Source organism: Haematobacter massiliensis (assembly GCF_000740795.1).
GTDB lineage: Bacteria > Pseudomonadota > Alphaproteobacteria > Rhodobacterales > Rhodobacteraceae > Haematobacter > Haematobacter massiliensis.
Map to the genome: position 1 here is coordinate 165,327 of NZ_JGYG01000002.1, position 115,343 is coordinate 280,669.

Below are 115,343 nucleotides of genomic sequence, written 5' to 3' on the forward strand. Positions count from 1 at the left end.
GGCCTAGACAAAGAAACAGCAGACCAAGAACCGCCGCTGTCACGCCGGAAACCTTGCGCGCTGGCGCGGGGCGTGGTGGCAGCGGGTCGGTCATCAGGGCAGCAGCTTCGCCATCAGCCTCGCGGCCAGCGCATCATAATCGCCGTCGAAATGATGCCCGCCCGTCGTCCGTATCTTGCCGAAGCTGGCAAGCCGCGGATCGTTGCAGGCAGTATCCTCTTCCTCTTCCCCGGAGACGCAGATCGTCCTGTCCGCAGGCAGCGCAGCGATGGCGGTCGGCACATCGTAGCCCGTGCTGTCGATGCCAAGCCACCCGCCCACCGTCACCTGGAAGGAGGTCGAGGGGCTGGGTGCCAGCAGCCCGATGAGACGCGTCCGGTCGCGGAGCGCCTGCGGCAGCAGGGGCCAGGCGAAGGGCAGCGTATCGGCGCCGAAAGAGTAGCCGATCAGACCGACAGGCAGTTGGCCCGTGGGATCGGCTGTCGCGGCGATCGTGGTGATGTCGCGGGCCAGCTCCTCCGGCGTCCGCTGGGACCAGAAGTAGCGCAGCGCGTCCAGCCCTACGGCATGAACGCCATGCTGGGCGAGCCAGTCAGCGATCGACTTGTCCAGATCGCGCCAGCCGCCATCGCCGGAGATGACGATGGCGAGCGCCCGCGGCTTTCCGGTGGCCGGCACATCAACCGCGGGCAGGTCGCCGAAGGGCTTCACCGACCCTGCGATATCGCTCACCGCGGCGGCAAGCTGCGCCTCGGGCGCGTCGGTGTCCAGCTCCTCCACCGTCACTTCCTCCTGCCGGGACGCGGCCTCCTCGACGGCGGGGAGCACCGCCTCCGAAGCGAAGAGATGCGCCGTCCGCTGCACGGCGGGGTCGAAACCCATGGCGCCGGGCGCGGGCAGGTCATCGGGGCGGCATATCAGGCGGGGCAGGGCGGTTTCGCCGTCAAAGCCGCTTCCCACTGCTGCGGCGAAGGAGGCGACCGGCGCCTCCGCCACGGCGGCATAGGCAAAGGCCGCACCCGCCCCCCGCCCTGCGAGGATCGGCGGGAGATAGGTCTGAAGACCCGCCTGCCGCTCCGCCGTCTGGGCCAGATCGCTGATCGCGCCGTCCACCGGCAGGCAGTCGCCCTCCTCTGCCGCGAGTTCCTGGATGTGGCGGCCATAATCCACCGCGAGCACCATGGACCCCTCGCCCGTCAGCGCCGCAACCATCCGGTCATCTGCCGCCTGCCAGCCCGCCGCATCGGAGAAATAGACGACGACCGCCTTTGGCCCGTCCTGCGGCGAGGGGGCGGGCATATACAGCGGAATATCGGTCAGACGTTCCGCGCTCACCCTGGAGGGCATATCCTGCCCCTGAACGGGCGTAACGGCGAGCAGCGCCAGAAGGGCCGTCAGCACGGATTTTGCACAAGTCATCGTTTCAACACCCGTATCGGATTGCCGGAGATCAGTGCCGTCACATCCATGAGCGCCTGCGGCATGGCGAAGCCGCCGGGGCAAGCGAGGTACTGGGACGTCCAGACCGGTCCGAACTTCTGCTTGAAGGCGCGCAGCCCTTCGAAATTGTAGAACTCGTCGCCGCGCCGATAAATGAAGGTGCCGAGCCGGTTCCATGTCGAGGCAAGCGGATGATCGGCGAGGCCGGCAAGCGGCGCCGCGCCGAGGTTGAACCAGCGATATCCCTCAGCCTTTCCGTAGAGCAGCAGCCGGGCGAAGAGCGCGTCCATGATGACCTTGGACACGCCGGGCCGATAGCGCATGAGGTCGATCGACAATTCATTCAGGTTGTCGCCCGACCGCCAGAGATTGGCAAAGGCGACGATGGCGCCGTCCTTGCGCAGAACGGCGATGTCGAACTCCTTGATGTAGTCGTCGTCGAACCGGCCGAGGGAAAAGCCCTTCTCGGACCCATGCTTTGTCTCCAGCCAGGCATCCGAAACGCCGCGAAGCTCCTCCAGCGCCGCGGGAACCTCCGCCGCGGGGAGGACGGAGAACTCCAGCCCCTCGCGGGCGGCGCGCTTGTCGGCATAGCGGAAGTCCTGCCGCGACGGCCCTTCCAGCGAGAAGCTGTGCAGGTCCACCCGCGCGACCTCTCCTGTTTTCAACAGGGCGACGCCGAGCTCCAGATAGACGGCCAGCCATTCCGGGGTGACGGAATAATGGATGGCCCGCATCCCGTTGCGGTCGGCAGCCTCGGCGAAGTGCCAGATCAGACGGCGACCCGCTTCCGCATTGCCCACCGGATCGCCAAGCGCGATCCAGCTGTTGCCCTGTTCGCCATACATCAGGAATGCGGTTTCGTCGGCGGAGACCATGAAGGACTTGTCTCCCAGCAGCGCGACGTTGGGCTGGGTGGCGGTCGTGGTCTTCAGGATGCGCCTGACCGCATCCGGGATCTCCACCGGGCCGGAAACCTTTGCTCCCGCCGGCCGGTTCAGCCAGCTGTCGATGGTGAGCGCGCCTGTGATGATGACGAGCGCCAGCGTCGCCCGCAGGAAGCGCGAGGCATCCCCGTCCCAGTCGAAGCTCCACCACAGGTCGTTCTGGTAATCGACGTGACGGTAGGCCAGCAGACCGATCAGCGTGAAGAAAGCGATGATGACGATGACCAGGGCAAGCCAGGTCGGCGTCAACCGGAAGGAGCGCATCCGCCCGCGCCGGTAGAAGGCTCCCGGAAACATCGCAAGCAGGAGCGCGGCGACAAGCAGGCCGCTCGCCTCCTCCCAGTCCAGACCCTTGGCGAGGGAGAACACCGCGCCGGCGCAGAGCAGGCAGATCGCCAGCAAGCGGGCACGGGCGATCCGCCGGAACAGACCACGGGAGATGACGATGAGGAGCAGCCCGGCAACGCTTGCCATCAGGTGCGAGGCTTCTGCGAAAGGCAGGGGTATCAGCCCGCTCAACAACCCCACGCGATCGGCGAGGGCAGGAACGTTGCCCGACAGCAGGAGGATGCAGCCCCCGACCAGCGTTGCCGTTCCCGCAAGCGGTGGCACGATCCGCTGTACGACAGGGCTGACCCGCCCCGCCACGGCCCGGACGGCATGCCGCGCCCGGTAGCCTTCGAAGCCCAGAAAGGCGATCCCGGCGACTGCCAGGGGCAGAAAGTAGTAGATCACCCGGAACAGCACGAGCGCCGCGACCACATCCGGCCGGTTGCCCGCCCCAAGCCCCAGCAGCACCGTCGCCTCGAACACGCCGAGGCCGCCGGGCGCATGGCTGACCGTGCCGATGACCAGCGCCACGACGAACAGGATCAGGAACATCGCATAGCCCTGCGTCACATCGCCGGGCAGCAGCACATAGAGCGCGGCGGCAGCGGCGGCGATATCGGCGGCGGCAACAAGGATCTGGGCCGTCGCGTTCCGGGCAGATGGAAGCGGCAGACGCCAGTTGAACAGCATGACCTCCCGCGGGTTGCGCGAGAGCCAGAGGAGGGTGGCCAGAATCGCCGCAACGATGAGGCCGCCGATGATCCGGTCTGCCATGGGCGAGACGATCTGAAGAAAGGGAATGCCGTCTGGATCGAGCAGCAGCGCGAGGCCGATCACCGCACCGATCCCCGCGGTGAAGCTCAGAAAGGAGATGCCGACGATGCGCCCCACATCCGAGGCATCCAGTCCCGCCGCCTGATAGATGCGGTAGCGGATCGAACTGCCCACCACGACGTGAAAGCCGATGGCGTTGGAGATCGCATAGGCCACCGCGCCCGCAAACGCCGCGAGCCGCACGGGCACCCTGTCCGGCGCAACGCGGCGCGAGGCCAGAACGTCATACAGCCCGAGTGCGCAGAAGCTCAGCACCGTGAAGCCCAGCGCTTCAGCCAGCGCGATCCGGGGTGTGCCGGAAATGGCGGCCTTGATATCGTCCAGCCGAAGCTCGTCGCTGATCTTGTAGATCACCACGGTTGCGATGACGGCGATGATCGCGCCAATCAGCGGCCCCGCCACGCGCGGCTCCAGAAGTCGGACGGCTAGCTTGGCGACACCCGTCTTTTCCGGCGAGGGACGCGGCAGTTCCATATTCTTCTCGGTCATTGAGACCCGCTCTTGGCAGCCCGGATACGGGGCATCTTGTCGCAGAAAAATAAGAGACCGGCCATAGTTCTGTTCCCCTCTGACAAGCACTCTTGTGCGATCCCGCTGACACAATGTGGCCAGCCGCGTGTCGCCTCTTGCAGGGGTTCGGCCGTTGCTTCCACCACCGTTTCTCCTCCGCCGCTTGCCCTGAGGGTCCGAAGAGCGGGCAGGCGTGGCAGTTCCGCGGCTTCGCCCGTCATCGGCACTGCGTCATGGCTTACGCCCTTTTCCTTTCCGCACGATGAATGCTCAGATCTCCGGCACGACGGACTGGCTCCGCTTGAGGCAACGCAGCGTGAAGCTCGATCGGGCATGGCGGATCCCCGGCACCCGGAACAGCTTCTGGCGGAGGAAATCCTCATATCCCCGTGTGCCATTGGCGGCGACCTTGATGAAATAGTCGTATTCGCCGGTGGTGAGATATACCTCCAGCACCTCCGGCAGCGCGACCATGGCCTTGCCGAAGGCTTCGAGCGCGGTGTCATCATGGCGGTCGAGCATGACCTCGATGATGACGGTCTCGGCCATGCCGAGCCGTTCCTGATCCAGCACGGCGGTATAGCCCTGGATATAGCCTTCCGCCTCCAGCCGCCGGGTGCGCTGCCAGCAGGGGCTGGGCGAGAGGCCGATCTCCTCCGCGAGCTGGGCATTGGTCAGGCGGCCGTTCCCCTGAAGGGCGCGGAGGATGCGTCGGTCGATTCGATCAAGGATGCGGCTGGGTTCGGGCATGGGGTCCAAAGATGCTGCCGGGAGTGGCGCAGATCACGAAAGAAGCTTCTGACACAAAATCGCCATGCGCAAGGATCGGAATTTCCTTTTGGTCGCTCGGCATTATCCTCATATCCGGGAGAGGGGGCGGAGAGGAGCCGCCCGGCACGCCGTGGCCGACCCTTCCCATACCGCGCGACCGCGCCTTGAGGAGACGCCATGGACGACCTGCCGCCGCTCAGCCTTCGTGTTCCCGCCCCAGAGGTCCGGCCGGGAGACAAGCCGGATTTCAGCCATGTGACGATTCCCCGCGCGGGCACGGTCCGCCGCCCCGAGATCGACGAGAATCCCGAGGATATGCGGGACATGGCCTTCACCATCATCCGGGTGCTGAACCGGCAGGCGGAGGCGGTCGGCCCCTGGGCCATCGACCTGTCCGACGACGCGCTTCGCGACGGGCTCAGGCACATGATGATCCTGCGCGCCTTCGACGCCCGGATGCTGACGGCGCAGCGGCAACAGAAGACCTCCTTCTACATGCAGCATCTGGGAGAGGAAGCGGTGTCCTGCGCCTTCCGCAAGGCGCTGAACCCCGGCGACATGAACTTCCCGACCTATCGGCAGGCGGGGTTGCTGATCGCGGGCGATTATCCGCTCCGCACGATGATGAACCAGATCTACTCCAATGCGGAAGATCCGATGCGCGGCCGGCAGATGCCGGTGATGTATTCGGACAAGCCGCAGGGATTCTTCTCGATCTCCGGCAACCTTGCAACGCAGTATATTCAGGCGGTGGGCTGGGCGATGGCGTCGGCGATCATGAACGATCGCAAGATCGCCGCCGCCTGGATCGGCGACGGCTCCACGGCGGAGAGCGACTTCCACGCGGCGCTGGTCTTTGCCTCCACCTACAAGGCGCCGGTGATCCTGAACATCGTCAACAACCAGTGGGCCATCTCCACCTTCCAGGGCATCGCACGTGGCGGCTCGGGAACCTTTGCCGCCCGGGGGCTGGGGTTCGGGATTCCCTCGCTGCGGGTGGATGGGAACGACTATCTCGCCGTGCTTTCCGTCGCGCGCTGGGCGGCGGAGCGGGCGCGCCGGAACCTCGGGCCGACGATGATCGAATATGTCACCTACCGGCAGGGGGCGCATTCCACTTCCGACGATCCGTCCGCCTACCGTCCGGCGGAGGAAAGCTCCGCCTGGCCGCTGGGCGACCCGATCCTGCGGTTGAAGAACCACATGATCCTGAAGGGCCCCTGGTCGGAGGAGCGCCATGCCCAGGCCGAGGCCGAGATAATGGCCGAGGTCATTGCCGCCCAGAAGGAGGCCGAGGCCATCGGCACGCTGCATTCCGGCCACCGCCCCTCCGTCCGCGAGATGTTCGAGGATGTCTATGAGACGATGCCGCCGCACCTGATGCGCCAGCGGCAGGAAGCGGGGTACTGAGCCATGGCGCGCATGACGATGATCGAGGCGCTGCGCGATGCACTCGACGTGGCGATGGGCCGCGACAACCGCGTGATCGTGTTTGGCGAGGATGCGGGATATTTCGGCGGGGTCTTTCGCGTGACCTCCGGCTTGCAGAAGAAATACGGGCCGACCCGCTGCTTCGATACGCCGATCAACGAATCCGGCATCGTGGGCGCGGGGATCGGCATGGCGGCCTATGGTCTCCGACCGGTGGTGGAGATCCAGTTCGCGGATTACGTCTACCCCGCCTATGACCAGATCGTGTCGGAGGCCGCGCGGCTGCGCTATCGCTCCAACGGCGAATTCACCTGCCCGATGGTGATCCGCATGCCCACGGGCGGCGGCATCTTCGGCGGGCAGACGCACTCCCAGTCGCCGGAGGCGCTGTTTACCCATGTGACGGGGCTGAAGGTCGTCGTGCCCTCCAACCCGCAGGACGCCAAGGGGCTGCTGCTCTCCGCCATAGAGGATCCCGATCCGGTGATCTTCATGGAGCCGAAGCGGCTCTACAACGGTCCATTCGATGGGCACCATGAACGTCCGGTCGCCTCGTGGAAGAACCATCCGTTCGGAGAGGTGGAGCCGGGGCACTATACCGTTCCGCTGGGCAAGGCGGCCATCCGGCGTGAAGGCTCCGCCGTGACGGTGCTGACCTATGGAACGATGGTCCATGTGGCGGAGGCCGCGGCGGAGGAGACAGGCGTGGATGCCGAGGTGATCGACCTGCGCACGCTGCTCCCGCTCGATCTGGAGGCGGTGACAGCCTCCGTGCGCAAGACGGGGCGTTGCGTGATCGTGCATGAGGCCACGCTCACCTCCGGCTTCGGGGCAGAACTGGCGGCGCTGGTCCAGCAGGAGTGTTTCTACCATCTGGAGGCTCCCGTGCGACGGGTGGCGGGCTGGGACACGCCCTATCCGCATGTGCACGAATGGAGCTATTTCCCCGGGCCTGCGCGGGTCGGCGCGGCGCTCACCAGCATCATGGAGGCGTGAGCATGGGAACCCTGTCGATCAGAATGCCCGATATCGGCGAAGGCATCGCCGAGGCCGAGCTTGTGGAATGGCACGTGACGCCGGGAGACATCGTGCAGGAGGATCAGCCGCTCGCCGCCGTGATGACGGACAAGGCGACGGTGGAAATCCCCTCTCCCGCCTCCGGCAAGGTGGTCTGGCTGGGCGGAGAGGTGGGTGACAGCATCGCCGTGAAGGCAGAGCTGATCCGGCTGGAGGTGGAGGGAGAGGGGAATGTCTCCGCCGATGCGGAGCCGCCTGTTCGGGCTGCGAGGGCAGCGAAGGGCGAGAGCGGGACGGAAGACGCCTCACCGCCCGCCGGGCCGGCCGCCGGGCCTGCTGACAATTCACCGGCTGGCAAATCGCCTGCTGTCAAAACACCGGCCGCGAAACTTCCCACGGGCGAGACTTCCCCTCCCGCCGCAAGGCCCGCATCCCGGGGGCGCCACACGCCCTCCGCCGCGCTCCGTCCCGAGGGGGAGCGGCCGCTCGCCACGCCCTCCGTCCGCCAGCGGGCGCGGGAGGCGGGCGTGGACCTGCGCTTCGTGCGCGGCTCCGGGCCGGCGGGGCGGATCACGCATGACGATCTGTCGGCGCATGTGGAAGCAGGCGCGCCCGAAGGCCGTCCGGCCCATCGCCGCGACGGATCCGTGACGGAGGTGAAGGTCGTCGGTCTGCGCCGCAGGATCGCGGAGCGGATGCAGCTCTCCAAGCGCAACATCCCCCATATCAGCATCATCGAGGAGGTCGATGTCACCGGGCTGGAGGACTTGCGCGCCAAGCTCAATGCCGAAGGCCGGGGTGCGGCGAAGCTGACCCTTCTGCCATTCCTCATGAAGGCCATCGTGCGGGCCGTGCGGGAGCAGCCCGCGCTGAACGCGCTCTATGATGATGAGGCCGGCGTCGTGCGGCAGTACGGGGGTGTGCATATCGGCATCGCCACCCAGACGCCGAACGGGTTGATGGTTCCGGTGGTGCGCCATGCGGAGGCACTGACACTGCGCGAGGCGGCGGGGGAGCTGCTGCGCCTGGCGGAGGCCGCACGGGATGGCAGCGCGGTGCGGGAGGAGCTTTCCGGTTCCACCATCACCATCACATCGCTCGGCCCGCTCGGCGCCATCGCGACGACACCGATCATCAACCACCCGGAAGTGGCCATCGTCGGGGTCAACCGCATGCAGATCCGCCCGTTCTGGGACGGGACGGAATTCGTGCCCCGCAAGATGATGAACATTTCCTGCTCCTTCGATCACCGGGTCATCGACGGATGGGACGCGGCGGTTTTCGTTCAGCGGCTGAAGACGCTGCTGGAAACGCCTGCGATGATTTTCGTGGAGGAATGACATGGCCGAACTGACCTGCAAACTGCTCGTCATCGGAGCGGGACCGGGGGGCTATGTCTGTGCGATCCGCGCGGGCCAGCTGGGGGTGGACACGATCATTGTCGATCCGCAGAAGCCGGGGGGCACCTGTCTCAACATCGGCTGCATCCCCTCCAAGGCACTGATCCACGCGGCGGAGGAGTTCGCCCGTCTGCGCACCTTCGCGGCGGAGGGCGCGTTGGGCATCACCGCCGCCGACCCTGCCATCGACTTCTCCCGCACGGTTGCGTGGAAGGACGGCATCGTGGAGCGGCTGAACGGCGGCGTCGGGGGCCTGCTGAAGAAAGCCAAGGCGCGGCTGATCGAGGGCACCGCGCGTTTCGTCGACGGCAAGACCGTGGCGGTGACGACGGCGGAGGGGGAGGGCCACACCATCACCGCCGAAGCCGTGGTGATCGCGACCGGCTCCGTGCCGGTGGAACTGCCCTTCCTGCCGTTCGGCGGGGATGTCATCTCCTCCACCGAGGCGCTGTCGCTCTCGGATATCCCGCAGACGCTGGCAGTGGTGGGCGGGGGATATATCGGCCTCGAGCTCGGCACGGCTTTTGCCAAGCTGGGATCAAAGGTGACGGTCGTGGAAATGGCCGACCGTATCCTGCCGCTTTACGATGCCGATCTCACCAAACCCGTGGCGCAGCGGTTGCAGGCGCTCGGCGTCCGGGTGCTTACCGGGGCGAAGGCGCGGGTCTTCGGCAATGGGCAGCTCACCGTCGAGACGGGCCGCGAGATTGAGCAGATCCCGGCGGAGAAGGTGCTCGTGACCGTCGGACGGAAGCCGCAGCTGGAAGGCTGGGGGCTGGAGGAACTGTCGCTCACGCGGGACGGCAGGTTCCTTGCGGTGGATGATGGCTGCCGCACGTCGATGCGGGGGGTCTATGCCATCGGGGATGTCACGGGGGAGCCGATGCTCGCCCATCGTGCGATGGCCCAGGGGGAAATGGTGGCCGAGATCGTCGCGGGAGAGCGCCGCGTCTGGGACAAGCGGGTGATCCCCGCGGTGTGTTTCACCGATCCGGAAGTGGTGACCGTCGGCCTCTCGCCGGCAGAGGCGGAGGCGCAGGGCATCGCCACATTGACCGCGAGCTTTCCCTTCGCGGCCAATGCGCGCGCGATGACGGTGGAGCGCGATGACGGCTTCATCCGGGTGGTCGCCCGCAAGTCCGATCATCTGATCCTCGGCATTCAGGCGGTGGGCCATGGTGTGGCGGAACTGGCGGCGGCCTTCGGGCTGGCCATCGAAATGGGCGCTCTGCTGGAGGATGTGGCCGGCACGATCCACGCGCATCCGACTCAAGGCGAAGGTCTGCAGGAGGCCTGTCTCCGCGCGCTCGGCCATGCGCTTCACATTTGAAGGCGGGATAGAAGAAGCCGCGCCCGTGGGAGGGCGCGGCTCAATATTCACTTCGGTCACTCAGAAAACGTTGATGAGATAGAGGATGATGATGAGGGGGATCGGAATACCGATCAGCCAAGCAAGTACGCCCTTCAACGAAAGCTCCTTAGATCACGGGTGCCCGTTCGTGCGCTTCTTTCGCTGCGTCGGGCGTTCCACTCGGACCGGCACATCGCGCGCTTTGACATTGGGCACCGCTATTGCTGTAACAACCGCGGCGAGGGCGAGCAAAAAGGGAAGCGCTGTGGTCATCTGCTTCTGTCCTGCCTTATCCTACTGACTGCTAACGCAGCGCTTTCGCTGTGGTTCCCCTTTGGGTAAAAAACAGGTGCGGCATCGCCGATCTTGCATCAGGCGGCGGGATCGCTTCTTCTCCAGCGATGCGCCGGTAGCGCATGCAAGCGGAGTAAAGCGTGGATCAGGTGACGGACAACGAGAACGAGAACAGGCGGGGTCGACAGATCCATCTCGTCCACCGCGCAGATCTGCGCCGCCCACCGTTGATTGCCTATTCCTCCCTTGCCCGATGGCTTCTGGTCGGTGTCCTCGCCGCGTCGGTCTGGTTCTTTCACGACTTTCTCGTGCCGGTTCTCGCGGCGACGATCATCGCCTTCGCCACATGGCCGCTGCGTGTGCGGCTGCATGAAAGGGCCGGGCTGGGGCGCACGCTGACAGGGGCATTGCTCGTCCTTCTCATCGTGCTCTTTCTGGTGATCCCCATCATCATCGCACTCGGCTATGCCGCGCGGGAATTTCGCGAATGGCTGTCCTGGGCCATTCAGATCAACGCTGTCGGCGGGCCGCCGCCCGACTGGCTCAACACGTTTCCCGTGATCGGAAGCTGGCTCGTGGAGCAGTGGAGCCAGCATATCGGCCGCCCCGGCGCGATCGGAGAGCTTGTTCAGGTGACGAGCGGGGCGAATATCGGCACAATCTATCGGGGCGTGCTGACGGCGAGTTCCATGGCGCTGCACCTTGCCCTGGCGCTGATCTTCATGCTCATCACCCTGTTCGTGCTCTACCGCGACGGAGACCGGGTTGCCGCGCAGCTCGACATGATGGGGGAGCGGATCGTTCCCGGCAGATGGGAACGGCTTTCGCGGATCATCCCGCGCACCATTTCCTCCACCGTGACGGGGATGACGCTCATCGCCATCGGAGAGGGCTTGATCCTCGGCGTGGCCTACTGGCTGGCCGGGGTGCCATCCCCCGTCACCTTCGGGGTCATCACGGGTTTCATGGCATTGATCCCGGGAGGGGCGCCGCTCTCCTTCACGCTCATCTCCCTTTACCTGGTCGGAAGCGGCTCCCCCGGCGCGGGCGTGGCCCTGTTCGTCTGGGGGTGCGTCGAATTGTTCATCGTAGACAAAACCATTCGGCCCCTTCTGGTCGGGGGGCCGGTGAAGCTGCCGTTCCTGCCTACTTTCTTCGGCCTCATCGGCGGGGTGAAGACGCTTGGTATCGTAGGGTTGTTCGTTGGGCCGGTGCTGATGGCATTGCTCGTCTCCATCTGGCGCGAATGGGCGCGGGAGATTGCGGCTCATCCCTTGCCCCAGCAGCCCGCGTCCCAACCCCGCAATCTGCCCGACTAGATCTCCGTTCGTTTCCTTAAAAGAAATAATGCGGCAGCGCCTCAATGCGGCACTGCCGCATAATTTTTCGCCACTTTGCAGCACTGTCATCATACCTCGGACGGGAAACAAATATTTTCATACTAAATTTTAAAAGATTCCTTTCTTTTAGAGAGACTTGTGTCACCATGATCTCCGGGCGCCACGATGCCCGTGTGGAAAGTTATAAGTTTCCGGGGGAATATCATGACTGTAAAATCTCTTGCTCTTGCGACTGTTGCCGTGGTCGCTCTTTCTGGCGGTGCTGCACTTGCAGCACCCATCTATGCAACCGGTGTCACCTGGACACCTGGCTTCGGTGACCTGAAGCCCGCGCGGAGCAATCCTGACAACGCGCTGGGTGGTCCTGACAATAAATTCCTGTCGCTCGGTTATGGCGGCTTTGCCGACTTCACCTTCGGCAAAAGCTTCACCGGCCCTGGCGCGGTGATCGAAGTGACCTGGCTGCCGCGCGATACCTATTTCGAAAGCGCGGAAGTCTGGGGTGGGGCGGCCGGCAGCTTCACCAAGATCGGTGATATCACCAATGATGTGGCCAACATCGCCCTGTCCTTCAGCGGAATCTTCGATACCCTGCGCATCATCGACACGTCGCCGGTTATCATTGGTGCCGGACGCGATGGCTTCGATATCGACGCCGTTTCCGTTTCTGCTGTGCCACTTCCGGCTGCCGGCGTCCTCCTCGCCGGTGCGCTTGCAGGTGTGGCCGGTCTGCGCCGCATGCGTCGCAAAGACGCCTGATCGGACGCATTTCCGCACAGGGCGGCGCTTCGGCGCCGCCTTTTTCTTTGCTTGCGGGGCGGCGCATTTCCCGACATGTCTGATTCGGCGAATTGTCGGGCCGAAAGGATCGCATGAAGTTTCTGCTGTTCCGCTGCCTTGCCGCGCTACCCACGCTGTTTGCCGTTGTCTGCCTCGGCTTCATGATGACGCGCCTGCTGCCGGGTGATCCGGCGACTCTCTATGCAAGCCAGCCGGGGATGACCGAGGCGGAAATAGGAGCCCTTCGGACTGAACTTGCCCTCGACAAGCCGTTGCCCGCTCAGTTCGGCGCCTATGTTGTCGGGTTGGCAGGGGGCGATCTCGGCTATTCCCGTGCGATGGGCCGGCCTGTCGCGGAAGAGATCGCGCGCCGTCTCCCCGCTTCGCTGGAGCTTGCGCTATGTGCCCTTCTCATTGCGCTTTCGCTTGGCTGCGCCGTTGGAATCTCGGGCGCACTTCGGCCCGCGAGTCGCATCGACAGGATGGGAAGCCTGCTGTCGGCGACCTGCCTCAGCGTTCCCACATTCGTAACTGCGTTGTTTTTGTCACATGTTCTATATGATAAACTCGGCTGGCTGCCGGAGCCGGTAGGCCGCCTGGACCCGTTTCTGCCTTACCCTGAGAAGATTACAGGTTTCCTTATCATAGACAGTCTGGCGGCGGGCGACGGGCGGGCTCTGGCTTCCAGCATCGCTCATCTGGTGCTGCCTGCGATGACGATGGCCATCTTCGCACTCGGCCCAATCGCGCGGATCACCCGGACAGCGATGGCGGAGGCGGTGTCGGCGGATTATTTTCGCGCTGGCCGCGCGCGGGGACTGGGCGCCGGACGCCTGATCGGGAGCTATGCGCTCCGTAATGCCCTGCTGCCGATCACCACCACGGCCGGGCTGACCTTCGCCTATCTTTTCGGGGCGAATGTCGTGGTGGAAAAGATGTTTGCCTGGCCGGGGCTGGGGAGCTTCGCCATGGACGCGCTCATCGCGCTCGACTATGCGGCATTGCAGGGCTTTCTGCTCACCGTGGCTGCGGTGCTGATCGCCGCCAACCTGCTTGTTGATCTGGCCCATGCTCTCATCGACCCGAGGACGGCCCATCGCTGACCGACTGCCTCTCCTGCTGCTGGGGAGTTTCGTTCTGCTGGCGCTCATCGGACCCTGGGTGACACCCTTCGATCCCCTGGCGACGGATGCGGCGCGGGCTTTGTCGCCGCCCTCCGCGCGGAACTGGTTCGGGACGGATCACGTGGGGCGGGACGTGTTTTCGCGGACGATCGCCGCCGCGCGGGTCGATCTCGGCATCGCGGCGGCGGCAGTTTTACTGGCGGCGGTGCCGGGCACGCTTCTGGGTGCGGCGGCAGGCTTCCACGGCGGCTGGGCCGATGGACTTCTGGGCCGGGTGAGCGAGGTGATGCTGGCTATTCCCCTCTTTCTCCTCGCCATGGCGGTTGCGGCGGTGATGGGGCCGTCGGTGAGCAGCCTGATCCTTGCCACGGCATTGGTGAACCTGCCCTTCTACATGCGGCTTTCCCGGACGGAGGCCGCGCGGCGGCGCAGTGCCCCCTATGTGGAGGCGGCCCGCATCGGCGGCTCCGGAGAGGGACGGATCCTGCGCCTGCTCCTTCTGCCGGAGATCCTGCCGGTGGTGGCGGTCCAAAGCTCGGTGAACCTCGGCTGGGCGATGATGAATGCGGCAGGGTTGTCATTTCTCGGCCTCGGCATCCGGCCCCCCACGCCGGAATGGGGGCTCATGGTGGCGGAAGGCGCGCGGTTCGTTGCCTCGGGCGCGTGGTGGGTAGCAGCGTTTCCGGGTCTTGCCCTGATGCTGGCGATTCTGGGTTGCAACCTTTCCGGGGACCGCCTTCGGGAATGGCTTGCCCTCCGGGGGCGGGAATGAACCTGCTGGAGGTGGACGGTCTGGGCGTGGTGCTGGACGGGCGGGACCTGTTGGAGGGGGTGTCGCTCACGCTTGCGCCGGGGGAGCGGCTGGCCGTTGTCGGGCCAAGCGGGTCGGGCAAGTCGATGCTTGCCGCAGCGATAGCCGGGCTGTTGCCTCCGCGCGCGGTGCAGGTGCACGGGACGATCCGGTTCGCCGGGCAGACGCTTGCCGCGCCCTCGGAGTGGCGGGCGCTTCGCGGGCGGCGGATCGGCATGGTGTTTCAGAATCCGCGCCGCTCGCTGAACCCGCTGCTTTCGATCCGGGATCAGGTGGCTGACGTGTTGGCCCGCCATCAGCCGCTCCGTCCGAAGGAAGTGGCGGCGCGCGTGGCGGGTTTGCTGGAGGATGTGCGATTCCCGGCGGTCCTGTCGAACGCCCTGCCGCACGAGCTTTCAGGCGGGCTGTGTCAGCGTGCGGCGATTGCGGCGGCGCTCGCGGGCAATCCCGCGCTGCTTATCGCCGACGAGGCGACGACCGATCTCGACACCCCCACACAAGCGGGGATTCTGGATCTCATCGACGGCGCGGCGCAGGCGCGCGGCATGGCCGTTCTGCTCATCACCCATGACATCGCGGTTGCGGCAGGGCGATCGGACCGGGTCACGGCGCTGGAAAGCGGCCGAATCGTGGAAACCGGGGCAACGCGGGCCCTGCTCAACGCGCCGAGAACCGCGCTGATGCAGGGGCTGGTCGCCGCGGCGCGCCCGCCGGTGCCGCCCGGCTTGCCTGCTCTTGGCAGCGAGGTGCTGCGGGCGGAGGGACTCTCGCGCCGCTTTCGTCTGGCGCGGGGGGGCTGGCGCGGAAAGCACGTCGCCGCGGTGGAGGGCGCGGATCTGGAGCTGCGCGCCGGGGAGGCGGTCGGCCTCATCGGGCCGTCGGGGTCCGGCAAGTCCACCTTGGCCCGAATGATCTGCCGGCTGGAACAGCCCGATGGCGGCAGGCTGCTTGTCATGGGCGAAGATGCGCTGGCCGTCCCCCTTCGCGGTTTTGCGCACCATCCCTTGCGCGGGGACGTGCAACTGGCGCTTCAGGATGCGCAGGGCGCCCTTCCGCCGCGCTGGACGGCCCGGCGCGCGATCGAGGATCCGCTGCGCCTTTTGCGGCCCGCGCTCGGCGATGCGGGGAGGGAGCAGCGGCTGCGGGAGGCCGCGCGGCTCGCCGGTCTGCCGGAAACGCTGCTGGACCGTCCGGCGTATACGCTTTCCGGGGGGGAGAGGGCGCGGGTCGGGTTGGCCCGCGCCCTCGCGCCCGAGCCTGCGGTTCTGGTGCTGGATGAGCCGACTTCCGCGCTGGATGCGACGCTTCGGTCAGAGCTCTTGGACCGGCTGGACGCGCTGCGGCGGCAGCAGGCTCTCGCACTCCTGTTCATCAGCCATGACCTTTCCGCAGTCGCGCGGCTGTGCGACAGGGCCATGGTCATGGAGGCAGGGCGGGTGGTGGAGGCGGGCCCGGTGGTGCGCCTGCTCGCTCATCCGAAGGCGGACTGCACCCGTGCCCTGGTGGCGGCGATGCCGGTACTCGCCTCCTAGCACTTTCTGCAGAAATTCCGAAGCGCCCCTGCTCTGGAAACCGGGAAATCGGTGCCAGGCTTGCCCCGGATGTGCCGATTTCCGGCTGAAACTTGTCAGATGTGAAGAATTTCCGCTCCGGTTCAGCCCCGACGTCTCCTAGCTCCGTGACAGGGTGCGCAATTCCAGCATCCGGTGGAAGATGAAACTGTAGCCCTCCACATCCCGGCGCATCGCGACATCCAGCGTCGGATGCCACAGCAGGATGATCGGCATGTCCTCCTTCACCATCCGGATCATGCGGGCCACATCGGCCTCATACGTGGGCCTGTCGGTTTCGAACCGCGCCTTTTCCACCAGCGCCGCGAATTCCGCGTTCTGATAGTTGCCGAAGTTCCAGCGCGTCGTGCCGGTATAGAAGATGCGGAAGAAGTAGTCCGGATCACGCAGGAATGCGATGGAGGCTTCGAAATAGAAGGGAACCCTCTTCTCCTGCAGCAGGGTGCCCAGCTGGCCGGAGGGCACCTTCTCGATCGCCACGCGGATACCGATCTTGCCAAGCGCATCCTGCAACAGGAGCGCCACCGGCTCCGCCACGCTCGCCTGCGACAGGTCGTAGGAGAAAGTCGTGTCGAACCCGTCCTCCAGCCCCGCTTCCTTCAGCAGCGCCTTTGCCCGTTCGGGGTCCGTCACGGTGCCGAGCGGCTGGGGGAACGACAGGTCGCCCTCCGGCGCCGGGCCGAAGAGCGGGGCGCCCCGGCTGAAGAGGGCTGTGCGGAACATCTCCTCGTAGGGCAGGGCGTGGGCGATGGCCTGCCGGACACGCACATCGTCAAAGGGCGCGATGCCGCCGTTCATGCCGATGAACTGAAAGGCGGCGGTAGGCATCCCGGCGACCTTCAGTTCCGGCTCCTGCTGCAGGCGGGGCACATCGGGGGCGGGGATGTCTTGCACGATATCCGCATCCCCCTTGCGCAGTGCCGCGAGGCGGGTTTCCGGCTGCGGGACCGTCTGCCACAGCACGCGGCGGATACCGGGGAGCGGGCCGCTTTTCCAGTCATCGAACCGCTCGAACAGCACCCGCTCACCCAGAGCCGCATCCGCCACCCGAAAGGCGCCGCCACCCGCCGGGTTCATGCGCAGCCATTCGGAGGCGAAGGGATCGGCCTCGGTCGCGTGCTGTCGGGCGAGAGCGGCGTTGACGATGATCGGATAGGTAAGGGCGAGGTTCGGCAGCGTCAGCCGGTCCGGTTGCGGAAGGTCGATGCGGAAGGTGTGGCTGTCCACCACCACGAATTGCGCGGGATCGGTCAGGGAGCCGGTGGCGAACTGCGACCGCCCGATCGGGCTGGCCAGAACGCGATCGAGCGAGAATTTCACATCCTCGGCGGTGACGGGCGCTCCGTCGTGGAAGGTGGCGTCGGGGCGCAGCCGGAACAGGATCTGCCGCCCGTCGGCGGACACCTCGTAGCTTTCCGCCAGCTCGGGCCGGATATCGTAATAGTCGAAGCTCGCGAAACCGTCTGGCTCCGGCTTGTAGCCGAATGTCAGCAGCCGGTCATAGACGTTCCAGGTGATCTGCAGGGCATTGCGGTTCACTCCGGCGGAGAAGCTGTCGAAGGCATTGGGCGCGCCTTCCGACAGGACGCGAAGATCCTGCCCGCGGCTTTGCGCCATCGCCCATTTGGCGGGCAGAAGGGCGGCACCCGTTCCCATGGCGAGCGTGGCAAGGAAGTGGCGTCGGTCCATGTGTCCCTCGTGAGATTGGCCGCCCTGTGGGCGCTGCTGAACTGCGGCTCGATTTTATGTGCAATGTCGTCAGGGAGTAAGATCGCAAAGACCGCGTGGCTCATTTCAGTTGCCAGCGCGGGCGCACCGGCCTCTCTCCCTGCCGAGGGTCGCGGTGCATGGTGGTGAAGCAGGAGCGGGAACTCATGCTCGGCACGGGCGCAAAGGCCCCGGCCAGCGGTGCTGCCGCCGGATTGCCGGACGGGCGCTATCTGGCCGGGTTCAGGGCAAACCATCTGCATCTGCCCGCGCCTGGGGGGAGAGCGCCAGCATCCGCCGGCCAAGGGTTTCCGCCGTTCTGCCGAAGGCTTCCAATGGGAGCCGACGCTGGGGAGAAGCGAAACCGATCCCAGACATGAAAAAGGCGCGGGCTGACCTCGCGCCTTTCCGTGTTTCGCCGTCAGCGGGTGAACTTCTTGTACTTGACGCGCTTCGGTTCCGCCGCGTCCGGGCCAAGACGGCGGATCTTGTCGGCCTCATAATCCTCGAAGTTGCCCTCGAAGAACTCCACATGCGCATCGCCCTCGAACGCGAGGATATGGGTGCAGAGCCGGTCGAGGAAGAAGCGGTCGTGGCTGATGATGACGGCACAGCCCGCGAATTCCTCGATCGCCGCCTCCAGCGCCTGAAGCGTCTCGACGTCCAGGTCGTTGGTCGGTTCGTCGAGCAGCAGCAGGTTGCCGCCGGATTTCAGCAGTTTCGCCATATGGACGCGGTTGCGTTCACCGCCCGACAGCAACCCCACCTTCTTCTGCTGGTCCGCGCCCTTGAAGTTGAAGGCGCCGACATAGTTGCGGCTGCTGATCGTCGCGTCGCCAAGATGGATCAGCTCGGCCCCGCCGGAGATCTCCTCCCACACGTTCTTCTCGGGGTCGAGCGCGTCGCGGGACTGATCCACATAGGACATCTTCACCGTGTCGCCGATGGTGACGGTGCCTTCGTCCGGGGTCTCGTTGCCAGTCAGCATCTTGAACAGCGTCGATTTCCCCGCGCCGTTCGGGCCGATCACGCCGATGATGCCGCCCGGGGGCAGGGTGAAGGACAGGTTCTCGATGAGGAGCTTGTCGCCCATCGCCTTCTTCAGCCCCTCGACCTCGATCACCTTGCCGCCCAGACGGGGGCCGTTCGGGATGACGATCTGGGCCTTGCCCACCCGATCCTTGACCGATTCCTCCACCAGCTTGTCATAGGCAGAGATACGCGCCTTCGATTTCGCCTGACGTGCCTTGGCGCCGGCACGGATCCACTCCAGTTCCTTCTCCAGAACCTTCTGTTTGGCCTTGTCCTCCCGCGCCTCCTGCTCCATCCGCTTGGCCTTCTGCTCAAGCCAGTTGGAGTAGTTGCCCTCATAGGGAATCCCGCGACCGCGCTCCAGCTCCAGGATCCAGGAGGTGATGTCGTCGAGGAAGTAGCGGTCGTGGGTCACGCAGAGGATCGTGCCCTTGTATTCGATCAGGTGCTTTTGCAGCCAGGCGATGGTTTCCGCATCGAGGTGGTTGGTCGGTTCGTCCAGCAGCAGCATGTCTGGCGCTTCGAGCAGCAGCTTGCAGAGCGCGACGCGCCGCCGCTCCCCGCCCGAGAGGGTGCTGACATCGGCGTCGTCCGGCGGGCAGCGCAGCGCTTCCATCGCCACATCCACCTGGCTGTCCAAATCCCAGAGGTTCTGGCTGTCGATGATGTCCTGAAGTTCCGCCATCTCCTCCGCCGTCTCGTCGGAGTAGTTCATGGCAAGTTCGTTGTAACGGTCGAGGATGGCCTGTTTGGACTTCACCCCCTCCATCACGTTGCCGCGGACGTTCAGTTGCTCGTCGAGTTGGGGCTCCTGCGGGAGATAGCCGACGCGTGCGCCCTTGGCGGCCCATGCCTCACCGGTGAAGTCCTTGTCGATCCCGGCCATGACGCGCAGCAGCGAGGATTTCCCCGCGCCGTTCACGCCGACCACGCCGATCTTGACCCCCGGGAGGAAGTTCAGGCGGATATTCTCGAAGACCTTCTTGCCACCCGGATAGGCCTTGGAGACGCCATCCATGTGATACACATACTGGTATGAAGCCATTTCCGTTCCCTTCGTGGCGCTTTGCCCCCATCTAGGCGAGATGCGGGCAAAGGACAATCGCGGAGCGGGGGCGGGACGCTGGGAAACCGCAGCCGTGCCGCATGGCCGTTCCGCCGCGGCTGTTGGACGACTGTCACCCCGCGACCGCATGTATCAGCCACGTGACGCCGCTTGTGGATTGTGCGGGAGAAGGCTGCTAGGAGGCGATGCGTCCAGCGGAGACCTCCGTTTGTCCATCTACGGCTTTCCCCATGCCCGCCCGGGGCAGAAGATCGGCTTGCTCGGCGGTTCCTTCGATCCGCCGCATGCGGGCCATGTCCATATCACGCTGGAGGCGCTGAAGCGGTTCCGGCTCGACAAGGTCTGGTGGCTTGTCTCGCCGGGCAATCCGCTGAAGCGGGAGGGACCGGCCCCTCTGGACCGGCGGATGGAGGAGGCGGGGCGCGTCATGCACCATCCCCGCGTCGTCATCACCGACCTGGAGGCGCGGCTCGGCACCCGATATACGGCGGAGACGCTGAAGCGGATGCAGGCGATCTATCCCGGTGTGGATTTTGTTTGGCTGATGGGGGCCGACAACCTCGCCACCTTCCATCGCTGGGAGAACTGGCGCTGGATCATGGACCATGTTCCAATCGGGGTCTTTGCCCGGCCCGGCAGCGGTATCGCGGCGCGTACCTCACGGGCAGCAAATCGCTATGCGGGCTTTCGCATTCCGCCCACCGAAGCCGGGCGCCTGGCGCGAACACATCCGCCCGCGTGGTGTTTCCTCGACATTCCGATGCGGCCGATCTCCTCATCACAGATTCGTGCGCGTGGGGACTGGCGGCGATGAGAGGCGCTTGCGGGATGCGTGCCGGTGGATTTAACTCCGGCCGATGACCCGTTCTCCCTCTCTCAGCCGGCGCTCCCTGCTGGCGCTTCTTCTCGCCGCGCCTGCCGGGGCGGCTTGCGCCCGCGCTCCGGAGACGGCGGTGCGTCCGCCTTCGCGGCCGGGGCCTGCCGATCTCGACGCCCTGCTTGCCCGTGCGCGCTTGGGGGCAGAGGTATCCTTCATGCTCGCCGATCCGGCGACGGGGGAAGTGCTGGAGGCCCGCGATCCGACGGCCGCCGTCCCGCCCGCGAGCGTTTCCAAGACGATCACGACCCTCTACGCCTGGGAGACGCTTGGCTCCGCTCATCGCTTCGCCACCCGTCTCCTCGCCACGGGGCCGATTCGCGACGGCGTGGTGCAGGGCGACCTGATCCTTGCCGGGGGCGGGGATCCCATGCTCTCCAGTGACGATCTGGGCGACATGGCGGAGGCGCTGCGGCAACAGGGTGTCCGCGGGGTGACGGGCGCGTTCCGCACCTGGTCGGGCGCGCTGCCCTATGTGGAGCAGATCGACCCGGCCCAGCCCGCGCACGTCGGCTACAACCCCGCGGTCTCGGGGCTCGATCTGAACTTCAACCGGGTGCAGTTCTTCTGGCAGCGGCAGGGCGGCGGGATCACCACCCGGATGGAGGCGACGGGCGACCGCTTCCGCCCGCAGGTCAGGATGGCACGGATGCGTCTGGCTGACCGCGACACTCCGCTGTTCACGTTCAGCGGCGGCAACGGCACGGATGACTGGACGGTCGCGGCGCGCGCGCTGAACGCGAAGGGTAGCCGCTGGCTCCCCGTCCGCTCTTCGGCAGCCTATGCGGGAGAAGCGTTTCGCACGCTGGCCGCGCAAAGGGGGATCACGCTCGGGCCGCCCGTGCCACTTGCGGGCGCGGTGCAAGGTACGGCGCTGGTCACGCATTCGAGCGACGACCTTGCCGCGATCGCCGCCGACATGCTCAAGTTTTCCAATAACTTGACGGCAGAGACGCTGGGTCTGACCGCTACGCTGGCGCGCGGGGGCAAGGCGGGATCGCTCGCCAGCTCCGCGGGCGAGATGTCGGCTTGGGCACGGGCGCGGTTCGGCGCCGCGGGGATAGACCTCGTGGATCACTCCGGCCTTGGCGGGGAGTCGCGCGTGACGGCCGCGGCCATGGTCCGGGTGCTCTCCGGCGGAGGGGTCCTGCCGACGCTGCTGCGCCGCTACGACCTGCCCGCGGGCTTTGGCCGGGAACCACACCCCGTGGAAGTGCGGGCCAAGACGGGGACGCTGAACTTCGCCTCCGGCCTTGCGGGTTACATCCTGACACCCGGCCGGCCGCTGGTCTTTGCGATGTTCATGGCCGATCTGGACCGCCGCCGCGCCCTCTCGCGCCAGGAGCGGGAAAACCCGCCCGGTGCACTGGAATGGACCTCTCGCGCCCGCCGGTTTCAGCAGGAACTGCTTGCCCGCTGGATCGCTGTCAGCACCTGAGCCACGCTGTCAGAGTTGGCGGTAGCGCGCCCGGGCACCGTATTCGATGGCAGCGGCATGGAGCCGGTCGATATCCAGTTCGTGGCGCATCTCCTGCAACAGCCGCAGTTCTGTCTGACGCGTGGCGCCATCGGTCGCGGACACATCGCAGGCGAGCGCATAGGCCGTCTCGCGCAGGCGCTCGGGCAGGTAGCGGCGGATTAGGCCAAAGAACGCGTCCAGCCCATCCTCTTCCTCGAACAGATCCAGCACTACGCTGGAGACGAAGCTGATCCGGTCCCGGTCGTAATTCGCGAAAACCGGCAGATGGCCGACGATGTCCTGAATGGTCAGCAGTTCCGAAATCGGCATGTGCTGATCGGAGGCGGAGACAGCAACCATGACCGCGACGAGGCAGTCCTGCGGTGTCATTCCAGCGTCGTTCTCGGTCTTGGTAGCCACGGGGGGTGCCTCCCTCGATTCGGGTTGCGCATTGCTTAGAGAGGCGGCTTCTGCCCGGCAAGAGGCGGAGGCACCGCACCAAGGGATGCTTGACCGGAGCGCGGTGACGCGACATTAGGGTCTTTCCCCCGCGGGCAGGCCTGCGGGGCAGCATTTTGACCCAAGCGCCTGCGCCGCGATCCGGGCCCGCGCCCACGTGGCCAGGGCACCTTCTGTCCGAAAGGAACGATCCCATGAGCGCTCTCAGAGACGCCGCGATGACTTCAAAGGCCTGGCCCTTCGAAGAGGCCCGCCGCCTGCTGAAGCGTTATGAGAAGGCGCCGCCGGAGAAGGGCTACGTCCTGTTCGAGACGGGCTACGGCCCCTCCGGCCTGCCGCATATCGGCACGTTCGGAGAGGTCGCGCGGACGACGATGATCCGCCGCGCCTTCGAGGTGATCTCCGACATCCCCACCCGGCTCATCTGCTTCTCCGACGATATGGACGGGATGCGGAAGGTACCGGAGAACGTGCCAAACCGGGAGATGTTGCAGCGCAACCTGCAGCGCCCGCTAACGGATGTGCCCGACCCGTTCGAGGAATATCCCTCCTTCGGCGCCCATAACAATGCGATGCTGCGCCGGTTCCTCGACACCTTCGGGTTCGAGTATGAATTCATTTCGGCCACCGAATTCTATAAGTCGGGTCAGTTCGATGCGACGCTCCTGCGCGCGGCGGAGCGGTATGATGCGCTGATGAAGGTCATGCTGGCCAGCCTGCGGGAAGAACGCCAGCAGACCTATTCCATCTTCCTGCCGATCAGTCCCAAGACCGGCCGTGTGCTCTATGTCCCGGTGGAGGTCGATGCGGGCGCCGGAACCGTGACCTTCAAGGACGAGGATGGCGAGGTCACCACGCTGCCCGTCACGGGGGGCAATGTGAAGCTGCAATGGAAGCCCGACTTCGGCGCCCGCTGGGCCGCGCTCGACGTGGACTTCGAGATGTACGGCAAGGATCATTCCACCAACACGCCGATCTACGATTCGATCTGCGAGATTCTGGGCGGGCGGAAGCCTGAGCATTTCACCTATGAGCTGTTCCTGGACCAGAACGGCGAGAAGATCTCCAAGTCAAAGGGCAACGGGCTCACCATTGACGAATGGCTGACCTATGCGTCCACGGAAAGCCTTTCCTACTTCATGTTCCAAAAGCCCAAGACGGCGAAGCGGATGTATTTCGACGTCATCCCCAAGGCGATGGATGAATACCACCAGCAGCTCCGCGCCTATCCGGCGCAGGATCTGGCCAAGCAGGTGGACAACCCCGTCTGGCACATCCACGGCGGCACGCCGCCCGAAAGCCATATGGTCGTGTCCTATTCGATGCTGCTGAACCTTGCCTCTGTCGCCGGGGCCAGCGACAAGTCCGGTCTGTGGGGCTTCATCCGTCGCTATGCGCCGGACGCCACGCCGGAGAAGAACCCCGATCTGGACGCGGCGGCGGAATACGCCGTGCGCTATTTCCGCGACTTCGTGAAACCGACGCTTGTCTTCCGCCGCGCCGAAGGCAAGGAGGTCGCCGCGCTCGAGGATCTGCGCCGCCGTCTTTCCACCTGGGAAGGCGGCCAGGATGCGGAAGCATTGCAGACCATGGTCTTTGCGGTGGGCACCGACCACGGGTTCGAGCCGCTGCGGAGCTGGTTCTCCACCCTCTACGAAGTGCTGCTCGGGCAAAGCCAGGGTCCGCGCTTCGGCGGGTTCATCGCGCTCTATGGCATCCACGAGACGATCACCCTGATCGACAGGGCGCTCGCCGGCGAACTTGCCGCGTGATCAGCCCAGATCTTCGGCCGTCAGCCGGAAGGCACGGCCGAAGCCACCGTTGAGCGAGGCCCCCGTGGGGGTGAACACCACGAAGCGGAAATCCGGCAGATCGACATAGAGCGTCGACTTCGGACGCAAGGCGAGCCAATGCGCCCGGAGCGCCTCATGCTCTGCCGTCCCGCGCGCGATGAACCGAGCGGTGGCTGAGAGCGAGAGGCGCGGATGGGTGAGCGGGTCGCCCTTCGCACCCGGCTCGCCGATGAGCAGGCTCGCACGCGGATCCGCAGCCAGTGCGCGCGTATGGAGAGCAAGGCCTGAGACAAGGCTCACCGGAAAGCCCTCCGGCGTGGTGGCGAGCGCGACCCGGCTCACCTGCGGACCTTCCTCCGCCACCACGGCGAGCGCGGCGAACCGCGCGGCGTCCATCAGGCCGCGCGCCAGCGCGCGTGCCTCATCGTCGGTGGGGCGCAGGATATCCTTCGCTTCGGCCATATCGTCTTCCTCTCGCCGGACCCGTTCTTGCACGGTGTATTCGCCTGTCTGGGCTTGCCGGGGGGCTGGCGCGACTCGTCCCGTTATCCGCGCGCTCCCGGTTTGGCGCAAGTCGCCACGCTACGGTTTTTCTGCGAGACAGCGGCACGAGGGAGGAAATGAACATTCATAATACTGAATTGATGTGGAAAATTCATGCCGCAACGCAGAGGATTTACACATATCCATTTCCGTCGTGAAGAAATTTACAGAATTTTCGCGCTATGAAAAGGGTTTACGCCTTCGTTTACTTGGGATTACACTCCTGTGATTGGCGAGGTCCGGAGGGGCTGGCGAAAGCCGGTGGACGCGCGATCCTGAGGAGGAACAATGTCGGCTCAGACAAAGGCGCAGCATGCGCAGGAATCGGAGACTCATGTCCCGTCGGCGGATTTCGTGGCGCAATCCCATGTGAACCCCGACCGGTACGAAGAACTCTATCGCGAATCCATCGAAGACCCCGATGCCTTCTGGGGCCGGGAGGGTAAGCGGATCGACTGGATCGAGCCGTATACCAAGGTAAAGAACGCCGACTTCACCTTCGGAAAGGTGTCTATCAAATGGTATGAGGACGGGGTGCTCAATGCCTCCGTCAACTGCATCGACCGGCATCTTGCCACGCGTGGCGACCAGACGGCGATCATCTGGGAGCCCGACGATCCGAACCAGCCCGCGCTGCACATCACCTACAAGGAACTGTCGGAGAAGGTGAACCGCTTCGCCAATGTCCTGCTCAGCCAGGGCGTGATGCGGGGCGACCGTGTAGTGATCTACCTGCCGATGATCCCGGAGGCCGCCTATGCGATGCTCGCCTGCGCGCGGATCGGGGCAGTGCATTCGGTGGTTTTCGCCGGCTTCTCGCCGGACGCTCTCGCCAACCGCATCAACGATTCCGGCGCGAAGGTGCTCATCACCGCCGACACCGCCCCCCGTGGCGGCAAGCGGACGAACCTGAAATCCAACGCCGACATGGCGCTGCTCCATTGCTCCGACCGCGTGCGGTGCATGGTCGTCAAGCATACGGGCGACCAGACGACGTGGGTGGATGGGCGCGACGTGGATGTGAAGGCGTTGATGGAGCACGCCAGCCCCGACTGCCCGCCGCGGCCGATGGGGGCGGAGGACCCGCTGTTCATCCTCTATACCTCCGGCTCGACTGGCAAGCCGAAGGGGGTCGTGCACACCACGGGCGGCTATCTCGTCTATGCGGCGATCACCCATCAGGTGACCTTCGACTATCACGACGGGGATGTGTTCTGGTGCACGGCCGATGTGGGCTGGGTCACCGGGCACAGCTACATCCTCTATGGCCCGCTCCTGAACGGCGCAACGACGGTGATGTTCGAGGGTGTTCCCACCTATCCCGATGCCGGGCGCTTCTGGGCCGTTTGCGAGAAGCACAAGGTAAGCCAGTTCTATACCGCCCCGACCGCAATTCGCGCCCTGATGGGCCAGGGGCCGGAATGGGTGGAGAAATACGACCTTTCCTCCCTCAAGCTGCTTGGCACCGTGGGCGAACCCATCAACCCGGAGGCGTGGCACTGGTATGACAGGCACGTCGGCAAGGGCGCGCTTCCCATCGTCGATACGTGGTGGCAGACGGAAACCGGCGGCCATCTCATCACCCCGCTCCCCGGCGCGATCCCGACAAAGCCCGGCTCCGCGACAAAACCGTTCTTCGGTGTGAAGGCGGTGGTGCTGGAGCCGGAAAGCGGCAAGGAAATCGACCGGGTGGAATGTGAGGGGGTGCTCTGCATCGCCGAAAGCTGGCCCGGACAGATGCGCACCGTCTATGGCGATCATGAGCGGTTCCAGGAGACCTATTTCCAGCAGTACAAAGGCTACTACTTCTCGGGCGACGGCTGCCGGCGGGATGCTGACGGCTATTATTGGGTCACGGGCCGGGTGGATGACGTCATCAACGTGTCCGGGCACCGGATGGGCACCGCCGAGGTGGAAAGCGCGCTCGTGGCACATCCCGATGTCGCCGAGGCCGCTGTTGTCGGCTTCCCGCATGAGATCAAGGGGCAGGGCATCTACGCCTATGTCACGCTGATGAACGGGGTCGAGGCGACGGATGAGCTGCGCAAGAAGCTCGTCCAGTTCGTGCGCACAGAAATCGGCCCGATCGCCAGCCCGGACGTGATCCAGTGGGCGCCGGGCCTGCCGAAGACACGCTCGGGCAAGATCATGCGCCGCATTCTCCGCAAGATTGCCGAGAACGACACCGGAAGCCTCGGCGACACCTCCACCCTCGCCGACCCCGCGGTGGTGGACGACCTGATCGACAACCGCGCCAACAAGGGATGAACATGGACACCGCGACCCACCCCGCCGCCCCGCCGGTTCTCATCCTGCTCGGCCCGCCGGGTGCGGGAAAGGGAACCCAGGCCCGGATGCTGGAGGAACGCTTCGGCCTCGTCCAGCTTTCCACGGGCGACATGCTGCGCGCCGCGGTTACCGCCGGAACGGAGGCAGGCCGTGCCGCGCAGGCGGTGATGGAAGCGGGTGGCCTCGTCTCCGACGGGATCGTCCTCTCCGTGCTGAACGAACGGCTGTCGGCACCGGATGTCGCGCGCGGGGTCATTCTCGACGGCTTTCCCCGGACGGAGGGTCAGGCCGCTGCGCTGGACGCTCTGCTCTCGGAGCGGGGACAGCGCATCGACGCTGTGGTGGCGCTCGATGTCGATGACGCCGCCATGGTCGAGCGTGTCGCTGGACGCTACACCTGCGCCAATTGCGGCGAAGGCTATCACGACAGCTTCAAGACCCCGGCGGTGGCCGGGACTTGCGACAAATGCGGCAGCGGCGATTTCAAGCGCCGCGCCGACGACCGTGCCGAAACTGTGGCAGCGCGGCTTGCCGCCTACCACGCGCAGACGGCACCGCTGATCGCCTATTACGACCGCCGGGATGTGCTTGAGCATATCGACGCGATGGCCCCGATCGGGGATGTCGCGGAGAGCCTCGTGCGGATCGTGGAGCGTGTATCGGCCTGACGGAAGGCATCCGGCCCGGGGGAGGGGCCGGATGGCGGCGTTTCGCCGGCTACCTGACGAGCAAGAAGGGACAGCGATCCCCTCCGTCGCAGCTGTGCTGCGGTGGGTTCGGAACGCATGTCTCCGATGAATTCTGCATGCCACGGAGGAGGAAACAGATGGCGATGGCAGATACCACGGTGCGCGAGCGCGCCCGTCCCATGACGCGGGAGGAGAAGAAGGTCATTCTGGCTTCTTCCGCAGGAACGATCTTTGAATGGTATGACTTCTACCTTTACGGGTCGCTCGCCGCGATCATCGGGGCGCAGTTCTTTTCGGCCTTTCCAGAGGCGACGCGGAACGTCTTCGCGCTGCTGGCCTTCGCGGCCGGCTTTATCGTACGGCCCTTCGGCGCGCTGGTCTTTGGCTCTCTGGGCGATCTGATCGGGCGTAAATACACCTTCCTGATGACGATCCTCATCATGGGGATTTCGACCTTCATCGTGGGTGTGCTGCCGGGCTACGAGGCGATCGGGGCTGCTGCGCCCATCATCCTCATCATCCTGCGCATGCTGCAGGGTCTGGCGCTTGGCGGCGAATATGGCGGGGCCGCCGTCTATGTTGCCGAACACGCGCCGCAGGGACGCAGGGGTTTTTACACGAGCTGGATTCAGACGACCGCGACGCTTGGCCTTCTGCTGTCGCTCATCGTGATCCTGATCACCCAGAGCGTGGTGAACAACAACTTCCCGGCGGTGCCGCAGATCCTGAACGGTCAGCCGGTTCTGAACGCCGACGGCGTGCAGGTCATGCTCGACCCGTTCCGCGCCTGGGGCTGGCGGATCCCGTTCTTGGCCTCCATCCTGCTGCTGGGCATCTCGCTCTATATCCGGCTCCAGATGGAAGAAAGCCCGGCCTTCAAGAAGATGAAGGAGGAGGGCCGCGCCTCCAAGGCACCGATGCGCGAAGCGTTCGGCAACTGGAAGAACGGCAAGGTCGCGCTGATCGCGCTGTTCGGTCTGACAGCCGGTCAGGCAGTGGTGTGGTATTCGGGGCAGTTCTATGCGCTGTTCTTCATCAACAACGTGGTCAAGGTCGATACATTCACCTCGAACGTGCTCGTGGCGTGGTCGCTTATCCTCGGCACCGCGGGCTTCGTGTTCTTCGGGTCGCTCTCCGACCGGATCGGACGCAAACCGATCATCCTCGGCGGCTGTCTGATTGCGGCGATCACCTATTTCCCGGTGTTCGAATTCCTCAGCAAGACGGCAAACCCGGCGCTCTATGCCGCGCAGGAAACCCCGGTCACGGTGACCGCTTCGCCGAACGACTGCTCGTTCCAGTTCAACCCGACCGGCACCGCGAAGTTCACCTCGTCCTGCGATGTGGCCAAGGCGATGCTGGCGAAGAACTCCGTCAACTATTCGACAGTGGACGCGCCGGCCAACGCGCTCGCCACGGTGGATATCGGCGGCACGGTGATCTCTTCCTATGACGCCTCCGCCCCGGATGCGGCGGAGCAGAAGAAGGCGTTCGAGACGGCGGTGAATACCGCGCTGCGCAGCGTGGGCTATCCGCTGACGGCCGCAGAAAATACCACGGTGGCGAAAGCTGCGCATTTCTTCGACATCTTTACCGCGCAGAAGCTCACGCTCGTGCTTATCCTGACCTATCTCATCGTGCTGGTGACGATGGTCTATGGTCCGATCGCGGCCGCGCTGGTCGAACTGTTCCCGACGCGTATCCGCTACTCCGGCATGTCGCTGCCGTATCACATCGGTAACGGCTGGTTCGGCGGCCTGCTGCCGGCAACGGCCTTCGCGATCAGTGCACAGACCGGAAACATCTACTCGGGCCTGTGGTATGCCATCGTCGTGGCGCTGATGACGGTGGTGATCGGGGCGATCTTTGTGCCGAACACGCACAAGCGGGATATCTTCTCGGACCGCGACTACCAATAAGGTCCGTTCGCTCGGACAGACGGCGCGGCGGCTCCGGTCGCCGCGCCTTTTCGTTCAGGCGAAGGGATCGCGCGGGTATTCCACCCCGGTGAGGTAAAGGCCCTGTGGGGGGGAGACCGGTCCGCAGGCGGCCCTGTCCCGAGCCTCCAGGGCCTGCGTCACATCTTGCGGCGTCCAGCCGCCTGCACCCACGCGCTCCAGCGTCCCCACCATGGAACGGACCTGATTGTGCAGGAAGCTTCTTGCGCGGAGGTGGAAACGGTATTCCGTCCCGCCGGGATAAGGCAGCACCTCCAGATCGAACTGGTCCAGTGTCTTGACCGGCGAATTCGCCTGGCAGAGCGTGGAGCGGAAGGTGGTGAAGTCGTGGCGTCCGACCAGCCGCGCGGCCCCCGCCCGCATTCTCTCCGCGTCCAGCTCCTGCCGGACCTGCCACACCAGCCCCGCGTCATGGGTGACGGGCGCACGCCGGGAAACGAGGCGGAAGGTGTAGCGCCGCTCGAGGGCGGAGAAGCGGGCATGGAAATCCCCGGCGACCGCCGCGACCGCCACGACGGCTACCGGGGCAGGCTTCAGGTGGTGGTTTAGCGCCTCCATCAGCCGGAACGGCTGCCACGCGCGTTCAAGGTCACAATGTGCCACCTGTCCTGTGGCATGAACGCCGGAATCCGTCCGGCCCGCCGCGCCGATGCCCGGCGCCTCCGCCTCCAACCGACGGAGAGCGGTTTCCACCGCCTGCTGCACGGACGGCTGGCCGGACTGGCGCTGCCACCCGGCGAAAGGCGCGCCGTGATACTCGATTTTCAGGGCATAGCGTGGCATGCCCGCCATGTGACCCCAAGCGGAGCGTTTCGCAAGCCCTACACAGCGCTCGGTTCCGGCCCTATGTTTGCAGAATACGCGAAAGGGAGCGGCAGTTGGTTCTTGGCAGGATTGCGGATGGCGTCTCGCGGAGCGTCGAATCTCTGGGCGCGACCGTATCGGAGGCGTTCTTCGAGCCTGTGATACGTCTGGGGGTTACCGGGCTGGCGCGGTCGGGCAAGACGGTGTTCATCACCTCGCTGGTGGCGAACCTGATGGATCGCGGGCGGATGCCACAATTCACCCCTGCCGCTTCGGGCGCGATCAAGGCTGCATGGCTTCAGCCGCAGCCGGACGATACGATTCCGCGGTTCGACTATGAGTCACATATTGCCGCGTTGAGCGGCGATAACCCGCGCTGGCCGGAGTCGACGCGCTCCATCTCTCAGCTCCGCCTGTCCTTCCGAGTGCAGCCGACGGGTTTGTTGGGCGCGATGTCGGGGCCGCGGACGGTGCATCTGGATATCGTGGACTATCCCGGCGAATGGCTGCTGGACCTCGGGCTGATGGACAAGACCTATGCCGACTGGTCCGCGGAAACCCTGCGGCGGCTCGAAACGCGGGAGGAGGGCCGCGCGTTTCTGGCCCTGCTCGATGGTACCGACGCAGGCCAGAAGTTCGACGAGCCGACGGTGAAGACGCTGGCCGAATCCTTCACCGCCTATCTTCACACCGCGCGGGAGGCGGGCTTTTCCGACTGTACGCCGGGCCGCTTCCTGCTGCCGGGGGAGATGGCCGGCTCTCCGGTGCTAACCTTCGCCCCTCTCCGTCCCCCGGAGAAGGACGTGCGCGGCAGCCTCTGGCGCGAATGCGAGCGGCGGTTCGATGCCTACAAGCGGGAAGTGGTGAAGCCCTTCTTCCGTGACCATTTCGCCCGGATCGACCGGCAGGTGGTGCTGGTCGATGCCCTCGGTGCGATCCATTCCGGCCCGCCCGCGGTGGAGGATCTGCGGCAGGCGCTGGCCGATATCCTCGGCGCTTTCCGGCCCGGTCGAAACAGGTGGCTCACCTCGATGCTGGGTGGCAGACGGGTGGAGCGGATCCTGTTCGCCGCGACCAAGGCGGATCACCTTCACCATTCCCAGCACCCGAGGCTCACCGCGATCATGGAGGCCCTGGTGCGGGAGGCGCGGGACCGGGCGGATTTTTCCGGCGCCCGCACTGCGGCCATGTCCATCGCCTCTATCCGTGCGACGGTGGAGGAGCGGATCGACTGGCGCGGCCAGATGCTGGACGCCGTGCGGGGAACGCTGCTCGGCTCGGGTCGGCAGGCGGCCTATTACCCCGGCGAATTGCCGGACGATCCCGCCCGGCTGCTGTCTCCCGCGCGGGAGGGGGTGAAGAAATGGCTGGATGCGGATTACGAGATCATGAACTTCGCGCCCCCCAGACTGCATCTGCGCCCCGGAGAGGGGCCGCCCCATATCCGCCTTGACCGCGCGGCGGAGTTCCTGATCGGAGACCGGCTGTGAGCGAGACCCCGCGCAAGGGCGTGCTGATCGAATATGCCGACGATGACCGGCCGGAAGTCACGCCCGCTTCCGCCCCGCCGATCATGGACGATCCGGACGCCGACCTTCCCAGCGGGCAGGCGATGCGGACGATGGCGGTGCTGGCCTCCAGCCGCCCCTCCCGGCTGGCGAAGTTCTTCTGGACGATGCTGGTCGCGCTGATCGGCTTTGTCGTGACGCTCGCCACATGGGATTACATCACCGGCCTCATCCAGCGGAACCCGACACTCGGGACCATCGCGATGGTGCTGGTCGGGCTGTTCTGTCTCGCGCTGTTGCTGCTCATCGCCAAGGAGTGGGTGGCCTATCTGCGTCTCGCGCGCCTTGATCACGTGAAGGTGGAGGTGGAAAAGGCGCTGGCCTCCGGCGATCTGTCCGCCGCGCGCAAGGTGGCCGACGACGTGGTTGCGCTCTACGCAGGCCGCCCCGAAATGCGCTGGGGGCGGGAGCGATATGCGGCCCGGCGGGAGGAACTGCTGGACGGCGACGGCCTCATCGATCTGGCGGAGGTGGAGGTGTTGGCCCCGCTCGACAACGCTGCCCGGCGGGAGGTGGAGGGAGCGGCCCGGCAGGTGGCCGTGGTCACCGCATTCGTCCCGCTGGCGTTGGCGGATGTGCTGACGGCGCTCGCCGCCAACCTGCGCATGATCCGCCGCATCGCGGAGATTTATGGCGGGCGGACCGGTTTCTTCGGAAGCTGGCGGCTCTTGCGCACCGTGCTGACGCATCTCGTGGCCACGGGCGCGGTCGCTGCGGGAGACGATCTGATCGAGCCGCTGGTCGGCGGGGGGCTTCTGTCCAAGCTGTCGCGCCGCTTCGGCGAAGGGGTGGTGAACGGCTCACTCACTGCGCGGGTCGGGGTTGCCGCAATGGAGGTCTGCCGCCCGCTGCCCTTCCGCCGCGCGCCGCGGCCCAAGGTGGCAAACCTCGTCAGCCGGGCGCTGACCGGGTTGTTCGACCGCAAGTGATCCGCAAGCCGGGTGTGGACGGGGCCGGTGAGCGGTTCTATAAGCGCCCCATGAATGCGAAGCTGGCACGCAATTTCCGAATTACCGGCCCGGCTCTCTGACCTGTCAGAGACGCCGGGGACATGGGTTTTCGACCCGCGCCGACATTCCCTCCTCTGACCGGACCGTTCCGATGACCGATACGCCTGCCGAGACCGCCGACACCACCGCGGAGACCGTTGACTACCGCGACACCGTCTTCCTGCCGAAGACCGAATTCCCGATGCGTGCGGGCCTGCCCGCGCGGGAGCCGGAATGGCTGGCCCGGTGGGAGCGGATCGGTATCTATGACCGCCTGCGGGAAAAGACGGGGCGCGCGTCCTTCGTGCTGCATGACGGCCCGCCCTATGCGAACGGGCATCTGCATATCGGCCACGCGCTGAACAAGACGCTGAAGGACTTCATCGTCCGCTCGCAGCAGATGATGGGCAAGGACAGCCGCTACGTGCCGGGCTGGGACTGTCACGGCCTGCCGATCGAATGGAAGATCGAGGAGCAGTACCGCGCGAAGGGCCTGAACAAGGACGACGTGCCCGTGGTGGATTTCCGCCGCGAATGCCGCCGTTTCGCGGAAGGATGGGTGGATATCCAGCGCGAGGAGTTCAAGCGTCTGGGCATCACCGGCAACTGGGCCGATCCCTACCTGACCATGGCCTACCATGCGGAGGCCGTGATCGCCGAAGAATACATGAAGTTCGTCATGAACGGCTCCGTCTATCAGGGATCGAAGCCGGTCATGTGGTCCCCGGTCGAAAAGACCGCGCTGGCCGAGGCGGAGATCGAGTATCACGACCACACCTCCCACACGATCTGGGTGAAGTTCCCGGTGGCTTCCGGCTCCGATGATCTGGCGGGCGTGCCTGTCGTGATCTGGACCACTACGCCCTGGACGATCCCGCAGAACCGCGCCGTGGCCTTCAACCCGGAGATCGCCTACGGTCTTTATGAGGTGAAGGAAGCCGCGGAGGACAACTGGGCGAAGCCCGGCGACCGTTTCTTGCTGGCCGACAAGCTGGCGGACAGCGTGTTCACTGCCGCGCGGATCGACCGGGCGGAGCGGTTGCGCGATGTCACGGCAGAGGAGCTGGACAGCCTGATCCTCTCCCACCCGCTCCGCGGTGTGGAGGGCGGCAAGGGCGAGTGGGATTACGACGTGCCCATGCTGCCGGGCGATCATGTCACTGACGATGCGGGGACAGGCTTTGTCCACACCGCGCCCAGCCACGGCGATGACGACTATCAGCTCGGGCTGAAATTCGGCCTGCCGATGACCTACAACGTGATGGAAGATGGCTCCTACCGGGCCGACCTGCCGCTGTTCGGCGGGGAGTTCATCATCACGCCGAAGGGCAAGGAAGGCGGCGCGAACAAGGCTGTCATCGACAAGCTGGTGGAAGCTGGCGCGTTGATCGCGCGGGGGCGGATCAAGCACTCCTATCCGCATAGCTGGCGGTCCAAGGCCCCGGTTATCTACCGCAACACCCCCCAGTGGTTCGTGGCGATCGACAAGCCGCTGGACGACGGCAAGGGCACCTATGGCGATACGATCCGTCAGCGCGCCCTGACCTCCATCGAGGAACTGGTGACCTTCACGCCGGTGTCGGGGCGCAACCGGCTGCACTCCATGATGGAAACGCGGCCGGACTGGGTCCTGTCGCGCCAGCGGGCCTGGGGCGTGCCGCTCACCTGCTTCGTGAAAAGGGGCGGGAAGCCCACGGATGCCGATTTCCTGCTCCGCGACGCGGAGGTGAATGCCCGCATCGTCGCGGCCTTTGAGGCCGATGGCGCGGATGTCTGGTTCGAGGACGGGTTCAAGGAAAAGGTGCTGGACGGCCTTTACGATCCGGCCGCCTACGAGCAGGTCAGGGACGTGCTGGACGTGTGGTTCGACAGCGGGTCCACCCATGCCTTCGTGCTGCGCGACCGGCCCGACGGCACGCCGGACGGCATCGCGGATCTGTATCTGGAAGGCACGGACCAGCATCGCGGCTGGTTCCACTCCTCCATGCTGCAGGCCTGCGGCACCATCGGGCGGGCGCCTTACCGGGGCGTGCTGACCCATGGCTTCACGCTGGACGAGAAGGGCATGAAAATGTCCAAATCGCTCGGCAATACCGTGGTTCCGGCAGAGGTCATCAAGGAATACGGCGCCGATATCCTGCGTCTCTGGGTAGCGCAATCTGACTTCACCGTGGACCAGCGGATCGGCAAGGAAATCCTGAAGGGCACCGCCGACAGCTACCGCCGCCTGCGCAACACGATGCGCTTCATGCTCGGCAATCTCGACGGCTGGGACGAGGCGGAACGCATCGCGCCGGAGGAGATGCCGGAGCTGGAACGCTGGGTGCTGCACCGTCTCGCGGAGCTGGATGGCGAGGTTCGGCGCGGCTATGACGCCTATGACTTCCAGGGCGTGTTCCAGAAGCTGTTCCAGTTCTGCACGGTCGATCTGTCGGCCTTCTACTTCGATATCCGCAAGGACGTGCTCTACTGCGACGGCGTGGACAGTCTGCGCCGCCGTGCCGCGCGTACCGTGCTCGACATGCTGTTCCACCGTCTGGTGACATGGCTCGCTCCGGTGCTGGTCTTCACGATGGAGGATGTCTGGCTGTCGCGCTTCCCCGGCGAGGAGTCCTCCGTCCATCTGCAGGACTTCCCCGAGACGTCTGCGGCCTGGCAGGATGCCGCGCTCGCCCGCAAGTGGGAGGAGATCCGCCGCGTACGCCGCGTGGTGACGGCTGCGCTTGAGATCCAGCGGCAGGAGAAGGTGATCGGCTCCAGCCTGGAGGCTGCTCCCGTCGTCCATGTGCGCAACCCGGATATGCAGGAGGCGCTGAAGGGCGTCGAATTCGCCGATGTCTGCATCACCTCGGAAATCTGGCTGACGACCGATCCGATCCCTGCCGAGGCGTTCCGCATGCCGGAGATCGAAGGCGTGGGCGTGGTCTTTGAACATGCGGACGGCGGCAAATGCGAGCGCTGCTGGAAGATTCTGCCGGATGTCGGCACCCACAAGCATCCGGGCACCTGCGCCCGCTGCGATGCCGTGCTTGCCTGAAGCGGGCGCGTAACGCGCGGGAAAATACAAAGGGCGCGGTTTCCGCGCCCTTTTGCATACCCCTCAACGAGTGCCGGTCAGGGCGGAGAGAAGCGCCCGGGCCGTTCCGTCATCTGCTGCACGATCCCGGCGAGCAGGAGATAGGCCGTGGTGATCGCCAGCCCCCATTGCACAGCGCTGGAGGGCCAGAAATCCACCCAGGCGCTCCACCCGGCCAGTGCGACCCAGAGAAACGCCACCGGGCGTGTCAGCGCGGACCACCGCTTCGTCCGCATCGGGTGGACGAATTTCAGCGGCGCAAACATCAGCACCGCCAGAGCGATGACGATGGCAAGCACGATCCAGAAATCCGGCTTCAGCGCAAAGAACACCAGCACCACCATGTTCCAACAGGCGGGGAAGCCGGAAAAGGAGTTGTCCTTCGTCTTCATCCTGCTGTCCGCGAAATAAAGCACGGAGGCGAAGTTGATGACGATAATCGCGCACCAGCCTGTCCATCCGGGCAGGATCCCGGAGGCAAAGAGCGCATAGGCCGGGATGAAGACATAGGTCAGGTAGTCGATGATGAGGTCGAGCAGCACCCCGTCGATGATCGGCGCCTTTTCCCGCACGTCGTAACGGCGGGCCAGCGGGCCGTCGATCCCGTCCACGATGAAGGCAACGACCAGCCACAGGAACATGGTGTCCCATTTGTGGTCGACAGCCGCCAGCATGGCCAGCGTCGCCCAGATTGCGCCGGTGGCGGTGAAGAGATGGACCATATAGGCGCGAGCGGTGGTGATCATGGCAGTCCCGTGACGTTCGCTACCGGTCATCGCCCATATTTCCCTCGGGCGCAACGCCGGGACGCGTGCGAGGGCCTTCTCCCTCGTCTCATCCGGTGGGGAATGCCCGGCAGCGGGGCGCTTCGCTACTCTGCTTACGAGACATGTCGGAAAGGAAGGGGTGTGATCGGCGCTGGCTCGCGGGCGTCGGGAGGGGCTGGATCAGAGGAGGACGCGGGCTCGGTCGCTGCGTGACGCGCGATACGGCTCTGGCGGGCCATTTGTCTCTTTGATCCCACGGAAAGCGCTCATCGGCCGCCGGCAGATGTCGGCGGAGCGGCGCGCTTGCGGGAGGTTTCGCCGTGACCCACGCGGAAAGGGTTTGCGGGGCGCCCATGGCCCTCGCGAGCGGGTAGAACTCGGCGGAATCGGCGGCGATCATGCGGGACGGTTTGCGGAAGATTCGTTTCCTTCATGGGCGAGACATCCCGTCTGCGTCCATACGCAGAGGCAATAGGCTGCCGGCATCCGCACGCACTGGCTCATCTCCGACATGCGCCCCCGATCTACGCAGCTATGCCTCGTCGGCGCGATCAGGCCGCACCGCGATTACCCGACCGCAGAGGCGCGCGATCGCCCTCATTGACAAGAAAATCATCGCCGCTCGGGGCGAGAGGGAGCCGCCCCTTGTGTTTCGGCGCGCCGTCCAAGGCGCTGCTGGTGTCGGCGAATCGGTGCGAGGTGGTGGAATGTCAGGCTGACCCTCCGGCGGCCGGACGACTGTCTCGCATGGAGACAGGGCAGTGTAGAAGCTGCCCCGTCCAGGCGCGCGCGCCTCCGCCGCCTCTTGCGGGGCCAGCCCTCTGCTGTCCGAGCAATCACCGCCCGAAAACGCCGCTTTTCCTTTGCTCAGGCCCGCGGATGAGTATTTTCGTAGACCTCCATCAGCCGCCGCGCATCCACGGCCGTGTAGACCTGCGTGGTGGAAAGCGAGGCGTGGCCCAGCAGTTCCTGTATCGCCCGAAGGTCGCCCCCCGCGTTCAGGAGATGCGTGGCGAAGGAGTGGCGGAGCGCATGCGGCGTGGCGGTTGCGGGCAGGCCCATCTGGTTTCTGACCCGTTCCATCGCACGGGCGATCAGGCCGGGGTTGAGCGGCCCGCCGCGCGCGCCCCGGAACAGAGGCTCCTCCGCTGGGACAGCAAAGGGAAGCAGGGCCACATAATCCGCCACCGCCTGCCGTGCCGCGGGCAGGACCGGAACAAGACGCTCCTTGTTGCCCTTGCCAATGACGCGCAGCGTCTCGCCCAGCGGGGCATCGCGACGGCGCAGGGACAGCGCCTCGGAAATCCGCAGGCCACAGCCATAGAGCAGCGTCACCACGGCGGCGTCGCGGGCGCCGAGCCATGGCTCCTCATGCTGCACCTCCACCCGGTCGATGACGGAACGGGCCGCCTCCTCGCTCAATGGGCGGGGGAGGCGGGCCTTGAAGCGCGGCGGGCGGATGCTCAGGACCGCGGTCGGCTCGAACCCCTCACGCTCGGCCAGCCAGCCGTAGAACGTCTTGACCGCCGTGAGCGCCCGCGCAAGCGAACGGGCCGAAAGGCCGCGCCCGCGCTCATGCGCCATCCAGGCCCGCATGTCGGAGCCGGTAATCCGGGCGAGGGGGGCCAGACCTGCCGCGCCGCCGTGATGGGTGGCAAGAAACGTGAGAAACCCCACCACATCGCTGCGATAGGCGATCACCGTGTTTTCCGCCGCGCCTTCCACCCCGCGGAGGCGGGTGAGCCATTGCTCCAGTGCATCCCTGATCGCCGGGGAAAGCAGGCTCATGCCAGCCAGCGGCGCATCATCCGCTCAAAGGCACCTGCCAGGAAGGTGAGGAGTTCCGTCCCGTGGCTCGACCGGAAATGATTGGCGTCGGAGGAGCCGAGGGCCAGCAGCCCCGGTAGCCGTCCAGGGCCGAGATCCAGCAAAAGCAGGGCTTCGGAGAGGATGGCCGCATCATCATAAAGCTCGCCCGAATCCTGAAGCGGCCGCAGCGTCACCGGTTTGGCGCGCCCGCGCCGCCCTGTGGAAACGTAGGCGTCGCAAAAGCCTGCGGGTGCGATCTTCAGGACGGGCAGGGGTCCGGGCGTTTCCGCCTCCACCTCCGCCTCGATCACAAGGCGCAGGCTGTCGAGGCGGAGAATCTCGCGCGCTTCCTCCTGCAATATGGCGAGAAACTCACCGAAGTCCCCCGGCTCCAGCAGTTTCAGCACGGCGCGCTGCACGATCCGGGTGCCGGCGAGGTTGTCATAGGCGGCGGCGATGACGTGCCGATGCGTATCCTCGAGCCGGTCGAGTTCGGATTCGAGCCGCTCCATCGCGACGCTGCGCAGGTCTATCACATTGGGACCGAGCGCGCGGTCATTCGCCGCGATGAGGGCGCGCATCAGATCCCTGTCTTCGAGAATGAGTTCCGGTTCCGCAAGAATACGTTCGCGCAGTTCCTGTGCCGTATTATCCGCCATGGCTGCCCTCTCGGTTTTTGTGCCGACTATGGCGGTGCGGCGGGAGGGCGGCAACGCGGGCGGTCAGGCGCCGTCCAATTCTTCCAGCGCGCGTGACATTACGGCCAGAGTGAATGTGGCATCCGCGCCATCCTCCAGCAACCATGCCGAGGAAAGCGCCGTTCCCGCCACGATCCAGCGGAGAAGGCGACGGCGGTCGAACCCGCCGTCACGGGCGACGATGGCCAGGCGCGTCTCGAATATGCCGGGCCTCAGCGCGACGGGATGGCGGGGATCGGCAAGATCGGGATTGGTGAAGAGCCGGACGTGGTCGAACGCCCTGTCGCCCTCGATACCCTTCGGATCGATGGCGAGCCACCCCGCGCTGTCGAAGTCGAGCACGTTGCCATGATGCAGATCGCCGTGGAGGGGCAGGCGCTCTCTCTGATCGGCCAGCGCCTGCCGGGCGACTTCCGCCCCGAGCGCCAGCCTCGGATCGGTCGCAAAGCGCCACAGCCCGGCGAACCACGTCTCGAGCCGGACAAGTGCAGGTGCTCCGGCGCGCGGGCGGTGAAGCCGGGCGAGCACCTCGCAGAGGGCAGTCGTCGCCGCGGCGTCCTCTCCCGTCCGGGACATGTGGAGAAGCGAGCGGGTGCCGATGGCGCGCGCCATCAGCAGGGCGTCGCCATCCCAGGCCAGCACCGGGGCCGCGCCTTCGCCGTCCCACCACGCCATCAGGGGATAACCCCCGCGCTCCTCGTCCGACTGCGTGACCTTCAGCATCGCAGGCTGGCCAAGGTGTCGCACGGGCAGAAGCCTTGCGCATGGTGTCTCGATGACGGGCCCGTCGGGGATCAGCCCCCAACGCGCCAGCCAGGGATCGAAACGGGTCAGAGGATCTTCTGCCCTGTTGCAGCCCAGTCCTTGTTAAACTGATCGAGGCCCTTTTCGGTCAGCGGGTGGCTGGCGAGCGCCTTGATGACGGCCGGGGGTGCGGTGATGACATCGGCCCCGATCTTCGCGCATTCGGTGATATGGTTCACCGTACGGATGGACGCGGCCAGGATTTGCGTCTCGAACCCGTAATTGTCATATATGTGCCGGATGTCGGCGATGAGATCCAGGCCGTCGATGTTTATATCGTCCAGGCGCCCGATGAAGGGCGAGATGAAAGTGGCCCCGGCCTTGGCGGCGATCAGCGCCTGGTTGGGGGAGAAGCAGAGCGTCACGTTGACCATGAACCCTTCGTCCGAAAGCACCTTGCAGGCCTTCAGGCCCGCCCAGGTCAGCGGCACCTTGACCGTGATGTTCGGCGCGATCTCGGCGAGCTTACGGCCCTCGGCGATCATGTCGTCCGCGTCCTGTGCGACGACTTCGGCGGAAACCGGACCGGAGACGATACCGCAGATCTCCTTGGTCACTTCAAGGATGTTGCGGCCGGATTTCAGGATGAGCGACGGGTTGGTGGTCACGCCATCGACCATGCCAAGCTCGTTCAGCTCGGCGATGGCCGCGACATCGGCTGTGTCGACGAAGAACTTCATCACGGGTGTCCTGTTCGTGAAAGGGATTGGAGGCCGTCATACCCCAGCGGGACGCGGGCGGAAAGTGCATGACTGACCTGTTTCACATCCCCGTTCCCGCGTCTGAGGCCGCCGGTCGCTATCCGGCGGGGGCGCGCGTCGGTGTCGTGACAACGGCGCTTGACCGGCGGCTGGACTATCTGGCGCCGGAGGGCGGCTGCGGGGACGGGGATTTCGTGCAGGTTCCGCTCGGTCCCCGGCAGGTGCTGGGCGTGGTCTGGGGTCCGGGGGACGGGGATTTCGACGCCGCCCGTCTCCGCCCGGTCACCCGCGTTCTGGATGCGGAGCCGATGGCGGAGTCGATGCGCCTGTTTCTGGAGCGGGGCGCGCAGTACACGCTGACGCCGCTCGCGCTCATGCTCAGGCTCGCCACGCGGGCGCCGGGGCTTGGCGCGCCGCCCGCGACACGGCGGATCCTGCTGCGGGGCGGGCGGGAGCCGGACCGGATGACGGAGGCGCGGGCGCGCGTTCTGGATATCCTTGACGAATATGGCGATCCCGGCTTCACGCCGGCCGAGCTGGCTGCGCTGGCGGGGGTGTCCTCCGGCGTGGTGAAGGGTCTTGTCGCGCAGGCAGTGCTGCTGGAACAGGACGCCCCGCGCGATCAGCCCTATCCCCGCCTCGACCCGGCGCGCGCCGGCCATGCGCTGACGGAAGATCAGGCGCGCGCCGCAGACCGGCTCCGGGCGGGCGTTGCCTCAGGACGCTATGCCACGACACTGCTGAAAGGTGTCACCGGCTCCGGCAAGACGGAAGTCTATCTGGAAGCAGTGGCCGAATGCCTGCGTGCCGGGCGGCAGGCGCTCGTGCTGCTGCCGGAAATCGCGCTGACGGCGGAATTCCTCAAGCGGGTGGAGGCGCGCTTCGGCGCCCGGCCCGCGGAGTGGCACTCCGGCGCCACCCAGACCGAACGCCGCCGCCTCTGGCGCGCGGTGAGCACGGGGGAGGCTCAGTTCGTCGTCGGCGCACGTTCCGCGCTGTTCCTGCCGTTCCGCGATCTGGGGCTGATCGTGGTCGATGAGGAGCACGACACCTCCTACAAGCAGGAGGAAGGCATTCTCTACAATGCGCGCGACATGGCGGTGCTGCGGGCCTCACTCTGCTCGGCGCAGGTCGTTCTGGCGTCGGCCACGCCGTCGCTCGAAAGCTGGGCCAATGCGGAGGCGGGGAAATACGCGCGGATCGACCTCGCCGCCCGCTACGGCGCCGCGGAACTGCCGGAGATGCGGGCCATCGACATGCGCGATGAGGACGTGCCCTCCAACCGCTGGATCTCTCCGACGCTCGCTGCCGCCGTGACGGCGCGGGTGGAGGCGGGGGAGCAGGCTCTGCTGTTCCTCAACCGGCGGGGCTATGCGCCGCTGACCGTCTGCCGGGCCTGCGGGCACCAGATCGGCTGCGATCACTGCGACGCCCGCATGGTGGAGCATCGCTTTCAGAAGCGCCTGGTCTGCCATCAGTGCGGCGAGTCGAAGCCGATCCCCACCGCCTGTCCCTCCTGCGGGGTGGAGGGCAAGCTCGCCCCCGTGGGTCCGGGCGTGGAGCGGTTGGCGGAGGAGGTGGAGGCGCTGTTTCCGGGCCGCCGGATTGCCGTGCTGTCTTCCGACCTCTTCGGCTCCGCCCGCGCGCTGAAGGCGCGGATCGAGGAGATCGCGGCGGGTGACGCGGACATCATCATCGGCACCCAGCTTGTCGCCAAGGGCCACAACTTCCCCCTTCTGACGCTGGTTGGCGTGATCGACACCGATCTGGGGCTGAAGGGCTCCGATCTGCGCGCGGCGGAGCGCACGTTTCAGCTCATGCGACAGGTGGCCGGTCGGGCGGGCCGGGCGGAGGGGCGCCAGGGGCTGGCGCTGCTCCAGTCCTTTCAGCCCGAGCATCCCGTGATCCGCGCGATCCTGTCGGGCGATGAGGAGGGGTTCTGGCGGGCGGAGGCGGAGGAGCGCCGCGCCGCGGGGGTGCCGCCCTATGGGCGGATGGCGGGGATCATCCTGTCTTCTCCCGATGTGGCGGAGGCGTTCGACTTCGGCGCGGAACTCGCACGGCGGGACCAGCCGCTCCGCCGCGTGGGGGCGCAGGTCTATGGGCCCGCGCCCGCGCCCATCGCGCGCGTCAGGGGCCGTCACCGGGTGCGGCTGCTGGTGAAGGCGGGCAAGGGCGTGGGCCTTCAGGGCGCAATCTCCGAATGGATCTCGCAGCTTCGTGTGCCCGGTCACCTCCGGGTAACCATCGACATCGACCCGCAGAGCTTCTACTAGGCTGGAACATGCCACCTTGCCCGCACGATCATTTGGGGCTGGCCGCAGGCTTCCTATATTCTCTCCACTCACAGGAGGACCGAGCATGTTCACCTTTCCAGGCAAAAAACTGTCGCTTCCGACGCGCGAAGAGGCGCTTCCCGGTCGAACCCACCCCATTCCCACCGCTGAGACGCATTTCGTCTCCGGTCGTTCTCTCTGGGACATGCCGGAGGGGATGCAGGTCGCGATCTTCGGCATGGGCTGCTTCTGGGGTGTGGAGCGGATCTTCTGGAAAGTGCCGGGCGTGTGGTCCACCTCCGTCGGCTATGCGGGCGGGGTGACGCCCAACCCGACCTATCAGGAAGTCTGCTCCGGCATGACCGGCCATAATGAGGTGGTCCGTGTCGTCTACGATCCGGCTGCGGTCAGCTATGAGGAACTGCTGAAGGTTTTCTGGGAAAACCACGACCCCACGCAGGGCATGCGGCAGGGCAACGATGTCGGCACACAGTACCGCTCCGCGATCTACTGGACCGATGAAGCGCAGCGCGTGGCGGCGGAAGCCTCGCTGGCTGCCTTTGCGCCGCGGCTGAAGGCTGCGGGCTATGGCAATGTCACCACGGAAATCCTGCCTGCCCCCGCCTACTATCCGGCGGAGGATTACCATCAGCAGTATCTGGCAAAGAACCCTGCGGGCTATTGCGGCATCGGGGGCACCGGCGTCACCTGCCCGGTCGGGATCGGCGCGGCGCTCTGACAGCCGCGGTCTGCGGCAGGGACTGACGCCGCCGTCTGCGGCAAGGACTGCCAGCAGGCACCTCCGGCATGCCGGCTCCGGGCGACGGGGGCTGGCAATGGAGACCGGCACGGGAGCGGGAGCGGAGGGGCGCGGTGATCGAGAGAGCGGAAGGACAGGACGGCGACACACCGGATGCGGTCAAGGCCCGGCCCGGCGGTCCGCCATGTGAAAACTCCGCCACGGCGCCTCAGGCGGTCTTGCCGGGGCAGGTTGTGCCGGGTCCGTACGGCCACATTCCGCCCTGCCGCATCCTGGTGACCGGCGCCTCGGGGACCGGCACATCGACGCTGGGGAGGCTGCTGGCGATCCGTCTTGCGAGCCAGCATTTCGACACCGACGATTTCTACTGGCATCCCACGGATCCCCCTTTCCGCAGGCCCCGCCCGCCCGTGGAGCGGCTGGCGCTCATGGAGGCGATGTTCCTGCCCCGGCGCGACTGGATTCTCTCCGGCGCACCGATGCGGTGGGAAGGTCGGCTGCGGGAGCGCGTGACGGCGGTCATCTTCCTCCGCCTTGACCCTGCGGAGCGGATGGAGCGTCTCCGACGACGGGAGTGGTTGCGCTATGGCGCTGATGCCGACTGCCCCGAGACGGCGGAGTTTCTCGCCTGGGCGGAAAGCTATGACGACCCCTTCTTCACCGGGCGGTCGCTGGCAGGGCATCTGGCATGGCTGGAGACTTTCGCCTGCCCGGTCACGACGCTTGACGCGGCGCTCCCGCCCGACAGGCTCGTGGACCTCAGCCTTTCCGTCCTTGACCCCTCCCGCGCCTCCGCTTAGGCGGGGCCGGAAACGCCCGGAGGCCCACATGCCCACCTATGCCGCCCTGACCACGCTGCCCGGCCGCGAGCCCGCCGAGGCGCTTGCCGAAGCGCTGGAGGATCTGGAACCCGAGCCGTACGGCGTCGGCGCCTTCGAGATCGAGGACGGCTCCGGTCTCTGGGAAGTGGGCGCCTATTTCTTCGACCCGCCGGATGAGGTGGCGCTGGCCCTGCTTGCCGCCGTTCATGCCGCCAGGGATTTCAGTGTCTCCGAACTGCCGGAGATCGACTGGGTCGCCAAGGTCCGCCGCGAACTGCATCCGGTGGAGGCGGGGCGCTTCTTCGTCTATGGCGCGCATGATGCCGACAAGGTGCCCGAAGGCCGCGTAGCCCTGCTGATCGAGGCGGCCGTGGCTTTCGGCACGGGCCATCACGCGACCACGCTGGGTTGTCTGAAGGCGCTCGACAGGCTCGCGACCGAGGGCTTCGTCGGTCGGAACGTGGCGGATATCGGCTGTGGCACGGCAGTCCTCGCCATGGCCGCGGCCTCCATCTGGCCGGGCACGGTGCTCGCCTCCGATATCGATGTGGTCGCGGTCGAGGTCGCCGCCGCGAATGCGGAGGCGAACGGCCTCGGCGACCGGCTGATCTGCGTGGAGGCCGCGGGGTTCGACAATCCGGTGATCACCGCGCGTGCGCCGTTCGATCTGGTCTTTGCCAATATCCTCAAAGGGCCGCTGGTGGAACTCGCGCCCGACATGGGCGTGAATGTCGCGGAGGGCGGCTATGTCATCCTGTCGGGCATCCTGAACCAGCAGGCCGATGATGTCGTCGCCGCCTATGAGGCGCAGGGCTTCGGTGTCACCGGGCGCGATGAACTGGGCGACTGGACCACACTCGTTCTGCGGAAGTGATCTGCCTGCGCAGGGGGCTGCCTGCGGAAGTGACCGGAATGCGAAAGGCCGCGCCCCTGTGCGGGGAACGCGGCCTTGCAATCGTCGGGCCCGCAGCGGCTGCGGACCAGTCGGCGCCTCAGCGGAAGAGTGCGCCGATATCGTCCAGATCGGCGCGGGTCAGGCCGATGTCGTTGAGTTCGCGGTCCGACAGGCGAGAAAGCGCCTTGCGGGTCAGCCGCGCGTCGTTCCAGCTTTTCAGGGCGTTGAAGGCGCCGGAGAACAGGTGGGGGGCGCGGCCTCCGGTCGAGCGGCCCGAGAGGCTCGGGTTGGTGTCGAGCGTAGCCATCTTAGTATCCTTTACAAACTGCTTTTTGTGGGAGCATCATCTTGACTGCATTGCATCTAGATCGGGCATTTTGAGAACTCAACGGGCGCGAATGGCATGGCGCTCTTGCGTGGCGTGCATGGCTTCGTTCACAAAAATTCAATGAAAATAGGTTCTTGCGATCGGGGGGAGTTTCCTGCCGCGTTGCTGGTGATTTCTTCGAGGAAGTGAGGGAAAGTCGCAACTTCCTTGCGGGATCACGCGCGTTGCACCGATCGTTCTGGCGGGTGTTCGCCTTTCGTGCTAGCGAGGCAAAAAGACAACAAGATGCTCGGGACAGGTCGGAATGCGCGTGATGGGGATAGATCCGGGCCTCCGAAACCTCGGTTGGGGCTTGATAGAGGTGCGCGGCTCGCGACTCACTCACATCGCCAACGGCATCCTCCATTCGGAAGGTGAGGATCTCGCCATGCGGCTGATGAGCCTGCACGCGCAGTTGTCCCGCGTCTTCGCCACTCATGCGCCGGAAGCTGCGGCCGTGGAGCAGACCTTCGTCAACAAGGATGCGGTCGCCACGCTGAAGCTTGGTCAGGCGCGGGGCATCGCCCTGCTTGTTCCGGCGCAGGCGGGGATCCGGGTCGGCGAATATGCCCCGAACGCGGTCAAGAAGACGGTCGTGGGCGTGGGCCATGCGCAGAAGCGGCAGGTCGACCATATGGTGCGGCTGCATCTGCCCGGTATCGCCATTGCCGGGCCGGATGCGGCGGATGCGCTGGCCGTCGCGATCTGTCATGCGCATCATATGCAATCCGCAGGCCGCCTCGCGGCCGCGCTGGCGAGGGCGCAATGATCGGGCGGGTGGCCGGGCTGATCGTCCATCGGGGTGGCGACCATGTGGTGATCGACGTGCGCGGCGTGGGCTATGTCGTCTATGTCTCTGACAGGACGATGGCTGCGCTGCCCGCGGTGGGGGGTGCTGCCGCACTCTGGACGGAACTGCTGGTGCGGGAGGATCTGCTCCAGCTTTTCGGCTTCCCGACATTGCTGGAAAAGGAGTGGCATCGGTTGCTGCTGACCGTGCAAGGGATCGGCGCCAAGGCTGCCCTCGCGATTCTCGGAACGCTCGGGGCGGAAGGGCTGGCACGGGCTATCGCGCTCGGCGACTGGACGACGGTGAAGGCCGCGCCGGGTGTCGGCCCGAAGATCGCACAGCGCGTGGTGAATGAGCTGAAGGGCAAGGCCCCCGCCGTCATGGCGCTCGGGGCTGGACCGGGGCCGACGGTCGCCGCGCCCGTGACGGCGGAGGACAGCGCCGTGGTGGACCTGCCGCCGCCCCCTCCGCCCTCTCCCTCGGCGGCCGCGACGGCGGAGGCCCTGTCGGCGCTGCTGAACCTCGGCTATGGGCAGGGGGAGGCCGCTGCGGCGGTGGCGGAGGCTGCGGGCCGCGCGCCTGAGGCCGCGACGCCGGACCTGATCCGCGCCGCCCTGAAACTCCTCGCGCCGAAGGGCTAGGGCCGCAAAGCCTTGCCTTCCGGGCGATGTTCCGCGAAAGTTCCGGCGAGAGGCGCCATCATGTCCATGCCAGATCCCACCCTGCGGCCCGAGCCGCTGCCGGAGGACAGCTCCGAAACCGACCGGGCGCTTCGCCCGCAGCTTCTGGACGAGTTCATCGGGCAGGCCGAGGCGCGCGCCAACCTGCGCATCTTCATCGAAGCCGCCCGGATGCGGGGGGAGGCGATGGACCATACCCTGTTCCACGGGCCCCCCGGTCTGGGCAAGACGACGCTGGCGCAGATCATGGCGCGGGAGCTGGGCGTAGGGTTCCGCATGACCTCCGGCCCGGTTCTGGCCAAGGCCGGGGATCTCGCGGCGATCCTGACCAATCTCGAACCCCGCGATGTGCTCTTCATCGACGAAATCCACCGCCTTTCGCCCGTGGTGGAGGAGGTGCTCTATCCCGCGCTGGAGGATTTCGCCCTCGATCTGGTGATCGGGGAGGGGCCTGCCGCGCGCACCGTGCGGATCGACCTGCCGCCCTTCACGCTGGTGGGGGCGACGACACGGCTCGGCCTGCTCACGACGCCGCTCAGGGACAGGTTCGGCATCCCCACGCGCCTTCAGTTCTATACGGAGGACGAGCTGTTCCAGATCGTCGCCCGCGGCGCGCGCCTCATGGGCATCACGGCGGAGGAAGGCGGCCTGCGGGAGATTGCCCGCCGCGCCCGGGGCACCCCCCGGATCGCCGGACGGCTCCTGCGCCGGGTGGTGGATTTCGCGCTGGTGGAGGGGAATGGCCATATCACCCAGCCGCTCGCGGACGGGGCGTTGAGCAGGCTCGGCGTGGATGCGCTGGGGCTCGACGGCAGCGACCGGCGCTACCTGCGGCTCATCGCGGAAAGCTATGGCGGCGGGCCGGTGGGGGTGGAGACGCTCTCCGCCGCGCTGTCGGAATCCCGCGATGCGATAGAGGAAGTGACGGAGCCCTATCTGCTGCAACAGGGGCTCATCGCCCGCACGCCGCGCGGGCGGATGCTGGCGCAGGCTGCCTGGCGGCATCTGGGGCTGGAAGCCCCGCGCACGGAGGTGCGCTCCGCGCCACAGGGCGACCTTTTCGGCTAGACCCCCGGTTTCCCTGAGAGGGATTCCGCCCTATATGCCCTGTCCTGACAGGATTGTGTGGAGCCGCGCTGCCGGAGAGACGCCCCTGCCGTCCCCGTCAGCCCGTTACACGACCGCAGAAAGGCAGAAGCGATGTTCCGCTTCTTTGAAACTCTTGTGGATCCCTACACGGCGTATGAGGAGCGGGATGCCCCTCCGCGCCGCTTGTGGCCGTTCCTTTTGTCCTTTGCCCGCCCCTTTCGGCGGGTGTTTGCCGTCACGGCCCTCCTCTGCATCATCGTGGCCTCCGTGGAGATCGCGCTGGTGTGGTACATGGGTCGCGTGGTGGACTTCCTGTCGCAGGGTACGCCTTCGGAGGTCTGGGCCGCGCATGGCACGGAACTGCTGCTGGCGGGTCTGTTCATGCTCACGCTCCGTCCGGTGATCCAGGGGCTGTCGGTGGCGTTTCTCAACAACACCATCGTGCCGAACTTCGGAACGCTCATCCGCTGGCGCTCGCACCGTCATGTGCTCCGCCAGTCCGTCGGCTGGTTCGAGAACGACTTTGCAGGACGTGTCGCCAACCGGATCATGCAGGCGCCCGGTTCTGCAGGGGATGCCGTCTATCAGGTCTTCGATGCGATCACCTTTGCGCTGGCCTATATCATCGGCGCGACCGTATTGCTGGCGGATGCAGATCCCCGTCTGGCGCTGCCGTTGCTTGGCTGGCTCGTGCTCTATGGCCTGCTCATGCGCTGGACGATGGTGCGGGTGGGCGTCGCCTCTCAGGCCGCCTCCGATGCCCGCTCCGCGCTGACGGGGCGGGTGGTGGACAGCTACACCAACATTCATTCGGTCAAGCTGTTCGCCCATCAGGGCAAGGAGCTGGACTACGCCCAGGAAGGGATGGAGCACTTCCGGCAGGCCACCGCGCGGGAGATGCGGGTCTTCACCACGATGGATGTGGTGCTGATGATGCTGAACGGGCTGCTGATCGTGGCGGTCGTGGGCTGGGCGCTCTGGCTCTGGATGCAGGGCAGCGCCTCTGTGGGTGCCGTCGCGGCGGCCACGGCGCTGACCCTCCGGCTCAATGCGATGACCGGCTGGATCATGTGGGCGCTGACGCATTTCTTCCAGTCGCTCGGCATCGTGGAGGAGGGGATGCAGACCCTGGCAGAACCGATCCATCTCGTCGATCGGCAGGAAGCCGTGGCACTGAAGCTTACCAAGGGGCTGGTCCAGTTCGAGAATGTGAGCCACCACTACGGCGGCGGCAGCGCGGGCCTGGACGGTGTCACCCTTACCGTTCGGCCGGGGGAGCGGATCGGCCTGATCGGGCGGTCGGGTGCGGGCAAGACGACGCTGGTGAAGCTGCTGCTGCGGTTCTACGACCCGGAGCGCGGGCGCATCCTGCTCGATGGGCAGGATATCTCCGGCGTCACGCAGGACAGCCTGCGCCGCGCGATCGGCATGGTGCAGCAGGAAAGCTCGCTTCTCCATCGGACGGTGCGGGAGAATATCCTCTACGGTCGCCCCGAAGCGACGGAGGAGGAGATGATCGCCGCGGCGAAGCGGGCGGAGGCGCATGACTTCATCCTCCAGCTGCGTGACCGCGAAGGGCGCACAGGCTATGACGCGCAGGTGGGCGAACGGGGGGTGAAACTCTCCGGCGGCCAACGGCAGCGTGTGGCCTTGGCCCGCGTGATTCTGAAGAACGCGCCGATCCTCGTGCTGGATGAGGCCACTTCCGCGCTGGACAGCGAGGTGGAGGCCGCCATTCAGGAAACGCTCTATGGCGTGATGGAGGGCAAGACGGTGATCGCCATCGCACACCGCCTTTCGACCATCGCGGCCATGGACCGGATCGTGGTGCTGGATGCAGGCCGGATCGTGGAGGACGGCAGCCATGACGAGCTGCTGGCCGCGGGTGGCATTTACGCCGGTCTCTGGGCTCGGCAATCGGGCGGGTTCATCGGCATGGATACCGAACTGCAGACGAGCATCGGCGAGCCGCCTCCCCTGACCGCAGGAGAACCCGCATGAGAGGGGTCACGAACGCCGATATCTTCATCCCGGCGGAATCGTCGCCGCCGCAGACGCTGGGCGCCTTCTTCATGTGGTGCATCAAGGGCGCCTGGGTCTGGCTGCTGATCGCGGGGGGGCTCGCGGCGCTGGCGGGCGTGCTGGAGGTCATGACGGCGCTGGTGCTGGGGCGGGTGATCGACACGACGACCAGCACCGCGACGGCGGATTACTTCTCCGCCCATTCCGCGACGCTGATCGGCTTTGTGCTGTTCTTTGCGGTGCTGCGCCCGGTGGCCATCGGCGTCTCTACGGCCGCCAACAACCTGCTGGTCGCGCCGAATGTGATGCCGCTGGTCCTCTCGCGGCTGTTTCGCTGGACGCTGGGCCAGTCCGTCACGTTCTTCGACAACGATTTCGCGGGCCGCATCGCGCAGAAGCAGATGCAGACCGCCCGCGCCGTGACGGAAACCGCGACCGATTTCATCAACGCCGTCACCTTCGCGCTTGCCTCGGTCGTCGGCTCGGTCGCGGTGCTGGTCGCCATCGACCCGTGGATCGCGCTGGCGCTGGCGGTCTGGCTGCTGCTCTACCTGCTGCTCATCCGCTACTTCCTGCCGCGCGTGCGCAAACGCTCCACCCAGCGGGCGGCGGCGCGGGCGATGATCTCCGGCCATGTCGTGGACACGATCACCAACATCAAGACCGTGAAGCTCTTCGCCCATGCGGAGTTCGAGGATCAGGTCGCTCTGGGGGCGATGAGCGACTACCGCCGCAAGACCATCCGCTTTGGCATCGTCTCCACCTGGCTGCGCTTCGGGTTGAATGCTCTGGGCGGTATCCTGCCGGTGGTGCTGATCGGGGGGGCGCTGCTGCTCTGGACGCGCGGCATGGCGACGGCGGGGGATATCGCGGCCTCCGGAGCCATCGCACTCCGCATCTCGCAGATGACGGGCTGGGTTTCGATGTCGCTGATGAGCATCTATGCCAATGTGGGCGAGATCGAGGACGGGATGAACACGCTCTCCCGCCTTCACAGCCTGACCGACAAGCCCGATGCGCTTGAGCTGAAGCGGGTGAGCGGGGCGATGACCTATGATGACGTCACCTTCACCTATGGCGGGGGGGCGGGCGGTGTCCGGGGCGTCACGCTCGACATTCCCGCGGGGCAGAAGGTGGCTCTGGTCGGCGCGTCCGGTGCCGGGAAATCGACGCTGGTCGCCCTGCTTCTCCGGCTCTACGACGCGGAGAAGGGCCGTGTTCTGATCGATGGCCACGATGTGCGCGATGTGACGCAAGAGAGCCTGCGCCGACAGATCGCCATGGTCACGCAGGAGACGGCGATGTTCAACCGCTCTGCGCGTGACAACATCCTCTACGGTCGCCCCGATGCGACGGAGGAGGAGATGATCGCCGCCGCCAAGGCCGCCGAGGCGCATGAATTCATCCTGAAGATGTCCGACTATCAGGGGCGCAAGGGCTACGACGCGCATCTGGGCGAGCGGGGCGTGAAGCTCTCGGGCGGCCAGCGGCAGCGGATAGCGCTCGCCCGCGCCTTTCTGAAGAACGCGCCCATCCTCGTGCTGGACGAGGCCACCTCCGCGCTGGACAGCGAGGTGGAGGCCGCCATTCAGGACTCACTCGACCGGGTGATGGAGGGCAAGACCGTGCTCGCCATCGCGCATCGTCTTTCCACCATTGCCGCGATGGACCGGATCGTGGTGCTGGACGAGGGCCGGATCGTGGAGGAGGGCACGCATGACGCCCTGCTGGCCCGTGACGGTCTCTATGCCCGCTACTGGCGGCGGCAGTCGGGTGGCTTTCTGGCCGTCGATCCCATGGACGGGGCGGAGACGGAGGCGGCGGAATGACCCTCACCGTCCAGCGCCTCGGCCATCATGGCGACGGGATCGCTGTGGGAGCCGACGGCCCTGTGTTCATCCCCGGCGCCCTTCCGGGGGAGGAGGTTGCGGGGGATGTCGTCGGGGATCGCCTCGCCCAGCCGCGCATTGTCACTCCTTCGCCGGACCGCATCCGCGCTCCCTGTCCGCACTACCGCGCCTGCGGGGGCTGCGCGCTCCAGCATGCTTCCGATGGCTTCGTGGCCGCATGGAAGACACAGGTGGTGGAGGCAGCGCTTGCGGCGCAGGGTATCGCGGCGGAGCTGCGCCCGATCCTCACCTCGCCGCCCCGGTCCCGGCGTCGCGCGGCGCTGTCCGGGCGGCGGACCAAGGCGGGCGCGATGATAGGCTTTCACGGGCGCGGTTCCGATCAGCTCGTCGATACGCCCGGCTGCCTGCTCCTCCATCCCGAGTTGATGGCGCTCCGCCCGGCGCTGGAGGAGGTGACGATGGCCGGTGCCTCGCGGAAGGGGGAGCTGACGCTTACCCTGACCCGCGCGATCGGCGGCGCCGATCTGGCCGTGACGGGCGGCAAGCCGCTGGACGCCGCGCTCCGCCGGGATCTGGCGGTAATCGCGGGGCGGCACAGCATCGCGCGTCTGAGCTGGGAGGGCGAGGTTGCCGTGCAAGCCGCTGAACCGTTCCATCGATTCGGCGTGGCTCTCGTCTCGCCGCCCCCCGGCGCGTTTCTTCAGGCCACCGCCCAAGGGGAGGCCGCTCTGCTTGCCGCCGTGCGGGAGATCGTCGGGAACGCGTCCCGCGTGGGGGATCTGTTCTGCGGTTCCGGCACCTTTGCCTTGCCGCTGGCCGAGCGGGCGGAGGTGCTCGCCGTGGAGGGAAGCGCGCCTGCCATCCGGGCGCTGGAGCGCGGCTGGCGCGGCGCCGAGGGGCTGCGCAAGGTCACGGCAGAGGCGCGTGACCTGTTCCGCCGTCCGTTGCTCGGCCCCGAACTCAAGCGGCTCGACGCAGTGGTCATCGACCCGCCGCGCGCCGGAGCCGAGGCCCAGATGCGGGAGATCGCCGCTGCGGGCGTGCCGCGACTCGCTGGTGTCTCCTGCAATCCGCTGACCTTCGCCCGCGATGCGCGCATCCTGACCGATGCGGGCTATAGGCTTGATTGGGTTCAGCCGGTGGATCAATTCCGCTGGTCCACGCATGTGGAACTGGTCGCGTCTTTCCACCGCGCGTGACGCGCAAACCGCCTAGGCGAATCTGGCGGAGATCTGCTACCCTCTCGGGCAATAAAAAAGAGGGATGGGCAGGACCATAACCATGTGGCGAATTCTTTCGCTTCTCTTGCTTTGCGTGACGCTTTCGGCCTGCGGATCGCAATCCAAGTTCAAGAGCTACGACGGGCCAGAAGTCACGTCGATACAGGTGCACAAGTCGCAGCGGAAAATGTATCTGCTGCACGACAATATCGCGATCAAGACCTATGACATCGGGCTGGGGCCGCAGCCGATGGGCCACAAGAAGATATCGGGCGATGGCCGTACGCCGGAAGGGCTCTATTTCATCGACCGGCGCAATCCCAACAGCCAGTATCACCTGTCTGTAGGGATTTCCTATCCGAACCCGCAGGATGTGGAGGTTGCGCGTGCGCTCGGCCTCTCTCCGGGTGGGGACATCTTCATCCACGGAGAGGCGGGTTGGGCCAAGGGTCGCCCGCGGGACTGGACGGCCGGTTGCATTGCCGTGACCGACAAGGAGATCGAGGAGGTATACTCCATGGTCCGTGAAGGAACGCCGATCTACCTGCTGCCATAGGAACGGGGCCAGACGGCCCCTCCCATAGCTGGCCGCGGTCTCTCCGGGAGGCCGCGGCACTCATGCTGCCCGGATCAGTTTCCGAGCAGCAGCGTCCACCATATCTTGCCCCGGCCATCCTGAAAGAAGTCGAAGCCCATCAGGCGGGCAGCGGGGTCGAGAAGCGTCTCGCGTGAGGGCTTGTCCTCCATCCACGCGGCCAGCGTTTCCAGCTCCGTCTCATAGGTTTCGGAAATCAGCTCTCCCAGAACCTCACCACGATAGCCGGCGCGTTGCGCCCGGATGACGGGCGAGGAGCCGTCGGAGCCGAAGTGCCAGGGCCGGTTCTGCACCGCCATGTCGCGCGAATGGGTCGCGGCGGCCGCGTTCAGTTCGGGCGAAAGCTGCAGCATCGCCAGGCCGCGCGCGGAGCGGAGCGCATTGACCCCGTCCAGCATCCGGTACTGGATGGCGCCCGTCTCTCCGGCGCTCAGCTGGTAGAGGCGCGGGAGCGGTTTTCCATCTGCTCCGTACTGGATCGGCGGCGGCGAGGAACAGGCGGCGAGCGTCGCCGCGGTGGTGAGCAGAAGAAGCGAAGTTCGGAGCATGTGTTTCGTTTGCCTGTTGGAGAAGATCCCCGGAGATGTAGCCGCCCGGGCCAGCGGTCGCAAATATCCCTGTCAAAAGGCGCATCACGAGTATTTGTTGATTTGCAGCCCATGACAGAGAGCATTAAAGCGCAAATTCTGGGATGACCAGAAGCAGGCCTGTCAAGGTGACAGGACGCCGCAATCAGATCGCCGGGGCGGTCGAAGGAGTGAGGGATGAAGAAGCCGCAGGATTCCGCTTCGGGTGTCGGTTTCAGCCGGCGTATGTTCGTCGGGGGCGCGTTGCTTGGCAGCCTCGCAGCACCGGCGGTCGCCCGCGCTCAGGCGACCATGTCCAACTCTACCGAGATGGAAAAACCGCTGTCGCCGACAATCCGGCGCAACATCTCCAGCTTTCGGACACATCACTGGCAGGACTACTTCAGCAATACCCGGAACGGGGCGATACTCGTCGATATCAACAGCCGTGCGCTGCATTTCTGGTCGGAGGACCAGGCGATCTACCGGCTCTATCCGACCTCCGTGCCGGAGACCGACGACCTGACCCGCAAGGGACGCACCGAGGTGGTGAAGAAGGTCGACGGCCCCTCCTGGCGCCCGACGCCGGCGATGAAGCAGCGCAACCCTGACTGGCCGGATTTCATAGGGCCGGGTCCGGAAAATCCGCTGGGCACCCACGCGCTTTACCTCTCCTGGGCCTACTACCGTATCCATGGAACGCAGGATACGCGGAAGATCGGGCGGCGGTCCTCCAACGGCTGCATCGGGCTTTACAACGAACATATCGCCGAGCTGTTCGGCATGGCCAATGTGGGCACGCAGGTGTTGCTAATTTGACGCCTCCCCGGGGGTGTGAGCGGCGCTCCGCTCAAACCCTCTTTGCAGATGCAATTTTCGGTGATTACTGGAGTTTACGAGGCTCGTTTTTCAGGCCCGACCCCGTAATGCGGGGCGGGATATCACTGGAGGTCAATATGAAAAAGATCGCACTCGCGGCTGCCGTGTCGGTTGCTGCTTCTTCGGCTTTTGCAGGAAACATCAGCGCTCCGGTCGTCGAACCGGTCGTCCAACCGGAAGTAGTGGTGCAGGACACGTCCTCCTCCTCGGCCGGTGTGGTTGTGCCGCTGCTGCTCGTCGTGCTGGTTGGCGCGGCTCTCGCAGCGAACTGAGAGTTCTGCCTGGCCGATCGCAAGACCGGCCGCGGATTCGGAACTCAGGGGCGGTGGGCAACCACCGCCCTTTTCCTTTTCTGTCCAGAGACTTAACCGGTTGGAGTCAGGCTACCCACCCGGCCAGGTTCTCCGCCACGATGGCCTCCAGCGCTGCGATATGCGCGGCCTCGTCGTTGAGGCAGGGAATATAGGTGAAGGTCTCGCCGCCCGCCTCCTCGAATGCGTGACGGATCTCGCCGTTGATTTCCTCCAGCGTCTCTATGCAATCGGCCGAGAACGCTGGCGCCATCATGGCGATATTGCGGATACCCTGCCGCGCCAGAACCGCCACATGTTCAACCGTATAGGGCTTCAGCCATTCCTCCGGTCCAAAGACCGACTGGAAGGTCACATCCACCGCGTCCTTCTCCCAGCCGAGCCGTTCGCGCAGCAAGCGCGTCGTCTTCTGGCACTGGCATTGATAGGGATCGCCCGAGAGGTGATAGCGCACCGGCATACCGTGATAGGAGGTCACGAGCTTCTGCGGCTTCACCGGCAATGCAGCATAGGCCGCCTCCACCGACCGCGCGAGCGCCTCCACATAGAGCGGATGGTCGAAATAGGCAGGCACGGTGCGCGCGGCGGGCTGCCATTTCTCCGCCATCAAGGCGCGGAAGAACTGATCGTTCGCGGTCGCGGTCGTAGCGCCCGCATATTGCGGATAGAGCGGGAAGAACAGGATACGGTCGCAGCCCGCGGCCACCATCTCCGCCACCTTCTCCGCAGTGGCGGGGTTACCGTAGCGCATGCAGAAATCCACCGTCACGGCATCGCCGAAGCGACCCGTCAGCGCGTTGCGCAGCGCCTCCGTCTGATTGCGGGTGATTGTGAGCAGGGGGCTTTCGCCCCGCTCCTCGTCCCAGATCAGCTTGTAATTCGCGCCGGAGGAAAAGGGCCGCTTCGTCAGGATCACCGTCTGCAACAGCGGCTGCCACTTCCACGCGGGATAGTCTATGACCCGCTTGTCAGAGAGAAACTCGTTCAGGTAGCGCCGCATCGACCAGTAGTCATACCCGTCGGGCGTGCCGAGATTGGCCAGCAACACGCCGATCCGGCGGGGCGGAAGCGCCGGATGGTCCGGCGGGGCATGCGAGGGGCGAACCGCGAGAGAGGAAGGTTTCTGGTCTAGCATGTGGGGTTTCCTGCTGGCGGACAACGGCGAGATAACCGCTGGCCGCGGGATTTCAACTCGTGCTCTTGTCGCGGGGCGCGTTCAACGCGTCCTCCAGCCGCTGGAGCGCGGTTCCGGGGCGTAGCGGTTGCTGCTGGCTGGCATCGGGCGCCCAGCCAGTGAGATATACGATCTCGAAGGTGGCAGGCAGGCGGCCATCGGGCAACGCATATGTCCGCTCATAGATCTCCGCAGCCAGCGGGAACAGCACCCTCGGCGGCATCGTCTTGCGCCGCGCGGCCAGCGCATTCGTCTCTCCCATCGCCCGGAGATCGCGAAACAGCGCCATGACATCGCCATAGGTCACCGTCAGCTTCACCCCATCGGCGACCGGCAGGGCCAGGCCCGCGCGGTGAAGCAACCCGCCCAGATCGCGAATCTCGCCCATCGGCGCCACGCGGGGCGACAGCCCTCCGGTCAGCGCGACCTCCGCCTCCGCCATCACGGCCCGGAGCTCGCTGAGCGTCTGGCCCGCGAAGAGCGCACCCAGAAACAGCCCGTCAGGCCTGAGCGCCCGGCGCGCCTGCACAAGCTGTCCCACCGGATCGGAGGACCAGTGCAGCGCGAGATCATGGATCAGCAGATCATGCGCGCCTTCCTCGAGATCCAGAACATCCTCATCGGCGACGAATCGGGCGGTCGGGAAGGCGTGCCACGCTTCTGGAAAAGCGGTGACGATGGCCGGGTTCGTAAACCTTCTGTTAACCTCTGTCAGTCTTTCCTGAACCTCGTCCGCCACCGCTTCATGCAGAAAGAGCGCGGGTTGGCCCCGCCGCGCCCGTTCGCGCTGGCGGAGAAGTTGGGGGCGATCGGTCAGTTGGGGTGGTTGATGCATGAGCCTACCTTGGAACCTGTCGAATCTAGGGGCAGGTTCGGCGCTTTGCAAACGCTCGTCGCGCGGGGCGGGCGCGCGGCTCTGCACGCGCTCTATCCGCCCCAATGCGTGGCCTGCGCCGCACCGGTTGCGGAGGACTTCGGCCTTTGCCCGGACTGCTGGCGGGATGTCGATTTTCTCGACGGTCTGGTCTGCGATGCCTGCGGACTGTCCCTGCCGGGCGGGCCGGAAGACGGCGTGCTTTGCGACGGCTGCCTCCGCGTACCGCCTGTTTGGAGCAGGGCGCGGGCGGTCTTCACCTATTCCGGGACGGGCAGGCGTCTTGTTCTGGCGTTCAAGCACGGCGACCGGACCGAACTTCATCGTCCAGCGGGGCGCTGGCTGAAAAAGGCGGCGGAACCGCTCCTGCTTCCTGACACGCTGATCGCGCCCGTGCCGCTTCACTGGCGCCGGCTGCTGCTGCGGCGTTACAATCAGTCGGCCCTGCTCGCGCAGGCGCTGGCGCGGGAAACCGGGATCGAATGTGTCGTCGATCTGCTGCATCGGCCCCGCTCCACAGGCAGTCAGGAGGGGCGCGACCGGGCCGGCCGCTTTGCCAATATGACCGGGGCGATTCGCTGCACCCCGAGGCGGATGGCGCGGATCGCCGGCCGCCCGGTCCTTCTGGTCGATGATGTGCTGACATCGGGGGCCACACTTGCCGCCTGTGCCGCGGCGCTCCGCGCGGCAGGGGCTTCCGACGTCACGGCGGTTGTGCTCGCGCGCGTTGCGAAAGGGGGATAAGCACTTATATCTTGCGCGAAACATGAGGATCCCATGGCTGATATCGAGATCTACACGACGCCCACTTGTCCCTATTGCGCTGCGGCGAAGCGGCTGCTCGGGAAGAAAGGGGTCACCTATCGCGAAATCGACGTGTCCCGCGATCCCGATCTGCGCAGCGCGATGACCCGGCGCGCGGGCGGTCGCCATACGGTGCCGCAGATTTTCATCGGTGAGACGCATGTCGGCGGCTCTGACGACCTGCACGCGCTCGAGGCGGCCGGTCGGCTTGACCCGCTTCTCAAGGGCTGAGGGGATGCGCGCAGCTCTGGTTCAGCTCAACGTCACCGATCTGCCGGAGGAGAACCTTCCCGTCACCCTGTCCCTCATAGATCGGGCTGTGGCCGGCGGGGCGGAGTTCGTGCTGACGCCGGAGGTGACGAACTGCATCTCCACCGACCGCGCCCATCAGCGCGCGGTGCTGCGTCATGAAGAGGACGATCCTACCCTCGCTGCGCTTCGGACCCGGGCGCGCGAGCATGGGATCTGGCTGCTGATCGGCTCGCTGGCGCTTCTGACGCATGACCCGGATGGGCGCTTTGCCAACCGTTCCTTCCTCATCACGCCTGAGGGGGAGATTGCCGCGCGCTACGACAAGATCCACATGTTCGACGTGCAGGTTTCGGAGACGGAGGTTTATCGGGAATCCTCCGGCTATCGGCCTGGTGAGCAGGCGGAAGTCGTGTCCACGCCCTTTGGCGTGATCGGTTTGTCGATCTGCTATGACCTGCGTTTTCCCTATCTGTATCGCGCTCTGGCCAAGGCGGGGGCGGATATCCTTACCGTTCCTGCTGCTTTCAATACCACCACCGGTGCCGCGCATTGGGAGCCTCTGCTGCGGGCCCGTGCGATAGAGACGGGCTGCTTTGTCCTCGCGCCCGCGCAGACAGGCACGCATGTCGAGCGCAAGGGGCCGGGCCGCAAAACCTATGGGCATGGGCTTGTCATCGCGCCCTGGGGCGAGGTTCTCGCGGACGCCGGGACCGAGCCTGGCGTGATGCTCATTGATCTCGACCTTGCGGAAGTGAGGAAGGCCCGCGCAAGGGTTCCCTCTCTGGACCATGACCGGGCCTTCGCGGGACCATGACGCCACCGGAGCACGAGCCGCTGGGCGCTCTTCTTTTCAGCGAAATCTACATGGTCGATCAACTCGCCCGGACCTTGCTTTCGAAGGCGCTTCCGCGTGGGATGGAGCTGTCGCATTTCGCCGTCCTCAACCATCTCGCCCATGTCAACGAAGAGCGCACGCCGGCCCAGCTTGCCCGCGCCTTTCACGTCACGCGCGGTGCGATGTCCAACACCATCTCCAAACTCGAATGGGCAGGGCATGTGCATGTGCGCCCCGATTGGGATGATGCCCGTCGCAAGTTCGTGGCAATCAGTCCGGCCGGCCGCGCGGCCCGCGATGCCGCCTTTGCCGCGATCTCTCCGGCCATGTCCCGCACGGCGCGCGCGCTCGGCACCGAGCGCGTACGGGCGGTTCTCCCTGTTCTGAGGGAGCTGCGTACGCGTCTGGAGGAGGATTGAGCTTCATCCCGGCTCCCGCATGGCGACGACCTGATCGGCGCTGAACTGGGCGCCGCCCCGCAGGATGAGCTGAATGGCGCCATTGGCGTCGGCTCGTATTTCCTCAACGCGTTGATAGGTCGGCACGCTCTCCGTCGCGAGCGGCGTCGTCCCGGAATAGGTCTGGATGCTGAAACTGTAGCGACCCGGCGGGAGAGGTGCTTCACCCGAGAGGCTTCCAGCCCAGCTCACCGCACTACCGTCCGTCGGAAAATCCTCGCGTGCGACAATGTCCCCGCCGCTATCCCGGACAACCAGAACAGCACGATCCGCCCCCACGAGTTCCGGTGGGAGAAGCGTCAGCGGCGCACCATCGTAGACTGCCGCAGAAGTCACGGCGACCTCCTTCCCCAGCCAACTGGAAAAGCCCGATACCCCCCCAAGTCCTGTGCCTGAGGCCAGTCCTTCCAGAAGCTGGTTCGTTTGCATCTGCTGTTCCACGCCCGAAAAAGTCGCGAGTTGCACGGCAAATTCGCTGGATTCCATCGGGTTCAGTGGATCCTGATTCTGCAGCTGTGTCGTTAACATCCGGAGAAATGTTTGAAAATCAGTGCTGGCGAACCCTCCGCCTTGCGGATTTGCCGTTCCGGCGCTGCGCTGTGATGTCGTCGCTGCTATGTCCAATTTATCCTCACATGCGCAAATCCAGCCGGTCCTCGCCAGCCAGACCTTTTTGTGGAGCGGTTTCGATCATCACGGCAAATTGGCTTTCAGACGCATCTGGTTTGAGCGGATTGCGACGATCCTGTTTCTTATCACCGCCGAAATGGAAACTTACCTCGCCATAGCCCTGCTGCCGGAGATCTCGCTGAAGGTCTGCCGCCTGGCGCCTTGCTGCATCGAGCGAGTCGGCCCGGTTTGAATCAACCTCCACCCGGACGCCATGTGGTGTTTCCTGGATCTTCAATTCGAGTCGACCAAGATCATTGTCGTCCAGAGACAGCTCCATAGCCTCACCATCCTGCCGCAAAAGCAGTCGTGGTGCCTCCTGCGGCGCTGGAGCCGTTGGGGCAAAAAAACGTGGCCGAGTGTCATTCACACTTTCTCCGGACCTGTCAGCCCGTCCGGAAATCTCTCGGAGAGCGGGCGTCTCCAACGCTTCCCGTTCCAGAGCAACGATCGCCCCGACGTCCAGATCCGGTTCGGAGCTTTGTGGCTTGTCGTTGGGGTCAGCCGTAGCGTGACCCAAGTCTATCTTCCGCGAATCGTCCTTGCCCTTGTAAGGGGGCGTTGCTTCTGTTCCCGCTTGAGCCGTTGGCCTATCTGGTGAAACGATATCCAACGCACCATCTGGGAGCAGTGGCTGCCCGGACAGTTCAGCTGTCATCTTTGGCGCCGACGGGGGAGGGTCAACGCCATCAGTGACAGTGATAACAGCACGATCTTCCGCCGCAGACGATGATCCTTCGGGCATCGTCGGACCAATGCCTTTTGCGGAACTTTCGATGGCAGGCGGAGCGCGCTCCATACCCCCCTCTGAGTTTCCGGCCTGCCGGGTAGTCGGACCCTCAGCGAAAAGAGACTGCGCCGGTTTCTCACTCACCGGCCTGGTTTCCCGCATCATTCCCGGCTCACCGGCTATTGCCGAAATGGCCAGCCAACGAGAGACGGTACTCGCCGTGGGTTCATTCGCCGCTTGCCCGTAACCTTCGGGCACATCTTTCCGCCCTATGTCTGACGTCGCAGCTGCGTTAGCCGGATAAACCTCTGGTTGGAATTCCAGACGATTATCAGAAACTCCAATTTCTTCCGCCGGCAAGTCCTGTGAGGCGGCATGTTCGGACGACAAAGGGGTGGCGCCCGAAATGTGAAGATCTGTTTCCAGTAATGGCGAACTGGATCTTTCTGTTTCGAGGCGGAAAGCGAAAGGAATTGGAGAATTGGCAAGTGGTAACGCTCCCGATTGTCTTTGAAGCTCTTTCGATGCAGGCTTCTCAGCTTCAAATTCATCCTCGAACGCTTGACCCATCGAGAATTCGCATGCGACGCCAGCATGCGCGGCCTCCACCGTGGGTGCAAGAGTCGAAAGAAGAGCAATGGCGTCCATCCCTGGCCTCGCTTTGTGCCCTTCAATAATGACCGCAGGAAGTTACTAAATATTTACTGCTCCGCGCGAAATATGCGACAACAAATTAGAAAAAGGACATGGCGATGGAAGTAGATGGAGCGTCACACCCTGCGCGCGTACAGAAAATTCGGGCTGCTGCAGAAGCTTTGGAGGGAGCTTTTCTCGCGGAAATGCTCAAACCTGCCGAGGCGAAAAGCGATTTCGGCGGCGGTGTGGGAGAGGAGCAGTTCGCCTCCTTCCTGCGGGAGGCGCAGGCGAAGCAACTCGTGCGCGCCGGCGGCGTGGGGCTTTCCGAGAGCCTTTTTAGCGCGCTGATTCGCGGGGATACCGGAAATGCATGATGCGCGCGCGCTCCTGGAGAAAACGCGCGAGGCGATCGTCATCGGGCAATTTGACCGGCTAAAGAACCTGATCGACGCGACCGATGACCTGTTGTCACAGCTTCCGGGAGCGACAGCCGAGGAGCTCGCCGCGATTCGGTCCTGTGCTGCGCGAAATCAGGGGCTTATCCGGGCCGCGTTGGCAGGCTTGCGGCCGTCGGCATCGCTCGACGGCTCCTTTTCCGGTTATGGGACAGATGGACGTCGTATTGCAGGCAGCACCGGCCCTGCGATCGAGCGAAGAGCATGATCGTTAGAATGCGAGTTATTTTCGAAGCCGCTTTAGGAATTCGTTAGAGATTTGACGCCATTATGAAGAGGCATCCAGGGAGATGGCGCGGACAAATCCGTATTGGGCAGAAGGCCGAACCAGCCAATTCACGGCGCAACGGGCGCAAAACGCGTCCTTATCAGGGGAATTCCTATGTCCAGCATTCTGACCAACTCGAGCGCAATGGTTGCTCTTCAGACTCTGAAGGGAATCAATAGCAGCCTTGCAAAAACACAGGACGAGATTTCCACCGGAAAGTCGGTCGCTTCCGCCAAAGACAACGCAGCCGTCTGGGCTATTTCCAAGACGATGGAATCCGACGTGGCGAGCTTCAAGGCGGTGTCCGACGGTCTTTCCCAGGCGAAGTCCACCATCGCTGTTGCCCGGACTGCGGTGGAATCGATTGCCGAGGACCTGACTTCGATCAAAGGCAAGATCGTCGCTGCGCAGCAGGGGACGGGATCTGCCGAACTGCAAAAGGACATCGAGGGGGTTATCGCGAACATCAAGTCCACGATCAGCACGGCTCAGTTCAGCGGTATCAGCTTGCTGGAAGGAACGGGGTCGGTCGACTATCTCGCCTCTCTGGATCGCAGCGCCGACGGTTCGGTGACGCCGACCAAGATCAGCGTCGAGAAACAGGATCTGTCTATCGGCACCTACACGGCGAAGGCCGCCTTTACCGGTTCGGACGGGGCTTCAACGGCAGCGGATACCTTTGCGACTACTGTAGACGGTGGCGGGGCGAGCACCAATATTGTCATCGACAACGATACCAATGCCCTGGCCGCGGGCGACCGCATTTCGGTGACGATCGGCGACAAGACCGCGAGCTACACCGTCACCGCGGACGATGTCGCCTCCTCGACGCCGGCGGATCTGGTCGCGGTTGGCCTCAAGGGTGCGGTGGAGGCCTTGGGTATCGAGGGTGTCAGCCTTGACTACGACAGCGGTACCCCAGGGACGCTGGTGCTGACCAATAACGGAACAGGGGATCTGGCTGTTTCCGGTCGTTTCCAGAATGCTGGCAGCGGTGGCCTTGGTGCGCTGGATTCCATTGACGTGAGCACGGCAGCAGGCGCTGCATCGGCGCTGACGGCGATCGAAGGGCTTCTCGATACGGTAAAGACCGCCGGCGCGACCCTCGGCTCCACTGAGGGCCGCGTCGAGAAGCAGGCGAACTTCATCAGCAAGCTTTCCGACGCTCTGACGCAGGGTATCGGCGCCATGGTGGACGCAGATATGGAGGAGGCCTCCGCGCGGCTGCAGGCTCTGCAGGTGCAGCAGCAACTCGGGATTCAGGCGCTGTCGATCGCGAACTCCGCACCGCAGAACGTGCTTTCCCTCTTCCGCTAATATCGTCCGCGGCGGGGCTTCAGCCTCGCCGCGCCTTTTGTCCGAGCGTTGAGCCATGTGTCGCTGAAAGGATGCATCTTGAACGCAATCGAGAAGGCGCGAAGCGCCTATGCGCGAACCGAGCCTCTGCTAGGGACGGAACGTGATCTGGAGTACGAGGCCTTTGCAAGAGCGACACGGCAACTTCGTGCCGCGGTCGCTGGTGGCCGGGCTGCCTTTCCGGCGCTGGTCCAAGGGCTTCATGACAATCGTAGATTGTGGACTGTTCTGGCGACGGATGTCGCGAGCCAGGGCAACGCATTACCGCCCGCGCTTCGAGCGCAAATCTTCTATCTTGCAGAGTTTGTGCGGGTTCAGAGTGATCGCGTATTGGACGGCAGCGCGGAAGTGGAAGCGCTCATCGAGATCAATATGGCTGTCATGGCCGGACTCCGGCAACGGGGGGCAGGCTGTTGAGTGGATTGGTTCTCAAGCTTGCCCCTGGTGAAAGGCTGCTGGTCAACGGGGCCGTTATTGAGAACGGCGACAGGCGATCGCGATTTTCGATCATAACGCCAGGCGCCCGCATTCTCCGCCTTCGCGATGCGCTTCACCCCCGGGATGCGACAACGCCTGTCAGCCGGGCATGCTATATGGCCCAGTTGGTTCTTTCTGGCGATGCAACGGAACAGGCGGCATGTCCTGATCTCTTGGCAGCAATAGATCAACTGGAGGATATCATGATCGATGGACCAAGCCGGGCGCTGCTATCGCAGGCTCGGCAGAGCGTTGGTTCACATCAGTACTATGCGGCTTTGAAAGCGCTGCGTGGCTTGCTGCCGCGGGAAGCACGGCTTCTGGCTGAAGAATGAGCTTTGGCCCGGTCATTCCCGTTGGTGGATATGCCGGATGGCGATTCCTTCAGCGTACGGTGGAGGTCCAGAAGGAAACTTTTGTCGCTTCCGCGAAAATGCAGCGCGACGAAGCATATTTCAGAGACCGCATCGGCGGCATTTCCAGCGCAGAGGAGCTTGTCGCCGACCGCCGCCTGCTTCAGATCGCGCTCGGGGCCTTCGGTCTGGGTGAGGATATCGGCAACAAATACTTCATCCGTAAAGTATTGGAAGATGGAGTCAGTGAACGAACCGCCCTCGCCAATCGGCTTTCCAACAAAGCCTATGCCGAGATGGCATCAACCTTCTCCTTTTCCGAGGATCCTCCTTTCACGCAGCGGGAAGGTTTTGCGGATGCCATCCTCGCCGCATACAAGACGCGCGCGTTTGAGGCGGCGGTGGGGGATAGCAACGACGACATGCGTCTTGCGTTGAATGCGCAGCGTGAGTTGGAAAAAATCGCGGAGCGAAACGGATCGGAGAATACTCTGTGGTATGCCGTGCTGGGGTCGAAGCCTTTGCGGACCGTTTTCGAACGCGCGTTTGCCTTGCCCTCCACTTTCGGCGCTCTCGACATAGATTTGCAGCTGCGAACGATGAAGAGCCGTGCCCAGAGCATACTCGGCCAGAGCAGCATCACGCAGTTTGCCGATCCTGAACAGTCCGAAGCGCTGATCCGTCGCTTCCTCTTGATGTCCGATCTTCAATCGGGACTATCACAAAACGCACCCGGCGCAGGAGCACTCTCCCTGCTGCGGGGGCAGGGGAGCGCTGCTTCCCTGCTTTCCATCTTGCGACGGTAGCAGCGGGAGTTACGACGAGGGCAGGCGGGCACAGATCACGGGGAGGCGTCGAGCCAGCCCTTTCGCAGCTGTCATCGCAGGCGATTGAGCAGATCGTAGGATGGATAGCCGTCTGGCGTCATGCCGCTTGCGACCTGATAGCCCCGGATGGCTGCGATCGTGTCGGGGCCGATTTTGCCATCCGCCCCCCCGGGATCAAAGCCGGCGCGGGCGAGGCGCTGCTGCAATTCCGTTCTCTCCGCCTGTGTAAGCGCTCTGTCCGTCCTGGGCCAGGCGGCGAGGAAGGGACCGCCGCCCTTCAGCCGATCAGAGAGGTGACCGACACCCATCACATAACTGTCGGCAGCATTGTAGCGCGAGATGGCGCGGAAATTGTTGAAGATCAGGAAAGCGGGCCCGTTCGCGCCGGCAGGCTGAAGCACGGATGCCGCCCCATGATCCCGCAGCCTTGTGCCGTCGGCCGAACGGATGCCCAGAGAGGACCATTCCGCGACACTCTTGCGCGTGCCCTTGCCCGCGAGAGAATGGTTGAACCCGGCGGGAAGCACCACTTCCACCCCCCAGGGCTGCCCGCGCGTCCAACCGGAGCGTGCCAGATAGGCTGCGGTGGATGCGAGCGCGTCAGACGGATCATCGGACCAGATGTCCCGCTTGCCGTCGCCATGGAAGTCCACGGCGTAGAGCAGGTAGCTCGTCGGGATGAACTGCGTGTGTCCCATCGCCCCGGCCCAGGAGCCGGTCATGTGGCGCGCATCGACATCGCCGGCCTGAATGATTTTCAGTGCGGCGATGAGCTGCTGCTCGAAGAAGGCACCGCGTCGTCCGTCATAGGCCAGGGTCGCAAGCGAGGGGATCACAGGCATGGTTCCCCGATGGCTTCCATAGGAGCTTTCCATGCCCCAGACCGCGACAACCACCTCACGCTCGACGCCGTAGCGTGCCTCGATCTCGTCCAGCACCCGGCGATTCTCGGCCAGGGCCTTGCGTCCGTTCTCGATCCGCGTGTCGGAGACGGCGCTGTCCAGGTATTGCCAGATGGCGCGCGTGAACTCCGCCTGATTGCGGTCGCGCTGAACCACGTCCGGGACGTAGCCCACGCCGGCGAAGGCAGAATCGAAGGTGCGCAGCGAGATCCCCTGCGCTACCGCCCGCCCCCGGAAACCGGAGAGCCAGCTGTCGAAACCCCGATCCTCCACCATGTTCAAAGCCTGCGCCGTGGCGGGGGCGCGCGGAAAATCACGGGTTTCCGCAGAGGAACGCGAGACCCAGTCGGACGACCCGCAGGCGGGAAGTGCGATGAGGCCGGCCACCGCAACGGCGGTCAAGGAATTGCGCATACTGTCACCTGCTCGATATTCTTTTTGTTGCGCCGATGGTAGCAACGGAAGACCGATCTGCAAAGCGTTGTGGTGGTCGCAGGTGAAGCTTTCGTCCTATCTTTCCCGCTTGCGGCGGGTCAGCTTGCGGGAGGTTGCATCCTTGCGCGCCTTGGCCGGACCCGGCTTGCGCCCTTTGGGCGCACCCGTCCGCCGTCCGCCAGGGCGACCACCCGCCCGCGGCCCGCGCGGCAGTTCATTGTCCTCCAGCGACAGAAGGTCCAGCACCAGCCCACCGGTCACCGGCACTGCCTCCGCCAGCCGGACGGTGACGCGCTGTCCGAGCGAGAGCGTCAGCCCCGTCTGATCGCCCATCAGTGTCTGGCTGTCGGCGTCGAAATGGAAATATTCATGCCCCAGCGCGCGGATCGGGATCAGCCCGTCCGCCCCGGTCTCATCCAGCCGGACGAACACGCCGAAACGGGTGATGCCAGCGATACGGCCGGAAAATTCATTGCCCACCCGCTCAGACAGGTAGGCGGCAAGGTAACGGTCCGTCGTGTCACGTTCCGCCGCCATGGAGCGTCGCTCCGTCTCCGAGATGTGCTCCGCCGTCGCCTCCAGCCCCTCTATATCGGCGGGGGTCAGACCGTCCTTCCCCCAGCCGTGGGCGGAAATCAGGGCGCGATGCACGATGAGGTCGGAATAGCGCCGGATCGGTGAGGTGAAATGCGCATAAGACCGCAGTGCCAGCCCGAAATGGCCGAAATTCTCCGGGTGGTAATAGGCCTGCGTCATCGACCGAAGGGTGGAGATGTTCAGCAGCTGATCGAACGACGTCCCCTCCGCCTGCGCGAGGAGATTGTTGAGATGCCGGGTCTGAAGCACCTGTCCCTTCGCCAGCGTGAAGCCGGACGCCTCCGCCACCTCGCGCAGCGCGTCGAGCTTCTCGGGAGAAGGTTCCTCATGGACGCGGAACAGCAGGGGACGGCGGCGCTGGATCAACTCCTCCGCCGCGGCGACATTGGCGAGGATCATGAACTCCTCGATGAGCTTGTGCGCGTCCAGCCGGTCCCGGAAGGCGACGGAGGCGACGCGTCCGTCTTCCGTCAGGATGATCCGCCGCTCCGGCAGGTCGAGATCCAGTGGCTGACGACGCGCCCGCGCAGCGCTGGCAGCGGCGTAGGCGGCATAGAGCGGCCGGATCACACGGTCCAGCAGGGGTTCGGTCTGGTCGTCGGGGGTGCCATCCTGCGCCGCCTGCACCTGTTCGTAGGTCAGCGAGGCGGCGGAGCGCATGAAGCCCCGCACGAAACGGTGGCTGATCTTGTTGCCCTCCGCATCGAGGCGCATCCGAACGGCGATGCAGGGGCGCCCGACGCCCTCATGGAGCGAGCAGAGATCGCCCGACAGCATGTCCGGCAGCATGGGGACCACCCGGTCAGGGAAGTAGGTGGAATTGCCGCGTTCCCGCGCCTCATGGTCGAGGGCGGATCCGGGCTTCACGTAATGCGCCACATCCGCGATGGCCACCCAGACGATGTGGCCGCCGGGATTGCCTTCCTCGCTATCCGCCTCCGCATAGACCGCATCGTCATGGTCGCGGGCATCGGCGGGGTCGATGGTAACGAGCGGCATGTCGCGCAGATCGTCCCGGCCGCGCGCGGTCGCGGGTTTCATCGCATCGGCTTCGGCGATCACGCGGTCGGGGAAGGCGTCGCGGATGCCGTGCTGATGAATCGCGATGAGCGAGACCGCCTTGGGAGCCGAAGGGTCGCCTAGCCGCTCGACGATGCGCGCCTGGGGCAGGCCCATGCGGGCGCGGTGGCCAAGCTGCTCGGCCTCCACCAGCTCGCCGTCCTGTGCGCCCTGCGTTGCGGTTGCCGCCACGCGCCAGTCACGGTCTGCCCCCTTGTCGATCGGCACGATGCGCCCCCCCTCGGTCTCCTTGCGGAAGACGCCGAGGATGCGGCGCGGATTGCTGCCGATCTTGCGGATCAGCCGGGCCTCGTAATGATGATCCTCCGCTCCCGCCTCCACCACGCGGGCAAGGATGCGGTCGCCGGGGCCGATCGCGGGGTCGGTCTTGCGGAGCACCATCAGGATGCGCGGCTCCGGCCCCTCGCCCTGCCATTCCAGCGCGCGGGCGAAAAGGTCGCCATTGCTGTCGGGCTTCAGTATTTCCAGAACTGAGACCGGGGGCAGCTTTTCCGCATCGCGGTAGCGGCTGCGTTTTCGCTCAAGCTGCCCTTCGGTCTCCAGCTCTTTCAGGATGCGTTTCAGCTCGACCCGCTGATCGCCCTTCACGTTGAAGGCTTTCGCGATGTCGCGTTTGGCCGAAAGGCCGGGATGGGCGGCGATCCACTCAAGGATCTGGGATTTGGAGGGCAGCGGGTTCATGCACACGCCCTACCACAGGCTGCGTGTCCGGTCATCCGGGAAACCGGCGGCGGGGGCAGCGGTCTTCCGGATTTTCACGGCGTTCACAGCGGCAGCGCCCACAGCGGGGGCGGCCTCAGGCGAAGTAGTCCCGCAGGATGCGGGTATAGATCGCCTTGAGGCCCGTGATCTGCGCGACCTCCACCCGCTCGTCCCGCTGGTGCATCGTCTTGCCGACCAGGCCGAACTCCACCACCGGGCAATGGCGGCGCACGAAACGCGCGTCCGACGTGCCCCCGGTGGTGGACAGCGCGGGCGTGATCCCGGTCTCCGCCTCCACGGCGCGGGCGACGAGATCGGAGAGCGGGCCGGGCGGCGTGAGGAAAGCTTCCCCCGATACCTTTGTGCGCAGCTCGAAGGTAATGCCGGTTTCCTCGGTCACGCGGTCGGCCTCCTGACGGATCCAGTCGGTGAGGCTTTGCGAGCTGTGTGTGTCGTTGAAGCGGATGTTGACCGTCGCCCGCGCCTCCGCCGGGATCACGTTGGTGGCCTTGTTGCCGGTATCCACGGTGGTGATGGCGAGGGTGGAGGCATCGAAATGATCCGTGCCGGTGTCGAGCGCGTGGCTCGCCAGCCGGTCCAGAAGCCGGACAAGGCCGGTCAGCGGGTTCTTGGCCCGGTGAGGATAGGCGGAATGGCCCTGGACACCCTTTGCAGTCAGAAAGGCGCTCATGGAGCCTCTCCGCCCGATCTTCATCATGTCGCCCAGCCGCTCCGGGCAGGTGGGTTCGCCGACGAGGCAGACATCCATCCGCTCGCCCTCCGCCTCCATCCAGTCGAGGATGGCGGTGGTGCCGTCCACGCCGTCGCCCTCCTCATCCCCCGTCAGCGTGATGACGATGGAGCCGTCGGGCGGCGTCTCCTGCACGAAATCCACGGCGGCCGCGACGAAGGCGGCCACGCCCGATTTCATGTCGGTCGCGCCGCGCCCCCATATTTCCGCGCCGATCACCTCCCCGCAGAAGGGGTCATGGCTCCAGCCTTCGCCGGGGGGGACCACATCCGTATGCCCGTTGAAGCCGAAACTCTGGCCGTTTCCGCCGTTGCCCCAGCGGGCGAACAGGTTGGCGATGCCGTTCCGATCCACCCGTGTGCAGGCGAAGCCGGCCTCGGTCAGAACCCGTTCCATGAGGAGGAGCGCTCCGCCCTCCTCCGGGGTGACGGACGGGCAGCGGATCAGCGCGGCGGTGAGGGCTACGGGATCTGTGGACATGGGCAACCTCCTGCTGTGGGAAGAAGCACTAGCGCGCGGGGTGGCGGAACGGCAATGCTTCCCGCGTGTTTTCCGCCCGCCAGCTTTGTATCCTGGGACGCTGCCTTTATGATGAATGGGCCATGCAAGTGTCCCATTGTGTTTGTTGATGTTTTTCGCGGGCGCCCGTCACTTGCCTGCTTGCCCCGCAGCGATCTACAGCGCTATCAGGCGCGGAGCGGAGGAGTGAGACGCCATGGATTTCAAGTTGATCGAGCGCGTCTTTCGCGACCTCGCCCTGGCGGCGGGGCGGGAGATCCTTGCCATCTACCATAGCGGAACGCTCGGCACGCGGGCCAAGGCCGATGACAGCCCGGTGACGCTGGCCGATCTCGCCGCGGACCGGGTGATCTCGGAGGGGCTGCGGGCTGCCTTTCCGAACCTTCCGCTGGTCACGGAGGAGCAGGCCGCGACCCATGCGGCGCAGCCGCGGACCTTCCTGATCGTCGATCCGCTGGACGGGACGAAGGAATTCGTACGCAGGCGGGCGGATTTCACCGTGAACATCGCGCTGGTGGAGGAGGGGCGGCCAATTCGCGGCGTGGTCTACGCCCCGGCGCGGGGGCGGCTTTTCTATACGGACGCCGCAGGCCGCGCGGTGGAGGAGGAGGGGCCGTTCGGCCCGGAACCCGGCCCGCTCCGCCCGCTCCATGTCCGCACACCTGACAATGACGCGCTGATCGTTGTCGCCTCCAAGTCCCACAGGGACGCGGCGACGGAGGACTACATCGCGCGCTACAACGTCGCCTCGTCGGAGGCCGCAGGGTCGTCGCTGAAGTTCTGCCTCGTCGCTTCGGGGGAGGCGGATCTCTATCCGCGCCTCGGGCCGACGATGGAGTGGGATACGGCGGCGGGGGATGCCGTGCTGCGTGCCGCGGGGGGCGAGGTGGCGCGTCTCGACGACCTCTCTCCGCTGACATATGGCAAGCCGGGGTTCCGCAATCCGACCTTTGTCGCCTACGCTCCGGGCGTCGCCGTCCTTCCAGCCTGAGGTGTTCATGAAGACGCTCATCGTCATTCCGGCCCGCTACGCCTCCACCCGCTATCCCGGAAAGCCGCTCGTCCCGCTTACCGGGCCGGATGGGGTGTCCCGCACGCTGATCCAGCGGTCATGGGAGGCCGCGATCGCGGTTGGCGGCATCGAGCGGGTGGTGGTCGCCACGGACGACGACCGGATTCGCGCGGCGGCGGAAGCCTTCGGCGCCGAGGTCGTGATGACCCCGGATACCTGCCGCAACGGGACCGAACGCTGCGCTGCAGCACATGCGGCGCTGGGCGGCGGCTATGATGTCGTCGTCAATCTGCAGGGAGATGCGCCGCTCACCCCTCACTGGTTTGTCGAAGACCTGATCGCCGGCCTCAAGCAGGCACCGGAGGCGGAGATCGCCACACCGGTGCTGCGCTGCGATGGTGCGATGCTGGAGGGGCTGCTGGCCGATCGTCGCGCGGGTCGCGTGGGCGGCACGACCGCCGTCTTTGGCGCTGAGGGGAGGGGGCTTTACTTCTCCAAGGAGGTGATTCCCTTTACCTCTCAGTCCTATGATCCGCAGGAACCGACGCCGGTCTTCCACCATGTCGGTGTCTACGCCTATCGTCCTGAGGCGCTGGCAGCCTATCCCGGCTGGGAGGCCGGGCCGCTGGAAACGCTTGAGGGGCTGGAGCAGCTTCGGTTTCTGGAGAATGGCCGTCCGGTGCTTTGTGTCGAAGTTGCGGCACGCGGAATGGAATTCTGGGAACTTAACAACCCGGAGGACGTTCCGAAGATCGAAGCGATGCTCGCCCGAAGGATGCGGGCCGTGAGCGGAGAATAGGCGGTATTTTGCCTAAATTGTCAGCAACTTTTCTGGCAAAATGGCAGATGGGTGCTACTATCTTTCCGCAGATGCATAACTACGTCGTACCGTCATAGAATGCGCTATAGTGTTGGTGTAGTCGCGTCGGAATTGGCCGGCGCTGAACGCCACAGTTCGGAGACCCGAATGAAGACCAAAGTAACCAAGGCCATTTTCCCCGTCGCTGGCTTGGGAACGCGGTTCCTCCCCGCGACCAAATCCGTGCCGAAGGAGATCATGACCCTCGTTGATCGTCCGCTGATCCAGTACGCGATCGACGAGGCGCGGGCTGCGGGGATTGAAGAGTTCATTTTTGTAACCTCCAAGGGCAAGAGCGCGCTGGAAGACTACTTCGACAATGCGCCCGAGCTTGAAAACTCGCTCCGCAAGTCGGGCAAGACCGACCTGCTGGAAATCCTTCAGTCCACCTACATGGACTCCGGTGAGATCGCTTATATCCGCCAGCACAAGGCCCTCGGCCTCGGTCACGCGGTGTGGTGCGCCCGGAACCTCGTGGGAGATGAGCCCTTCGCGGTGATCCTGCCCGATGACGTCATCGCGGCCGAGCGGCCCTGCCTGCAGCAGATGGTGGAAGCTTATGCCGAAACCGGCGGTAATATCGTCGCTGCCATGGAAGTGCTGCCGGAGAAGGCGTCCTCCTACGGTGTGCTCGACATCGCCGATGACATGGGGTCGCTGGTAAGGGCGAAGGGCATGGTGGAAAAGCCGAAGAAGGGGGAGGCTCCGTCGAACCTCGCCGTCATCGGCCGCTACATCCTGCAACCCAAGGTCATGCAGCATCTCAACGAGAAAAAGGAAGGCGCGGGCGGGGAGATCCAGCTCACCGACGCCATTGCCCGTGAGATCACCGAATCCGGCAATGTCTATGGCTTCCGCTTCCGCGGTCAGCGGTTCGATTGCGGCTCCAAGGCAGGCTTCCTTCAGGCCACCGTCGCATTCGGTCTGGCACGCGAAGAGCTGCACGACGAATTTGCCGATTACCTGAACGAGATCGTTCCGATCCAGAAGGCGGCGCAGTAAACCTTGGGGCGACCGTGCCGTTAAGGCGCGGTTGCATCGCCTTTCCGGGGCATACCAGGGAATTCAAAACAAAAGGCCGCTCGGAAAGAGCGGCCTTTTCGTTATTGTGCCGAGTCCTCAGCCGGCTGCGACGGGGCGGGCTTCGGTCAGGATCGCGTGCAGCTTGGCCGGATCCACATTCGCCCGCAGCTTGGCGCAGATCTGGGCGTCACGCATCGTGCGGGATACCAGCGCCAGCGCCTTCAAATGCTCGACCCCGCTATCCTTCGGCGCGAAGAGCGCGAAGATCAGGTCGACCGGCTGCCGGTCAACAGCGTCGAAATCCAGCGGTTTTTCCAGCCGGACAAAGGCGCCGACCACCCTGTCCACCCCGTCGAGCCGGGCATGGGGCAGGGCGATGCCGTGCCCCACGCCCGTAGGGCCAAGGCTTTCCCGCTCCTGCAACGCATCGGTCGCAGATGCGGCGTCCAGATCATAGGCCGCCGCGGCGATTTCGCCGAGTTCCTGAAACAAGCGCTTCTTGCTTGTCAGATGACCGATGACCTTGACGGCCCCGGGCTTGAGAAGGCTCGATATATCCATGGAGCTCTTTCGTCCGGCGCCGCCGGTCAGGCAGCGCTACCTCGTGTTACGCGGGTCGATCCAGCCGATATTCCCGTCATCGCGACGATATACAACGTTCACGCCGCCGTGTCCTTCATTTCGAAAGACCAGAAGAGACGACCCCGCCAGTTCCATCTGCATCACCGCTTCGCCCACAGATACGGAAGGTATGCGCGCTTCCATTTCCGCGATGATCATCGGTTGCAGTGTTTCGGGTTCGACATCCTCGGGTCCGTCACTCGCGGCGAGGATATACGAGGAACCCCCGTCAAAGACAACCGGCTGCGCGCGGTTCCTCTGATGCGCCTTCAGGCGGCGGCGGTAGCGGCGAAGCTGCTTCTCCATCTTTTCCGTGCATGCCGCAAAGGCAGCATAGATTTCGGTTGCCGTTCCCTTGGCCTGAATGGACAGGCCGCTCGGAAGGTGGAGGGTCGCTTCGCAGGCGAACTCATAGGAATTGCGGGAGAAAGTGACGAGGGCATCCGTCGGTTCCTGCGCATATTTGAGCGCGAGGGCGTCGATCTCCGTACGCACATGCGTCTGGAGTGCCTCGCCGATGTCGAGCTGCTTGCCGCTGATCTGGTAGCGCATAATCTCTCCTTTCAGGCTCCAGAGGGAAACCCGCGCGCGCCGCGCCGGTTCATTTCCCCGTGGTCGTTACCCCGGTCCCCGCCACCCTCCATCCGCGTCAGGCGCACCGAACGGCGGCGCTGCGCCGAAGATGGAATCCGCATGCTTTCGCGGTATTTGGCGACGGTTCGCCGGGAAATGTCAACGCCGCGGCCGCGGAGAAGGTCGCACAGCACGGCGTCGGAAAGGGGGTTTTGGGGCGGTTCTGCGGCGATCAGACGCAGGAGATGCTGCCGGACGGCGGCGCTCGACACCGATGGGTTTTCAGCGCCCTCGGTGGTGGAGAGCGCGCTCGAGAAGAACATGGAAAGCGGCAGCAACCGGCCTTCGAAGATCAGCGTCTTCGCGGTGATCGCCCGTCCGAGGGTAGAGGGGTGCAGCGCGAGTTCCTCCGCCAGCGCGCTCCGCGTCAGCGGCTTGAGCGCATCGGGGCCCGAAAGAAAGAAGTCGGCCTGCCTCGCAAGGATCGCCTGGCCGATTCGAAGCAGCGTCGCCTGCCGCCATTCGACCGCGGCGACCAGCGCCCGCGCCTGCGCAATCCGCGCCTCGACGCTTTCGCCCCCGCGAAGCGCCTGAAGAAGCCGAGCATCCAGTGACAGGGCGAATGGGCGCGCCCGCTCCACAAAGATGCCTCCATCGTCGCGGCGCAGGACGCGCAGGTCCGGCAGTGACAGCCCGGAAGCCGACAGGATCGCGTCCGCGACCGGAGCGTTGGGCAGGCCCCGCAAAAGCGCGCGGACCCGCTTCAAGAGGGCGGGGGACAGATCGGGCAGTGCGGGGAGGGCGCGTCGCTGACGAAGACTTCCCGCCGGTCGCGCGACAAGCGCGGCTATCCGATGCGCGGTCGGCTGGTCGATCCCGTCTTCCTCGAGCCGCGCCGCGAGAAATTCCGTGAAACTGCGGGAGCCGACGCCGGTCGGCTCACAGGTTTTCAGCGCGGTCACGGCGGCTTCGGCGAGGTCCGCGGATTGTCCGGCCGCTGCCAGCAGAGCGCTGGCCTCCCCCTCAAGATAGCCATCCGGTCCGACATGGGCGGCCAGCGTCAGGGCCGCACGGGAGAGCGCCGCGGGCAGCGACTTCATGCGGATCTGCGCCGTCAAATCCTCCGTCAGCGGGCGCACTGCCGCCACCGTGCCGAGCGCCCGGTCATAGAGCGCGCCGCCGCTTTCCCGTCGGCGGGCGCGAAACCTCAGGAAAGGGTTCTCCGCCGCTTCCGCGGCCAGCGTCTCCATCAGCCCCGGAGTAGGCATCGCGAGCAGCCCGATCGACTGACGCAGTGCCGGCGTCAGCGCGAGCCGCTGCTGATGTTTCAGGCCGAGCCTGGGTGTCACGGCCAAGTCTGCCCCCTCAACTGTAGGTGAAGGCCTCCCCGAGATAGACGCGTCGCACGTCGGGGTTGCTGACCACCTCTGCCGCCGTGCCGCTCATCAGCACGGTACCATCATGGAGGATATAGGCCCGATCGACGATTTCCAGTGTCTCGCGCACGTTATGGTCGGTGATGAGGACGCCGATGCCCCGCGCGCTCAGATCCTTCACCAGATCGCGGATATCGGAGATGGAGATGGGATCGACCCCTGCGAAGGGTTCGTCGAGCAGCAGGTAGCGGGGATTGGCGGCGAGGCTCCGCGCGATCTCCACCCGACGCCGTTCCCCCCCCGACAGGGCCAGCGCGGGAGAATTGCGCAAGTGAGTGATGGAAAATTCCGAAAGCAGTTCCTCCAGCCGCTCACGGCGACGGTGACGGTGCTTCTCGGAGATCTCCAGAATGGCGAGGATATTGTCCTCCACCGACAGGCCGCGAAAGATCGACATCTCCTGCGGCAGATACCCGACGCCGAGCCGCGCGCGGCGATACATCGGCAGGCCGGAGGCATCCTGCCCGTCGATGATGACCTCCCCCCCGTCGGCCATGACCAGACCTGCGATGGCATAGAAACAGGTCGTCTTGCCGGAGCCGTTCGGGCCCAGCAGCCCGACCACCTCGCCGCGGGCGAGATGAAGGGACACATCGCGGATGATCGTGCGCTTGCCGTAACTCTTGCGCAGGCCACGCACGACAAGCCCGGTGGGCGCAGCCGGTTGCGGCGGGGTGGGGCGGGGCATCCGCATCAGCGGTTGCCCCGACCGGACGAGGAACCCTGCGGGGTGCCGGACTGGATGACGGTCCGGACGCGCCCCTCCATCCGGCCCGTGCCGCTCTCCACATTGACGACGAGGCGCTGACCGGTGATCGTGCTGCCGCCCTGGGTGACGACGACACTGCCGGTCATGACGATCTGATTCTGTGCCATCGTATAGACCGCCTCCGCCCCCTTCACGCCGAGGTCGCCGGAGGCGATGAGCACGTTGCCGGTTGCGTGGATGGTGGAAATACCGCTCTCCGACCCGTCTGTTCCCGCAGAATATGTCGCCTCCACCCGGTCGGCGCTCATCCGGGTCGCGCCCTGTATCACCACCACATCGCCGGTAAACACGGCGGTGCCCTTGGCCTGATCCACCTCGAGCTGATTGGAGGTGATCTCCACCGGCTGGTCCGGATCCTGCTTCATCTCGTTGAACTGCAGCCCTACGCCCTGTGCGAGGACGGGCTGGTTCAGGAACGGCGCCAGCGGGAGGAGCAGTAACGCGCCGAGAGCCGCGCGCAGGGCAAGGGTCATGGGGTCTTCCTCTCCTCGGGAGCCTTTGGCTGATACACTATCCGCACGCCTTCGGTGAAAACCAGCCGGTAGTTTTCGCCCCCGCCGTCCCCCCCGGTTTTCTGCCGGAAGACCTGCATCGCCCCGGCCTGCAGCGTGCCCAGCGGCCCACGACCGTCCACGGGACCGGCGGCGTCGAGCTGCCCCGCGTCAAGAAGCGCCGTGACCGTGGCGGCGTGCATCTCGTATCCGTCGGACCGATTGACATCCACGCCGCCGCTCAGCCGGAGCGTCTTGGCACCGGTGTCGACAACCCCCGCCGGTGCGGTCACGACAGTCTCCGCGCCGCTTGGTTCCTCCAGCCGCACGCGCACTTCCTCCGCTGTCGCATGGCCGGGATCCTCCCGGTCGGGTCGGGCGGTGTCGGCGGCGATGGTGACCATGGTGCCATCGGAGGTCACCCCGGCATAGGTCGGATTGGTGATCCGCTGATCCCGGATCAGTGCCTCGATATCCAGATTGGCCTCAGCAAAGGGAATCCCGGAATTCGGGTCGATCCGGTGAGAGATCAGAAAGATGGTCGACAGGATGCCGAGCGCCACGAGAGGCAGGATGACCTTCGCCCAGGCGACGAAGCGGGAGTAGGTGATCCTGCGGGTCGCGCGGGCGGCGGCAGCCTCTGTCATGGTCTCACACCACGCCCGCCCTGAGGCAGTCCTGAATGTGGATGAGGCCTACGGGGTTGCGGCTGCCCTCCGGCTCCACGACGAAGAGCACGGTGATGCGTCGGTCCTGCATCACGGCCAGTGCACGCTCCGCCAGCGCATCGGGGCCGATGGTGCGGGGGGCGGGGGTCATCACCTGCTCCGCCCGCCTGTCCAGAAGTCCGGCCATGTGGCGGCGCAGGTCTCCGTCGGTGATGATCCCGGCAAGGGTGCCGTCCGCCTCCGTCACGCCGGTGACGCCGAAGCCGAGCCGGCTCATCGTCAGAAGCGCATCCGACATGGGTGCGTCCCGCGGGACGAGCGGGAGATCGGTGTGCATGAGGTCGCGCACCTTGAGCAGTCGCGCGCCGAGTTTGCCGCCGGGATGAAAGACGCGGAAATTCTCCGCCGTGAAATGCCGGTGTTCCATCAGTGCGATGGCAAGGGCATCTCCCAGCGCCAGCGTCATCGTGGTGGAAGTGGTGGGCACCAGTCCTTCGCCGCCCGCCTCCGCCGCGGGAGGAAGCACGATCGCCACGTCGGATTGCCGCAGCAGCGTGGACTCCGCCCGGCTTGCCACCCCGATCAGCGGAATGTCGAAGCGGCGGGTATGGGCAAGGATATCGGCGAGCTCCGGCGTCTCGCCGGAGTTGGACAGCACGAGCGCCACATCCTCCCGCGTGACCATGCCGAGGTCGCCGTGGCTGGCCTCTGCCGGGTGCACGAAATGCGCCGGCGTGCCGGTGGAGGCCAGAGTCGCGGCGATCTTTCGCGCAACATGGCCGGATTTCCCCATGCCGGAGACGATCACCCGTCCGCGGGTGGCAAGGATCGTCTCCACCGCCTGCGCAAAGCTGCTGCCGAGCGTATCGGCCAGCAGAACCAGCGCCTCCGCTTCGCGCAGGATCACGCGGCGGCCTGTCTTTATGAAGGTCTCGGCCTCCGTCATCTGTCCTCCTGCAAGGTCAATGCGAGAACAGGTCGGGCTCCGCCCATCCCTTCAGGTCGAGGATGGCCCTGGTCGGCAGGAAGTCAAAGCAGGCCTGTGCCAGCTCCGTCCGATCCTCCCGCGCGAGCCGACGGTCCAGCTCTTCCCGCAGGCGGTGCAGGTAGAGCACGTCCGACGCCGCATATTCGAGCTGCGCTTGGGTCAGCGTTTCCGCGCCCCAGTCGGAGGTTTGCTGTTGCTTGGAAATGTCGACGCCCGCCAGCTCGCTCACCAGATACTTCAGCCCGTGCCGGTCGGTGAAGGTGCGGATGAGCTTGGAGGCGATCTTGGTGCAATACACCGGCGCCGTCAGCGTGCCGAACGCATTGTAGAGCGCCGCAATGTCGAACCGTCCGAAATGGAAGAGCTTCAGCACGTCCGGATCGGCCAGCATGCGCTGCAGGTTCGGAGCACTGGTCTGCCCCTTGCCGATCTGCACCAGATGCGCCTCGCCATTCCCCGCAGACAGCTGAACGAGGCACAACCGATCCCGCCGGGGATCGAGGCCCATCGTCTCCGTATCGATGGCAACGACCGGACCGAGATCAACTCCGTCCGGCAGGTCACCTTGATGAAGATGGATCGCCACGTTCTCACCTTTCCTCGCGGGGAGGGGGTGGTGCCCAGGAGAGGACTCGAACCTCCACGCCTTGCGGCACACGGACCTGAACCGTGCGCGTCTACCAATTCCGCCACCTGGGCCGGTGTCGTGGAGGGCGATGTATCGGGGGCGCAGGGGAGTGTCAACGGCCCTTGTGCGAAATTTTCGTCTCCCGTTCAGATTGCGCGGCGGTGCAGCATCAGCGGCGCGTTTGCGGCTTGTCCGGGGTGGCGCACGATAGTAATCAGGGACGAGACGATGTCGGAGGCAGTCATGCAGAAGCTGGTCACGATCTATGGCGGTTCCGGGTTTGTCGGGCGCTACATCGCGCGGCGGCTCGCGGCAGACGGCTGGCGCATCCGGGTGGCCGTGCGCCGCCCGAACGAGGCGCTGTTTCTGCGCTCCTACGGCTATGTGGGCCAGGTGGAGCCGGTGCTCTGCAATATCCGTGACAACGCTTCGGTGAAAGCGGCGATGGCCGGTGCCGAAGCCGTGGTCAACTGTGTCGGCATCCTGAACCGCGATGGCGCGAATACGTTCGACGCCGTGCAGGTTGAGGGCGCTGAGCGTATCGCGCGGCTTGCCACTGAAGGCGGCGTTGCCCGTCTTGTGCACATCTCCGCGCTTGGCGCCGGAGTGGGTGACAGCGACTATGCCCGGACCAAGGCAGAGGGCGAGGCGCGGGTGCTCGCGGCCTTTCCGAATGCGACGATCCTGCGTCCGTCGATCATCTTCGGCAATGAGGACATGTTCTTCAACCGCTTCGCTGCCATGTCCCGGCTTGGTCCGATCCTGCCGCTGGTCGGGGCGGAGACGCGCTTCCAGCCGGTCTATGTCGATGATGTGGCGCAGGCCGCCGCCATGGGTGTGACGGGCGCGGCGAAGCCCGGCATCTACGAACTCGGCGGGCCGGAAGCGGATACGCTCCGTAATATCATGAAGAAGATGCTCGGTGAGATACATCGCCGTCGCGCCATCCTGAACATGCCGTTCTGGCTTGCGGGGATCGTTGGCGGGACGCTCGACTTCGGTCAGACCGTCACCGGCGGCCTGCTTGCCAACAATACGCTGACGCGGGATCAGGTCCGCAGTCTCCGCCATGACAACGTGGTGTCTGGCGAGACGATGACCTTTGACGATCTCGGCATTACCCCGGTGCATTTCGAGGCGGTGCTTCCCGACTATCTGTGGCGCTACCGTCCGTCCGGCCAATACGACGCTATCAAGAGCAGCGCCCGTAACCTGCGTAAGACGTCCTGACCGCGGGAGGGCCACAACAAGGGCCGTGAAGGCCCGGAGGGACCGTGGAGCATAATACGATCGCCGCCCTGATTCTGGGCGTTCTCGAGGGGCTGACCGAGTTTATCCCCGTATCCTCGACCGGCCATCTCCTGCTTGCCGGCCATTTCCTGAATTTTCACTCCACAGGGCGCAGTTTCGAGGTGGTGATCCAGCTCGGCGCGATTCTGGCGCTCTTGTCGGTCTATGCCGGGCGGCTGTGGCAGCTGTTCAGTGCGGCCCCGCATGACGCCGGCGCCCGGCGCACCATCCTTTCGGTGCTCGTCGCCTTTCTGCCAGCTGCCGTCATCGGTGTTCTGGCGCATGGCTTCATCAAGGATGTGCTGTTCGAGACACCGATGCTGATCGCGATCATGCTGATCCTTGGCGGTTTCGTGCTCCTCTGGGTCGACCGGATGAAGGTTCCGGTGCGGTACGACGATGCAGAGCATCTGCCGGTGTATACCTCGCTGGCGATCGGGTTCTTCCAATGTCTCGCGATGATCCCGGGGGTCTCGCGCTCTGGCGCGACGATCGTCGGGGCCATGCTGCTCGGCACCTCCAAGCGCGCTGCGGCGGAGTTCTCCTTCTTCCTGTCGATGCCGACGATGATCGGCGCGGTGGCTTACGATCTCTTCAAGAACCGCGATGTGCTCGATTCTGCGGCATGGAGCGAAATTGCCATCGGTTTTGTGGCGGCTTTCGTGTCGGCATTGATCGTGGTGCGATGGTTGCTCGGCTATGTGAGCAGGCGCGGTTATTCTTTGTTTGGATGGTGGCGAATCATCGTCGGTGCAGTGGCCTTGATCGCGCTTCTGATCTGGGGATAACTGATAGGTATGCTTTACTGACCTATTTTTGGGACCGAAGATCAAAATAGTTTGGTCTGCGGGGAAGAAAAACGAAAATAGGTCAGCCATACTGACTTTTATATGATTGCGAGCGGTCATATAAGGCCCGAGCCAGGATTTCGTGAGGGCCCAGCTATGGCGAAGCAGCAGATGCTCCAGTTCGTGACCGTCGGCAAGGAAATGCCGTCGAAACGTCCGCCCGAACTCCGGGCCAAGGACTTCCATGAGATTTACGGGGAGTTCTCGGACCCGAAGGCGGCGGAGCAATCAGGCCGCTGCTCGCAATGCGGCGTCCCCTATTGCCAGGCGCATTGCCCGCTCTCCAACAATATTCCCGACTGGCTCCGAATGACCGCAGAGGGGCGTCTGCAGGAGGCCTATGACCTCAGCCAGGCGACCAATACCTTCCCGGAGATCTGCGGCCGCATCTGCCCGCAGGATCGTCTGTGCGAAGGGAACTGCGTCATCGAACAGTCGGGCCACGGCACCGTCACCATCGGCTCCGTGGAGAAATACATCACCGACACCGCCTGGGAACAGGGCTGGGTGAAGCCGATCCGTCCCGCCGTCGAGCGGGAGGAGAGCGTGGGCATCGTCGGCGCCGGGCCTGCGGGGCTTGCTGCGGCGGATCGCCTGCGGCGCATGGGCTTCAAGGTCACGATCTATGATAAATACGACCGTGCGGGCGGGCTGATGACCTATGGCATCCCCGGCTTCAAACTGGAGAAACCGGTCGTCATGCGGCGCTACGAGCAGCTTGTGGATGGCGGGGTTGAGTTCGTGATGAACTGCCGTATCGGCGATGCGATGGATTTCGCGGCGCTGCGCGGCAAGCATGACGCGCTGCTGATCGCCACCGGTGTTTACAAGGCGCGCGACATCAAGGCGCCCGGCGTGGGCCTCAAGGGAATCGTGCAGGCGCTGGACTATCTGACCGCGTCCAATCGTCAGTCCTTCGGTGACAGCGTGCCGGAGATCGAGTCGGGCGAGCTGAACGCCGATGGCAAGCGCGTTGTGGTGATCGGCGGCGGCGACACCGCGATGGACTGCGTGCGCACCGCGATCCGCCAAGGGGCTGTCAGCGTCAAATGCCTGTATCGCCGCGACCGCGCGAATATGCCCGGCTCCCAGCGGGAGACGCAGAATGCGGAGGAGGAGGGCGTCGAATTCGTCTGGCTCTCCGCTCCGAAGGGTTTCGTGGGTGAGGGTGCCGTCACCGGCGTCATGGTGCAGCGCATGCGCCTTGGCCCGCCGGATGCGACGGGGCGGCAGATGCCGGAACTCATCGAGGGCGCCGATTACGTCGAGGATGTCGATATCGTCATCACCGCGCTCGGCTTCGAGCCGGAGGAGATCCCGACGCTCTGGAACGTGCCGGATCTGGAAGTCACGCGCTGGGGAACGGTCAAGGCCGATTTCCGCACCCATGCCACCAACCTGCCCGGTGTCTATGCCGCGGGGGATATCGTGCGCGGGGCGAGCCTCGTCGTCTGGGCGATCCGTGACGGGCGGGAGGCGGCGGATTCCATCGCCGACTACCTCAGCCAGTCGGCACGGGTGGCCGCCGAATGACCGCCGCTGCCGGAGCCGCCGCCATCGGCGGCGTGCGCACCGGGCGCTGTCTCTGCGGCGGCGTGCAGATCTCCATCCGCAACGCTCCAGCCACGCTCGGGGCCTGCCATTGCGAGAACTGCCGCCGCTGGACAGGATCGGCGCTCATCGCGCTGTCGGTGGCGCCTCAGGACATCGCCATCGTCGGATCCGACAGGATCACCGCCTACCGCTCCTCCGACTGGGCGACGCGGTCGTTCTGTACGGTCTGCGGTTCGACCCTCTGGTACCGGCTCACCGTGCCTACGCCGGAGGCGGCGAGCTACGAGATCCCCGTCGGCCTGCTCGACAATCCGCATGGGCTCGCGCTGACCAGCGAGATCTACATTGACCGGAAGCCCGACGGCTACGTGCTCGCGGGCGCCACCAAGCAACAGACCGCCGCCGAGATCGAGGCGTTCATCCAAGCCTCCATGAAGGAGTGAGCCATGACCAAGTATGATGCCGCCTGGGTCGCAGCCGAGGAAGCCAAGCGCAAGTGGATGGCGGAGAACTCGCTTTACCGCGAGGAGGATGAGCATGCCTCCTGCGGTGTTGGGCTCGTCGTCTCGGTGGAAGGCAAGCCCACCCGCCGCGTCGTGCAGGCGGGCATCGACGCGCTGAAGGCCATCTGGCACCGGGGCGCGGTGGATGCGGATGGCAAGACCGGCGACGGCGCCGGCATCCATGTCCAGATCCCCGTCCCCTTCTTCTACGACCAGATCCGCCGCACGGGCCATGAGCCGGACATGTCGAAGCTGGTGGCTGTCGGCCAGGTCTTCCTGCCGCGCACCGACTTCGGCGCGCAGGAACGCTGCCGGACCATCGTGGAAACCGAAGTCCTCCGCATGGGGCACTACATTTACGGCTGGCGGCATGTGCCGGTGAATACCGCCGTTCTGGGGGAAAAGGCGAATGCCACCCGGCCGGAGATCGAGCAGATCCTGATCCGCTGCGAGAAGGACATCGACGCCGAGACTTTCGAGCGCGAGCTCTATGTGATCCGTCGCCGGATCGAGAAGGCCGCCGTCGCCGCGCAGATCTACGGCGTCTATCTCTGTTCGCTGTCCTGCCGCTCGATCATCTACAAGGGCATGATGCTGGCCGAGCAGGTCGCGGAATTCTATCCCGACCTGAAGGACGAGCGGTTCGAGAGCGCCTTCGCCATCTATCACCAGCGCTATTCCACCAACACCTTCCCCCAATGGTGGCTGGCCCAGCCCTTCCGCATGCTTGCCCATAACGGCGAGATCAACACGCTCAAGGGCAACGTGAACTGGATGCGGAGCCACGAGATCCGCATGGCCTCTTCCGCCTTTGGCGAGATGGCCGAGGATATCAAGCCGATCGTGCCCGCCGGCACCTCCGATTCGGGGGCGCTGGACGCGGTGTTCGAACTCATGGTGCGTGGCGGGCGCAATGCGCCGATGGTCAAGACCATGCTGGTGCCGGAAGCCTGGTCCAAGGCCACGACCGACATGCCGCAGGCCTGGGCAGACATGTATGCCTATTCCAACGCCGTGATGGAGCCTTGGGACGGTCCGGCGGCGCTTGCCATGACCGACGGTCGCTGGGTCTGCGGCGGGCTTGACCGCAACGGCCTGCGCCCCATGCGTTACGTGGTGACGGGCGACGGCCTGCTGATCGCGGGGTCCGAGGCTGGCATGGTGCCGGTGGACGAGGCGACCGTAGTGGAGAAGGGGGCGCTTGGCCCCGGCCAGATGATTGCCGTCGATATGGGCGAAGGCAGGCTCTATCACGACCGGGAGATCAAGGACAAACTCGCCGCCTCCGCTCCCTTCGGAGAGTGGGTGGAGAAGGTCATCGCGCTCAACGACATCATGCGCGACCTGCCGGAGCAGGTGATCCATTCCGGCGCGGAACTGCGCCGCCGCCAGATCGCCGCCGGTTACACGCTGGAGGAGCTGGAGCAGATCCTCGCCCCCATGGCGGAGGACGGCAAGGAGGCGCTGGCCTCCATGGGCGATGACACGCCCCCTGCGGTGCTGTCGAAGATCTATCGGCCGCTTTCGCACTTCTTCCGGCAGAACTTCAGCCAGGTAACGAACCCGCCGATCGACTCGCTGCGCGAGGAGCGGGTGATGTCGCTGAAAACCCGCTTCGGCAACCTGAAGAACGTGCTGGATCAGGACAGCTCCCAGACCGAGATCATCGTGCTGGAAAGCCCCTTCATCGCCAACGGGGAGTTCGCGGAACTGCTGCGCCAGTTCGGCCAGAACGTCGGGATCATCGACTGCACCTTCCCGCGCGATGGCGGCCCGGAGGCGCTGAAGCTCGCGCTCGACCGTATCCGTTCGGAGGCGGAGGATGCCGTGCGCTCCGGTGCGTCGCATATCGTGCTGACGGACGAACATCAGGCGGTGGACAGGATCGGCATGCCGATGATCCTCGCCACCTCGGCGGTCCACTCCTGGCTGACCCGCAAGGGTCTGCGGACGTTTTGTTCCATCAACGTCCGCGCGGCAGAATGCATCGACCCGCATTACTTCGCGGTGCTGATCGGCGCGGGCGCGACGACGGTGAACCCCTATCTGGCGGAGGATTCCATCGCGGACCGGATCGAGCGCGGATTGCTCGATTCCACGCTGATGGCGGCGATGCGGAACTACCGCCATGCCATCGACCTCGGCCTGCTCAAGATCATGGCGAAGATGGGAATCTCCGTGATTTCCTCCTATCGCGGTGGCCTGAACTTCGAGGCGGTGGGCCTGTCCCGCGCGATGGTGGCGGAATATTTCCCCGGCATGAACAGCCGCATCTCCGGCATCGGCCTGCACGGCATCCAGATGAAGGTGGAGGAGATCCACGCCAAGGGCTTCCTCGGCGGAGCCGACGTGCTGCCGATCGGCGGCTTCTACAAGGCGCGCCGCTCGGGCGAGAAGCACGCCTGGGAAGCGCAGACCATGCATATGTTGCAGGCGGCCTGCGACCGGGCCTCCTATGAGCTGTGGAAGCAGTATTCCGCTGCCATGCGCTCCAACCCGCCGATCCATATCCGCGACCTGCTGGACATCAAGCCGCTGGGCAAGCCGGTGGCCATCGAGGAGGTGGAGAGCATCACCTCCATCCGCAAGCGGTTCGTGACGCCGGGCATGTCGCTGGGCGCCCTCGGCCCGGAGGCGCACAAGACCCTCAACATCGCCATGAACCGGATCGGCGCGAAATCCGACTCGGGCGAGGGCGGTGAGGATCCGGCGCATTTCCTGCCCGACTCGAACGGCGACAATCCGTCCGCCAAGATCAAGCAGGTGGCGTCCGGCCGCTTCGGCGTGACCGCGGAATACCTCAACAACTGCGAGGAGCTGGAGATCAAGGTCGCCCAGGGCGCCAAGCCCGGCGAGGGCGGCCAGCTTCCCGGCATGAAGGTGACGGAACTCATCGCGCGCCTGCGCCACTCGACCAAGGGCGTCACGCTGATCTCGCCGCCGCCGCACCATGACATCTATTCCATCGAGGATCTGGCGCAGCTCATCTACGACCTGAAGCAGATCAACCCGCGCGCCAAGGTGACGGTGAAGCTCGTCTCCGCCAGCGGCGTCGGCACCATCGCGGCGGGCGTGGCCAAGGCCAAGGCCGACATCATCCTGATCTCCGGCCACAACGGCGGCACCGGGGCCTCGCCTGCCACCTCCATCAAATTCGCGGGGCTGCCGTGGGAGATGGGGCTGACCGAGGCGCATCAGGTGCTCGCCATGAACAACCTGCGCGAGCGGGTGACGCTGCGCACCGATGGCGGGCTCCGCACGGGCCGCGACGTGGTCATCGCCGCGATGATGGGCGCCGAGGAATACGGCATCGGGACCGCCGCGCTGATCGCCATGGGCTGCATCATGGTGCGCCAGTGTCAGTCGAACACCTGCCCGGTCGGCGTCTGCACACAGGATGAACGGCTGCGGGCGAAGTTCACCGGCACGGCGGACAAGGTGGTGAACCTCATCACCTTCTATGCGCAGGAGGTGCGGGAGATCCTCGCCTCCCTCGGCGCGCGGTCTCTGGACGAGGTGATCGGTCGGGCCGACCTGCTGACGCAGGTAAGCCGCGGCTCCGCCTATCTGGACGATCTCGACCTCAATCCGCTGCTGATCTCCGTCGATGACACGCACAAATTCGTCTACGACCGGACGAAGCCGCGCAACTACGTGCCCGACACGCTGGATGCGGAGATCGTCGCCGATGGCGCGCGGTTCTTCGAGGAGGGGGAGAAGATGCAGCTCTCCTACGCCGTGCGGAACACACACCGCACCATCGGCACGCGGGCCTCGTCGCATATCGTGCGGAAGTTCGGGATGCGGAACAACCTGCAGCCCGACCACCTTACGGTGAAGCTGACCGGCTCCGCGGGCCAGTCGCTCGGGGCTTTTGCCGCGCCGGGGCTGAAGATCGAGGTGTCGGGCGATGCGAACGACTACGTCGGCAAGGGCCTGTCGGGCGGTATCGTCGTGGTGAGGCCGGCCATGGGCTCTCCGCTCGAGGCCGCGAAGAACACGATCATCGGCAATACCGTGCTTTACGGCGCGACGGACGGCTATCTCTTTGCCGCCGGTCGGGCGGGCGAGCGCTTCGCTGTCCGCAACTCCGGCGCGAAGGTGGTGATCGAGGGCTGCGGCACCAACGGCTGCGAATACATGACCGGCGGGGTTGCGGTGATCCTCGGCTCCATCGGCGCGAACTTCGCCGCCGGGATGACGGGGGGCATGGCCTATCTCTATGATCCCGACGGCGTGGCCGCTTCGTTCATCAACGCGGAAACGGTCGTGACCGCCCCGGTGGAGGTCGCCCATTGGGAGGAGGAGCTGCGCGCGCTCGTCCAGCGCCACGTGGATGAAACCGGAAGCCGCAAGGGCGCCGATCTCCTTCAGCACTGGAAGCTTGAGCTGGGCAACTTCGTCCAGGTCTGCCCCAAGGAAATGCTCGTGCATCTGCCCTATCCCATCCGTCTCGCGGAAGGCGCGGCGCGAGCCTGATCGAAAGCGGGTTCCGCAACATCAGAAGGAGGGCGGCGACGCCCTCCTTTGCGTTTTGCTCCTGCGCCCGCTCTACCGGCAGCGCCGCTGCTCCCAGATTTGCGTCCGTGTGGGTCCGGTTGGCGCCGGGTGCAGGTCGCCGGATGCCGGATGCCGGTCAGGGAGTACCGCCACGGGAATCGCGATCAGCGCGGCTTCTGCCTCAGGTCGCTGCCGGGTGGGTTGTCAGCATGCGACGCATAAGCAAGGCCGCGCCCGGATCGCTTACAAGCGCGCGAAGACCTCGGTTGCGGCCGACCTGCCGATTCTGCCGGAACTGGCGGAGGAACTGGAGCAGCTTCCCTCCGACCGGATGCTGTTCATCACTCAAGACGCACGGCCGATCGGCTACAAGCCCGAGACGCTGGGCAATTGGTTTCGGGACCGTTGCGGGGAGGCCGCCGTGCCTGGATCGCTCCACGGTCTGCGGAAAGCGGGGGCCACGCGCCTTGCGGATGCGGGGGCCACGAACTGGGAAATCGCCTCTTATCTCGCACATGCCGACACGAAGCAGGCGGACACCTACACGAAGAAGGCGGACCGATCACGATTGGCAGATAGCGGGTTCGCGAAGCTTGGGAACGTGTCCAACTTTTCCGAAAAGTTGGACAGAAAGGCCGGAAAAGCCGATGAATAACAATCACTTACAGAAAGAAGTGGCAGCCCGTAGGGGAGTCGAACCCCTCTTTTCAGGTTGAAAACCTGACGTCCTAACCGATAGACGAACGGGCCACGCTTGGCGTGGGGCGGTATCTAGGGGAGGCGGCGGGGAGGCGCAAGAGGAAAAACGCAGGGAATGGAGAGATTTCTGCCGTGCAGTTACGGAACACCGCGCGGCATGAACATAAAGGGAACGTATCTCTTGGCGCGCGGAGACGCTTGCGCTATATCGGACCGATGAGCGAATGGGATGACGAAGCCGAGGCGTTCGAGAGCGCCGCCGAAGGTCGGGGGGCAAAGGTGCCGCTCTCCCGCCGCGCGATGGCCATGCGCCCCGCCCCTTATCTCAACGATCTCAATCCCGCCCAGCGGGAGGCGGTGGAGACACTGGACGGGCCCGTGCTGATGCTCGCAGGGGCAGGCACCGGCAAAACCAAGGCGCTCACCGCGCGTATCGTGCACATCCTGAACACTGGTCGCGCCCGGCCCGATGAAATCCTCGCCGTCACCTTCACCAACAAGGCTGCGCGGGAAATGCGGGAGCGGGTGGGCCGGCTGCTGGGCGGCGTGGGGGAGGGGATGCCCTGGCTCGGCACCTTCCATGCGATCTCCGTGCGGCTCCTCAGGCGCCATGCGGAACTGGTAGGGCTGAAGTCGAACTTCACCATTCTCGACACGGACGATCAGGTGCGTCTGCTCAAGCAGCTCATCGTGGCCGCGGGAATTGACGAGAAACGCTGGCCGGCGCGGCAGCTCGCCGGAGTGGTGGAAGGCTGGAAGAATCGCGCCCTGACACCGGACCGGGTTCCGGCGGCGGATGCGGGGGCCTTCAACCGCCGGGGGGTGGAACTCTATGCCGCCTATCAGGACCGCCTGAAGGTTCTGAACGCCGTCGATTTCGGCGACCTGCTCATGCATGTCGTGACGATCTTTCAGAGCTATCCCGACGTTCTGGAAGGGTATCAGCGCCGCTTCCGATACATTCTGGTCGACGAGTATCAGGATACCAACGTCGCGCAGTATCTGTGGCTACGGCTGCTTGCCCAGGCGCATCGCAACATCTGCTGCGTGGGTGACGACGATCAGTCGATCTATGGCTGGCGCGGCGCCGAAGTCGGCAACATCCTGCGGTTCGAGAAGGATTTTCCCGGCGCGCGGGTGATCCGGCTGGAGCAGAACTACCGCTCCACGCCGCATATCCTCGCCGCTGCCTCCGGGCTGATCGAGGCGAACGAGAGCCGGCTCGGCAAGACCTTGTGGACGGATGCGCCGGATGGCGAGAAGGTCCGCGTCATCGGCCATTGGGATGGCGAGGAGGAGGCCCGCTGGATCGGGGAGGAGATCGAAGCCCTCCTTAGCACGCATCGCGCGGTGGGGCCTAAAACGCTGGACGATATGGCGATCCTCGTCCGCGCCTCGCACCAGATGCGCGCGTTCGAGGACCGGTTCCTGACCATCGGCCTGAACTACCGGGTGATCGGCGGTCCGCGCTTCTATGAGCGGTTGGAGATTCGCGATGCGATGGCCTATTTCCGCCTCGCCGTCAGCCCGGACGACGATCTGGCCTTCGAGCGGATCGTGAACACGCCAAAGCGAGGTCTGGGGGAGAAGGCGCAGGCGCTGATCCAGTCCACGGCGCGGGCGCGGGGGCTGACACTGGTCCGCGCGGCGAAATATCTGGTCGAGGCTGGGGAGATACGCGGTAAGGGCGGGACGGAGCTTCGCACGCTCGTCGCCGCGATCGGGCGCTGGCATGCGGAGGCGCTGGCCCCGGCGGATCTGCCCGAAGACGCGGTGGTGGAGCCGCTGCGCGCGGGCGCGGGCCGGTCGCGCTCGCATGTGGAGCTGGCGGAAACCATTCTGGACGAATCCGGCTATACCGCGATGTGGCAGAACGAAAAGACGCCCGAAGCTCCCGGACGGTTGGAGAACCTCAAGGAACTCGTGAAGGCGCTGGAGAGCTTCGACGGGCTTCAGGGCTTCCTTGAGCATGTCGCGCTCATCATGGACAACGAGCAGGAGGAGGGGACGCCCAAGGTCTCCATCATGACGCTCCATGCCGCGAAGGGGCTGGAGTTTCCGGTGGTCTTTCTGCCGGGGTGGGAGGATGGCCTGTTCCCCTCGCAGCGCGCGATGGATGAGAGCGGCCTGAAGGGTTTGGAGGAGGAGCGGCGGCTGGCTTATGTCGGCATCACCCGCGCGCGGGAGTTGTGCACGATCTCCTTCGCCTCTAACCGGCGCGTCTATGGCCAATGGCAATCCCAGATGCCCTCCCGCTTCATCGACGATCTGCCGGAGGAGGATGTGGAGGTGCTGACACCCCCGGGCCTTTACGGCGGCGGCTATGGGGCGGCGGGCTTTGCGGCGATGGAGGCCAAGGCGGCCTCTGCCGATGTCTACAACTCTCCTGGCTGGCGGCGGATGCAGGAACGTGCGGCGCGACGTCCCACGGCCCAGCCCCGGGAATCACGCGGGCCGGTCATCGATCTGGATGCCGTATCGCCTTTCGCCGTGGGCGACAGGGTGTTCCATCAGAAGTTCGGCTATGGCGCCGTGACTGCTGTGGAGGGCGACAAGGCCCATGTGCAGTTCGACAAGGCGGGGGAGAAGAATGTCATGTCGGCCTATCTCGTTCGTGCCGATCAAGCCGACGACGTGCCGTTCTGACGCGTTGCAGGGCATGAGGTCCTTGCCCATATTGGTCTGATGATCAAACTTCTGCCCCTCCTGCTGATGCTGGCCTATGGCTTCGTGACCTACCGCCTGTCGGTCTGGCGGTCGCGGCGGGAGCTGGACGCGCGGTCCAGCCCGCTCCGCGATCCCGATCTCGGTCGTTTCACCGATCAGATGGCGCGGGCGCTGGACCTGAAGTCGATCCCCGTACATCTTTACGATGTGCCGGTGGTCAACGGGTTGGCCGCGCCCGACGGGCGGATCTTCATCACCCGCGGGTTCTATGACAAGTTCCGGGCCGGAGAGGTTTCGGGGGAGGAGATGGCAAGTGTCATTGCCCATGAACTCGGCCATGTTGCGCTTGGCCATGCCCGGCGGCGGATGATCGACTTCACCGGACAGAATGCGATCCGCCTTGCGCTTGCGCCTATTCTGGGGCGGTTCCTGCCGGGGTTGGGGATGGTGCTGGCGAACGGGCTGGCCTCGCTGGTCGCCGCGCGGCTGTCGCGGCAGGATGAGTATGAGGCGGATGCCTGGGCCGCCGCCCTGCTGACCCGTTCGGGCATCGGCACAGCGCCGCAGAAGGCGTTGTTTACCAAGCTCGACAAGCTGGCGGGGGGGCGCGCGCCGGTTGCCTGGCTGTCCAGCCACCCGGCCAGCCCGGACCGCGTCAGCGCCATCGAGGCACTGGAAAAACGCTGGGTGCCGCAGGGCTGAAAGGGGCATGACTGACAGGTCGTGCAGAAGGCTTGCCTGACCTAACGGGCTGGCGAGAAAGGCTTGCAGGTCAGCGTTGAGGCGGAAATCATTGCCGATCCGGCGCAATATCCCCGAAATTGACACGGTTCTGATTATCCGGGAGCCGATCTTCCAATTCCTGGAAGCTGAGACGACTTTTTCAGCAGCTTGTTGAAGCGGTGGCTGAAAAACACCCGAGACGCCGGATCTCTCCGACCCAAAGGCCGCCAAGGGCGTGCTCTCAGGTAAGCGCCTTGCCGAGCCGGGGCAGCCGCACCCGCCGAAGAAGGGCGCGCAGCGGCTGCTCCCGCCCGGAAATCTCCTCCGTCCGCGCCTGCACCGCCCTGACGACCGCTTCGATCTCCGCAGGGTGCCGGAGCCACAGATCCATCAGGTAGTCATCTGGCGCTTCGGCGCGCAGCAGGTGAATTTCCAGTTCGCGGCGGGGAAAATCCTTCATGTTCTGCGTAAGGATCACCTCGGCACCGCCCGCCTTGGCGGCGGCAAGAACGTGGATGTCATCGGGATCGGGCAGGTAAAGCCCCGCGGTTTCGGCTGCCGTGACTTCCGCCTCCGGCCAGCGGGCGTTCAGAAGCGCGATTTCCCCCCGTGCCACCACCTCCTGCCCGGGGCCGAGGCGGCGGGCGGCCAACGCCCACTCCTCAAGTATCCGCGCGGACCAGAGGGGGGTGAACACCCCTGCGGCCGCCACACCGGTCACGATTTCCCGCAGTACCGTGGGATAGAGGACATTTGCGTCGATCAGCACCCGCATCGCCGGCTCCGGTTGTTCCGTCTCAGATCAGTCGAGCCGGAAGAACAGCGCCTTCAGATAGCCCGACTCCGCCAGTTGCGGCAGCAGCGGATGGTCCGGCCCGGCAAAGCCCGTATGCAGCAGCTGCGCCCGCCGTCCGGCCCGGCCGATGCCCCGCACATTGGCGCCCCTGAAGGCGGCGAGGTCAGCGGCATGCGAGCAGGAGCACAGCCCCAGATAGCCGCCAGGCGCGACCAGCGGTGCGGCGAGACGGGCAACGCGCTCATAGGCCCGCAGCCCCGCCTCCAGCGCTTGCTTGGACGGGGCGAAAGCAGGCGGATCACAGACGACGAGGTCGAATTGCGCCCCCTCCGCTGCCAGCGCCTCAAGCGTGGCGAAGGCATCGCCCTGGCGCGTGGCGAAGCGTGAGGCCGCCCCCATGGCCACTGCCCCGTCCTGCGCGAGCTTCAGAGCCGGGGCGGAACTGTCCACCGCCAGCGCGCGCTCCGCTCCGCCCGCAAGCGCTGCCAGCGAAAAGCCTCCGACATGGGAAAAGACATCCAGCACCCGCGCCCCCTTCGCCAGACGCTGGGCGAAGGCATGGTTGGGCCGCTGGTCGAAGAACAGCCCGGTCTTCTGCCCGCCGAGCAGGTCGGCCATATAGATCGCGCCGTTCATGGGCACCGGAACGGGCGCGTCGATCGCGCCCTGCAGCACCGTCAACTCCTCTGGCAAGCCCTCCAGCGCCCGCGCCCGGCCCATGCCGTTGCGGATGATGGTGGTGACGCCGGTGACCTTTGCCAGCGCGGCAGAGAGCGGCCCGATCAGCGTCTCCGACCACGCGGCATTCGGCTGGATCACGGCGGCATCGCCGAAACGGTCGATGACCACGCCCGGCAGGCCATCCGCCTCGGCATGGACGAGGCGGTAGTAGGGCGCGTCGAACAGCGTCTCGCGGAGCGCCAGCGCCCGCTGCAGCCGGGTCGCGAACCATGCCTCGTCGATCACCGCCGCAGGATCGCGGTCGATCATCCGGCAGACGATGCGCGAATTGGAATTGACCGTGACGAGACCCAGAACCCGCCGTTCCCCATCCTCCAGCACGGCGAGGGCGCCGGCATCCAGCCCCTTGGTCCGGCGGTCGGTGACCAGTTCGTCGGCATAGACCCAAGGGAAGCCGTGGCGGATCGCGCGGGCTTCGGCCTTGGGTTTGAGTCTCACGGTCGGGTAGGTCATGGGTTCTCCAGGTGAGAGCGTGGCGCGTCCGGGGCAGGCGGGTCTGCATAGGCACCCAGGACATGCGAAAGCCCCGGAGTCATCCGGGGCTTTTCCGTCCTCAAACGGGTTTCGTCAATGCGCGTGGTGCGCGGAGCCTTGCCGGTGCAGCGGATGGGCAAGCCAAGCAAAGACCTTCGGCATCAGCCGGGCGATGGTCTCGGCGCGCAGTTCCGACGCTTCGCGGACGATCTCGGGGACGGATTTCGGTTCGCCACGGATCTCGGTCTCAAGCAGTTTCATGGCCTTCTCCTGTGGGGGTGATTGCGGATGTTCTCTATATAGGTCAGCAAGACTGACTTAGCTACCGCGGAAAGCTTGGGTCCGATATGCAATCCGCGCATGATCCCGGGGCGGGGTGCCGCCCATAACAATTTCGGTGCAACGCACGGCCCGGGATGGAATTGTTAGCGCATGACAGCCATGTTAGAGCTGCGACGATGAGACGGAAGGAGCAGCCCCATGCCACTCGATGCGACACTTGCCGACGTCACGGAACGCATCCGCAAGCGGAGCAGGGAGGCCCGGTCATCCTATCTCGACCGCATAGGGCGCGCGCGGGAGGCGGGTCCGGCGCGGGGGCATCTGGCCTGTGGCAATCAGGCGCATGCCTATGCCGCCGCGACCCCGGGTGACAAGGCGGAGCTTGTCGCCGACAAGGCGCCCAACATCGGTATCATCACCGCCTATAACGACATGCTGTCCTCCCATCAGCCCTATGAGCGCTTCCCGGACGTGATCCGTGCCGCAGCGCGGCGCATCGGCGCCACGGCGCAGGTCGCGGGTGGCGTGCCGGCCATGTGCGATGGGGTGACGCAGGGCCGCGCCGGGATGGAACTGTCACTGTTTTCCCGCGATGTGATCGCGCTGGCGGCGGCGGTAGGGCTGTCGCACGACACGTTCGACGCGGCGCTCTACCTCGGCGTCTGTGACAAGATCGTTCCCGGTCTGGTGATCGCAGCGGCGAGCTTCGGCCATATTCCCGCGGTATTCCTGCCCTCCGGCCCGATGACATCCGGCCTGCCCAATTCGGAGAAGGCCAAGGTGCGGGAGCTGTTCGCCGCCGGAAAGGTCGGGCGGGAGGAGCTGATGCGGGCGGAAATGGAAAGCTATCACGGCCCCGGCACCTGCACATTCTATGGCACGGCGAACTCCAACCAGATGCTGATGGAATTCATGGGCCTGCAACTGCCCGGCTCCAGCTTCGTCAACCCGAACACTCCCTTGCGGGAGGCTCTGACAGTGGCGGGGGTGGAGCGTGCGGCCGCGATCAGCGCACTCGGCAATGGCTATACGCCTGTCGCGGAAATACTCGATGAGCGGACTTTCGTGAACGGCATCGTCGGCCTGATGGCGACAGGGGGATCGACGAACCATGTGCTGCACCTGCCCGCCATGGCGCGGGCGGCGGGGATCATCCTCGATCTTGAGGATTTCGACAGCCTTTCCGCCATCACACCGCTGATGGCGCGCGTCTATCCGAACGGGTTGGCCGACGTGAACCATTTCCATGCGGCGGGCGGTCTGGGCTACATGATCGGCGAGTTGCTGGCGGCAGGGCTGCTGCATCCCGACACCCGGACGGTCGCGGGCGAAGGGCTCGGCCTCTATACGCAGGAACCGGTGCTGATGGAGGGTGGTCTCGGCTGGCGGCAGGGGTCGGGTGAATCGCTGAACCCGCAGATCCTGCGCGGTGCCGCCGATCCGTTCCAGCAGCAGGGGGGCCTCCGGCAGCTGCACGGCAACCTCGGGCGCGGGGTCATCAAGGTTTCCGCCGTGGCGGAGGAGCGTCGCTTCATCGAGGCGCCGGCCCGCGTCTTCGCCAATCAGGAGGATGTGAAGGCCGCCTTCAAGGCGGGTGAGTTCACGGGCGACACGATCGTCGTCGTACGGTTTCAGGGGCCGCGTGCGAATGGCATGCCGGAGCTTCACAGCCTGACGCCGATCCTCGCCGTGCTGCAGGACAAGGGTCTGCGCGTGGCGCTGGTGACGGATGGGCGGATGTCCGGTGCCTCGGGCAAGGTGCCTGCCGCGATCCATGTCAGCCCGGAAGCTGCCGATGGCGGCCCGCTGGCGCGCGTTCGGGATGGCGATGTGCTGCGGCTCGATGCGGTGGGGGGAACGCTGGAAAACCTGCACCCCGATTTTCTGCTGCGCGATCCGGTGGTCGAGGATCTTTCCGGCCATCACTCCGGCATGGGGCGGGAGCTGTTCGACGCTTTCCGGCGGAATGTCGGCTCCTCCGTCCACGGCGCGGCGGTGGTCGTCTGAGGGCGGAGGCCCCCACCGGCCCCGCTGGCCTCCGATGGATCACGCGGCGGTCTTGTCCCACAGAAGTGGGTGGACATCCGCTTGAAAGCCCCCCGACGGCTCACGTGGCGGCGAGAATTTCTTCCAGTGCACGGTCCAGTGCCTCCAGCCCCGCATCGGGGCGGGAGCCGGCTTCCGACAGGCTCCGCCGCCATGACCGCGCGCCGGGGCGTCCGGCGAACAGGCCGAGCATGTGCCGCGTAATGGCGCCGAGCCTGCCGCCGATGGCAAGGTGCCGCGCGATATAGGGGCGCATCGCCGCGACGACGGCCTCCGGGCTGCGGTCCGGGGTATCGCTTCCGAATATCAGCCGGTCGGCGGGCAGCAGGATTTCGCCGGGATCGTGATAGGCCGCGCGTCCGATCATCACCCCGTCCAGCCCCTGCTCCAGCAGCTCACGCGCCGTGGCGAGGCTGCCGATCCCGCCGTTGATGATAATGGTGAGGTCGGGGAAGGCCCGTTTCATCGACAGCACCAAAGGATAGTCGAGCGGCGGTATCTCCCGGTTCTCCTTGGGGCTCAGGCCCTTCAGCCATGCCTTCCGCGCATGGACGATGACGCGGTGGATGCCCGCAGCCTGCACGGTCTCCAGAAAGGCGGGAAGCACCTCCTCCGGCACCTGGTCATCGACACCGATGCGGCATTTCACCGTCACCTCCACGCCCGTCACACCCGCGCCCCTCACCCCCGCGCCCGTCACCTCAGCCGCCTCGCGCATCGCGGCCAGGCAGTCGCTGACCAGCGCCGGATCCCGCATCAGCACAGCGCCGAAGCAGCCCGATTGCACGCGGTCCGAGGGGCAGCCGACGTTCAGATTGACCTCGCGGTAGCCGTGATCTACACAGATCCGCGTGGCCGCGGCCAGCTCCCCCGGCTCGGATCCGCCAAGCTGCACCGCGACGGGTTGTTCGGAAGGATCGTGATCCAGAAGCCGCAGCGCCCCGCCCCGCACCAGGGCCGCCGCAACGACCATCTCGGTATAGAGCAATGTATGGCGGCTCATCTGCCGGTGCAGGTAGCGGCAGTGCCGGTCGGTCAGGTCGATCATCGGGGCCACCGACAGGCGGTAGGCAGGGGGCACGGCGTTCATGTGTCGTCCTTTCATCCCCGGCGATGTAGGGCGCCGATGCTCATGTCGAAAGACCGCGAAGCGCAGCGACATGCCATCATTCGACGGTTTCCGCAACAGGGCGAAGTCTTGCCCGGTTTACTCTCTGCCCCTTGAGCCGCCGCGAGGAACGGCCCAGAAGAGAGGCAGGAGCACTTGAAGGGAGTATCCCATGCATCGCCTGTTCTTAGCCTTTGCCGCCGCCTGCCTGCTCGGGTCGCCTGCCATGGCCCGCATGTCGGGCTTTTACGAAAGCGCAGAGATCATCCACGCCATCCTCGGCGACAATCAGGTGGCGGACGGGCTGCGTCAGCAGCCGATCGAGAGCATCGCCCGCACCCGCGACGGCTATGTGGTGCAGAGTCAGAACTGCTCCGTCGGCGTGGTCGTGGAAACCCGCAGGGCCGACAGGCCCGGGCGCGACAACTTTTCCCTGCGCGTTCAGCGGGGGCGCTGCCGCCGGTAGCGGGGAAGCCGCAAGGCAACGGCGGGCCTCCGCTTCCCGCTCGTGATCGGCCGCTCACCGTCTGCCGCGACAGGACCGGCGAGGCTGCGCTTCCCGCAGGGGCGGCGAGGTGCAGCCTGTGAGGCGGGCCCGGCGCCGGGGGCGAGACGCCATGGCTCCAAACGGCTGAAAGACCTGTTGCACTTCACCAGGGTGGCGGAGGTCGCTTATCGATGCGCGGTCCCTCCCGGAAGGTGCCGGTGATCCGCCGGAAGCAGCCGGCAAGAGGGTAAAGGGCGCTCCGCAGCGCCCCTGCCGGTCGTTCCTCAAGTCAGGTTGAAGCCTCCCATGCACCGGCGCGAAGCCTGCTCCTTCGCCGCCGGTTTGGGGCGCACCGGGACGAGAGAAGGGACCGGAGAGAAACAAGCCGACCCTGACCCGCTCGGGCTATCCTGCTGGACAGGACGGCCACGTCTGACGCCTCTGCATCCGCTCCGCGAGTTTGTCGGGTTGTTCTTCTGCGTTGGAGCACGCCTGCCGCCGCGCGCGGGGGCCGCTGAACCACCAATGAAGCAAATTCGGCTCGTGCCTGCGCCCGCACGGGCGCGCCTTGGCGGATTTCCCGCCTGAGACCGTGCCTGCGCAGAGGGCCGCGACGGCCGTCACTCAGAGCGGGGCTCCCCCTTTGTTTCCTTGCATCCCGCAGCCAGCTATACGCTGCAGGAGGACAATCGGAGCGCGTTGGCCCGCGAGCGGGCCGCGACCAGATGCAACGGACCGATGTCGGGTCATGCGCTGCCCCCGCGGCGCAACAGACAGGTTTCCCGTTGTCGAGCGGTGCCGGTTTACCCCTCGGGAGCGCCCTTGCAGGCTTCCATGCGGGTACTGATGCGGCGGAGGCGCATACGCTTGCGCGGCGAGCGCTGCCACCCGTGCATCAATGCCGGACACCGATCCTGCGGTGTCAGGCGTTGAAGAGGAAGTGGAGCACGTCGCCGTCCTGCACCTCGTAGGTCTTGCCCTCGACGCGGAACTTTCCGTTCTCGCGTGCGCCCGCTTCGCCATTGCCCGCGACGTAATCGTCATAGCCGACGGTTTCCGCGCGGATGAAGCCCTTCTCGAAATCGCCATGGATGACGCCCGCCGCCTGCGGCGCGAGCATCCCCTGTGTGATCGTCCAGGCGCGGGCTTCCTTCGGGCCGACGGTGAAATAGGTCCGCAGGCCCAGCAGATCGTAGGCCGCGCGGATCAGGCGGTCCAACCCCGGCTCCTCCAGCCCCAGTTCGGAGAGGAACATCTCCGCCTCCTCCGGGTCGAGCTGGCTGATCTCCTCCTCGATCCGGGCGGAGATGACGACAGTCGCGGCGCCTTCGGCCCGTGCCTTCTCCGCCACCTTCTCCGTCAGCGCGTTACCCGTCGCGGCTTCGGATTCCGCCACGTTGCAGACGTAGAGCACGGGCTTGGCGGTCAGAAGCTGAAGCTGATCCCAGAGCCGGCGATCCTCCTCGGAGACGAGAACGGTCCGCGCCGGCTGGCCCGCGTTCAGCGCGTCGAGCGCCACACGGAGCAGCCGGTCCTGATCCTTCGCCTCCTTGTCCCCGCCCTTCAGCTTGCGCTGAAGGTTGGCAAGGCGGCGTTCGATCGATTCCATGTCGGCGATCATCAGTTCCGTCTCGATCGTCTCCGCATCGGCGACCGGATCGACGCGACCCTCCACATGGGTGATGTCGCCATCCTCGAAGCAGCGGAGGACATGGGCAATGGCGTCCACTTCGCGGATGTTGGCAAGGAACTGGTTGCCCAGACCCTCGCCCTTCGAGGCACCACGCACGAGGCCTGCGATATCGACGAAAGTGATCCGCGTCGGGATGATCTGCTTGGATCCGGCGATGGCGGCGAGGCGGTCCAGCCGTTTGTCCGGCACGGCCACCTCTCCGACATTCGGCTCGATGGTGCAGAAGGGGAAGTTCGCCGCCTGCGCCGCAGCGGTGCGGGTCAGCGCGTTGAACAGGGTGGACTTGCCGACATTCGGCAGCCCGACGATACCCATCCTGAAGCCCATGGCTCTGCCCTCCTGGCCCGAATTTCCGCTGTGCTGTGTCCGCGCCTCTCTAGGGGGGCGGCGCAGTCTCTGCAAGTATTGTCCGTCCGGCACGGGGCGCTAGATGCGGCGGGAGAACGTCGAAGGGCAGCAGAAGGGCGCAGGCGGCATGGGTTTCGTTCCCTACCTCTACTTTCAGGGCAACTGCGCCGAGGCGCTCAACTGGTATGCCGGCATCTTTGGCGGCACCGTTTCGCTGCTGCGCTACAAGGACGCGCCCGAACTGCCGCCGGAGATGACCGGGTCCGACCTCGTGGTGAATGGGGTGCTTGACGTAGGCGGCGCGGTGCTCATGGCCTCAGATTTCCCGCCGGGCATGGATGGCCGGCCGCAGGCGGCCGTCTCCGTCAGCTACGCCGCCGACAGCGATGCGGAGGGAGAGGCGCTTTTCGAGCGCCTGTCCGAAGGGGGAACGCTGGCTTTCCGCTGGAACACGACTTACTGGGCGCGGGGCGCCGTCGGCATGGTGAGGGACAGGTTCGGCACCCATTGGGTGATCTCCGGCCCGCAGCGCCCCTTCTAGCCCGGCCTGCGGCTTCTGGGCTTTCCCCCCTGCGGTCCTTCGTCCAGGCGAGGCAGCGAAGCACGCTTGCCTTCGCGCCCTGCTTCCTGCACATCGGAACCGATCAGCCGGAGGACACGATGAGCCGCATTGACGCGAAATTCGCCGCCCTGAAAGCAGAGGGTCGCAAGGCCTTCGTCTCCTACATCATGGCGGGTGACCCGGATGTGGACACCTCCCTCGCGGTCATGAAGGGCCTGCCCGCCGCAGGCGTTGACGTGATCGAACTGGGCCATCCCTTCACCGACCCGATGGCCGACGGGCCGACGATCCAGCGTGCCGGTCAACGGGCGCTGGAGGGCGGGCAGACGCTTGACCGGACGCTCGACATGGTGCGGGAATTCCGCAAGGGAGACGATACCACACCGATCGTGATGATGGGCTACTACAACCCGATCTACTCCCGCGGCGTCGCGCGTTTTCTGGTCGAGGCGAAGGAAGCGGGCATCGACGGGCTGATCGTCGTGGATCTGCCGCCGGAGGAGGATGCGGAGCTTTGCCTGCCAGCGCAGGCTGCGGGCATCAACTTCATCCGTCTTGCCACTCCGACCACGGATGAAGCACGGCTGAGCACGGTGCTCCAGAACACCTCCGGCTTCGTCTATTACGTCTCCGTCACCGGGATCACGGGAGCGCAGGCCGCGCAGGCCGCCTCCGTCGCGCCGGAAGTCGCGCGGATCAAGGCCGCGACGGACCTGCCGGTGATCGTCGGCTTCGGCATCACCACACCCGAAGCGGCGCGGGACATTGCCTCCGTGGCCGATGGCGCGGTCGTCGGCTCCGCCATCGTGAGCCTGATCGGGCAGGGAAAGCCGGTGGAGGAAGTGCTGGACCAGGTCTCCCGGCTGTCGGCAGGCGCCCACGCTGCCTGAACGACGGAGCTGGCGCCTCGAATGGGACGGTGTTCAGCGCCGCCGCAGTGCGGGGGTCGCGACCCTGTTCGCGGCGCTGGCGCCAAGTGTCCGGCAGGCCAGCCACCGTCCGACGTGACCCGAAATCCCTGCGCGCCGCTTTGCCGCTACGGTAAGCGGGTGATCGGGGCGGAGAGGCGCGCGCTTCAAACCGACCGCATTCCATAGATGACTCCGCGCCCGCGTTGAAGCCACCAATGGCACCCTTCCATCCCTTGCAGGCGGCACGGGCGTTGCCAGCCATCCTGGATGCGCATGTGGAAGAGACGCCTGTCGTAGCCCGTAGCGCTGCGGCCCGCTGTTTCCGGCGCGCCGCAAGGCTGGCAGCCCTTCGGCATCAGAACCGCGGAGGACAGGAGCGTTCGCTCTGGTCGGGTTTCCGAACCCGAGCCTTGATCGGGGAGAGGGGCGAGGCTTTGGACATCAACCTCTCGCCGTCGATGCGCGGGCCTTTTGTCAGCGGGGAGTGGAGGAAGCGCCCTGTCCCCGCGCCATTGCCTATCCCGCAGCACAGGGCGCACCAGGCTCCCTGCCTCTGGCCCCTGCGCGGAGGCATCACCCGCTGACGGCATGGAAAAACCCCGCCGAAGCGGGGCTTTGGGATCACTGGAGCGAACGGACCGTCAACTCCCCCTGCAAGCGGGATTTCATCGCGCCCACAGCGGCGATGGCGCCGGCGGCCGTGGTGAAATAGGGGATCTTGTCGTAAAGCGCGACCCGGCGGATGTCCCGGCTGTCAGCGATGGACTGCGCCCCTTCGGTCGTGTTGAAGACCAGCGCGATACGGCCGTTCTTCAGATCGTCGGCGATGTTCGGGCGCCCCTCATATACCTTGCGGGCGAGTTCGGAGACCACGCCATTCGTCTCCAGAAACGCACGCGTGCCGCCCGTCGCGACCAGCGTGAAGCCGAGCGCGGCCAGATCGCGCGCCGCCTCCGCCATCTCCACCGTCTTGTCGGCATCCTTGATGGAGATGAACACGCGCCCCTCTGTCGGCAGTACCGTGCCCGCGCCGAGCTGCGCCTTCAGGAAGGCGCGGGGGAAGTCGCGATCCCAGCCCATCACCTCGCCGGTGGAGCGCATCTCGGGGCCGAGCAGCGTGTCCACGCCCGGGAAGCGGGCAAAGGGCAGCACCACTTCCTTCACGGAGAACCACGGCGTCATCGGATCGGCCAGCGTCATGGGATCGGCGAGCGGCAGCGGATCGTCGGGCCCCACGCCCTCGGGATAGGCGGCACGCATCGGGAAGGAGGCGAGCTTCTCCCCGGCCATGATCCGCGCGGCGATGGAGGCGATGGCCGAATCGGTGGCCTTGGCGACGAAGGGCACCGTCCGGGAGGCGCGCGGGTTTACCTCCAGCACGTAGATCTCGCCGTCCTTGATGGCAAACTGCACGTTCATCAGCCCAACGACGTTCAGCCCCTTCGCCATCATCACCGTCTGCTGCTTCAGTTCCGCCACGGTCTCCGCGTCCAGCGAATAGGGCGGAAGGGAGCAGGCCGAATCGCCCGAATGGACGCCGGCTTCCTCGATATGCTGCATGATCCCGCAGACATGGACATCCGTCCCGTCGCAGAGCGCATCCACGTCCACTTCGATCGCGCCGGAAAGGTAGCTGTCCAGCAGCACCGGGTTCTTGCCCGAAACCTGCACGGCCTCGCGGATGTAGCGGTCGAGATGGGCGTCATCGCGCACGATCTCCATCGCGCGGCCGCCCAGCACGTAGGAGGGGCGGATCACCAGCGGGTAGCCCACGCGATGCGCGATCTCGAACGCCTGTTCGCGGCTGGAGGCGATGCCGTTGACCGGTTGCCGCAGGCCCAGCTCGTTGAGGAGCTTCTGGAACCGCTCCCGATCCTCGGCAAGGTCGATCGCGTCCGGCGTGGTGCCGAGGATCGGGATGCCTTCTTCGTAGAGCGCGTTGGCGAGTTTGAGCGGTGTCTGCCCGCCGAACTGCACGATCACCCCGTGCAGGGTGCCGTTCTCCTGCTCCACCCGCAGGATCTCCAGCACGTGTTCGAGCGTCAGCGGTTCGAAATACAGCCGGTCGGAGGTGTCGTAGTCGGTGGAGACCGTCTCCGGGTTGCAGTTGACCATGATGGTCTCATAGCCCGCCTTGGTCAGCGCGAAGCAGGCGTGGCAGCAGCAGTAGTCGAACTCGATGCCCTGGCCGATCCGGTTCGGGCCGCCGCCGAGGATCACCACCTTCTTGCGGTCGGAGGGGCGGGCCTCGTCCTCCACCTCGCCCATCACGGGCATCTCGTAGGTGGAATACATGTAGGGGGTCTGGGCCTCGAACTCGGCGCCGCAGGTGTCGATGCGCTTGAACACCGGCATGACGCCGAGGGCGCGGCGCGCCTTGCGAATCTCGCTCTCCATCTTGCCGGTCAGCCGGGCGAGGCGGGCATCGGTGAAGCCGAGCATCTTTGCCCGCCGCATCGCCGCTTCCGTCGCAGGCAGGCCGGAGGCGAGGATCTCGCCCTCCGCCTCGACGATCTCCCGGATGCGGGCGAGGAACCACGGGTCGAAGGCGGTGGCATCCTGGATCTCGCCGTCCGAAAGCCCGTGACGCATGGCCTGCGCGATGAGGCGGAGCCGGTCGGGGGTGCGGGCGGAGATCGCCTTGATGATCGCGGCCTTCTCCGGCGCGTCGGGGATCGTGATCTCGTCGAAACCGGTGAGGCCGGTTTCCATCGAAGCGAGCGCCTTCTGCAGCGATTCGTGGATCGTCCGGCCGATGGCCATGACCTCACCCACCGATTTCATCGCGGTGGTCAGCTCTGGTTTGGAGCCGGGGAATTTCTCGAAGGCGAAGCGGGGGATCTTCGTGACGACATAGTCGATGGTCGGCTCGAACGAGGCGGGCGTGACCTTGGTGATGTCGTTGTCGAGTTCGTCCAGCGTATAGCCGACCGCCAGCTTCGCCGCGATCTTGGCGATGGGGAAGCCCGTGGCCTTCGACGCCAGCGCGGACGAGCGCGACACCCGCGGGTTCATTTCGATCACCACCATGCGCCCATCGGCCGGGTTGATCGCCCACTGCACGTTGGAACCGCCCGTCTCCACCCCGATCTCGCGCAGGACGGCGATCGAGCCGTTGCGCATGATCTGGTATTCCTTGTCGGTGAGCGTGAGGGCCGGGGCGACGGTGACCGAATCGCCCGTGTGAACGCCCATCGGGTCGATGTTCTCGATGGAACAGACGATGATCGCGTTGTCCGCCTTGTCGCGGACCACCTCCATCTCATACTCCTTCCAGCCGAGCAGGCTCTCATCCACCAGCACCTGCGCGACCGGCGAGGCTTCGAGGCCGGAACGCACGATGGCCTCGTAATCGTCACGGTTATAGGCCACGCCACCGCCGGTGCCCCCCAGCGTGAAGGCGGGCCGGATGATCGCGGGCAGGCCGATATGCTCCAGATCGTCCAGCGCCTGCCGCACACCGCTGTTGATGTCGTATCTGCCGTTCGGAAGCTTGGGGGCGGCAACGATCGTCGCCTTGGGATTCTCCAGCCCGATCCGGTCCATCGCCTCACGGAACAGCTTGCGATCCTCTGCCATTTCAATGGCTTCGCGGTTCGCGCCGATCAGCTCGACATTGAATTTCTCCAGCACGCCCATATCGGCCAGCGCCAGCGCCGTGTTCAGCCCGGTCTGTCCGCCCATGGTGGGCAGAAGCGCGTCGGGACGTTCCTTTTCGATGATGCGGGCAACGACCTCGGGGGTGATCGGCTCGATATAGGTGGCGTCGGCCATCTCCGGGTCGGTCATGATCGTGGCGGGGTTGGAGTTCACCAGGACGACCCGGTAGCCTTCCTCGCGCAGGGCCTTGCATGCCTGAACGCCCGAGTAGTCGAACTCGCAGGCCTGACCGATGATGATGGGGCCTGCCCCGATGATCATGATCGACTGGATGTCGGTTCTTTTCGGCATGATCGGGACCCCACGGCTGCGCAAATTGTCGGCGTTATAGTCCGCGCCGGACCGGGCGCAACCCCTTGCGCGACAGGGTCGGGCGCGAAGCGGGCCAAAGCGGTCATGGAACTGAAATGCTTCGCGGGTGATGGAGAGGGGAGCAAACCGGAATCGTTCCATGTCCGACCCACAGTTCCATCCCCGCGGTGCGAGGCCGCTCTGGACCCTCCGGGCAGAGTTCCTGATCCTCTATCTGCTGGTTCCGCTGATCTTTGCGCTGGCCGTGACACCGCGGCTGCTCTTTCCCATGCTGTTCGCCATGATGATCGGCGGCTTCGCACTCCTGCATCTCACGCCGGGGTTTCGCTGGCGGGAGCTTTTGCTGGGCCGGGTGGATCTGCGGCTGGTCTTAGCCTTTCTGCTGGTGTCGGGGCTGGTGCTGACGGCATTCGTGTTCTGGCTGACTCCGGGCAGTTTTCTGCAGCTTCCGCGCCTTCAGCCGGGTTTGATGCTGACAATCGCGCTTTTTTACCCGCTGCTTTCGGCGCTGCCGCAGGAGGTATTGTTTCGCGCCCTCTACTTCCGCCGCTACCGGCCGTTCCTGCCGCGCGGACTGCCGGGCATCCTTCTCAATGCGGCGCTCTTTGCCTGGGCGCATCTGCTTTACTGGAACTGGGTCGCGGTTGCGGTGACGTTTCTCGGCGGGATCGCCTTTGCCTATGGCTACAAGCGCGGCGGGGGATTCGGCACGGCGGTGCTCATGCATGCCGCAGCCGGGCTGTTGTTGTTCGCGCTGGGATTGGGGCGGTATTTCTACTCGGGCGCGGTGATCCGCCCGTTTTGAAATCATGGCCCCTTCAGCTCATGGACCGTGCTGTTCCAGCGGCGGATTGGGCACGGGCAGGGCAGGTGCATTCGCGCCATAGAGGTAATCCCGCGTTATGGGGACGGCTTCCTGGCGGCGGGCGACCTGAAACTGGAACACGCACTGATGGTTATAGCGGAAGGTCAGCTCCGACCCGACAAGGTAGAAGCGCCACATCCGGCAGAATCGCTCATCGTAGATTTCCCTTACCCGGTCGATATTGACCATAAAACGCTCGTGCCAATGTTGCAGCGTCTCCGCGTAGTGGAGCCTCCAGACCTCCACGTCGGTGGTGTAGAGGTTCTCCTTTTCTATCGCGGCCATGGTTTCCGACATGGCGGGGATGGAACCGCCGGGGAAGATGTACTTCGTCACCCAGCGGCTGGTGGTGCCGGGCGGATCGGTGCGACCGATCGTATGTATCAGCGCCACCCCGTCATCGGTCAGGAAGTTGTTCACATGCCGGAAGTACTCGCGATAGTGCGGCAGGCCGACATGCTCGAACATGCCGACCGACACCACCCGGTCAAATTTCTCGGCCACGTTGCGGTAATCGGTCAGCCTGAATTCCACCTGCCCGTCCAGCCCCGCCGCGCGTGCGCGCTCCGTCGCGACCTTGTGCTGCTCCTGCGAGAGCGTGACGCCCACGACGCGGGCGCCATAATCCCGCGCCAGGGTCAGCGCCATCCCGCCCCAGCCACAGCCGATATCCAGCACCCGCATCCCGGGTCGAAGCAGCAGTTTGCGGGCGATATGGGCCTTCTTCTGGATCTGCGCCTGTTCCAGCGTATCGTCCGCAGAGCGGAAGTAGGCACATGAATACTGACGGTCGGCATCAAGGAACAATGAATAAAGCTCCTCCGAAAGGTCGTAGTGATGGGCCACGTTCGCCCGCGCTCGCCCTATCGGATTGAACGTTTCCACCCGGCGGAGAAGGCGGCGAAAGCGATCCAGCAGGGAATATTGCCTGTGCGCTATTGCCGCATTGCGAATCCCCAGGGTGAGGAAGCCATATAGGTCGTCGTCATCTATGGTGAGGCGACCGTCCATATAGGCCTCACCGATGGCGAGATCGAAGGACGACAGGATCTTGCGCGGTAACGCGGGGTCCAGGAGGCGGATTGTGACGGGCCTGCCCGTGCCGTCGCCATAGCGGTTTACGCTGCCATCCGGCATATGGATGATCGCGGTGCCCTCTCTCATGAGGGATCGCAACATCCGGTCGAGAAGCCTGTTCCACATCGTGTAACCCTCTTCACGTATCACGGAACCAGGTTACGCCCGGTTTTTCCGCTCTGTCCAGATAAGGTGGCGCGGCGTCACTTGACTTCGAGGGCCGCTCGGGGTGTATCGGCGCCACTTTCCGAACGCCTCCGAAGGGGATCGTCATGCATGTCTATCGCAGCCATACCTGCGGCCAGCTGACCCGCGCCGATGCGGGAGCCGAGGTCCGTCTCTCCGGTTGGGTGCACCGGGTGCGCGATCACGGCGGGGTTCTGTTCATCGACCTGCGGGATCACTACGGCATCACTCAGGTGATCGCCGATGGCGACAGCCCCGCCTTTGCCGCGCTGGAAAAGGTCCGCGCGGAATACGTGATCCGCATTGACGGACGCGTGAAGGAGCGGGACGCGAGCCTCGTGAACCCCAAGATCCCGACGGGCGAGATCGAGGTTTATGCCATCGACATGGAGGTGCTCGGCCCCTCGGACGAACTGCCGCTGCCGGTCTTTGGTGAGCAGGACTACCCGGAGGAGACCCGCCTCACCTATCGCTTCCTCGACCTCCGGCGCGAGGGTCTTCATGCCAACATGATGCTGCGCTCCAACGTGGTGCGCTGGATCCGGCAGAAGATGTGGGCGCAAGGGTTCAACGAGTTCCAGACGCCGATCATCACGGCTTCCAGCCCCGAGGGCGCGCGCGACTTTCTCGTGCCGTCGCGGCTGCATCCGGGCAAGTTCTATGCGCTGCCGCAGGCACCGCAGCAGTTCAAGCAGCTCATCATGGTGGCGGGCTTCGACCGCTACTTCCAGATCGCGCCCTGCTTCCGCGACGAGGATCCGCGCGCCGACCGCAGCCCGACCGACTTCTACCAGCTCGACCTGGAAATGTCCTTCGTGGAGCAGGAGGACGTCTTCGCCGCCGTGCAGCCGGTCGTTCAGGGGCTGTTCGAGGAATTCGGCCAGGGTCGCCACGTCTCCAGCGACTGGCCGCGCATCGCCTATCGCGATGCGCTGCTGTGGTACGGCTCCGACAAGCCGGACCTGCGCAACCCGATCCGCATGGAAATCGTCTCCGAGCATTTCGCCGGCTCCGGCTTCGGCATCTTCGCCAAGCTTCTGGAGAACGAGGGCACGGAGATCCGGGCGATTCCCGCGCCCACCGGCGGCAGCCGCGCCTTCTGCGACCGGATGAACGCCTTCGTGCAGAAGGAAGGTCTGCCCGGCATGGGCTACATCTTCTGGCGCGAGGAGGGTGACGCCATCGTGGGCGCCGGTCCCATCGCCAAGAACATCGGACCGGAACGGACGGAGGCCATCCGCCTGCAACTTGGTCTGAAGGCGGGCGACGCGGCCTTCTTCCTGGGCGGCAAGCCAGAAGCGTTCGAGGCGGTCGCCGGCAAGGCACGCAACGAGATCGGGCGCGAACTGGGACTGACCCGGACCGATCGGTTCGAATTCGCCTGGATCGTGGACTTCCCGATGTACGAGAAAACGGATGAGGGCGGGATCGACTTCTCCCACAATCCGTTCTCCATGCCGCAGGGCGGGATGGAGGCGCTTCAAGGCGATCCGCTGAAAGTGCACGCCTATCAGTATGACCTTGCCTGCAACGGCTATGAGCTCATCTCCGGCGGCATCCGCAACCATGAGCCGGAAATCATGTTCAAGGCCTTCGAGATCGCGGGCTATGGGCGCGACGAGGTCGAGAAGCGCTTCGGCGGCATGGTCAAGGCATTCCACTACGGCGCGCCGCCGCACGGGGGATGTGCAGCGGGGATCGACCGGATCGTGATGCTGCTCGCGGATGAGCAGAACATCCGCGAGGTGATCATGTTCCCGATGAACCAGCGGGCCGAAGACCTGATGATGAACGCCCCCTCCGACCCGACACCGACCCAGCTTCGGGAGCTGCGTCTCAGGGTGGTGCCCAAGGAGTGAGTATCGCCGCCCTCCGCAAGGCGGGCTTCGATGTGATGGCCCGCAACCACGCCGAAGCGATTCTCGGCGTGGACTTCCCCCGAGAGACCTCCGAGCTCATCGAAGCGCTGCTGAACGTCCGGCTCGACCCGGGCGAGCTGATTGCCAGCGGCGGGGGGGAGGCGCCCTCCACCCAACGGATGCGACGGCATCTGGACGAATGCGGCTGGCGCAAGCACAACTTCCGCATCCAGACGACGCTTGACGGCAAGCCGCTGGGCGACGGGACCAGCCACGAGATAGACCACGTGCGCCTGGCCGGCGCGGGCACGCTGGCGCTGGAGATCGAGTGGAACAACAAGGATCCGTTCTTCGACCGTGATCTCGAGAACTTCCACCGGCTGCATGCCCAGTCGGTCATCTCCGTCGGCATCATCGTGACCCGGGGCCGCAGCCTGCAAGCGGCGCTGCCGGGTATCGTGCGCACGTATCTCGCCGCCAACCGGATCGAGGATCCGGCGGCGCTGGTCGAGCATGGGATGAAACGGCGGACGGACCGGCAGAGCGCGCTTGTCGCGCGGGCGGTGCGGGCGGGAACGCCCTTCGGCGAGGCCTTCGCCCGGATTTTTGTCGCCGACAAATACGGGCCTGCGACGACGCATTGGTCCAAGCTCTCCGACCGTGTGGCGCGCGGCGTGGGCAACCCCTGTCCGCTGCTTCTGATCGGCCTGCCCGCAAGCGTGGTTCGCCCCGTTACCGTGCAGAAATCCGACAGTCGCGAGGCGCTGTTGCAGCAGGGTCTGGACCTTTAGCGGAGCGGTGTCCGAAGGGGCGGGGTCTGCGGGCGATCATGCGGGCGCAGAGGTCGGCGGGCCATCTGTTCCCTGGATTATTGTGGCGCATTGCGGCCCTTGACCGGGCTTTCTCATGCTTCGCGTTGCTTGTGCGGCAGGCGTCTGAGCGAGGCGGCGCATGTCGCGAGAGATCACAGTTCTCGGATCGCCGAGAGAGGACGGTGCCGTGGCGTTCAGGACGTTCGGCGGCGGCTTGCTTCAGTTCTCCGCGGGCGATTTGCATGATGCTTCGCGGCTCTCCGTTGGGACTGTCACGCGGTCGGCAGGCTTTCCCTGACGCCGCTGCTGCTGCCCCGGAAGAGCGCAATATCGGTGTGGCGAAAGGATATGGGCGAGGCGGTCATCCCCCAACGACTTCCTGCCGAGCGCCAGTCCGTTACGATGCCGAGCCTCGCAACCTCGACGCGCGCATGGGCTGCCGCCTGACGGGATGGCGTCGCGGCGCAACTGATACGACAAGCCCACGCGAAACTTTCTGGTCGCCGGACTGTTCGAGCCCGCGTCCAGCTGGTGGATCAACAAGGCCCGGACCTAAAGCCGTCCTTCGCCAGCGACTGCAGTGCATCTGCGCCTCCCTCCCCGTGGCCTCGGATCTTCCGGGAGCTTCTGGGAGTTTGCAGCCTGCGGATGATAGCGGTGGGCAGTCGCCGCCCGTCAGGCAGCTGATGACCGGAGATTGCCAGGGACCCCGCGGAAACAGACCGTCCAGTTGCCGGCCGCGGATTTCGTGCCGCCGACCGTCCCCATTTGCCCGGCGATTCCTTCCCCTGCAGAAAGACATTCCCGCCCGCAGCTGATTAGCATGCGAGGGGACGCTCGGTAAAACCGCAGTATCGAGAGTTCGGACGGCTGCCGGCTACTCCGCCGCGAGGGAGGAGTTGTAGGCATAGGTTGCCCAGTCCGGTTTGTAATCCTCCGTGGCCTGATTGCCCCAGACCGTCCAGCCAGGCCGTACGCCTCGCCCGAAAAGCTCCAGATAAGGCCCCCAGGAGCAGTTCTCGATCAGCTCGTATTGCTCATCGGGCTTGCGGGAGTGTTCGCGCTTGCGGGTGGACAGGAAATTGACCTGCCGCCGCCCCGCGGCAAGGGTACGGGCATTCTTGCCACGCGTGCCGAACAGGATGACTTCCGTAACATTACGGAAATAGAAGCCCACACCCCGTCCGTCGGAGCCGCCATCCTTGCGCTCCTTGTGCCAGATGAGGTTCGATTTGTATTCGAAACCCCAGGCCTGAAGCACCTGAAGCCCGTCGGGCAGAAGGGCATTGGGCACCCAGAGATAGCAATGCGCGCGGTCCTCAAGGTGGTCAGCCACCGGGAGAGCGCAGATATCCTCAAGCGTCAGCGTGGGATACCGTGAGAGGCGCCGATGCTCCGGCGCCACCTTTCCGGTGCGGTTGGCAAATCGCCAGGGCGGATCGGCCAGAACGCAGGAAAAGCGTTGCTCGCCAAGGAAGTTCCGAAGGTCTTGTGAGGGATCGCGCGACATATCCAGCATATTGATGATCCGTCCCTGCTTCGGCAACCGAAATCCTTCCGGCGAGGCGTGAACATTATGCGAACCGGCGCCGGGGATCAACCGACGCGCAACGGTTTCCCCCACAGTTCGATCTTCCGGTAAAGCGTTGACGGCGAGACGTCGAGCGCCCGCGCCGCCTTGGGTATGGAGCCACCGTGGCGGAAGATGGCGGCTTCGATCACCATCCGCTCGGCCTCCGCCAATGTGCAATCGGCAAGCGCTTCGAGCGCATCGTACCGCAGCGCCTCGGGCACGGCGCTCGGTGCATCGTTGAACCCCTGCGGCAGCATGCGCGCGGTGACGATGGGTCCATCATGCAGCACGACGATATTGCGCATCACGTTGAGGAGTTGCCTCACGTTCCCGGGCCAGGGGGAGGCGCGGAATATCCGCAGCACCTCCTCGTCGAAGGCCACGAAGCTGCGCCCCTCCTCCCGGGACAGCCGTTGCAGCAGCATCCCTGCGATTTCCTCGATATCCTGTCCGCGTTCACGCAGCGGCGGCATATGAAGGGGAATCACGTGGAGCCGGTAGTAAAGGTCTTCTCGGAAACGCCCCTGTCGTACGGCCTCCAGCGGATCGCGATTGGTGGCGCAGAGGATGCGGACATTGACTTTGCGCGGGCGGGACGCGCCGACCGGCTGAATGGTGGATGTCTGAATAAACCGAAGCAGTTTGGTTTGCAGCGCGAGGTCCATCTCGCAGATTTCGTCAAGAAACAGTGTGCCCCCATCGGCCGCAGCCGCGGCGCCGGCCCGATCGGAAAGTGCCCCCGTGAAAGAGCCGCGAAGATGGCCGAACACCTCCGATTCGAGCAGGTCCGGCGGAATCGCACCGCAGTTCAGGGCGATGAACGGCCCGCTGGAGCGGCGCGAGCCATCGTGGATCGCCATCGCCGCGAGTTCCTTGCCCGTACCGCTTTCGCCCGTGATGAACACGGTTGCGGTGGAAGGGGCGACAGCCCGGATCGTCTGGTAAATCTGCCGCATCGCAGCGGAGGAGCCGATGAATTCCCCGGGCGGCGCATTGCCGTCGGGTGTCGCAGGGAGCGGGATATGCAGGTTTTCGATGGCGGAGAGTAGACGCTGCGCATCGAAGGGTTTCACTAGAAAATCCGTTGCACCAGCCCGCATGGCTTCGACCGCCTTGTTGACGGAGCCATTGGCGGTGATGACGATGACAGGTGTCTCCGGACGGAGCGCGCGCAACTCGGCCAGAAGGTCTATCCCCTCCCGGTCGGGCAGCATGAGATCGAGCAGGACGGCGCAGGGGCCACTGCTGCGGAAGGCGCGCAGCCCCTCTGCCGCCGTCGCCACCGAAAGCACGGGGACACCGGCATTTTTAAGCGCTGATTCATAGACCAGCCGCAGGGAGGGCGTGTCTTCGATCAGCAGGACCGGCGCGCCAGTCTTCGGGGAACAGTCATTCACAGCGATACCCCGGACAGCTGGGCTTCGTTGGCCAAAGCATGGATCAACACGTCGAGCTGGTCGAGAACTTCTTTTCCTTGCAGGGCGATAACCGTAGCGTCAGTCAGATGTGCTGCACGATTGAGTTTCTCCGCGCGGCGTTGCAGGCCCTTGGCACCGACAGCGCCGGCGAGGGCAATGAGCACATGGCTGTGGGTGCGGATCTCGATCGGATTGTCATCGGCGAGACCGGTCACCAGCCCCCGCTCCACCCCCCGGAGATCTGCATCGAGGCGCGTGAGAAGCTCCCGCCGTCCTTCCGGCCCGGCAATCTCCAGCAGTTGTTCGAACCTCTCGCGGTCAAACGGTTCGTGGCGGGGGTCGGGGGGTGCAGACCCGCCAACGGGAAGAAGGACTTCGGCGATAGCCTGGGCAAAGATGTCAAGCCCGCTGATCGGCTTTGCCAGAATCCGGTCTGCGCCCGCCGTATAGATTGCCCGCCGATTGCCCCGGAGAACATAGGCCGTGACGGCGAGAACCGGCGTCCGACCCCGTGCATCGGGCATGGCGCGAAGCGCGCGGATCACCTCTATGCCGGTCAGGCGGGGCATTTCGATGTCTATGAGGGCGAGGTCGAAAAGGCGTTGATTGAGCACGTCAAGCGCCTCCACCCCATCGGAGGCGAGGGTGACGGTCGCCCCCATCGTCTCCAGCATCCGCGAAACCAGCATCTGGTTGGTGGCGCTATCCTCCGCCAGCAGGACATGACGGCCCGCAAGGTCCGGTAACTGCGCTGTCTGAACGGGTTCGGGCGCGAGCGTGGCCCAGCTGCCGCGCGGCAGAAGAAGGGTCACGGCACTGCCGCCGCCCTTCCGGTTGCGAACTTCCACTTCCGCACCCAGCCGGTCGGCCATTTCGCGCGTGATGTGCAGGCCAAGGCCGGTGCCGGGTTTCCGGCGGTCTCCGCGTCCCTGATAACGGAAGAGACGCGCCAACGCCTCTTTGGAAA

The 115,343-nt window shown here is 65.4% G+C and carries 100 protein-coding genes and 2 tRNA genes (2 of these 102 cut by a window edge); 59 read left to right on the forward strand and 43 right to left on the reverse strand.

What is annotated here, in order from left to right; genetic code table 11:
• The 4 genes from CN97_RS03955 to CN97_RS03970 all read right to left on the reverse strand — a co-directional run.
• Positions 1–94, reverse strand: the 5' end (the start) of a protein-coding gene (locus CN97_RS03955; protein ID WP_084683979.1) for an arylesterase. It extends 590 nt beyond the left edge of the window; 94 of the gene's 684 nt are visible here — the first part of the coding sequence; its start codon is at positions 92–94; its stop codon lies beyond the left edge, outside the window.
• Positions 94–1,419: a virulence factor family protein gene (locus tag CN97_RS03960; RefSeq protein WP_051910940.1), complete on the reverse strand. Its 1,326-nt coding sequence runs from the start codon at positions 1,417–1,419 to the stop codon at positions 94–96. The genes CN97_RS03955 and CN97_RS03960 overlap by 1 nt, the downstream gene beginning before the upstream one ends.
• Complete coding sequence (gene mprF, locus CN97_RS03965) at positions 1,416–4,040, reverse strand: bifunctional lysylphosphatidylglycerol flippase/synthetase MprF (RefSeq protein WP_035707519.1); 2,625 nt, start codon at positions 4,038–4,040, stop codon at positions 1,416–1,418. Before mprF ends, CN97_RS03960 begins: the two co-directional genes overlap by 4 nt.
• A 291-nt stretch (positions 4,041–4,331) precedes the next feature.
• Positions 4,332–4,811: an Lrp/AsnC family transcriptional regulator gene (locus CN97_RS03970; protein WP_035707521.1), complete on the reverse strand. Its 480-nt coding sequence runs from the start codon at positions 4,809–4,811 to the stop codon at positions 4,332–4,334.
• A 198-nt stretch (positions 4,812–5,009) separates the two neighbouring features.
• Between CN97_RS03970 and CN97_RS03975 the strand changes: the two genes are divergently transcribed.
• The 9 genes from CN97_RS03975 (at position 5,010) to CN97_RS04015 (ending at position 15,912) form a co-directional block, all read left to right on the forward strand.
• Positions 5,010–6,242 carry a 3-methyl-2-oxobutanoate dehydrogenase (2-methylpropanoyl-transferring) subunit alpha gene (locus tag CN97_RS03975; RefSeq protein ID WP_035707524.1) on the forward strand — a complete coding sequence of 411 codons (1,233 nt, stop codon included), beginning with the start codon at positions 5,010–5,012 and terminating at the stop codon, positions 6,240–6,242.
• 3 nt (positions 6,243–6,245) lie between these two features.
• Complete coding sequence (locus tag CN97_RS03980; RefSeq protein ID WP_035707527.1) at positions 6,246–7,259, forward strand: alpha-ketoacid dehydrogenase subunit beta; 1,014 nt, start codon at positions 6,246–6,248, stop codon at positions 7,257–7,259.
• Positions 7,260–7,261: 2 nt separating this feature from the next.
• The gene (locus CN97_RS03985) at positions 7,262–8,620 is read left to right on the forward strand and encodes a dihydrolipoamide acetyltransferase family protein (RefSeq protein ID WP_035707530.1); all 1,359 of its coding nucleotides are present in this window, start codon (positions 7,262–7,264) and stop codon (positions 8,618–8,620) included.
• A gap of 1 nt (position 8,621) precedes the next feature.
• Positions 8,622–10,010, forward strand: a complete 1,389-nt coding sequence (gene lpdA / locus CN97_RS03990; RefSeq protein WP_035707533.1) for a dihydrolipoyl dehydrogenase — start codon at positions 8,622–8,624, stop codon at positions 10,008–10,010.
• Positions 10,011–10,513: 503 nt separating this feature from the next.
• Positions 10,514–11,644 (forward strand): AI-2E family transporter, encoded by a 1,131-nt coding sequence (locus CN97_RS03995; protein ID WP_051910989.1) that lies wholly within the window; start codon positions 10,514–10,516, stop codon positions 11,642–11,644.
• Positions 11,645–11,830: 186 nt separating this feature from the next.
• Complete coding sequence (locus CN97_RS04000) at positions 11,831–12,424, forward strand: VPLPA-CTERM sorting domain-containing protein (protein WP_140418229.1); 594 nt, start codon at positions 11,831–11,833, stop codon at positions 12,422–12,424.
• A gap of 113 nt (positions 12,425–12,537) precedes the next feature.
• Positions 12,538–13,548 carry an ABC transporter permease gene (locus CN97_RS04005; protein WP_035707536.1) on the forward strand — a complete coding sequence of 337 codons (1,011 nt, stop codon included), beginning with the start codon at positions 12,538–12,540 and terminating at the stop codon, positions 13,546–13,548.
• Positions 13,514–14,341, forward strand: a complete 828-nt coding sequence (locus tag CN97_RS04010) for an ABC transporter permease (protein ID WP_035707539.1) — start codon at positions 13,514–13,516, stop codon at positions 14,339–14,341. Before CN97_RS04005 ends, CN97_RS04010 begins: the two co-directional genes overlap by 35 nt.
• Entirely contained in the window at positions 14,338–15,912 is a 1,575-nt protein-coding gene (locus tag CN97_RS04015; RefSeq protein WP_035707542.1) for an ATP-binding cassette domain-containing protein, read from the forward strand. The genes CN97_RS04010 and CN97_RS04015 overlap by 4 nt, the downstream gene beginning before the upstream one ends.
• A 138-nt stretch (positions 15,913–16,050) precedes the next feature.
• Here the strand turns inward: CN97_RS04015 and CN97_RS04020 are convergent, their stop codons facing one another.
• Both CN97_RS04020 and ettA read right to left on the reverse strand, forming a co-directional pair.
• Positions 16,051–17,640, reverse strand: coding sequence for an ABC transporter substrate-binding protein (locus tag CN97_RS04020; RefSeq protein WP_035707544.1), 1,590 nt, complete (start codon positions 17,638–17,640; stop codon positions 16,051–16,053).
• 439 nt (positions 17,641–18,079) lie between these two features.
• The gene (gene ettA / locus CN97_RS04025; protein ID WP_035707547.1) at positions 18,080–19,735 is read right to left on the reverse strand and encodes an energy-dependent translational throttle protein EttA; all 1,656 of its coding nucleotides are present in this window, start codon (positions 19,733–19,735) and stop codon (positions 18,080–18,082) included.
• Between the two features lie 229 nt (positions 19,736–19,964).
• On the opposite strand from ettA, the gene CN97_RS04030 reads away from it, so the two are divergent.
• Positions 19,965–20,570 carry a nicotinate-nucleotide adenylyltransferase gene (locus tag CN97_RS04030; protein WP_242685206.1) on the forward strand — a complete coding sequence of 202 codons (606 nt, stop codon included), beginning with the start codon at positions 19,965–19,967 and terminating at the stop codon, positions 20,568–20,570.
• Between the two features lie 43 nt (positions 20,571–20,613).
• On the forward strand, positions 20,614–22,071 hold the full coding sequence (dacB, locus tag CN97_RS04035; RefSeq protein WP_035707550.1) for a D-alanyl-D-alanine carboxypeptidase/D-alanyl-D-alanine endopeptidase: 1,458 nt from the start codon (positions 20,614–20,616) through the stop codon (positions 22,069–22,071).
• A 9-nt stretch (positions 22,072–22,080) separates the two neighbouring features.
• Here dacB and CN97_RS04040 read toward each other — a convergent pair whose 3' ends face one another.
• Positions 22,081–22,482: a tellurite resistance TerB family protein gene (locus CN97_RS04040; protein WP_035707552.1), complete on the reverse strand. Its 402-nt coding sequence runs from the start codon at positions 22,480–22,482 to the stop codon at positions 22,081–22,083.
• A gap of 263 nt (positions 22,483–22,745) precedes the next feature.
• Here CN97_RS04040 and CN97_RS04045 point away from each other — a divergent pair, with 263 nt between their 5' ends.
• Positions 22,746–24,323 carry a lysine--tRNA ligase gene (locus CN97_RS04045; RefSeq protein ID WP_035707554.1) on the forward strand — a complete coding sequence of 526 codons (1,578 nt, stop codon included), beginning with the start codon at positions 22,746–22,748 and terminating at the stop codon, positions 24,321–24,323.
• Here CN97_RS04045 and CN97_RS04050 read toward each other — a convergent pair whose 3' ends face one another.
• Positions 24,324–24,806, reverse strand: a complete 483-nt coding sequence (locus CN97_RS04050) for a HugZ family pyridoxamine 5'-phosphate oxidase (RefSeq protein ID WP_035707556.1) — start codon at positions 24,804–24,806, stop codon at positions 24,324–24,326.
• A 369-nt stretch (positions 24,807–25,175) separates the two neighbouring features.
• Between CN97_RS04050 and acs the strand changes: the two genes are divergently transcribed.
• From acs to CN97_RS04065, 3 genes are all read left to right on the forward strand, one after another.
• Positions 25,176–27,155, forward strand: a complete 1,980-nt coding sequence (gene acs / locus CN97_RS04055) for an acetate--CoA ligase (RefSeq protein WP_035707559.1) — start codon at positions 25,176–25,178, stop codon at positions 27,153–27,155.
• Positions 27,152–27,844: an adenylate kinase gene (locus tag CN97_RS04060; protein ID WP_407059728.1), complete on the forward strand. Its 693-nt coding sequence runs from the start codon at positions 27,152–27,154 to the stop codon at positions 27,842–27,844. The genes acs and CN97_RS04060 overlap by 4 nt, the downstream gene beginning before the upstream one ends.
• A gap of 158 nt (positions 27,845–28,002) precedes the next feature.
• On the forward strand, positions 28,003–29,784 hold the full coding sequence (locus CN97_RS04065) for an MFS transporter (RefSeq protein WP_242685207.1): 1,782 nt from the start codon (positions 28,003–28,005) through the stop codon (positions 29,782–29,784).
• A 54-nt stretch (positions 29,785–29,838) separates the two neighbouring features.
• On the opposite strand, the gene truA is transcribed toward CN97_RS04065, so the two are convergent.
• On the reverse strand, positions 29,839–30,606 hold the full coding sequence (gene truA / locus CN97_RS04070; protein WP_035708308.1) for a tRNA pseudouridine(38-40) synthase TruA: 768 nt from the start codon (positions 30,604–30,606) through the stop codon (positions 29,839–29,841).
• 95 nt (positions 30,607–30,701) lie between these two features.
• Here truA and CN97_RS04075 point away from each other — a divergent pair, with 95 nt between their 5' ends.
• The 3 genes from CN97_RS04075 (at position 30,702) to ileS (ending at position 36,221) form a co-directional block, all read left to right on the forward strand.
• Positions 30,702–32,117, forward strand: a complete 1,416-nt coding sequence (locus tag CN97_RS04075; protein WP_035707565.1) for a YcjX family GTP-binding protein — start codon at positions 30,702–30,704, stop codon at positions 32,115–32,117.
• The gene (locus tag CN97_RS04080) at positions 32,114–33,124 is read left to right on the forward strand and encodes a YcjF family protein (RefSeq protein ID WP_035707568.1); all 1,011 of its coding nucleotides are present in this window, start codon (positions 32,114–32,116) and stop codon (positions 33,122–33,124) included. Before CN97_RS04075 ends, CN97_RS04080 begins: the two co-directional genes overlap by 4 nt.
• Positions 33,125–33,296: 172 nt before the next feature.
• Positions 33,297–36,221 (forward strand): isoleucine--tRNA ligase, encoded by a 2,925-nt coding sequence (gene ileS, locus CN97_RS04085; protein ID WP_035707571.1) that lies wholly within the window; start codon positions 33,297–33,299, stop codon positions 36,219–36,221.
• Between the two features lie 77 nt (positions 36,222–36,298).
• Here ileS and CN97_RS04090 read toward each other — a convergent pair whose 3' ends face one another.
• The 5 genes from CN97_RS04090 to fsa form a co-directional block, all read right to left on the reverse strand.
• Positions 36,299–37,036, reverse strand: a complete 738-nt coding sequence (locus tag CN97_RS04090; RefSeq protein WP_248700067.1) for a CDP-alcohol phosphatidyltransferase family protein — start codon at positions 37,034–37,036, stop codon at positions 36,299–36,301.
• Between the two features lie 858 nt (positions 37,037–37,894).
• Positions 37,895–38,815 (reverse strand): tyrosine recombinase XerC, encoded by a 921-nt coding sequence (locus CN97_RS04095; RefSeq protein WP_035707574.1) that lies wholly within the window; start codon positions 38,813–38,815, stop codon positions 37,895–37,897.
• Positions 38,812–39,495, reverse strand: coding sequence for a DUF484 family protein (locus CN97_RS04100; protein ID WP_035707577.1), 684 nt, complete (start codon positions 39,493–39,495; stop codon positions 38,812–38,814). The genes CN97_RS04095 and CN97_RS04100 overlap by 4 nt, the downstream gene beginning before the upstream one ends.
• 63 nt (positions 39,496–39,558) lie before the next feature.
• Positions 39,559–40,368, reverse strand: a complete 810-nt coding sequence (locus CN97_RS04105) for an aminoglycoside phosphotransferase family protein (protein ID WP_051910942.1) — start codon at positions 40,366–40,368, stop codon at positions 39,559–39,561.
• Entirely contained in the window at positions 40,365–41,018 is a 654-nt protein-coding gene (fsa, locus tag CN97_RS04110) for a fructose-6-phosphate aldolase (protein WP_035707584.1), read from the reverse strand. Before fsa ends, CN97_RS04105 begins: the two co-directional genes overlap by 4 nt.
• Positions 41,019–41,086: 68 nt before the next feature.
• Between fsa and CN97_RS04115 the strand changes: the two genes are divergently transcribed.
• The 4 genes from CN97_RS04115 (at position 41,087) to CN97_RS04130 (ending at position 45,770) form a co-directional block, all read left to right on the forward strand.
• Positions 41,087–43,315, forward strand: a complete 2,229-nt coding sequence (locus CN97_RS04115) for a primosomal protein N' (RefSeq protein ID WP_084683983.1) — start codon at positions 41,087–41,089, stop codon at positions 43,313–43,315.
• 85 nt (positions 43,316–43,400) lie between these two features.
• Positions 43,401–44,054 carry a peptide-methionine (S)-S-oxide reductase MsrA gene (gene msrA / locus CN97_RS04120; protein ID WP_035707587.1) on the forward strand — a complete coding sequence of 218 codons (654 nt, stop codon included), beginning with the start codon at positions 43,401–43,403 and terminating at the stop codon, positions 44,052–44,054.
• Positions 44,055–44,188: 134 nt separating this feature from the next.
• Complete coding sequence (locus tag CN97_RS04125) at positions 44,189–44,875, forward strand: AAA family ATPase (RefSeq protein WP_207391651.1); 687 nt, start codon at positions 44,189–44,191, stop codon at positions 44,873–44,875.
• A gap of 28 nt (positions 44,876–44,903) precedes the next feature.
• Positions 44,904–45,770, forward strand: coding sequence for a 50S ribosomal protein L11 methyltransferase (locus CN97_RS04130; RefSeq protein ID WP_035707589.1), 867 nt, complete (start codon positions 44,904–44,906; stop codon positions 45,768–45,770).
• Positions 45,771–45,888: 118 nt separating this feature from the next.
• Here the strand turns inward: CN97_RS04130 and CN97_RS04135 are convergent, their stop codons facing one another.
• Complete coding sequence (locus CN97_RS04135) at positions 45,889–46,098, reverse strand: DUF1127 domain-containing protein (protein WP_035707592.1); 210 nt, start codon at positions 46,096–46,098, stop codon at positions 45,889–45,891.
• A 325-nt stretch (positions 46,099–46,423) separates the two neighbouring features.
• Here CN97_RS04135 and ruvC point away from each other — a divergent pair, with 325 nt between their 5' ends.
• The 7 genes from ruvC to CN97_RS04170 all read left to right on the forward strand — a co-directional run bounded on the left by ruvC (position 46,424) and on the right by CN97_RS04170 (position 54,365).
• Positions 46,424–46,927, forward strand: coding sequence for a crossover junction endodeoxyribonuclease RuvC (gene ruvC / locus CN97_RS04140; RefSeq protein ID WP_035707595.1), 504 nt, complete (start codon positions 46,424–46,426; stop codon positions 46,925–46,927).
• A complete protein-coding gene (gene ruvA / locus CN97_RS04145; RefSeq protein WP_035707599.1) occupies positions 46,924–47,589 on the forward strand; it encodes a Holliday junction branch migration protein RuvA in 666 nt (221 codons plus the stop codon). Before ruvC ends, ruvA begins: the two co-directional genes overlap by 4 nt.
• 60 nt (positions 47,590–47,649) lie before the next feature.
• Positions 47,650–48,696: a Holliday junction branch migration DNA helicase RuvB gene (ruvB, locus tag CN97_RS04150; protein WP_035707602.1), complete on the forward strand. Its 1,047-nt coding sequence runs from the start codon at positions 47,650–47,652 to the stop codon at positions 48,694–48,696.
• A gap of 132 nt (positions 48,697–48,828) precedes the next feature.
• Complete coding sequence (locus CN97_RS04155) at positions 48,829–50,718, forward strand: ABC transporter ATP-binding protein (protein WP_051910943.1); 1,890 nt, start codon at positions 48,829–48,831, stop codon at positions 50,716–50,718.
• Complete coding sequence (locus tag CN97_RS04160; RefSeq protein WP_035707606.1) at positions 50,715–52,568, forward strand: ABC transporter ATP-binding protein; 1,854 nt, start codon at positions 50,715–50,717, stop codon at positions 52,566–52,568. Before CN97_RS04155 ends, CN97_RS04160 begins: the two co-directional genes overlap by 4 nt.
• Positions 52,565–53,788, forward strand: a complete 1,224-nt coding sequence (locus tag CN97_RS04165; protein WP_035707609.1) for a class I SAM-dependent RNA methyltransferase — start codon at positions 52,565–52,567, stop codon at positions 53,786–53,788. Before CN97_RS04160 ends, CN97_RS04165 begins: the two co-directional genes overlap by 4 nt.
• A gap of 82 nt (positions 53,789–53,870) precedes the next feature.
• On the forward strand, positions 53,871–54,365 hold the full coding sequence (locus tag CN97_RS04170) for a L,D-transpeptidase family protein (protein WP_035708316.1): 495 nt from the start codon (positions 53,871–53,873) through the stop codon (positions 54,363–54,365).
• Between the two features lie 74 nt (positions 54,366–54,439).
• On the opposite strand, the gene CN97_RS04175 is transcribed toward CN97_RS04170, so the two are convergent.
• Positions 54,440–54,952 carry a CAP domain-containing protein gene (locus CN97_RS04175; RefSeq protein ID WP_035707611.1) on the reverse strand — a complete coding sequence of 171 codons (513 nt, stop codon included), beginning with the start codon at positions 54,950–54,952 and terminating at the stop codon, positions 54,440–54,442.
• Positions 54,953–55,168: 216 nt separating this feature from the next.
• Between CN97_RS04175 and CN97_RS04180 the strand changes: the two genes are divergently transcribed.
• Together CN97_RS04180 and CN97_RS04185 are read left to right on the forward strand one after the other, a co-directional pair.
• On the forward strand, positions 55,169–55,789 hold the full coding sequence (locus CN97_RS04180; protein WP_051910944.1) for a L,D-transpeptidase: 621 nt from the start codon (positions 55,169–55,171) through the stop codon (positions 55,787–55,789).
• 137 nt (positions 55,790–55,926) lie between these two features.
• Positions 55,927–56,121 (forward strand): hypothetical protein, encoded by a 195-nt coding sequence (locus CN97_RS04185; RefSeq protein ID WP_035707614.1) that lies wholly within the window; start codon positions 55,927–55,929, stop codon positions 56,119–56,121.
• A gap of 106 nt (positions 56,122–56,227) precedes the next feature.
• Here CN97_RS04185 and hemH read toward each other — a convergent pair whose 3' ends face one another.
• Positions 56,228–57,295, reverse strand: coding sequence for a ferrochelatase (gene hemH / locus CN97_RS04190; RefSeq protein WP_035707616.1), 1,068 nt, complete (start codon positions 57,293–57,295; stop codon positions 56,228–56,230).
• Between the two features lie 52 nt (positions 57,296–57,347).
• A complete protein-coding gene (locus tag CN97_RS04195) occupies positions 57,348–58,169 on the reverse strand; it encodes a methyltransferase domain-containing protein (RefSeq protein ID WP_035707619.1) in 822 nt (273 codons plus the stop codon).
• 45 nt (positions 58,170–58,214) lie between these two features.
• On the opposite strand from CN97_RS04195, the gene CN97_RS04200 reads away from it, so the two are divergent.
• From CN97_RS04200 to CN97_RS04215, 4 genes are read left to right on the forward strand one after another with little or no spacing between them, the layout of a single operon-like run.
• Positions 58,215–58,952, forward strand: coding sequence for a double zinc ribbon domain-containing protein (locus CN97_RS04200; RefSeq protein ID WP_035707622.1), 738 nt, complete (start codon positions 58,215–58,217; stop codon positions 58,950–58,952).
• A gap of 33 nt (positions 58,953–58,985) precedes the next feature.
• A complete protein-coding gene (gene grxC, locus CN97_RS04205; protein ID WP_035707625.1) occupies positions 58,986–59,243 on the forward strand; it encodes a glutaredoxin 3 in 258 nt (85 codons plus the stop codon).
• Between the two features lie 4 nt (positions 59,244–59,247).
• Positions 59,248–60,078, forward strand: coding sequence for a carbon-nitrogen hydrolase family protein (locus tag CN97_RS04210; RefSeq protein ID WP_035707628.1), 831 nt, complete (start codon positions 59,248–59,250; stop codon positions 60,076–60,078).
• Entirely contained in the window at positions 60,075–60,518 is a 444-nt protein-coding gene (locus CN97_RS04215; RefSeq protein WP_051910945.1) for a MarR family winged helix-turn-helix transcriptional regulator, read from the forward strand. The genes CN97_RS04210 and CN97_RS04215 overlap by 4 nt, the downstream gene beginning before the upstream one ends.
• 3 nt (positions 60,519–60,521) lie before the next feature.
• Here CN97_RS04215 and CN97_RS04220 read toward each other — a convergent pair whose 3' ends face one another.
• Together CN97_RS04220 and fliK are read right to left on the reverse strand one after the other, a co-directional pair.
• Entirely contained in the window at positions 60,522–61,181 is a 660-nt protein-coding gene (locus tag CN97_RS04220) for a flagellar hook capping FlgD N-terminal domain-containing protein (RefSeq protein ID WP_165496671.1), read from the reverse strand.
• 7 nt (positions 61,182–61,188) lie between these two features.
• A complete protein-coding gene (fliK, locus tag CN97_RS20525) occupies positions 61,189–62,604 on the reverse strand; it encodes a flagellar hook-length control protein FliK (RefSeq protein WP_131389388.1) in 1,416 nt (471 codons plus the stop codon).
• A 191-nt stretch (positions 62,605–62,795) separates the two neighbouring features.
• Between fliK and CN97_RS21370 the strand changes: the two genes are divergently transcribed.
• The 6 genes from CN97_RS21370 to CN97_RS04255 all read left to right on the forward strand — a co-directional run bounded on the left by CN97_RS21370 (position 62,796) and on the right by CN97_RS04255 (position 66,307).
• Positions 62,796–62,966 (forward strand): rod-binding protein, encoded by a 171-nt coding sequence (locus tag CN97_RS21370; protein WP_341353865.1) that lies wholly within the window; start codon positions 62,796–62,798, stop codon positions 62,964–62,966.
• Entirely contained in the window at positions 62,959–63,255 is a 297-nt protein-coding gene (locus tag CN97_RS04235; RefSeq protein WP_051910947.1) for a hypothetical protein, read from the forward strand. The genes CN97_RS21370 and CN97_RS04235 overlap by 8 nt, the downstream gene beginning before the upstream one ends.
• Positions 63,256–63,429: 174 nt before the next feature.
• Complete coding sequence (locus CN97_RS04240) at positions 63,430–64,632, forward strand: flagellin (protein ID WP_035707632.1); 1,203 nt, start codon at positions 63,430–63,432, stop codon at positions 64,630–64,632.
• A gap of 78 nt (positions 64,633–64,710) precedes the next feature.
• Positions 64,711–65,088, forward strand: coding sequence for a flagellar biosynthesis regulator FlaF (gene flaF / locus CN97_RS04245; protein WP_035707635.1), 378 nt, complete (start codon positions 64,711–64,713; stop codon positions 65,086–65,088).
• The gene (gene flbT, locus CN97_RS04250; RefSeq protein WP_035707637.1) at positions 65,085–65,483 is read left to right on the forward strand and encodes a flagellar biosynthesis repressor FlbT; all 399 of its coding nucleotides are present in this window, start codon (positions 65,085–65,087) and stop codon (positions 65,481–65,483) included. The genes flaF and flbT overlap by 4 nt, the downstream gene beginning before the upstream one ends.
• Positions 65,480–66,307, forward strand: coding sequence for a DUF1217 domain-containing protein (locus tag CN97_RS04255; protein WP_035707639.1), 828 nt, complete (start codon positions 65,480–65,482; stop codon positions 66,305–66,307). Before flbT ends, CN97_RS04255 begins: the two co-directional genes overlap by 4 nt.
• A 71-nt stretch (positions 66,308–66,378) precedes the next feature.
• On the opposite strand, the gene CN97_RS04260 is transcribed toward CN97_RS04255, so the two are convergent.
• The 3 genes from CN97_RS04260 to dapE form a co-directional block, all read right to left on the reverse strand.
• Positions 66,379–67,644: a lytic murein transglycosylase gene (locus tag CN97_RS04260; RefSeq protein WP_035707642.1), complete on the reverse strand. Its 1,266-nt coding sequence runs from the start codon at positions 67,642–67,644 to the stop codon at positions 66,379–66,381.
• 96 nt (positions 67,645–67,740) lie between these two features.
• Positions 67,741–70,023, reverse strand: coding sequence for a ribonuclease R (gene rnr / locus CN97_RS04265; protein WP_035707646.1), 2,283 nt, complete (start codon positions 70,021–70,023; stop codon positions 67,741–67,743).
• 115 nt (positions 70,024–70,138) lie between these two features.
• Complete coding sequence (dapE, locus tag CN97_RS04270) at positions 70,139–71,275, reverse strand: succinyl-diaminopimelate desuccinylase (RefSeq protein ID WP_035707649.1); 1,137 nt, start codon at positions 71,273–71,275, stop codon at positions 70,139–70,141.
• 235 nt (positions 71,276–71,510) lie between these two features.
• Between dapE and cysQ the strand changes: the two genes are divergently transcribed.
• The 3 genes from cysQ to galU all read left to right on the forward strand — a co-directional run bounded on the left by cysQ (position 71,511) and on the right by galU (position 74,187).
• On the forward strand, positions 71,511–72,305 hold the full coding sequence (gene cysQ / locus CN97_RS04275; protein ID WP_035707651.1) for a 3'(2'),5'-bisphosphate nucleotidase CysQ: 795 nt from the start codon (positions 71,511–71,513) through the stop codon (positions 72,303–72,305).
• Positions 72,306–72,312: 7 nt separating this feature from the next.
• Positions 72,313–73,125, forward strand: a complete 813-nt coding sequence (locus CN97_RS04280) for a 3-deoxy-manno-octulosonate cytidylyltransferase (RefSeq protein ID WP_035707654.1) — start codon at positions 72,313–72,315, stop codon at positions 73,123–73,125.
• Between the two features lie 168 nt (positions 73,126–73,293).
• Positions 73,294–74,187 carry a UTP--glucose-1-phosphate uridylyltransferase GalU gene (galU, locus tag CN97_RS04285; protein WP_035707656.1) on the forward strand — a complete coding sequence of 298 codons (894 nt, stop codon included), beginning with the start codon at positions 73,294–73,296 and terminating at the stop codon, positions 74,185–74,187.
• A gap of 117 nt (positions 74,188–74,304) precedes the next feature.
• Here the strand turns inward: galU and CN97_RS04290 are convergent, their stop codons facing one another.
• The 9 genes from CN97_RS04290 to CN97_RS04330 form a co-directional block, all read right to left on the reverse strand.
• Positions 74,305–74,769 (reverse strand): PTS sugar transporter subunit IIA, encoded by a 465-nt coding sequence (locus tag CN97_RS04290; protein WP_035707659.1) that lies wholly within the window; start codon positions 74,767–74,769, stop codon positions 74,305–74,307.
• Positions 74,770–74,805: 36 nt separating this feature from the next.
• A complete protein-coding gene (gene hpf / locus CN97_RS04295; RefSeq protein WP_035707662.1) occupies positions 74,806–75,381 on the reverse strand; it encodes a ribosome hibernation-promoting factor, HPF/YfiA family in 576 nt (191 codons plus the stop codon).
• 11 nt (positions 75,382–75,392) lie between these two features.
• Entirely contained in the window at positions 75,393–76,751 is a 1,359-nt protein-coding gene (locus CN97_RS19720; protein WP_242685232.1) for an RNA polymerase factor sigma-54, read from the reverse strand.
• 16 nt (positions 76,752–76,767) lie between these two features.
• A complete protein-coding gene (gene lptB / locus CN97_RS04305; protein ID WP_035708329.1) occupies positions 76,768–77,526 on the reverse strand; it encodes an LPS export ABC transporter ATP-binding protein in 759 nt (252 codons plus the stop codon).
• A 5-nt stretch (positions 77,527–77,531) separates the two neighbouring features.
• Entirely contained in the window at positions 77,532–78,080 is a 549-nt protein-coding gene (gene lptA / locus CN97_RS04310; protein WP_035707669.1) for a lipopolysaccharide transport periplasmic protein LptA, read from the reverse strand.
• On the reverse strand, positions 78,077–78,745 hold the full coding sequence (locus tag CN97_RS04315) for a hypothetical protein (protein WP_051910949.1): 669 nt from the start codon (positions 78,743–78,745) through the stop codon (positions 78,077–78,079). The genes lptA and CN97_RS04315 overlap by 4 nt, the downstream gene beginning before the upstream one ends.
• Positions 78,746–78,749: 4 nt before the next feature.
• Complete coding sequence (locus tag CN97_RS04320) at positions 78,750–79,712, reverse strand: KpsF/GutQ family sugar-phosphate isomerase (RefSeq protein ID WP_035707672.1); 963 nt, start codon at positions 79,710–79,712, stop codon at positions 78,750–78,752.
• A 16-nt stretch (positions 79,713–79,728) separates the two neighbouring features.
• Entirely contained in the window at positions 79,729–80,340 is a 612-nt protein-coding gene (locus CN97_RS04325; RefSeq protein WP_035707673.1) for a ribonuclease D, read from the reverse strand.
• 28 nt (positions 80,341–80,368) lie between these two features.
• A tRNA-Leu gene (locus CN97_RS04330) sits at positions 80,369–80,453 on the reverse strand.
• A 172-nt stretch (positions 80,454–80,625) separates the two neighbouring features.
• Between CN97_RS04330 and CN97_RS04335 the strand changes: the two genes are divergently transcribed.
• The 6 genes from CN97_RS04335 to CN97_RS21180 all read left to right on the forward strand — a co-directional run bounded on the left by CN97_RS04335 (position 80,626) and on the right by CN97_RS21180 (position 89,732).
• A complete protein-coding gene (locus CN97_RS04335; protein ID WP_035707674.1) occupies positions 80,626–81,612 on the forward strand; it encodes a complex I NDUFA9 subunit family protein in 987 nt (328 codons plus the stop codon).
• Between the two features lie 44 nt (positions 81,613–81,656).
• Positions 81,657–82,460, forward strand: a complete 804-nt coding sequence (locus CN97_RS04340) for an undecaprenyl-diphosphate phosphatase (protein ID WP_035707677.1) — start codon at positions 81,657–81,659, stop codon at positions 82,458–82,460.
• Between the two features lie 156 nt (positions 82,461–82,616).
• Complete coding sequence (locus tag CN97_RS04345; RefSeq protein WP_035707679.1) at positions 82,617–84,053, forward strand: NAD(P)-dependent oxidoreductase; 1,437 nt, start codon at positions 82,617–82,619, stop codon at positions 84,051–84,053.
• On the forward strand, positions 84,050–84,517 hold the full coding sequence (locus tag CN97_RS04350) for a GFA family protein (protein WP_051910950.1): 468 nt from the start codon (positions 84,050–84,052) through the stop codon (positions 84,515–84,517). The genes CN97_RS04345 and CN97_RS04350 overlap by 4 nt, the downstream gene beginning before the upstream one ends.
• 3 nt (positions 84,518–84,520) lie before the next feature.
• Positions 84,521–89,056, forward strand: coding sequence for a glutamate synthase large subunit (gltB, locus tag CN97_RS04355; protein WP_035707686.1), 4,536 nt, complete (start codon positions 84,521–84,523; stop codon positions 89,054–89,056).
• A gap of 217 nt (positions 89,057–89,273) precedes the next feature.
• Positions 89,274–89,732, forward strand: coding sequence for a tyrosine-type recombinase/integrase (locus CN97_RS21180; protein ID WP_051910951.1), 459 nt, complete (start codon positions 89,274–89,276; stop codon positions 89,730–89,732).
• Positions 89,733–89,752: 20 nt separating this feature from the next.
• Here the strand turns inward: CN97_RS21180 and CN97_RS04365 are convergent.
• A tRNA-Glu gene (locus CN97_RS04365) sits at positions 89,753–89,827 on the reverse strand.
• Between the two features lie 165 nt (positions 89,828–89,992).
• On the opposite strand from CN97_RS04365, the gene CN97_RS04370 reads away from it, so the two are divergent.
• Both CN97_RS04370 and CN97_RS04375 read left to right on the forward strand, forming a co-directional pair.
• Entirely contained in the window at positions 89,993–92,422 is a 2,430-nt protein-coding gene (locus CN97_RS04370) for an ATP-dependent helicase (RefSeq protein ID WP_035708340.1), read from the forward strand.
• A gap of 39 nt (positions 92,423–92,461) precedes the next feature.
• Positions 92,462–93,145 carry a M48 family metallopeptidase gene (locus tag CN97_RS04375; RefSeq protein ID WP_035707689.1) on the forward strand — a complete coding sequence of 228 codons (684 nt, stop codon included), beginning with the start codon at positions 92,462–92,464 and terminating at the stop codon, positions 93,143–93,145.
• 262 nt (positions 93,146–93,407) lie between these two features.
• Here the strand turns inward: CN97_RS04375 and CN97_RS04380 are convergent, their stop codons facing one another.
• The 3 genes from CN97_RS04380 to CN97_RS20530 all read right to left on the reverse strand — a co-directional run bounded on the left by CN97_RS04380 (position 93,408) and on the right by CN97_RS20530 (position 95,438).
• Entirely contained in the window at positions 93,408–93,941 is a 534-nt protein-coding gene (locus tag CN97_RS04380) for an RSP_2648 family PIN domain-containing protein (protein ID WP_035707694.1), read from the reverse strand.
• 27 nt (positions 93,942–93,968) lie between these two features.
• Entirely contained in the window at positions 93,969–95,156 is a 1,188-nt protein-coding gene (locus CN97_RS04385) for an RSP_2647 family RNA methyltransferase (RefSeq protein ID WP_035707696.1), read from the reverse strand.
• Positions 95,157–95,270: 114 nt separating this feature from the next.
• Positions 95,271–95,438, reverse strand: a complete 168-nt coding sequence (locus CN97_RS20530; RefSeq protein ID WP_156969573.1) for an RSP_7527 family protein — start codon at positions 95,436–95,438, stop codon at positions 95,271–95,273.
• A gap of 219 nt (positions 95,439–95,657) precedes the next feature.
• On the opposite strand from CN97_RS20530, the gene edd reads away from it, so the two are divergent.
• Entirely contained in the window at positions 95,658–97,466 is a 1,809-nt protein-coding gene (gene edd, locus CN97_RS04390; protein WP_035707698.1) for a phosphogluconate dehydratase, read from the forward strand.
• Between the two features lie 100 nt (positions 97,467–97,566).
• Here the strand turns inward: edd and dusA are convergent, their stop codons facing one another.
• Positions 97,567–98,595, reverse strand: a complete 1,029-nt coding sequence (gene dusA, locus CN97_RS04395; protein WP_035707700.1) for a tRNA dihydrouridine(20/20a) synthase DusA — start codon at positions 98,593–98,595, stop codon at positions 97,567–97,569.
• 190 nt (positions 98,596–98,785) lie between these two features.
• On the opposite strand from dusA, the gene CN97_RS04400 reads away from it, so the two are divergent.
• Positions 98,786–99,079 carry a hypothetical protein gene (locus CN97_RS04400; protein WP_035707701.1) on the forward strand — a complete coding sequence of 98 codons (294 nt, stop codon included), beginning with the start codon at positions 98,786–98,788 and terminating at the stop codon, positions 99,077–99,079.
• A gap of 943 nt (positions 99,080–100,022) precedes the next feature.
• Here the strand turns inward: CN97_RS04400 and ychF are convergent.
• Entirely contained in the window at positions 100,023–101,120 is a 1,098-nt protein-coding gene (gene ychF, locus CN97_RS04405) for a redox-regulated ATPase YchF (protein WP_035707703.1), read from the reverse strand.
• Between the two features lie 103 nt (positions 101,121–101,223).
• Between ychF and CN97_RS04410 the strand changes: the two genes are divergently transcribed.
• A complete protein-coding gene (locus CN97_RS04410; RefSeq protein WP_051910952.1) occupies positions 101,224–101,682 on the forward strand; it encodes a VOC family protein in 459 nt (152 codons plus the stop codon).
• A gap of 119 nt (positions 101,683–101,801) precedes the next feature.
• A complete protein-coding gene (gene trpA / locus CN97_RS04415) occupies positions 101,802–102,593 on the forward strand; it encodes a tryptophan synthase subunit alpha (RefSeq protein WP_035707706.1) in 792 nt (263 codons plus the stop codon).
• Positions 102,594–103,235: 642 nt separating this feature from the next.
• Here the strand turns inward: trpA and carB are convergent.
• A complete protein-coding gene (gene carB, locus CN97_RS04420; RefSeq protein WP_035708344.1) occupies positions 103,236–106,565 on the reverse strand; it encodes a carbamoyl-phosphate synthase large subunit in 3,330 nt (1,109 codons plus the stop codon).
• 160 nt (positions 106,566–106,725) lie between these two features.
• On the opposite strand from carB, the gene CN97_RS04425 reads away from it, so the two are divergent.
• Positions 106,726–107,391, forward strand: a complete 666-nt coding sequence (locus CN97_RS04425; RefSeq protein ID WP_035707710.1) for a CPBP family intramembrane glutamic endopeptidase — start codon at positions 106,726–106,728, stop codon at positions 107,389–107,391.
• 18 nt (positions 107,392–107,409) lie between these two features.
• Here CN97_RS04425 and CN97_RS04430 read toward each other — a convergent pair whose 3' ends face one another.
• Positions 107,410–108,654, reverse strand: coding sequence for an SAM-dependent methyltransferase (locus tag CN97_RS04430; RefSeq protein ID WP_051910953.1), 1,245 nt, complete (start codon positions 108,652–108,654; stop codon positions 107,410–107,412).
• A 146-nt stretch (positions 108,655–108,800) separates the two neighbouring features.
• On the opposite strand from CN97_RS04430, the gene aspS reads away from it, so the two are divergent.
• Complete coding sequence (gene aspS, locus CN97_RS04435) at positions 108,801–110,573, forward strand: aspartate--tRNA ligase (protein ID WP_035707712.1); 1,773 nt, start codon at positions 108,801–108,803, stop codon at positions 110,571–110,573.
• On the forward strand, positions 110,570–111,364 hold the full coding sequence (locus CN97_RS04440) for a BglII/BstYI family type II restriction endonuclease (protein ID WP_035707715.1): 795 nt from the start codon (positions 110,570–110,572) through the stop codon (positions 111,362–111,364). The genes aspS and CN97_RS04440 overlap by 4 nt, the downstream gene beginning before the upstream one ends.
• A gap of 898 nt (positions 111,365–112,262) precedes the next feature.
• Here CN97_RS04440 and CN97_RS04445 read toward each other — a convergent pair.
• The 3 genes from CN97_RS04445 to CN97_RS04455 form a co-directional block, all read right to left on the reverse strand.
• Complete coding sequence (locus tag CN97_RS04445; RefSeq protein ID WP_035708349.1) at positions 112,263–112,895, reverse strand: MT-A70 family methyltransferase; 633 nt, start codon at positions 112,893–112,895, stop codon at positions 112,263–112,265.
• Positions 112,896–112,981: 86 nt separating this feature from the next.
• Complete coding sequence (locus CN97_RS04450) at positions 112,982–114,355, reverse strand: sigma-54-dependent transcriptional regulator (RefSeq protein ID WP_035707716.1); 1,374 nt, start codon at positions 114,353–114,355, stop codon at positions 112,982–112,984.
• Positions 114,352–115,343: the 3' portion of an ATP-binding protein gene (locus tag CN97_RS04455; RefSeq protein ID WP_035707718.1), read on the reverse strand. Its footprint extends 517 nt past the window's final position; 992 of the gene's 1,509 nt are visible here — the last part of the coding sequence; its start codon lies beyond the right edge, outside the window; its stop codon occupies positions 114,352–114,354. Before CN97_RS04455 ends, CN97_RS04450 begins: the two co-directional genes overlap by 4 nt.

Excerpts from the sequence above, each read along its gene's own strand:
- CN97_RS03960 (WP_051910940.1), bottom strand. The coding sequence starts at position 1,419 with ATGACTTGTGCAAAATCCGTGCTGACGGCCCTTCTGGCGCTGCTCGCC.
- mprF (WP_035707519.1), bottom strand. The coding sequence starts at position 4,040 with ATGACCGAGAAGAATATGGAACTGCCGCGTCCCTCGCCGGAAAAGACG.
- CN97_RS03970 (WP_035707521.1), bottom strand. The coding sequence starts at position 4,811 with ATGCCCGAACCCAGCCGCATCCTTGATCGAATCGACCGACGCATCCTC.
- CN97_RS03975 (WP_035707524.1), top strand. The coding sequence starts at position 5,010 with ATGGACGACCTGCCGCCGCTCAGCCTTCGTGTTCCCGCCCCAGAGGTC.
- CN97_RS03980 (WP_035707527.1), top strand. The coding sequence starts at position 6,246 with ATGGCGCGCATGACGATGATCGAGGCGCTGCGCGATGCACTCGACGTG.
- CN97_RS03985 (WP_035707530.1), top strand. The coding sequence starts at position 7,262 with ATGGGAACCCTGTCGATCAGAATGCCCGATATCGGCGAAGGCATCGCC.
- lpdA (WP_035707533.1), top strand. The coding sequence starts at position 8,622 with ATGGCCGAACTGACCTGCAAACTGCTCGTCATCGGAGCGGGACCGGGG.
- CN97_RS04000 (WP_140418229.1), top strand. The coding sequence starts at position 11,831 with ATGCCCGTGTGGAAAGTTATAAGTTTCCGGGGGAATATCATGACTGTA.
- CN97_RS04005 (WP_035707536.1), top strand. The coding sequence starts at position 12,538 with ATGAAGTTTCTGCTGTTCCGCTGCCTTGCCGCGCTACCCACGCTGTTT.
- CN97_RS04010 (WP_035707539.1), top strand. The coding sequence starts at position 13,514 with ATGCTCTCATCGACCCGAGGACGGCCCATCGCTGACCGACTGCCTCTC.
- CN97_RS04015 (WP_035707542.1), top strand. The coding sequence starts at position 14,338 with ATGAACCTGCTGGAGGTGGACGGTCTGGGCGTGGTGCTGGACGGGCGG.
- CN97_RS04020 (WP_035707544.1), bottom strand. The coding sequence starts at position 17,640 with ATGGACCGACGCCACTTCCTTGCCACGCTCGCCATGGGAACGGGTGCC.
- ettA (WP_035707547.1), bottom strand. The coding sequence starts at position 19,735 with ATGGCTTCATACCAGTATGTGTATCACATGGATGGCGTCTCCAAGGCC.
- dacB (WP_035707550.1), top strand. The coding sequence starts at position 20,614 with ATGACCCGTTCTCCCTCTCTCAGCCGGCGCTCCCTGCTGGCGCTTCTT.
- CN97_RS04040 (WP_035707552.1), bottom strand. The coding sequence starts at position 22,482 with ATGACACCGCAGGACTGCCTCGTCGCGGTCATGGTTGCTGTCTCCGCC.
- CN97_RS04045 (WP_035707554.1), top strand. The coding sequence starts at position 22,746 with ATGAGCGCTCTCAGAGACGCCGCGATGACTTCAAAGGCCTGGCCCTTC.
- CN97_RS04050 (WP_035707556.1), bottom strand. The coding sequence starts at position 24,806 with ATGGCCGAAGCGAAGGATATCCTGCGCCCCACCGACGATGAGGCACGC.
- acs (WP_035707559.1), top strand. The coding sequence starts at position 25,176 with ATGTCGGCTCAGACAAAGGCGCAGCATGCGCAGGAATCGGAGACTCAT.
- CN97_RS04060 (WP_407059728.1), top strand. The coding sequence starts at position 27,152 with ATGAACATGGACACCGCGACCCACCCCGCCGCCCCGCCGGTTCTCATC.
- CN97_RS04065 (WP_242685207.1), top strand. The coding sequence starts at position 28,003 with ATGGCGATGGCAGATACCACGGTGCGCGAGCGCGCCCGTCCCATGACG.
- truA (WP_035708308.1), bottom strand. The coding sequence starts at position 30,606 with ATGCCACGCTATGCCCTGAAAATCGAGTATCACGGCGCGCCTTTCGCC.
- ileS (WP_035707571.1), top strand. The coding sequence starts at position 33,297 with ATGACCGATACGCCTGCCGAGACCGCCGACACCACCGCGGAGACCGTT.
- CN97_RS04090 (WP_248700067.1), bottom strand. The coding sequence starts at position 37,036 with ATGACCGGTAGCGAACGTCACGGGACTGCCATGATCACCACCGCTCGC.
- CN97_RS04095 (WP_035707574.1), bottom strand. The coding sequence starts at position 38,815 with ATGAGCCTGCTTTCCCCGGCGATCAGGGATGCACTGGAGCAATGGCTC.
- CN97_RS04100 (WP_035707577.1), bottom strand. The coding sequence starts at position 39,495 with ATGGCGGATAATACGGCACAGGAACTGCGCGAACGTATTCTTGCGGAA.
- fsa (WP_035707584.1), bottom strand. The coding sequence starts at position 41,018 with ATGAAGTTCTTCGTCGACACAGCCGATGTCGCGGCCATCGCCGAGCTG.
- CN97_RS04115 (WP_084683983.1), top strand. The coding sequence starts at position 41,087 with ATGACTGACCTGTTTCACATCCCCGTTCCCGCGTCTGAGGCCGCCGGT.
- msrA (WP_035707587.1), top strand. The coding sequence starts at position 43,401 with ATGTTCACCTTTCCAGGCAAAAAACTGTCGCTTCCGACGCGCGAAGAG.
- CN97_RS04130 (WP_035707589.1), top strand. The coding sequence starts at position 44,904 with ATGCCCACCTATGCCGCCCTGACCACGCTGCCCGGCCGCGAGCCCGCC.
- CN97_RS04135 (WP_035707592.1), bottom strand. The coding sequence starts at position 46,098 with ATGGCTACGCTCGACACCAACCCGAGCCTCTCGGGCCGCTCGACCGGA.
- ruvC (WP_035707595.1), top strand. The coding sequence starts at position 46,424 with ATGCGCGTGATGGGGATAGATCCGGGCCTCCGAAACCTCGGTTGGGGC.
- ruvA (WP_035707599.1), top strand. The coding sequence starts at position 46,924 with ATGATCGGGCGGGTGGCCGGGCTGATCGTCCATCGGGGTGGCGACCAT.
- ruvB (WP_035707602.1), top strand. The coding sequence starts at position 47,650 with ATGTCCATGCCAGATCCCACCCTGCGGCCCGAGCCGCTGCCGGAGGAC.
- CN97_RS04155 (WP_051910943.1), top strand. The coding sequence starts at position 48,829 with ATGTTCCGCTTCTTTGAAACTCTTGTGGATCCCTACACGGCGTATGAG.
- CN97_RS04160 (WP_035707606.1), top strand. The coding sequence starts at position 50,715 with ATGAGAGGGGTCACGAACGCCGATATCTTCATCCCGGCGGAATCGTCG.
- CN97_RS04165 (WP_035707609.1), top strand. The coding sequence starts at position 52,565 with ATGACCCTCACCGTCCAGCGCCTCGGCCATCATGGCGACGGGATCGCT.
- CN97_RS04170 (WP_035708316.1), top strand. The coding sequence starts at position 53,871 with ATGTGGCGAATTCTTTCGCTTCTCTTGCTTTGCGTGACGCTTTCGGCC.
- CN97_RS04175 (WP_035707611.1), bottom strand. The coding sequence starts at position 54,952 with ATGCTCCGAACTTCGCTTCTTCTGCTCACCACCGCGGCGACGCTCGCC.
- CN97_RS04180 (WP_051910944.1), top strand. The coding sequence starts at position 55,169 with ATGAAGAAGCCGCAGGATTCCGCTTCGGGTGTCGGTTTCAGCCGGCGT.
- CN97_RS04185 (WP_035707614.1), top strand. The coding sequence starts at position 55,927 with ATGAAAAAGATCGCACTCGCGGCTGCCGTGTCGGTTGCTGCTTCTTCG.
- hemH (WP_035707616.1), bottom strand. The coding sequence starts at position 57,295 with ATGCTAGACCAGAAACCTTCCTCTCTCGCGGTTCGCCCCTCGCATGCC.
- CN97_RS04195 (WP_035707619.1), bottom strand. The coding sequence starts at position 58,169 with ATGCATCAACCACCCCAACTGACCGATCGCCCCCAACTTCTCCGCCAG.
- grxC (WP_035707625.1), top strand. The coding sequence starts at position 58,986 with ATGGCTGATATCGAGATCTACACGACGCCCACTTGTCCCTATTGCGCT.
- CN97_RS04210 (WP_035707628.1), top strand. The coding sequence starts at position 59,248 with ATGCGCGCAGCTCTGGTTCAGCTCAACGTCACCGATCTGCCGGAGGAG.
- CN97_RS04215 (WP_051910945.1), top strand. The coding sequence starts at position 60,075 with ATGACGCCACCGGAGCACGAGCCGCTGGGCGCTCTTCTTTTCAGCGAA.
- fliK (WP_131389388.1), bottom strand. The coding sequence starts at position 62,604 with ATGGACGCCATTGCTCTTCTTTCGACTCTTGCACCCACGGTGGAGGCC.
- CN97_RS21370 (WP_341353865.1), top strand. The coding sequence starts at position 62,796 with ATGCTCAAACCTGCCGAGGCGAAAAGCGATTTCGGCGGCGGTGTGGGA.
- CN97_RS04235 (WP_051910947.1), top strand. The coding sequence starts at position 62,959 with ATGCATGATGCGCGCGCGCTCCTGGAGAAAACGCGCGAGGCGATCGTC.
- CN97_RS04240 (WP_035707632.1), top strand. The coding sequence starts at position 63,430 with ATGTCCAGCATTCTGACCAACTCGAGCGCAATGGTTGCTCTTCAGACT.
- CN97_RS04255 (WP_035707639.1), top strand. The coding sequence starts at position 65,480 with ATGAGCTTTGGCCCGGTCATTCCCGTTGGTGGATATGCCGGATGGCGA.
- CN97_RS04260 (WP_035707642.1), bottom strand. The coding sequence starts at position 67,644 with ATGCGCAATTCCTTGACCGCCGTTGCGGTGGCCGGCCTCATCGCACTT.
- rnr (WP_035707646.1), bottom strand. The coding sequence starts at position 70,023 with ATGAACCCGCTGCCCTCCAAATCCCAGATCCTTGAGTGGATCGCCGCC.
- dapE (WP_035707649.1), bottom strand. The coding sequence starts at position 71,275 with ATGTCCACAGATCCCGTAGCCCTCACCGCCGCGCTGATCCGCTGCCCG.
- cysQ (WP_035707651.1), top strand. The coding sequence starts at position 71,511 with ATGGATTTCAAGTTGATCGAGCGCGTCTTTCGCGACCTCGCCCTGGCG.
- CN97_RS04280 (WP_035707654.1), top strand. The coding sequence starts at position 72,313 with ATGAAGACGCTCATCGTCATTCCGGCCCGCTACGCCTCCACCCGCTAT.
- galU (WP_035707656.1), top strand. The coding sequence starts at position 73,294 with ATGAAGACCAAAGTAACCAAGGCCATTTTCCCCGTCGCTGGCTTGGGA.
- CN97_RS04290 (WP_035707659.1), bottom strand. The coding sequence starts at position 74,769 with ATGGATATATCGAGCCTTCTCAAGCCCGGGGCCGTCAAGGTCATCGGT.
- hpf (WP_035707662.1), bottom strand. The coding sequence starts at position 75,381 with ATGCGCTACCAGATCAGCGGCAAGCAGCTCGACATCGGCGAGGCACTC.
- lptB (WP_035708329.1), bottom strand. The coding sequence starts at position 77,526 with ATGCCCCGCCCCACCCCGCCGCAACCGGCTGCGCCCACCGGGCTTGTC.
- lptA (WP_035707669.1), bottom strand. The coding sequence starts at position 78,080 with ATGACCCTTGCCCTGCGCGCGGCTCTCGGCGCGTTACTGCTCCTCCCG.
- CN97_RS04315 (WP_051910949.1), bottom strand. The coding sequence starts at position 78,745 with ATGACAGAGGCTGCCGCCGCCCGCGCGACCCGCAGGATCACCTACTCC.
- CN97_RS04320 (WP_035707672.1), bottom strand. The coding sequence starts at position 79,712 with ATGACGGAGGCCGAGACCTTCATAAAGACAGGCCGCCGCGTGATCCTG.
- CN97_RS04335 (WP_035707674.1), top strand. The coding sequence starts at position 80,626 with ATGCAGAAGCTGGTCACGATCTATGGCGGTTCCGGGTTTGTCGGGCGC.
- CN97_RS04345 (WP_035707679.1), top strand. The coding sequence starts at position 82,617 with ATGGCGAAGCAGCAGATGCTCCAGTTCGTGACCGTCGGCAAGGAAATG.
- CN97_RS04350 (WP_051910950.1), top strand. The coding sequence starts at position 84,050 with ATGACCGCCGCTGCCGGAGCCGCCGCCATCGGCGGCGTGCGCACCGGG.
- gltB (WP_035707686.1), top strand. The coding sequence starts at position 84,521 with ATGACCAAGTATGATGCCGCCTGGGTCGCAGCCGAGGAAGCCAAGCGC.
- CN97_RS04370 (WP_035708340.1), top strand. The coding sequence starts at position 89,993 with ATGAGCGAATGGGATGACGAAGCCGAGGCGTTCGAGAGCGCCGCCGAA.
- CN97_RS04375 (WP_035707689.1), top strand. The coding sequence starts at position 92,462 with ATGATCAAACTTCTGCCCCTCCTGCTGATGCTGGCCTATGGCTTCGTG.
- CN97_RS04380 (WP_035707694.1), bottom strand. The coding sequence starts at position 93,941 with ATGCGGGTGCTGATCGACGCAAATGTCCTCTATCCCACGGTACTGCGG.
- CN97_RS04385 (WP_035707696.1), bottom strand. The coding sequence starts at position 95,156 with ATGACCTACCCGACCGTGAGACTCAAACCCAAGGCCGAAGCCCGCGCG.
- CN97_RS20530 (WP_156969573.1), bottom strand. The coding sequence starts at position 95,438 with ATGAAACTGCTTGAGACCGAGATCCGTGGCGAACCGAAATCCGTCCCC.
- edd (WP_035707698.1), top strand. The coding sequence starts at position 95,658 with ATGCCACTCGATGCGACACTTGCCGACGTCACGGAACGCATCCGCAAG.
- dusA (WP_035707700.1), bottom strand. The coding sequence starts at position 98,595 with ATGAACGCCGTGCCCCCTGCCTACCGCCTGTCGGTGGCCCCGATGATC.
- CN97_RS04400 (WP_035707701.1), top strand. The coding sequence starts at position 98,786 with ATGCATCGCCTGTTCTTAGCCTTTGCCGCCGCCTGCCTGCTCGGGTCG.
- ychF (WP_035707703.1), bottom strand. The coding sequence starts at position 101,120 with ATGGGCTTCAGGATGGGTATCGTCGGGCTGCCGAATGTCGGCAAGTCC.
- CN97_RS04410 (WP_051910952.1), top strand. The coding sequence starts at position 101,224 with ATGCGGCGGGAGAACGTCGAAGGGCAGCAGAAGGGCGCAGGCGGCATG.
- trpA (WP_035707706.1), top strand. The coding sequence starts at position 101,802 with ATGAGCCGCATTGACGCGAAATTCGCCGCCCTGAAAGCAGAGGGTCGC.
- carB (WP_035708344.1), bottom strand. The coding sequence starts at position 106,565 with ATGCCGAAAAGAACCGACATCCAGTCGATCATGATCATCGGGGCAGGC.
- CN97_RS04425 (WP_035707710.1), top strand. The coding sequence starts at position 106,726 with ATGTCCGACCCACAGTTCCATCCCCGCGGTGCGAGGCCGCTCTGGACC.
- CN97_RS04430 (WP_051910953.1), bottom strand. The coding sequence starts at position 108,654 with ATGTGGAACAGGCTTCTCGACCGGATGTTGCGATCCCTCATGAGAGAG.
- aspS (WP_035707712.1), top strand. The coding sequence starts at position 108,801 with ATGCATGTCTATCGCAGCCATACCTGCGGCCAGCTGACCCGCGCCGAT.
- CN97_RS04445 (WP_035708349.1), bottom strand. The coding sequence starts at position 112,895 with ATGTCGCGCGATCCCTCACAAGACCTTCGGAACTTCCTTGGCGAGCAA.